This is a genomic window from Ruegeria sp. ANG10 (assembly GCF_040705255.1).
In the GTDB taxonomy this organism is placed as follows: Bacteria; Pseudomonadota; Alphaproteobacteria; order Rhodobacterales; family Rhodobacteraceae; genus Ruegeria.
On the sequence record NZ_JBFCVU010000004.1, the window covers coordinates 226,216 to 337,906 of the forward strand.

The 111,691-nt window shown below is 58.5% G+C and carries 111 protein-coding genes and 3 tRNA genes (2 of these 114 running past the window's edge); 73 read left to right on the forward strand and 41 right to left on the reverse strand.

All coding sequences use genetic code 11. The features are described from left to right. Nucleotides 1-486, forward strand: the 3' portion of a protein-coding gene (locus AB1A64_RS11030; RefSeq protein WP_366551452.1) for a hypothetical protein. Its footprint begins 138 nt before the window's first position; only the last 486 of its 624 coding nucleotides appear in the window; its start codon lies off the left edge, out of view; its stop codon occupies nt 484-486. Nucleotides 487-665: 179 nt separating this feature from the next. On the opposite strand, the gene AB1A64_RS11035 is transcribed toward AB1A64_RS11030, so the two are convergent. Together AB1A64_RS11035 and AB1A64_RS11040 are read right to left on the reverse strand one after the other, a co-directional pair. Continuing rightward, on the reverse strand, nt 666-1,445 hold the full coding sequence (locus tag AB1A64_RS11035) for a Bax inhibitor-1/YccA family protein (protein WP_366551453.1): 780 nt from the start codon (nt 1,443-1,445) through the stop codon (nt 666-668). Nucleotides 1,446-1,627: 182 nt separating this feature from the next. After that, nucleotides 1,628-1,837, reverse strand: a complete 210-nt coding sequence (locus tag AB1A64_RS11040; RefSeq protein WP_170347952.1) for a DUF1127 domain-containing protein — start codon at nt 1,835-1,837, stop codon at nt 1,628-1,630. 127 nt (nt 1,838-1,964) lie between these two features. Here AB1A64_RS11040 and AB1A64_RS11045 point away from each other — a divergent pair, with 127 nt between their 5' ends. After that, on the forward strand, nt 1,965-2,846 hold the full coding sequence (locus tag AB1A64_RS11045) for a LysR family transcriptional regulator (RefSeq protein ID WP_366551454.1): 882 nt from the start codon (nt 1,965-1,967) through the stop codon (nt 2,844-2,846). Here the strand turns inward: AB1A64_RS11045 and AB1A64_RS11050 are convergent. Further along, a complete protein-coding gene (locus AB1A64_RS11050; protein ID WP_366551455.1) occupies nt 2,843-3,799 on the reverse strand; it encodes an NADPH:quinone oxidoreductase family protein in 957 nt (318 codons plus the stop codon). The two genes, AB1A64_RS11045 and AB1A64_RS11050, sit on opposite strands and share 4 nt — an antisense overlap. A 339-nt stretch (nt 3,800-4,138) precedes the next feature. Between AB1A64_RS11050 and AB1A64_RS11055 the strand changes: the two genes are divergently transcribed. From AB1A64_RS11055 to AB1A64_RS11065, 3 genes are all read left to right on the forward strand, one after another. Next, entirely contained in the window at nt 4,139-4,510 is a 372-nt protein-coding gene (locus tag AB1A64_RS11055) for a helix-turn-helix transcriptional regulator (protein ID WP_170490074.1), read from the forward strand. Between the two features lie 46 nt (nt 4,511-4,556). Continuing rightward, nucleotides 4,557-5,348 carry a histidinol-phosphatase gene (hisN, locus tag AB1A64_RS11060; protein WP_366551456.1) on the forward strand — a complete coding sequence of 264 codons (792 nt, stop codon included), beginning with the start codon at nt 4,557-4,559 and terminating at the stop codon, nt 5,346-5,348. Nucleotides 5,349-5,462: 114 nt separating this feature from the next. Then, nucleotides 5,463-6,797, forward strand: coding sequence for an 8-oxoguanine deaminase (locus AB1A64_RS11065; protein ID WP_366551457.1), 1,335 nt, complete (start codon nt 5,463-5,465; stop codon nt 6,795-6,797). On the opposite strand, the gene guaD is transcribed toward AB1A64_RS11065, so the two are convergent. Next, a complete protein-coding gene (gene guaD, locus AB1A64_RS11070) occupies nt 6,794-8,083 on the reverse strand; it encodes a guanine deaminase (protein ID WP_366551628.1) in 1,290 nt (429 codons plus the stop codon). The two genes, AB1A64_RS11065 and guaD, sit on opposite strands and share 4 nt — an antisense overlap. Before the next feature lie 140 nt (nt 8,084-8,223). On the opposite strand from guaD, the gene mgtE reads away from it, so the two are divergent. Together mgtE and AB1A64_RS11080 are read left to right on the forward strand one after the other, a co-directional pair. After that, nucleotides 8,224-9,618 carry a magnesium transporter gene (mgtE, locus tag AB1A64_RS11075; protein WP_366551458.1) on the forward strand — a complete coding sequence of 465 codons (1,395 nt, stop codon included), beginning with the start codon at nt 8,224-8,226 and terminating at the stop codon, nt 9,616-9,618. Next, on the forward strand, nt 9,615-10,178 hold the full coding sequence (locus AB1A64_RS11080; RefSeq protein WP_366551459.1) for a 5-formyltetrahydrofolate cyclo-ligase: 564 nt from the start codon (nt 9,615-9,617) through the stop codon (nt 10,176-10,178). The genes mgtE and AB1A64_RS11080 overlap by 4 nt, the downstream gene beginning before the upstream one ends. Before the next feature lie 5 nt (nt 10,179-10,183). On the opposite strand, the gene AB1A64_RS11085 is transcribed toward AB1A64_RS11080, so the two are convergent. After that, the gene (locus AB1A64_RS11085) at nt 10,184-10,417 is read right to left on the reverse strand and encodes a DUF333 domain-containing protein (protein WP_366551460.1); all 234 of its coding nucleotides are present in this window, start codon (nt 10,415-10,417) and stop codon (nt 10,184-10,186) included. A gap of 89 nt (nt 10,418-10,506) precedes the next feature. On the opposite strand from AB1A64_RS11085, the gene AB1A64_RS11090 reads away from it, so the two are divergent. The 3 genes from AB1A64_RS11090 to AB1A64_RS11100 all read left to right on the forward strand — a co-directional run bounded on the left by AB1A64_RS11090 (nt 10,507) and on the right by AB1A64_RS11100 (nt 14,026). After that, nucleotides 10,507-11,322, forward strand: a complete 816-nt coding sequence (locus AB1A64_RS11090; RefSeq protein ID WP_366551461.1) for a TIGR00282 family metallophosphoesterase — start codon at nt 10,507-10,509, stop codon at nt 11,320-11,322. Nucleotides 11,323-11,411: 89 nt separating this feature from the next. Further along, nucleotides 11,412-13,190: an SLC13 family permease gene (locus AB1A64_RS11095; protein ID WP_366551462.1), complete on the forward strand. Its 1,779-nt coding sequence runs from the start codon at nt 11,412-11,414 to the stop codon at nt 13,188-13,190. A gap of 95 nt (nt 13,191-13,285) precedes the next feature. Next, complete coding sequence (locus tag AB1A64_RS11100; protein ID WP_366551463.1) at nt 13,286-14,026, forward strand: YbaY family lipoprotein; 741 nt, start codon at nt 13,286-13,288, stop codon at nt 14,024-14,026. Nucleotides 14,027-14,036: 10 nt separating this feature from the next. Here AB1A64_RS11100 and AB1A64_RS11105 read toward each other — a convergent pair whose 3' ends face one another. The 4 genes from AB1A64_RS11105 to AB1A64_RS11120 all read right to left on the reverse strand — a co-directional run bounded on the left by AB1A64_RS11105 (nt 14,037) and on the right by AB1A64_RS11120 (nt 19,163). Then, on the reverse strand, nt 14,037-15,698 hold the full coding sequence (locus tag AB1A64_RS11105; protein ID WP_366551464.1) for an FAD-binding dehydrogenase: 1,662 nt from the start codon (nt 15,696-15,698) through the stop codon (nt 14,037-14,039). Between the two features lie 11 nt (nt 15,699-15,709). Next, a complete protein-coding gene (locus AB1A64_RS11110) occupies nt 15,710-16,567 on the reverse strand; it encodes a bile acid:sodium symporter family protein (RefSeq protein ID WP_366551465.1) in 858 nt (285 codons plus the stop codon). Nucleotides 16,568-16,639: 72 nt separating this feature from the next. Next, nucleotides 16,640-17,374 (reverse strand): glutamine amidotransferase, encoded by a 735-nt coding sequence (locus AB1A64_RS11115; protein WP_366551466.1) that lies wholly within the window; start codon nt 17,372-17,374, stop codon nt 16,640-16,642. A 16-nt stretch (nt 17,375-17,390) separates the two neighbouring features. Then, nucleotides 17,391-19,163: an SLC13 family permease gene (locus tag AB1A64_RS11120; RefSeq protein ID WP_366551467.1), complete on the reverse strand. Its 1,773-nt coding sequence runs from the start codon at nt 19,161-19,163 to the stop codon at nt 17,391-17,393. Between the two features lie 110 nt (nt 19,164-19,273). Here AB1A64_RS11120 and AB1A64_RS11125 point away from each other — a divergent pair, with 110 nt between their 5' ends. After that, entirely contained in the window at nt 19,274-20,014 is a 741-nt protein-coding gene (locus AB1A64_RS11125; protein ID WP_366551468.1) for a YebC/PmpR family DNA-binding transcriptional regulator, read from the forward strand. A 135-nt stretch (nt 20,015-20,149) separates the two neighbouring features. After that, nucleotides 20,150-21,439 (forward strand): permease, encoded by a 1,290-nt coding sequence (locus tag AB1A64_RS11130; RefSeq protein ID WP_366551469.1) that lies wholly within the window; start codon nt 20,150-20,152, stop codon nt 21,437-21,439. Here AB1A64_RS11130 and AB1A64_RS11135 read toward each other — a convergent pair whose 3' ends face one another. Continuing rightward, nucleotides 21,440-22,324 carry a LysR family transcriptional regulator ArgP gene (locus AB1A64_RS11135; RefSeq protein ID WP_366551470.1) on the reverse strand — a complete coding sequence of 295 codons (885 nt, stop codon included), beginning with the start codon at nt 22,322-22,324 and terminating at the stop codon, nt 21,440-21,442. It abuts the gene before it with no gap. Between the two features lie 88 nt (nt 22,325-22,412). On the opposite strand from AB1A64_RS11135, the gene AB1A64_RS11140 reads away from it, so the two are divergent. From AB1A64_RS11140 to AB1A64_RS11165, 6 genes are all read left to right on the forward strand, one after another. Further along, nucleotides 22,413-23,012 carry a LysE/ArgO family amino acid transporter gene (locus AB1A64_RS11140; RefSeq protein ID WP_366551471.1) on the forward strand — a complete coding sequence of 200 codons (600 nt, stop codon included), beginning with the start codon at nt 22,413-22,415 and terminating at the stop codon, nt 23,010-23,012. A gap of 40 nt (nt 23,013-23,052) precedes the next feature. Next, on the forward strand, nt 23,053-23,961 hold the full coding sequence (locus AB1A64_RS11145) for a DMT family transporter (protein ID WP_366551472.1): 909 nt from the start codon (nt 23,053-23,055) through the stop codon (nt 23,959-23,961). 89 nt (nt 23,962-24,050) lie between these two features. Beyond that, complete coding sequence (gene betI, locus AB1A64_RS11150; RefSeq protein ID WP_170516500.1) at nt 24,051-24,623, forward strand: transcriptional regulator BetI; 573 nt, start codon at nt 24,051-24,053, stop codon at nt 24,621-24,623. Then, nucleotides 24,620-26,128, forward strand: a complete 1,509-nt coding sequence (gene betC / locus AB1A64_RS11155) for a choline-sulfatase (protein ID WP_170516499.1) — start codon at nt 24,620-24,622, stop codon at nt 26,126-26,128. The genes betI and betC overlap by 4 nt, the downstream gene beginning before the upstream one ends. A 72-nt stretch (nt 26,129-26,200) precedes the next feature. Continuing rightward, nucleotides 26,201-27,859, forward strand: a complete 1,659-nt coding sequence (gene betA, locus AB1A64_RS11160; RefSeq protein WP_366551473.1) for a choline dehydrogenase — start codon at nt 26,201-26,203, stop codon at nt 27,857-27,859. Between the two features lie 79 nt (nt 27,860-27,938). Beyond that, nucleotides 27,939-28,178, forward strand: a complete 240-nt coding sequence (locus AB1A64_RS11165; protein ID WP_058280170.1) for a YdcH family protein — start codon at nt 27,939-27,941, stop codon at nt 28,176-28,178. A gap of 74 nt (nt 28,179-28,252) precedes the next feature. On the opposite strand, the gene AB1A64_RS11170 is transcribed toward AB1A64_RS11165, so the two are convergent. Then, entirely contained in the window at nt 28,253-29,653 is a 1,401-nt protein-coding gene (locus AB1A64_RS11170) for a short-chain fatty acyl-CoA regulator family protein (RefSeq protein WP_366551474.1), read from the reverse strand. 65 nt (nt 29,654-29,718) lie between these two features. Then, a complete protein-coding gene (locus tag AB1A64_RS11175) occupies nt 29,719-30,924 on the reverse strand; it encodes a multidrug effflux MFS transporter (protein ID WP_366551475.1) in 1,206 nt (401 codons plus the stop codon). Between the two features lie 183 nt (nt 30,925-31,107). On the opposite strand from AB1A64_RS11175, the gene AB1A64_RS11180 reads away from it, so the two are divergent. From AB1A64_RS11180 to AB1A64_RS11195, 4 genes are all read left to right on the forward strand, one after another. Further along, nucleotides 31,108-32,640: an acyl-CoA carboxylase subunit beta gene (locus tag AB1A64_RS11180; protein ID WP_366551476.1), complete on the forward strand. Its 1,533-nt coding sequence runs from the start codon at nt 31,108-31,110 to the stop codon at nt 32,638-32,640. Between the two features lie 100 nt (nt 32,641-32,740). Further along, nucleotides 32,741-33,223 carry a DUF6497 family protein gene (locus AB1A64_RS11185; protein ID WP_366551477.1) on the forward strand — a complete coding sequence of 161 codons (483 nt, stop codon included), beginning with the start codon at nt 32,741-32,743 and terminating at the stop codon, nt 33,221-33,223. Between the two features lie 2 nt (nt 33,224-33,225). Continuing rightward, a complete protein-coding gene (locus tag AB1A64_RS11190; protein ID WP_366551478.1) occupies nt 33,226-33,363 on the forward strand; it encodes a hypothetical protein in 138 nt (45 codons plus the stop codon). After that, nucleotides 33,357-33,710, forward strand: coding sequence for a hypothetical protein (locus AB1A64_RS11195; protein WP_170347980.1), 354 nt, complete (start codon nt 33,357-33,359; stop codon nt 33,708-33,710). Before AB1A64_RS11190 ends, AB1A64_RS11195 begins: the two co-directional genes overlap by 7 nt. Nucleotides 33,711-33,797: 87 nt before the next feature. Here AB1A64_RS11195 and AB1A64_RS11200 read toward each other — a convergent pair whose 3' ends face one another. Continuing rightward, on the reverse strand, nt 33,798-34,961 hold the full coding sequence (locus tag AB1A64_RS11200) for a DcaP family trimeric outer membrane transporter (RefSeq protein WP_366551479.1): 1,164 nt from the start codon (nt 34,959-34,961) through the stop codon (nt 33,798-33,800). Between the two features lie 650 nt (nt 34,962-35,611). On the opposite strand from AB1A64_RS11200, the gene AB1A64_RS11205 reads away from it, so the two are divergent. Both AB1A64_RS11205 and AB1A64_RS11210 read left to right on the forward strand, forming a co-directional pair. Continuing rightward, on the forward strand, nt 35,612-35,815 hold the full coding sequence (locus AB1A64_RS11205; protein WP_170347982.1) for a hypothetical protein: 204 nt from the start codon (nt 35,612-35,614) through the stop codon (nt 35,813-35,815). 114 nt (nt 35,816-35,929) lie between these two features. Continuing rightward, on the forward strand, nt 35,930-37,975 hold the full coding sequence (locus tag AB1A64_RS11210; RefSeq protein WP_366551480.1) for an acetyl/propionyl/methylcrotonyl-CoA carboxylase subunit alpha: 2,046 nt from the start codon (nt 35,930-35,932) through the stop codon (nt 37,973-37,975). A gap of 76 nt (nt 37,976-38,051) precedes the next feature. Here the strand turns inward: AB1A64_RS11210 and AB1A64_RS11215 are convergent, their stop codons facing one another. Further along, nucleotides 38,052-38,498, reverse strand: coding sequence for a DUF4174 domain-containing protein (locus AB1A64_RS11215; protein WP_366551481.1), 447 nt, complete (start codon nt 38,496-38,498; stop codon nt 38,052-38,054). 168 nt (nt 38,499-38,666) lie between these two features. On the opposite strand from AB1A64_RS11215, the gene scpA reads away from it, so the two are divergent. From scpA to AB1A64_RS11245, 6 genes are all read left to right on the forward strand, one after another. Further along, nucleotides 38,667-40,793 carry a methylmalonyl-CoA mutase gene (gene scpA / locus AB1A64_RS11220; protein ID WP_366551482.1) on the forward strand — a complete coding sequence of 709 codons (2,127 nt, stop codon included), beginning with the start codon at nt 38,667-38,669 and terminating at the stop codon, nt 40,791-40,793. A gap of 107 nt (nt 40,794-40,900) precedes the next feature. Then, entirely contained in the window at nt 40,901-41,503 is a 603-nt protein-coding gene (locus AB1A64_RS11225) for a VOC family protein (protein ID WP_366551483.1), read from the forward strand. Beyond that, complete coding sequence (locus AB1A64_RS11230; RefSeq protein ID WP_366551484.1) at nt 41,500-42,024, forward strand: N-acetyltransferase family protein; 525 nt, start codon at nt 41,500-41,502, stop codon at nt 42,022-42,024. The genes AB1A64_RS11225 and AB1A64_RS11230 overlap by 4 nt, the downstream gene beginning before the upstream one ends. Nucleotides 42,025-42,033: 9 nt before the next feature. Continuing rightward, nucleotides 42,034-42,714: a molecular chaperone DjiA gene (locus tag AB1A64_RS11235; protein WP_366551485.1), complete on the forward strand. Its 681-nt coding sequence runs from the start codon at nt 42,034-42,036 to the stop codon at nt 42,712-42,714. 4 nt (nt 42,715-42,718) lie between these two features. Then, a complete protein-coding gene (locus AB1A64_RS11240) occupies nt 42,719-43,696 on the forward strand; it encodes an endonuclease/exonuclease/phosphatase family protein (protein WP_366551486.1) in 978 nt (325 codons plus the stop codon). A gap of 38 nt (nt 43,697-43,734) precedes the next feature. Continuing rightward, entirely contained in the window at nt 43,735-44,106 is a 372-nt protein-coding gene (locus AB1A64_RS11245) for a hypothetical protein (RefSeq protein WP_366551487.1), read from the forward strand. On the opposite strand, the gene AB1A64_RS11250 is transcribed toward AB1A64_RS11245, so the two are convergent. From AB1A64_RS11250 to AB1A64_RS11270, 5 genes are all read right to left on the reverse strand, one after another. Beyond that, nucleotides 44,103-45,647: a Ppx/GppA family phosphatase gene (locus tag AB1A64_RS11250; RefSeq protein WP_366551629.1), complete on the reverse strand. Its 1,545-nt coding sequence runs from the start codon at nt 45,645-45,647 to the stop codon at nt 44,103-44,105. The genes AB1A64_RS11245 and AB1A64_RS11250 overlap by 4 nt on opposite strands. A 49-nt stretch (nt 45,648-45,696) precedes the next feature. Next, the gene (locus AB1A64_RS11255; protein ID WP_366551488.1) at nt 45,697-46,386 is read right to left on the reverse strand and encodes a DnaA/Hda family protein; all 690 of its coding nucleotides are present in this window, start codon (nt 46,384-46,386) and stop codon (nt 45,697-45,699) included. Next, a complete protein-coding gene (locus AB1A64_RS11260) occupies nt 46,387-47,460 on the reverse strand; it encodes an AI-2E family transporter (RefSeq protein WP_366551489.1) in 1,074 nt (357 codons plus the stop codon). Nucleotides 47,461-47,551: 91 nt separating this feature from the next. Beyond that, nucleotides 47,552-48,526, reverse strand: coding sequence for a 2OG-Fe(II) oxygenase family protein (locus AB1A64_RS11265; RefSeq protein WP_366551490.1), 975 nt, complete (start codon nt 48,524-48,526; stop codon nt 47,552-47,554). After that, nucleotides 48,526-49,890, reverse strand: a complete 1,365-nt coding sequence (locus AB1A64_RS11270; RefSeq protein WP_366551491.1) for an FAD-dependent oxidoreductase — start codon at nt 49,888-49,890, stop codon at nt 48,526-48,528. Before AB1A64_RS11270 ends, AB1A64_RS11265 begins: the two co-directional genes overlap by 1 nt. A 167-nt stretch (nt 49,891-50,057) precedes the next feature. Here AB1A64_RS11270 and proS point away from each other — a divergent pair, with 167 nt between their 5' ends. Then, on the forward strand, nt 50,058-51,398 hold the full coding sequence (gene proS, locus AB1A64_RS11275; RefSeq protein WP_366551492.1) for a proline--tRNA ligase: 1,341 nt from the start codon (nt 50,058-50,060) through the stop codon (nt 51,396-51,398). Next, complete coding sequence (locus tag AB1A64_RS11280; RefSeq protein ID WP_366551493.1) at nt 51,382-52,293, forward strand: glycosyltransferase family 2 protein; 912 nt, start codon at nt 51,382-51,384, stop codon at nt 52,291-52,293. The genes proS and AB1A64_RS11280 overlap by 17 nt, the downstream gene beginning before the upstream one ends. Nucleotides 52,294-52,295: 2 nt before the next feature. Here the strand turns inward: AB1A64_RS11280 and AB1A64_RS11285 are convergent, their stop codons facing one another. Continuing rightward, entirely contained in the window at nt 52,296-52,649 is a 354-nt protein-coding gene (locus AB1A64_RS11285; RefSeq protein ID WP_170347997.1) for a hypothetical protein, read from the reverse strand. A 377-nt stretch (nt 52,650-53,026) separates the two neighbouring features. Between AB1A64_RS11285 and AB1A64_RS11290 the strand changes: the two genes are divergently transcribed. Together AB1A64_RS11290 and AB1A64_RS11295 are read left to right on the forward strand one after the other, a co-directional pair. After that, entirely contained in the window at nt 53,027-54,322 is a 1,296-nt protein-coding gene (locus tag AB1A64_RS11290) for a lipoprotein-releasing ABC transporter permease subunit (protein ID WP_366551494.1), read from the forward strand. After that, nucleotides 54,315-55,001, forward strand: a complete 687-nt coding sequence (locus AB1A64_RS11295) for an ABC transporter ATP-binding protein (RefSeq protein ID WP_366551495.1) — start codon at nt 54,315-54,317, stop codon at nt 54,999-55,001. Before AB1A64_RS11290 ends, AB1A64_RS11295 begins: the two co-directional genes overlap by 8 nt. On the opposite strand, the gene AB1A64_RS11300 is transcribed toward AB1A64_RS11295, so the two are convergent. Beyond that, nucleotides 54,985-55,422 carry a DMT family transporter gene (locus tag AB1A64_RS11300; protein ID WP_366551496.1) on the reverse strand — a complete coding sequence of 146 codons (438 nt, stop codon included), beginning with the start codon at nt 55,420-55,422 and terminating at the stop codon, nt 54,985-54,987. The two genes, AB1A64_RS11295 and AB1A64_RS11300, sit on opposite strands and share 17 nt — an antisense overlap. A gap of 92 nt (nt 55,423-55,514) precedes the next feature. Between AB1A64_RS11300 and AB1A64_RS11305 the strand changes: the two genes are divergently transcribed. After that, nucleotides 55,515-55,919, forward strand: coding sequence for a cytochrome c (locus tag AB1A64_RS11305; RefSeq protein WP_366551497.1), 405 nt, complete (start codon nt 55,515-55,517; stop codon nt 55,917-55,919). Nucleotides 55,920-55,922: 3 nt separating this feature from the next. Here AB1A64_RS11305 and AB1A64_RS11310 read toward each other — a convergent pair whose 3' ends face one another. After that, nucleotides 55,923-56,591 carry a hypothetical protein gene (locus tag AB1A64_RS11310; RefSeq protein WP_366551498.1) on the reverse strand — a complete coding sequence of 223 codons (669 nt, stop codon included), beginning with the start codon at nt 56,589-56,591 and terminating at the stop codon, nt 55,923-55,925. A gap of 58 nt (nt 56,592-56,649) precedes the next feature. Beyond that, nucleotides 56,650-57,312, reverse strand: a complete 663-nt coding sequence (locus AB1A64_RS11315; protein WP_366551499.1) for a DNA-3-methyladenine glycosylase I — start codon at nt 57,310-57,312, stop codon at nt 56,650-56,652. A gap of 168 nt (nt 57,313-57,480) precedes the next feature. On the opposite strand from AB1A64_RS11315, the gene AB1A64_RS11320 reads away from it, so the two are divergent. The 4 genes from AB1A64_RS11320 to AB1A64_RS11335 all read left to right on the forward strand — a co-directional run bounded on the left by AB1A64_RS11320 (nt 57,481) and on the right by AB1A64_RS11335 (nt 61,190). Continuing rightward, a complete protein-coding gene (locus tag AB1A64_RS11320; protein WP_366551500.1) occupies nt 57,481-58,146 on the forward strand; it encodes an NnrU family protein in 666 nt (221 codons plus the stop codon). Between the two features lie 72 nt (nt 58,147-58,218). After that, nucleotides 58,219-58,740, forward strand: a complete 522-nt coding sequence (locus AB1A64_RS11325; RefSeq protein WP_366551501.1) for a DUF2478 domain-containing protein — start codon at nt 58,219-58,221, stop codon at nt 58,738-58,740. A gap of 87 nt (nt 58,741-58,827) precedes the next feature. Continuing rightward, nucleotides 58,828-60,075, forward strand: coding sequence for a D-arabinono-1,4-lactone oxidase (locus tag AB1A64_RS11330; RefSeq protein ID WP_366551502.1), 1,248 nt, complete (start codon nt 58,828-58,830; stop codon nt 60,073-60,075). After that, entirely contained in the window at nt 60,072-61,190 is a 1,119-nt protein-coding gene (locus AB1A64_RS11335) for an alanine racemase (RefSeq protein WP_366551503.1), read from the forward strand. The genes AB1A64_RS11330 and AB1A64_RS11335 overlap by 4 nt, the downstream gene beginning before the upstream one ends. A gap of 34 nt (nt 61,191-61,224) precedes the next feature. On the opposite strand, the gene AB1A64_RS11340 is transcribed toward AB1A64_RS11335, so the two are convergent. Beyond that, nucleotides 61,225-61,308, reverse strand: a tRNA-Tyr gene (locus AB1A64_RS11340). 116 nt (nt 61,309-61,424) lie between these two features. Between AB1A64_RS11340 and rlmB the strand changes: the two genes are divergently transcribed. From rlmB to AB1A64_RS11360, 4 genes are all read left to right on the forward strand, one after another. Next, a complete protein-coding gene (gene rlmB, locus AB1A64_RS11345) occupies nt 61,425-62,198 on the forward strand; it encodes a 23S rRNA (guanosine(2251)-2'-O)-methyltransferase RlmB (RefSeq protein ID WP_366551504.1) in 774 nt (257 codons plus the stop codon). A gap of 124 nt (nt 62,199-62,322) precedes the next feature. After that, nucleotides 62,323-62,493: a hypothetical protein gene (locus AB1A64_RS11350; RefSeq protein WP_366551505.1), complete on the forward strand. Its 171-nt coding sequence runs from the start codon at nt 62,323-62,325 to the stop codon at nt 62,491-62,493. Nucleotides 62,494-62,599: 106 nt separating this feature from the next. After that, nucleotides 62,600-63,052 (forward strand): YHS domain-containing (seleno)protein, encoded by a 453-nt coding sequence (locus tag AB1A64_RS11355; protein ID WP_366551506.1) that lies wholly within the window; start codon nt 62,600-62,602, stop codon nt 63,050-63,052. Between the two features lie 198 nt (nt 63,053-63,250). Further along, complete coding sequence (locus tag AB1A64_RS11360; protein ID WP_366551507.1) at nt 63,251-63,721, forward strand: CoA-binding protein; 471 nt, start codon at nt 63,251-63,253, stop codon at nt 63,719-63,721. Here the strand turns inward: AB1A64_RS11360 and AB1A64_RS11365 are convergent. From AB1A64_RS11365 to hisF, 3 genes are all read right to left on the reverse strand, one after another. Beyond that, nucleotides 63,718-64,284, reverse strand: a complete 567-nt coding sequence (locus AB1A64_RS11365; protein WP_366551508.1) for a hypothetical protein — start codon at nt 64,282-64,284, stop codon at nt 63,718-63,720. The two genes, AB1A64_RS11360 and AB1A64_RS11365, sit on opposite strands and share 4 nt — an antisense overlap. A 73-nt stretch (nt 64,285-64,357) precedes the next feature. Next, nucleotides 64,358-64,675, reverse strand: coding sequence for a phosphoribosyl-ATP diphosphatase (locus AB1A64_RS11370; protein ID WP_366551509.1), 318 nt, complete (start codon nt 64,673-64,675; stop codon nt 64,358-64,360). Beyond that, complete coding sequence (gene hisF, locus AB1A64_RS11375) at nt 64,672-65,433, reverse strand: imidazole glycerol phosphate synthase subunit HisF (protein ID WP_117872606.1); 762 nt, start codon at nt 65,431-65,433, stop codon at nt 64,672-64,674. The genes AB1A64_RS11370 and hisF overlap by 4 nt, the downstream gene beginning before the upstream one ends. Before the next feature lie 118 nt (nt 65,434-65,551). On the opposite strand from hisF, the gene AB1A64_RS11380 reads away from it, so the two are divergent. Further along, nucleotides 65,552-65,998 (forward strand): DUF302 domain-containing protein, encoded by a 447-nt coding sequence (locus tag AB1A64_RS11380; protein ID WP_254429466.1) that lies wholly within the window; start codon nt 65,552-65,554, stop codon nt 65,996-65,998. A 49-nt stretch (nt 65,999-66,047) separates the two neighbouring features. Here the strand turns inward: AB1A64_RS11380 and hisA are convergent, their stop codons facing one another. Then, nucleotides 66,048-66,770, reverse strand: a complete 723-nt coding sequence (hisA, locus tag AB1A64_RS11385; RefSeq protein ID WP_170516466.1) for a 1-(5-phosphoribosyl)-5-[(5-phosphoribosylamino)methylideneamino]imidazole-4-carboxamide isomerase — start codon at nt 66,768-66,770, stop codon at nt 66,048-66,050. Nucleotides 66,771-66,904: 134 nt separating this feature from the next. Here hisA and AB1A64_RS11390 point away from each other — a divergent pair, with 134 nt between their 5' ends. Beyond that, the gene (locus AB1A64_RS11390; protein ID WP_366551510.1) at nt 66,905-67,306 is read left to right on the forward strand and encodes a DUF2147 domain-containing protein; all 402 of its coding nucleotides are present in this window, start codon (nt 66,905-66,907) and stop codon (nt 67,304-67,306) included. A gap of 3 nt (nt 67,307-67,309) precedes the next feature. On the opposite strand, the gene hisH is transcribed toward AB1A64_RS11390, so the two are convergent. Both hisH and hisB read right to left on the reverse strand, forming a co-directional pair. Further along, nucleotides 67,310-67,948, reverse strand: a complete 639-nt coding sequence (hisH, locus tag AB1A64_RS11395) for an imidazole glycerol phosphate synthase subunit HisH (protein ID WP_366551511.1) — start codon at nt 67,946-67,948, stop codon at nt 67,310-67,312. Further along, a complete protein-coding gene (gene hisB, locus AB1A64_RS11400; RefSeq protein WP_366551512.1) occupies nt 67,949-68,536 on the reverse strand; it encodes an imidazoleglycerol-phosphate dehydratase HisB in 588 nt (195 codons plus the stop codon). It abuts the gene before it with no gap. Between the two features lie 154 nt (nt 68,537-68,690). Here hisB and AB1A64_RS11405 point away from each other — a divergent pair, with 154 nt between their 5' ends. After that, entirely contained in the window at nt 68,691-68,930 is a 240-nt protein-coding gene (locus tag AB1A64_RS11405) for an Lrp/AsnC ligand binding domain-containing protein (RefSeq protein WP_058280212.1), read from the forward strand. On the opposite strand, the gene AB1A64_RS11410 is transcribed toward AB1A64_RS11405, so the two are convergent. From AB1A64_RS11410 to AB1A64_RS11420, 3 genes are all read right to left on the reverse strand, one after another. Beyond that, the gene (locus tag AB1A64_RS11410) at nt 68,927-69,787 is read right to left on the reverse strand and encodes a GNAT family N-acetyltransferase (RefSeq protein ID WP_366551513.1); all 861 of its coding nucleotides are present in this window, start codon (nt 69,785-69,787) and stop codon (nt 68,927-68,929) included. The two genes, AB1A64_RS11405 and AB1A64_RS11410, sit on opposite strands and share 4 nt — an antisense overlap. A gap of 82 nt (nt 69,788-69,869) precedes the next feature. Further along, nucleotides 69,870-69,944: transfer RNA gene (locus tag AB1A64_RS11415), tRNA-Gly, on the reverse strand. 33 nt (nt 69,945-69,977) lie between these two features. Beyond that, nucleotides 69,978-70,052, reverse strand: a tRNA-Gly gene (locus AB1A64_RS11420). 148 nt (nt 70,053-70,200) lie between these two features. Here AB1A64_RS11420 and AB1A64_RS11425 point away from each other — a divergent pair. Beyond that, nucleotides 70,201-70,353, forward strand: a complete 153-nt coding sequence (locus tag AB1A64_RS11425) for a hypothetical protein (RefSeq protein ID WP_366551514.1) — start codon at nt 70,201-70,203, stop codon at nt 70,351-70,353. A 15-nt stretch (nt 70,354-70,368) separates the two neighbouring features. Here the strand turns inward: AB1A64_RS11425 and AB1A64_RS11430 are convergent, their stop codons facing one another. From AB1A64_RS11430 to AB1A64_RS11445, 4 genes are all read right to left on the reverse strand, one after another. Beyond that, entirely contained in the window at nt 70,369-70,752 is a 384-nt protein-coding gene (locus tag AB1A64_RS11430) for an MAPEG family protein (RefSeq protein WP_366551515.1), read from the reverse strand. A 74-nt stretch (nt 70,753-70,826) separates the two neighbouring features. Further along, nucleotides 70,827-74,264 carry a pyruvate carboxylase gene (locus AB1A64_RS11435; protein WP_366551516.1) on the reverse strand — a complete coding sequence of 1,146 codons (3,438 nt, stop codon included), beginning with the start codon at nt 74,262-74,264 and terminating at the stop codon, nt 70,827-70,829. Between the two features lie 146 nt (nt 74,265-74,410). Continuing rightward, nucleotides 74,411-75,547: an alpha-hydroxy acid oxidase gene (locus AB1A64_RS11440; RefSeq protein ID WP_366551517.1), complete on the reverse strand. Its 1,137-nt coding sequence runs from the start codon at nt 75,545-75,547 to the stop codon at nt 74,411-74,413. Nucleotides 75,548-75,586: 39 nt separating this feature from the next. Then, nucleotides 75,587-77,374, reverse strand: coding sequence for a diguanylate cyclase (locus AB1A64_RS11445; protein WP_366551518.1), 1,788 nt, complete (start codon nt 77,372-77,374; stop codon nt 75,587-75,589). A gap of 189 nt (nt 77,375-77,563) precedes the next feature. Between AB1A64_RS11445 and AB1A64_RS11450 the strand changes: the two genes are divergently transcribed. Then, nucleotides 77,564-79,960 carry a UvrD-helicase domain-containing protein gene (locus AB1A64_RS11450; protein ID WP_366551519.1) on the forward strand — a complete coding sequence of 799 codons (2,397 nt, stop codon included), beginning with the start codon at nt 77,564-77,566 and terminating at the stop codon, nt 79,958-79,960. Between the two features lie 519 nt (nt 79,961-80,479). Here the strand turns inward: AB1A64_RS11450 and AB1A64_RS11455 are convergent. Continuing rightward, a complete protein-coding gene (locus tag AB1A64_RS11455; RefSeq protein WP_366551520.1) occupies nt 80,480-80,704 on the reverse strand; it encodes a DUF1127 domain-containing protein in 225 nt (74 codons plus the stop codon). Between the two features lie 910 nt (nt 80,705-81,614). Here AB1A64_RS11455 and mraZ point away from each other — a divergent pair. The 9 genes from mraZ (at nt 81,615) to AB1A64_RS11500 (ending at nt 91,296) form a co-directional block, all read left to right on the forward strand. Beyond that, on the forward strand, nt 81,615-82,118 hold the full coding sequence (gene mraZ, locus AB1A64_RS11460) for a division/cell wall cluster transcriptional repressor MraZ (protein ID WP_366551521.1): 504 nt from the start codon (nt 81,615-81,617) through the stop codon (nt 82,116-82,118). Between the two features lie 4 nt (nt 82,119-82,122). Continuing rightward, nucleotides 82,123-83,115 (forward strand): 16S rRNA (cytosine(1402)-N(4))-methyltransferase RsmH, encoded by a 993-nt coding sequence (rsmH, locus tag AB1A64_RS11465; RefSeq protein WP_366551630.1) that lies wholly within the window; start codon nt 82,123-82,125, stop codon nt 83,113-83,115. Further along, on the forward strand, nt 83,112-83,480 hold the full coding sequence (locus tag AB1A64_RS11470) for a cell division protein FtsL (protein WP_366551522.1): 369 nt from the start codon (nt 83,112-83,114) through the stop codon (nt 83,478-83,480). The genes rsmH and AB1A64_RS11470 overlap by 4 nt, the downstream gene beginning before the upstream one ends. Continuing rightward, nucleotides 83,477-85,264, forward strand: coding sequence for a penicillin-binding protein 2 (locus AB1A64_RS11475; protein ID WP_366551523.1), 1,788 nt, complete (start codon nt 83,477-83,479; stop codon nt 85,262-85,264). Before AB1A64_RS11470 ends, AB1A64_RS11475 begins: the two co-directional genes overlap by 4 nt. Nucleotides 85,265-85,285: 21 nt before the next feature. After that, nucleotides 85,286-86,767: a UDP-N-acetylmuramoyl-L-alanyl-D-glutamate--2,6-diaminopimelate ligase gene (locus AB1A64_RS11480; RefSeq protein WP_366551524.1), complete on the forward strand. Its 1,482-nt coding sequence runs from the start codon at nt 85,286-85,288 to the stop codon at nt 86,765-86,767. Continuing rightward, a complete protein-coding gene (murF, locus tag AB1A64_RS11485; RefSeq protein WP_366551525.1) occupies nt 86,764-88,158 on the forward strand; it encodes a UDP-N-acetylmuramoyl-tripeptide--D-alanyl-D-alanine ligase in 1,395 nt (464 codons plus the stop codon). The genes AB1A64_RS11480 and murF overlap by 4 nt, the downstream gene beginning before the upstream one ends. Nucleotides 88,159-88,182: 24 nt before the next feature. Next, nucleotides 88,183-89,265 carry a phospho-N-acetylmuramoyl-pentapeptide-transferase gene (gene mraY / locus AB1A64_RS11490; protein WP_366551526.1) on the forward strand — a complete coding sequence of 361 codons (1,083 nt, stop codon included), beginning with the start codon at nt 88,183-88,185 and terminating at the stop codon, nt 89,263-89,265. 150 nt (nt 89,266-89,415) lie between these two features. Then, nucleotides 89,416-90,816, forward strand: a complete 1,401-nt coding sequence (gene murD / locus AB1A64_RS11495; RefSeq protein WP_366551527.1) for a UDP-N-acetylmuramoyl-L-alanine--D-glutamate ligase — start codon at nt 89,416-89,418, stop codon at nt 90,814-90,816. Nucleotides 90,817-90,921: 105 nt separating this feature from the next. Beyond that, on the forward strand, nt 90,922-91,296 hold the full coding sequence (locus tag AB1A64_RS11500; RefSeq protein ID WP_254428516.1) for a glycine zipper family protein: 375 nt from the start codon (nt 90,922-90,924) through the stop codon (nt 91,294-91,296). Here the strand turns inward: AB1A64_RS11500 and AB1A64_RS11505 are convergent. Next, nucleotides 91,293-92,471: an NAD(P)/FAD-dependent oxidoreductase gene (locus AB1A64_RS11505; RefSeq protein ID WP_366551528.1), complete on the reverse strand. Its 1,179-nt coding sequence runs from the start codon at nt 92,469-92,471 to the stop codon at nt 91,293-91,295. The genes AB1A64_RS11500 and AB1A64_RS11505 overlap by 4 nt on opposite strands. Before the next feature lie 182 nt (nt 92,472-92,653). Here AB1A64_RS11505 and AB1A64_RS11510 point away from each other — a divergent pair, with 182 nt between their 5' ends. The 16 genes from AB1A64_RS11510 (at nt 92,654) to AB1A64_RS11585 (ending at nt 109,937) form a co-directional block, all read left to right on the forward strand. Next, nucleotides 92,654-92,989: a cupin domain-containing protein gene (locus tag AB1A64_RS11510; RefSeq protein ID WP_366551529.1), complete on the forward strand. Its 336-nt coding sequence runs from the start codon at nt 92,654-92,656 to the stop codon at nt 92,987-92,989. 214 nt (nt 92,990-93,203) lie between these two features. Continuing rightward, a complete protein-coding gene (ftsW, locus tag AB1A64_RS11515; RefSeq protein WP_170348041.1) occupies nt 93,204-94,367 on the forward strand; it encodes a putative lipid II flippase FtsW in 1,164 nt (387 codons plus the stop codon). Next, the gene (locus AB1A64_RS11520; protein ID WP_366551530.1) at nt 94,367-95,464 is read left to right on the forward strand and encodes a UDP-N-acetylglucosamine--N-acetylmuramyl-(pentapeptide) pyrophosphoryl-undecaprenol N-acetylglucosamine transferase; all 1,098 of its coding nucleotides are present in this window, start codon (nt 94,367-94,369) and stop codon (nt 95,462-95,464) included. The genes ftsW and AB1A64_RS11520 overlap by 1 nt, the downstream gene beginning before the upstream one ends. Further along, nucleotides 95,461-96,870: a UDP-N-acetylmuramate--L-alanine ligase gene (gene murC, locus AB1A64_RS11525; protein ID WP_366551531.1), complete on the forward strand. Its 1,410-nt coding sequence runs from the start codon at nt 95,461-95,463 to the stop codon at nt 96,868-96,870. The genes AB1A64_RS11520 and murC overlap by 4 nt, the downstream gene beginning before the upstream one ends. A 75-nt stretch (nt 96,871-96,945) precedes the next feature. Continuing rightward, entirely contained in the window at nt 96,946-97,194 is a 249-nt protein-coding gene (locus AB1A64_RS11530; protein ID WP_366551532.1) for a DUF2484 family protein, read from the forward strand. Continuing rightward, on the forward strand, nt 97,191-97,436 hold the full coding sequence (locus tag AB1A64_RS11535) for a DUF2484 family protein (RefSeq protein ID WP_366551533.1): 246 nt from the start codon (nt 97,191-97,193) through the stop codon (nt 97,434-97,436). The genes AB1A64_RS11530 and AB1A64_RS11535 overlap by 4 nt, the downstream gene beginning before the upstream one ends. A gap of 270 nt (nt 97,437-97,706) precedes the next feature. Further along, nucleotides 97,707-98,642 (forward strand): UDP-N-acetylmuramate dehydrogenase, encoded by a 936-nt coding sequence (gene murB, locus AB1A64_RS11540; RefSeq protein ID WP_366551534.1) that lies wholly within the window; start codon nt 97,707-97,709, stop codon nt 98,640-98,642. 101 nt (nt 98,643-98,743) lie between these two features. Next, the gene (locus AB1A64_RS11545) at nt 98,744-99,667 is read left to right on the forward strand and encodes a D-alanine--D-alanine ligase (protein ID WP_366551535.1); all 924 of its coding nucleotides are present in this window, start codon (nt 98,744-98,746) and stop codon (nt 99,665-99,667) included. Next, nucleotides 99,655-100,656: a cell division protein FtsQ/DivIB gene (locus tag AB1A64_RS11550; RefSeq protein ID WP_366551536.1), complete on the forward strand. Its 1,002-nt coding sequence runs from the start codon at nt 99,655-99,657 to the stop codon at nt 100,654-100,656. Before AB1A64_RS11545 ends, AB1A64_RS11550 begins: the two co-directional genes overlap by 13 nt. Before the next feature lie 8 nt (nt 100,657-100,664). Beyond that, complete coding sequence (ftsA, locus tag AB1A64_RS11555) at nt 100,665-101,999, forward strand: cell division protein FtsA (RefSeq protein WP_170360645.1); 1,335 nt, start codon at nt 100,665-100,667, stop codon at nt 101,997-101,999. Continuing rightward, nucleotides 101,986-102,402 (forward strand): hypothetical protein, encoded by a 417-nt coding sequence (locus AB1A64_RS11560; RefSeq protein WP_366551537.1) that lies wholly within the window; start codon nt 101,986-101,988, stop codon nt 102,400-102,402. The genes ftsA and AB1A64_RS11560 overlap by 14 nt, the downstream gene beginning before the upstream one ends. Before the next feature lie 349 nt (nt 102,403-102,751). After that, nucleotides 102,752-104,362, forward strand: a complete 1,611-nt coding sequence (ftsZ, locus tag AB1A64_RS11565; RefSeq protein ID WP_366551538.1) for a cell division protein FtsZ — start codon at nt 102,752-102,754, stop codon at nt 104,360-104,362. Between the two features lie 213 nt (nt 104,363-104,575). Further along, nucleotides 104,576-105,496 (forward strand): UDP-3-O-acyl-N-acetylglucosamine deacetylase, encoded by a 921-nt coding sequence (gene lpxC, locus AB1A64_RS11570; RefSeq protein ID WP_366551539.1) that lies wholly within the window; start codon nt 104,576-104,578, stop codon nt 105,494-105,496. A gap of 127 nt (nt 105,497-105,623) precedes the next feature. Then, nucleotides 105,624-106,466 (forward strand): outer membrane protein assembly factor BamD, encoded by an 843-nt coding sequence (locus tag AB1A64_RS11575; RefSeq protein WP_366551540.1) that lies wholly within the window; start codon nt 105,624-105,626, stop codon nt 106,464-106,466. A gap of 35 nt (nt 106,467-106,501) precedes the next feature. Beyond that, a complete protein-coding gene (gene recN, locus AB1A64_RS11580; protein WP_366551541.1) occupies nt 106,502-108,151 on the forward strand; it encodes a DNA repair protein RecN in 1,650 nt (549 codons plus the stop codon). A gap of 100 nt (nt 108,152-108,251) precedes the next feature. Next, nucleotides 108,252-109,937, forward strand: coding sequence for a chloride channel protein (locus AB1A64_RS11585; protein WP_366551542.1), 1,686 nt, complete (start codon nt 108,252-108,254; stop codon nt 109,935-109,937). On the opposite strand, the gene AB1A64_RS11590 is transcribed toward AB1A64_RS11585, so the two are convergent. Both AB1A64_RS11590 and AB1A64_RS11595 read right to left on the reverse strand, forming a co-directional pair. Further along, nucleotides 109,934-111,298 carry a DUF3179 domain-containing protein gene (locus AB1A64_RS11590; protein ID WP_366551543.1) on the reverse strand — a complete coding sequence of 455 codons (1,365 nt, stop codon included), beginning with the start codon at nt 111,296-111,298 and terminating at the stop codon, nt 109,934-109,936. The genes AB1A64_RS11585 and AB1A64_RS11590 overlap by 4 nt on opposite strands. Before the next feature lie 114 nt (nt 111,299-111,412). Next, on the reverse strand, nt 111,413-111,691 hold the 3' end of the coding sequence (locus tag AB1A64_RS11595) for a class I SAM-dependent methyltransferase (RefSeq protein ID WP_366551544.1). Its footprint extends 420 nt past the window's final position; 279 of the gene's 699 nt are visible here — the last part of the coding sequence; its start codon lies off the right edge, out of view — the gene reads right to left on this strand; the stop codon is at nt 111,413-111,415.

A 111,691-nucleotide genomic window follows, 5' to 3' on the forward strand; every position in this document is an offset into this window, starting at 1 on the left:
TTATCCACAATAACCGTTCTGGCCCTTGCAGCCTGCGAGGATCCGTTCAACCGTCAAGGCGTCGGATTCACGGGAATCGACGGCGAACCCCGTACTCTTTCCGATGTACCGGGCACAGCGTCATTCCTGCCGCCCGCGACAAATGTCCCGGCCGAGCTGGCATTGCTGCCCACAATCAATGTCACAACGGACGAAACTGAAATTGATAAAGTGGCTCGGGTCGCGATCGACAATGCCGGGCAGAACGCCGACGATGCCGTTCATCTGAGCGCGAGCGGAGCCAACCTGTATCTCAGCACAGTTGACGTGAATGGCACCCTGTTTGGTGTATTGCGCACTTCCAGCGGTAAGGTGAACAACACTTACGGTGGAGGCTTTGGACAGAACGTCGAGCAGTTCACTGGTTGTCTGCCGGCGGGTAATGTGTATCGCAAAGGCAATTCCAAGCGCAGCTCGGGCTTTGCCGTTCCTTTGAACTGCAGCTAAGACACCTATACAAGTCAGATTTTGAAGCCCCGCCATCAGGACGGGGCTTTTTCTTGTTCGGTCGCCAACTCGAGGGCCACCCTACTTCTGGGGTCGCGCAAGCGGCCAAGTGGCGGCCAAAAGAAAAGGGCGGGTCGTTTCTGACCCGCCCTGTTTGATTGGTGCTGTGGTACGGTGCGCTATTCTTGCTGCCCCATGAACATCAGCAGGAACTGGAACATGTTCAGGAACGAGATGTACAGGCTCAGCGCGCCGTCAATCGCGGCTTTGTTCAGCCATTCCTGATCACCATGTGTTGCATGTGCAATGTAGGTGTTTTTGATGTCTTGGGTGTAGAATGCGGTCAGACCAGCAAAGATCAATACACCAATGGCCGAGATTGCGAACATCATCGCAGGTGATTGCAGGAAGATGTTGATGACCATCGCCACCAGCAGGCCGATCACGCCCATCATCAGGAACGTACCCATGCCGCTCAGGTTGCGCTTGGTGGTGTAGCCAAAAAGGCTAAGACCGGCAAAGGCAATCGAGGTCACGATGAACGTCTGTGCAATCGAATAGGGCGTATAGATCATGAAGACCGAGCTCATCGAAATGCCCATTACAGCGGCGAAGACGAAGAAGCCTAGCTGTACAGCCGCAGCCGATCCACGCCGCATCAGCGCACCCCAACCAAAGATCAGGAAGGCCAGCGGTGAGAAGATCACAACCCATTTCAGCGGCGACATGAACAATGCGCCACCCAGGCTGGTCAGGTAGCGATCAGCGCCGATTTGTGCCACTGCGTTGGTCGGGTCAGAGGTCACGGCAAGACCGGCAATCGCCCAAGCGGCGAGCGCCGTGATCAGCATGCCCACGGACATCGTGCCGTAGACTTTATTCATATGGGCGCGCAGGCCCTCGTCAATCTGGGCAGCGCGCGTACCGGCAGCCGTCCGGATCGTGTCAAATTGTGCCATTAAAGGGTCTCCCTTCACATAATTCTTTTCGCGGTCCGAAACCCGGACCCCGTTCCCAGCAAATATCGGCAACTGCGGGCCGTGTTTCAAGAGTTTAGAGCGGGAAACCGGTTAAAACATGCAACAAAATGGCGACCTGCGTCAGCGGGCCGCCATTCAGTGGGAAAACATGAGTGTCAGAGTCATTTTTGCCAGAATTCTGGTGCATCCCAGAAGGGGCGAGCAGCTTCGGCATCAGCCTGTTCACGGGTGATTCCGATATCCTCCAGCGCTCGGGCATCCAATCTGGCAAGCGTGCAACGCTGGCGACGCAGCGAGAACGCATCCAACAACATGGTCAGGCCAAAGCGGCGACGAGGCGGGCAAGGTCTGTGAATTGCAATTTGGGTCATAATATATGTCCTTTCATTGATCCTCGATGAGTTTTCGATCTCTCATCAAGCTCCTTGATTTATATGGCGCACTATGAGACATTTTGAAAATGAATGTTTTTGAAGTGTTGCATAAGGATTCGTGAACATGCGGAATTTGGACATTACGACATTGCGATCGTTTGTGGCGGTGGCGGATCAGGGTGGAGTGACACGTGCCGCCGGGTTCCTGCATCTGACGCAATCCGCCGTTTCAATGCAGTTGAAGCGTTTGGAAGAGCTGCTGGGCCTGGAACTGCTGGATCGCAGTGGCCGAACCATCGCGCTGACCGCGTCCGGAGAACAGCTGTTGGCTTATGCCCGCCGGATGATTGCGTTGAACGATGAGGTGATCTCGAAACTCACTGACCAAGCCTTTGAGGGCGAAGTCGTTCTGGGTGTGCCGCATGACATCGTTTACCCGGCTATTCCGCGTGTCCTGCAGCGGTTCAACGTGGATTTCCCGCGGGTGCGGGTGCAGTTGATTTCTTCGTACACGATGCAGTTGAAGGAAATGTTCAAACGCGGCGAATGCGATTTGATCCTCACAACTGAGGCAAATGCGGGCGAGGGGGGCGAAACCATCGCCGAATTGCCGTTGCGCTGGATCGGGGCGCCGGGTGGGTCGGCGTGGCGCAAGCGGCCGATTCCAATAGCGCTTGGCCGTCGCTGCATGTTCCGGCCACAGGTCATCGCGGCATTGGATGAGGCTGGCATCCCGTGGGAGCTGTCGGTTGAAACCGAAAATGATCGCACCATCGAGGCGACCGTCGCCGCTGACTTGGCCGTCCACGCCATGCTCGACGGAACCGAGGCTGCGCATTTGGTTCAAATCGATGATGGCGGTGTATTGCCTGAGCTGCCCGAACATATGATCAACCTGTACGGAGGCGATACCGGACGCGGGCCGTTGGTTGAGGCACTTGCAGCTTTGGTTCGACAGAATTTCCGCATGCTCGGCAGTGCGCCCCTGAAGGCTGTGGTCGGTTAGGGCGTAATCACGACCTTGCCGGTTGCCGCGCGGTCGCGCAACAATTGCAGGCCTTTCTCGGCCTCCGATAGGGGCAGCACGTGGCTGATATGGGGCTTGATCCGCCCTTCGGCACACCACCGAAACAACGTGTCAAAGCTGTCTTGAACGATCTGCGGCCGAAAGGTCAGATAACCACCGATGTAAAAGCCGATCACAGTCAGGTTCTTGACCAGCAGATGATTGGCCGGAATCTGCGGCACATCTCCGCCTGCAAAGCCGATAGGCAGCAGGCGGCCTTCGGGGTTGGTGGCGCGAAAGGCGGCTTTGAACACGTCGCCGCCAACAGCGTCATACACCACGTCCGCTCCGCCCAGTTCCTTGACACGCGCGCGTAAATCCTCGGACGCATCAATCAGGTGATCCGCCCCCGCTGCCTGAGCGACCGCCAGTTTGTCTGCGCCGCGCGCCTGCGCAATTACGGTTGCCCCCATCAGCTTGCCGATCTCGACCGCGGTCAGGCCAACGCCGCCAGCCGCGCCGGTGACCAGCAGGGTTTCTCCGGGTTGTAATTGGGCGCGGTGATCCAGGGCGATGTGACTGGTGCCATAGGCGATCTGAATCGCGGCGGCATCCTCAAAGCTAACCGAATCGGGTAGGGGAATCGCGCGTTCGGCGTCAAACACACCGAATTCAGCCAGACCACCCTGACCTGAATAGACCGCAATCCGGTCACCTGGGCTTAGATGCGAAACGCCGGGACCCGTTGTTTCGACCACTCCGGCGATTTCCATTCCCTGCGTGAACGGCGCGGGCGGCGTGTCCTGATATGTTCCTTTCTGCATCAGCAGATCGGCAAAGTTCAGACCGCATGCCTTGATTGCGACACAGACCTGGCCTTCTTGCGGGGTCGGCACGTCAATGTCGCAAAGCTGGGCGGCTGCGTCCGAGGATGAAATTCTGTAGGCCAGCATGGTCGGGCTCCTGTGGTTTGGCGCATAGGTTCGTGCTGACCGGGGAATGTCAATCGCTTACCCGGCGCGGCGGAAAGGACTGTGTGGATGACGTCTCAGGCTTCCCTAACGGCAATTGCGTGTGCGGGATCGAAAGGGCACAACCTTAGTCCTGTGCATGGCGAAACAGATTCAACCTTCTTGAAAAAAAGCCCAAAAAGAGCAATATTGTTCCAGGTGCTGATTTGGGGGGCATGTTCCTGATTAGGGAGTGGTTAAGGGCGGCTCGCTAGTGTTGCGGTAGTACTTGCATGTCGCACACCCGGATTGGTTGTGTGTGTAGTTAAGAGGAGAATACCAATGACCCATCACGTCGATGTCCATGTGGGCAAACGCGTCAGGCATCGCCGCTGGCTGATTGGCATGACCCAACAGCAGTTGGCGCAACAGGTTGGTATTAAGTTTCAACAGATTCAGAAATACGAGACCGGGGCCAACCGGATCAGCGCGTCGCGCCTTTGGGACATTGCGGAGGCATTGGATGTTCCCGTCAGCTTTTTCTTCGAGGGCCTGGAAGAGGCTGAAAAGGAAACAACTGGCAAGAAATCGGTTCCAGCCGATCTGATGGGGGACAAGGAAGCTCTGGATCTGGTGCGCTCTTACTATGCGATTCCGGAAAACCAGCGCCGCCGCTTGTTCGAACTTGCCCGCGTCCTGAGCGACGTCGCCTGAGAGAACCGGGGTTGACTCTGGCACGTGTGATCCGCACGGGTAACGCATGCTAGAGACAACTTTAAGTGATCTGGATGTAGCTGAAGAAATGGCCGACGCGGCGCGTGCGGCCATTCTTCCGTTTTTTAGACAATCAAATCTTGAGACTTCGAACAAGCTGGCCGACGGTTTTGATCCGGTCACAGTCGCGGACCGGAAAGCAGAAAAGGCCATGCGCGACGTTCTGGCCAAGTACCGCCCCGATGACGGTATTTTCGGCGAGGAGTTCGGCCAGGTTCAGGGCAGTTCCGGCCGGACGTGGGTGTTGGACCCGATCGATGGCACCCGCGGTTTTATCAGCGGTACACCGACATGGGGCGTGCTGATCGCGCTGAGCGACCAGAACGGTCCGTTCTTGGGCGTCATTGACCAGCCCTATATCGGTGAGCGCTTCGTTGGATCAGCGGATGTTGCACAGGCGACCGGGCCAACTGGGACTATGCCTTTGAAAACTCGCGAAACTTTCAACCTGAATCAAGCCATTCTGTTCACGACCTTCCCCGAAGTTGGTACCCCCGAAGACCGCGCCGGGTTCAAGGCTGTGGCCCAACAGGTGCAACTGACCCGGTATGGCATGGATTGCTACGCTTACGCTTTGCTGGCGGCGGGGCAGGTCGATCTGGTGATCGAAGCGGGCCTGAATGCTTATGATGTTCAAGCGCCCATTGCGGTGATCGAGGCCGCGGGTGGTATCGTGACCGATTGGCAGGGTCGCACGGCCCATGAAGGTGGGCGTGTTCTTGCCGCCGCGAATGCAGACTTGCATGCAGCGGCGTTGGAGCTTTTGCAGAACCACTGAAACAGGTTGTCGGGTTAAGGCTGGTCGGGTAATCTCTGCCCGGCTGGTTCTTGTGCCCGTTTTCCGCCAGCCCTTACCTTCTTGCACGAAACGGGCGGATGCAAGGAGGGCGACATGACCGAAATCCTAATCAAGAATGCAGACACCATCCTGACGATGGATGACACACGCCGCGAGCTTTGTGGCGCGGATATCCTGGTCCGCGGTGGACAGATCGACCAGATCGGCCACGGGCTGCAAACAACCGGCGAAACATATGACGCCACAGGATGCGTAGTCACGCCGGGGCTGGTGAATACCCATCACCACCTTTACCAAAGCCTGACCCGTGCGGTGCCCGGTGGGCAGGATGCGCTGTTGTTTGGTTGGCTTAAGACGCTTTACCCCATCTGGTCCCGCTTTGGACCCGAAGAAATGTTTGTCTCGGCCCAGATCGGGCTGGCTGAGCTGGCGCTGTCGGGGTGTACACTCAGTTCCGACCACCTTTATCTGTACCCCAATGGCTCCCGGCTGGACGACACAATTGCTGCCGCCGCCGAGATCGGAATGCGATTCCATCCGACGCGCGGTGCGATGAGTATCGGGGAAAGCGAAGGAGGTCTGCCGCCCGACGCGTTGGTCGAAAAAGAGCAAGCGATTCTGGACGACATGATCCGTGTGGTCGATGCGTTTCATGACCCGTCCGAGGGGGCCATGTGCCGGGTCGGGTTGGCGCCGTGTTCGCCATTTTCCGTCAGCCGAGACCTGATGCGCGATGCGGCGAATCTGGCGCGGGATAAGGGCGTTATGCTGCATACTCATCTGGCAGAAAATGACGAGGATATCGCCTATTCGCAGGCCCAATTTGGATGCCGCCCAGGCCAGTATGCCGAGGAACTGGGCTGGACCGGCCCGGACGTTTGGCACGCCCATTGTGTCAAGCTGGACGGAACTGAGATTGACCTGTTCGCGAGAACTCAGACCGGCGTCGCGCATTGTCCTTGTTCCAATTGCCGTCTGGGTTCAGGCATTGCACCGGTACGCGCGATGCGAGACCACGGCGTGCCTGTTGGCCTGGGTGTGGATGGTTCAGCCAGCAATGACAGCGGCAACCTGATCCTCGAGGCGCGTCAGGCCATGCTGTTGCAGCGGGTAGCCAACGGTGCGGACGCCATGTCGTCACGCGAAGTGCTAGAGATTGCGACACGCGGTGGTGCAGATGTGCTGAACCGTCCTGATTGCGGACGTCTTGAGCCCAGAAAACGCGCTGACATCGCGATTTGGGACACAAGCTGTATCGAAAGCGCCGGCAGTTGGGACCCGGCGGCTTTGCTGTTGGCCGGGCCGGTGAAGGTCAAGCATCTGTTCGTCGAGGGCCGCCAGATCGTGCGCGATGGGCATGTCGCCAGTTTGGACATGCCCCGCGTGATCGAGAGGCAGAACCAGCTGGCCCGCGCCCTGCAAGTCTAGTTGGAAACGCGTTGACCGGCGATCCAGACCTCTGCAATCGCCCGGTCATCGCCCATCATGATAGTGGGGAAGATGGCCTCCCACAGGTCATCGGCGCAGGCTTCGCGTTGGGCAATGGCGGGGGTCGAGGCGAGGTCGAGCACGATCAGATCAGCCTCCATCCCCGGTGCAACGTTGCCGATGCAATCGTCCATCCGCAGCGTGCGTGCTGAGCCAACCGTGCTTAGCCACAAAAGTTGCGCGGCGTGCAGCGGCGTCCCGCGCAGTTGTCCGATTTCGTAAGCAGCAGCCATCGTCCGCAGCATCGAAAAGCTGGATCCGCCGCCGGTATCCGTTGCCAACCCAATGCGGTGGCCGTCACGCATCAACCCGTTCATGTCGAACAGGCCAGAGCCGATGAATGTGTTCGAGGTCGGGCAGTGAATCAGCGCCGCGTCGACCTCGCGCAGGCGGTCGCGTTCGCGTGCCTCAAGATGGATGGCATGGCCATATAGGCCGTTCGATCCCAGCAGCCCGAATTTCTCATAAGTATCCAAATAATCGCGCGTTTCGGGGAATAGCTCACGGACCCAGGCGATCTCATCGGTTTGTTCGCTCAGATGGGTTTGCATCAGACAGTGCGGGTATTCAGCCCAGAGCGCACCCATAGCTTCCAGTTGTTCCGGCGTGGAGGTGGGCGAGAAACGCGGGGTGATGGCATAAGACAGGCGGTCGATGCCATGCCAATTCTCAAGCAGCGCTTGGGACTGATCATAGGCCCTTTGTGCCGTATCCCTCAGACCTTCGGGCGCATTGCGGTCCATGCAGGTTTTGCCCGCCACAACTCGTTGGTTGCGCTGTTGCGCGGCGGCGAAGAAGGCGTCGACGCTTTCGGGGTGGATGGTGCAGAAACTGCACATGGTCGTCGTTCCATGCGCGGTTGTCAGGCCCAGATACAGGTTGGCGATTTCAGAGGCATAAGCCGGATCGCCGAACTTCATCTCTTCAGGGAAGGTATAGGTGTTCAGCCAGTCGATCAGGCGTTTACCCCAACTCGCGATCATCGCGGTTTGGGGGTAGTGCACATGCGCGTCCACGAATCCCGCCATGATCACGTTCTGGCCGTGATCCACCACCTTGGCATCTGGGTGGTCGGAGCGCAGGCTGTCGGCGTCCGCAACTGCAGATATGTGACCGTCTTCGATCAGAACAGCCTCGCTGATTTTGACGGCTTCGGTCGGTTCGACTTCAAAGGGAGAACCCGTGAAGCTCAGGACGCGCCCGTTCAGCAGCGTTTTTTGCGCCATATTCATTCATCTCCGCCTGTGTGGGACTATGAAACAGCATAGGCGGGCGAAACTTGTCGGTAAATCGGCGCATTGTCATTGTTTTCCGGTAGCTGCTTCTTCTAATTAGGGGGCAATGAGCGCGCGAAACGGGGGCAGATATGACCACAGGCTTTGATGAACCCGTAACCGAGTCCACAAGTGACGAAGATGTCTATGCGCTGGATCGCAAGACTGTGGCGGACATCCTGTACGCGGTCGAAGTAAATGATCGCGACAAATTGATCGAGCTGATGGATCCGCTGCACGCCGCCGACATCGCCGACCTTTTGGAACAGATCAGCCCCAATGAACGCACTCAGCTGATCCATCTGTACGACAAGGAATTCGACGGCGATATCTTGTCGGAACTGGACGATGCTGTCCGCGAAGAGATCATCGATGTGCTGCGCCCGGACGTTTTGGCCGACGCCGTGCGGGACATGGAAAGCGACGATGTTGTCGACCTGTTGGAAGACCTCGAAGAGCCGCAGCAAGAGGCCATCCTTGACGCGCTGGAGGATTCTGAGCGGATCGCGGCTGAGCAGGCGCTGTCCTACCCCGAAAACTCGGCCGGTCGCCTTATGCAGCGCGAGGTCGTCATGGCCCCCGAACATTGGACCGTTGGGCAGGCCATCGACTTTATGCGGGCCAATGACGATCTGCCGGAACAGTTCTATCATGTCGTTCTGGTCGACCCCCGGCTGAAACCAGTAGCGCAGGTGATGCTGGGCAAGCTGATGGCCGCCCGGCGCGAGGTGCCGCTGCACGACATCGCCGAAGAAGAGTTCCACACAATCCCTGTCGATCAGGACGAAGAGGACGTGGCCTATGCATTCAACCAGTATCACCTGATCTCGTCGCCCGTGGTCGACAGCGACGGGCGGCTGGTCGGTGTGATCACCATCGACGATGCGATGGTTGTTCTGGATGAGGAATACGAAGAGGACATGCTGCACCTTGCCGGGGTCAGCAACGAAAGTTCGCTGTCCGACAGCGTTGCCGCGACGAGCAAACGGCGCCTGCCTTGGTTGGCGGTGAACCTGTGTACGGCGATTTGCGCCTCGCTGGTGATTTCCCAGTTCGAGGCGGCGATTGATCAGTTGGTGGCGTTGGCCATTCTGATGCCGATCGTGGCGTCGATGGGCGGCAATGCGGGCACTCAGTCGCTGACAGTTGCGGTGCGAGCACTGGCGACGCGCGACCTTACTGGTTCAAACGTGTTGCGCGTGATCCGGCGGGAATTGCTGGTGGGAATGCTGAACGGCCTATGTTTCGCCATCGTTTTAGGAACCGTGGGAATGATGTGGTTCGATTCCGCCATGCTGGGTGTCGTGATCGGTGCCGCCCTAGTCGTGAACATGATCATCGCGGGGTTCATCGGTACGGTAGTACCAGTGGTGCTGGACCGTTTGGGCGCTGACCCGGCGCTTGCATCCGGCACCTTTGTGACGACCACAACGGATGTCATGGGGTTCTTCCTGTTCCTTGGACTTGCCAGCGTGGTGCTATTGTGACCGATCTGACCGAAATCAAATCCGCCGCGCGCAAGGTGGCTTTTGCGCGCCGCAAGGCTGCATTTGACACTCGGTTACCCGGGGTGGCGGGGCGCTTGTCCGAAGTCTTGGCCGGATATCGGGGCGTGCCGCTGTCCGGTTACATGCCAATCCGAACCGAGATTGATCCGCTTGCAGCGATGGCTGAGGCTTCGGCCTATGGCCCGGTCGGTGTGCCGGTCATTCAGGCTGCGGGCCAACCGCTGAAGTTTTCGCGCTGGACCCCAGAGGGTACGCTGAAAGATGGCCCATTCGGAGCTAAAGTGCCCGAGGTCGACGATTACTTTGATCCCGAAATTCTGATCGTGCCGCTGGTTGCTTTCGATGCGCAGGGCGGGCGGCTGGGTTACGGCGGCGGCTTTTACGACCGCACGCTGGAGGGTCTACGCGCCAAGCGTCCGACGCTGGCCATTGGCTTTGCCTTTGACGCGCAAGAGGCAGAGGGGCTGCCATTAGAGCCCACAGATCAGCCGTTGGATATGGTGATTACCGAAAGCCGGGTTCTGACCTTCTCGACCTGATTGCTTCAGCCCGGATTGTTCTCGCGGAAGAACTCCCACGCATCCACTTCGCGCCCGTCCGGTAGAATGCAAACGCCAGATTGGCCATTGTCGCCATCGCGGATCTCATACTTTGCTCCTGCGTCGATGCAATAGGTCGCTGCCGGGTTCGCCAGCTGAGCGGTGGAATCGGTCGCTGGCCCCTCATCACAGGCAGCAAGTGCGGACAGGCCAACAATGGCCAGAAGGAAGCGAGTCATCAAGATTCTCCTATTTTAAAGGCTTTGGCAGATTATGCAGGCAGCTTAATCACTTGTGCTTGGTCATTACCACACTTAGGACAGGTTGGATGAGGATACTTTTTTTGGGTGACGTCATGGGCCGCGCGGGACGCACGGCCATACAGCAACATCTGCCGCGTTTGCGCGACGAATGGCGGCTGGATTTCGTTGTGGTCAATGGCGAGAATGCCTCGAACGGGATGGGGTTGACCGGTGATCATGCCAAGTTGCTGCTGGACGCGGGCGCGGACTGTCTAACGCTGGGTGATCACGCGTTCGATCAGAAAGAAATGCTGCAATTCATCGAGAGCGAACCGCGTATCGTGCGTCCGGTGAATTTTGCCAAGGGTGCGCCGGGGCGGGGGCATCGGCTGTATACAGCCCCAGGTGGGCGCAAGGTTCTGGTGGTGCAGGTTCTGGGGCAGGTCTTTATGAAGCGGCCCTTTGATGATCCGTTCTCGGCGATTGAACCCATTCTGAAATCTCATCCTCGTGGCGGGCAGGCCCAGGCGATCATCGTCGATATGCATTGCGAGGCAACGTCCGAGAAGATGGCGATGGGCCATTACTGCGACAAACGCGCCAGCCTTGTGGTCGGCACGCATACGCATGTACCAACGGCAGATGCGCAGATACTGCCGGGTGGCACGGCGTATCTGACCGATGCGGGAATGTGTGGCGACTATGACTCGGTGATCGGGATGGACAAGGTCGAGCCGATGCGCCGCTTTATCACCGGCATGCCCAAGGCGCGATTCACACCGGCCAATGGCGAAGCGACGCTGAGCGGAGTGTTCGTCGAAACCAACGATCGCGACGGGCAGGCAAAATCTGTGCAAATGGTGCGCATCGGTGGGCGTTTGCAGCAGGCCGGGCCGCAATAGGCGATGTCAGGCTTGCTCTGCCGCGCGCAATGCGTGAAACTGGCTGCCGGGCGCGCAAGCCAGGCTAGGGTTCGGACAGAATACCAAGAATGCAATTCCTTCAACTGACAGAAACAGGCAGCGCGATACTGGCGCTTTTGGTTGTCGCGGGCATGTTCGTCATGTTCCTGCGCGAGGTCTACCCGACCGAGGTCGTTGCCATCGGCGGTGTCGCCATCATGCTGGTGACTGGCATCTTGCCCTATCAGAGCGCGCTGGCGGTTCTATCCAACCCAGCGCCGTGGACGATTGCGGCGATGTTCATCATCATGGGGGCTCTGGTGCGTACTGGCGCGCTGGATGCGTTTACCTCGACCGCGCAAAAGCAGGCGCAGGTGAACCCGCGCTTTGCCATTGGGATGTTGATGGCATTCGTTGTGGTGGCCTCGGCGGTAGTCTCGAATACGCCGGTGGTGGTGGTAATGATCCCGGTTTTTGTGCAGATCGCGCGCACGCTGAACGTTCCGGCCTCGAAACTGCTGATCCCGCTCAGCTATGCGGCGATTTTGGGCGGTACGCTGACCCTGATCGGGACCTCGACCAACCTGTTGGTGGATGGTGTGGCCCGCGCGCAGGGGATGACCGCCTTCACCATTTTCGAGGTGACCCCGCTGGGCATCGCGCTGGTGATCTACGGTATGGTTTACCTGCGCTTTATCGCGCCGCGTCTGCTGCCGGATCGGGACAGCATGGCGACGTTGTTGTCTGACCGATCCAAAATGAAGTTTTTCACCGAGGCTGTCATTCCGCCTGAAAGCAACCTGATCGGGCGAGAGGTAACAGGGGTTCAGCTGTTCAAGCGCCCCGGTGTGCGGCTGATCGACGTAATCCGCGGGGATGAGTCGCTGCGGCGTAATCTGAAAGGTGTTGAGCTGAAACTTGGCGACCGTGTCGTTCTGCGAACTGAAATGACCGAGTTGCTGAGCTTGCAAAGCAACAAGGAACTAAAGCGCGTTGACCAGGTCTCGGCGGTTGAGACCAAGACGGTCGAGGTTCTGATCACCCCAGGTTGCCGCATGGTGGGTCGGACGCTGGGCACGCTGCGTTTGCGGCGTCGGTATGGTGTCTATGTGCTGGCTGTACACCGCCGGAACCAGAATATCGGGCGTCAACTGGATGATCTGGTGGTGCGGGTCGGGGATACGCTGCTGCTGGAGGGGTCGCCTGCCGATATTCAGAAACTGGCCGCCGACATGGACATGGTCGACGTTTCGCAACCGTCTGCACGCGCGTTCCGGCGCAGCCATGCCCCCATCGCGATTGGCGCGCTTGTCGGTATCGTCGCCTTGGCCGCGCTGGGTGTCGCGCCGATCCTGCTGCTGTCGGTTCTGGCAGTTGCAGTGGTTCTAATCACGCGCTGCATCGACGCGGATGAGGCGTTTTCTTTTGTCGAAGGTCGCCTGCTGGCGTTGATCTTCTCGATGCTGGCCATAGGGGCCGCGTTGGACAAATCCGGTGCTGTTTCGCTGATTGTCGAGGCGATTGCCCCCGGCCTCAGCGCGTTGCCGCCCTTCCTGATCATCTGGGCCGTATACCTGCTGACCTCGGTGCTGACAGAACTGGTATCAAACAACGCAGTGGCCGTGGTGGTGACACCGATTGCAATCGGGTTGGCTCAGGCAGTCGGGATTGACCCGCGCCCGCTGGTGGTGGCGGTGATGGTGGCGGCCTCAGCCTCGTTCGCGACGCCGATCGGGTATCAGACCAACATGATGGTTTATGGTCCGGGCGGGTACAGGTTTGTCGATTTCATGAAGGTCGGCATTCCGCTGAACCTGACCGTTGGGCTGCTGGCGTCGTTGCTGATCCCGCTGATCTGGCCCCTGTAAGTCAGGCGTGGAATCGCCGATTTGGATCACTAGGTCTTGTAAATACTGATCTGGCCACGATCTTTTCACCAAAGTGGAAGTGAAAGGATTGTGTCATGCCATTTCCAAAGCTCGGTCAGGCCATCGTTGCCTGCGCTCTTGTCCTGACTATTTTGGGCAGCCAAAGCCATGCTGGAACCGTAACGGGAACCGCTGCCTACCGTGAGCGGATTGCCGTGCCGCCCGATGCGACGCTATATGTCGAGCTTCAGGATGTCTCTCTGGCTGATGCGCCGGCAGTGTCCCTTGCTGCTAAACGCTATGCAATGGACAGCGTACCTGCGCAGTTCGAGCTGACATTCGATGACGCACTGATCAAGGACGGGCATCGCTATGTGGTGCGGGCCTCGATCAGCCAGGGGCAAGACCTGCTGTTCACCACCGATACGGCTTATCCGGTTCTAACCGATGGGGCAGGGAGTTCCGCAGACCTTATGCTGGTGCAGGTGCAGGGGGGAAGCATGCTGGATAACACGCAATGGACAGCCGCATCGCTGAACGGCGCGCCGATTGAAGCCGAGCGCCGCCCAGAGATTAACTTTGCCCAAGACGGTGCCTTTTCCGGCAGCGGTAGCTGCAACCGGTTCAACGGGCAGGCCGACATTTCCGGTGCGACTATCGCGTTCCCCGACAATATGGCTGCCACGCTGATGGCGTGTCCCCCGGCCTTGGAAGAGGTTGAGCGGCAGTTCTTCCTAGCCTTGCAAAGCGTCACCACTTACGCGGTTGAAGGCGATGCGCTGGCCTTTCTGGATGCCGCAGGCGAGCCGGTTATCAAATTCGTGCGCACCCGGTAAAGCGGGGCCGTCAGGCAACAGCCCTTGATCGCCCGGCATTGCGGCCCGAGAATATGCAGCCGCCCAGAAACGAGCCTTCCAGCGCGTTGTAGCCGTGATAACCGCCGCCGCCAAACCCGGCCACTTCGCCTGCGGCAAACAGGCCGGGCACAACCTGACCATCCGCGCCGATCATCTGGCTGTCGAGATTGGTTTGCAGCCCACCAAGCGTCTTGCGTGTCAGCACGTGCAGCTTTACGGCAATCAGCGGGCCGTTTGAGGGATCAAGGAACTTGTGCGGTTTGGCGGTGCGGATCAGCTTGTCGCCTCGGTAATTTCGCGCGGCCAAAATGGCGGCCATTTGCGCGTCTTTGGTAAAGGGATTGTCGACCTGGCTATCCCGAGCCTCGATCTGCGCACGTAAATGGGCTTCATCGATCAGCCCACCACCCAACTGGTTCATACCGCTGACCAGTTCGGTCAGAGTGTTGGCAACAATGAAATCCTCACCATGTTCCTTAAAGGCCTCAACGGGTGCAGTGGCTTTTGAGCCGGTCAGGACCCGCTGAAACAACACCTCTCGCCAGCCACCGTCGGTCATGTCTGGGTTCTGCTCAGACCCGGACAGGGCAAATTCCTTTTTGATCACCTTTTGAGTCAGCACGAACCAGCTATACTCATATCCGGTTTTCAGAATTTCCTGCAGCGTGCCCAGCGTGTCGAACCCCGGCATGAAGGGCGGTTTCAACCGATTGCCCCGCGCGTCAAACCACATCGAACTAGGGCCGGGCAGGATGCGAATGCCATGCGAGGGCCAGATTGGGTTCCAGTTCCGCACGCCTTCAGTGTAATGCCACATCCGGTCGCCGTTGATGACGTGCCCGCCGGCCTTTTCGCTGATGGGGATCATACGACCATCCACGTGAAACGGAACGCCCGCCACCATATCCTTTGGCGGATCGCCTAACCGATCGCGGGGCCAGCTTTTGCGCACCATCTCGAAATTGCCGCCGATCCCGCCAGAGGTGACGATGACCGAAGGGGCATAGACCTCGAACTCACCCACTTCATCACGGTTGGTCTTGGCACCGTGGGGTGCCGTGTCATCGGCCAGAACTTCGCCCGAGACCCCCTTGGCACAACCGTTCTGCATGATGATGTGGCTGACCTGATGGCGAAATTTCAACTCGATCAAGCCCGCACTGACGTGTTCGCGCACACGGCGTACAAAGTTTTTCAGAACGCCCGGTCCGGTGCCCCATGTGATGTGAAACCGGGGCACGGAATTGCCGTGACCATCTGCATAGGACCCACCGCGTTCAGCCCAGCCAACGATAGGGAACCAGCGCAGGCCCATCTCATGCAACCACGGACGCATTTCACCGGCGGCGAATTCAACATAGGCCTCGGCCCATTTGCGGGGCCAGGCGTCTACGTCGCGGTCGAACTGCGCACTGCCCATCCAGTCGCGCAGTGCAAGGTCCTGACTGTCCTTGATGCCCATCCGGCGCTGTTCTGGCGTGTCGACCATGAACAGACCACCCAGACTCCAATGCGCTTGCCCGCCCAGAAAATGCTCGGGCTCCTGATCCAGCACGATCACCTTCTTGCCGCGATCCCCCAACTCGGCCGCAGCGGCCAGCCCGGCCAGTCCGGCGCCCACGACAATGGCGTCAGCAGTAGTGTTAGTCATATCTTGTCCTTTCAGCGGCTGCGAAGCCAGGCGATATAGGGCAGGGCTACGACATACATCATGATCCCGTAGACGGCTGAGGGCAGAGCCAGCGGGCTGAACCCGCTGTCTGTCCCGGTGATCAGCGCCGCCAACGTGATCCCCAGTGTCGAATTCTGGATGCCGGTTTCGATTGAGACCGTCTTGCTTTCCGTCCACGACAGCTTCGCGGCGCGGGCAATTCCCAATCCAATCGCCAAAAGCGCGACGTTCAGCGTGATCAGACCCGCGCCCATGATCCCAAGGTTGTCGACGAACAACTGCCAGTTCCCGGCAAGCGCGGCGATCACGATCAGAACGAACAGGACAGTGGCCGTCTTGGACAGCGGTGCGTCGATCCGCTCGGCAAACCCGGCTGCGAAATGGCGCAGGCTGACGCCGATGGCGACGGGCAGTGTGGTGATCAGGAACATTGCAATGGCCAGCCCGGTGATCGACACGTCGGGCGCGTCTTCGCCCATGAAATGAGCGATAGTCCAAGCCGCTAAAACGGGAACGGTAATCATGGATAACAGGCTGATCACGGCAGTCAGGCTAACCGACAGTGCGACATCGGCCTTGGCCAGTTTGGACAGGATGTTGCTGGTGACCCCTCCGGGGCAAAAGCTGAGTAGCATGAACCCGACCGCGATCTCGGGCGGCAAGGCGAAGAGTTTGACTATGATGAAAGCTGCGACGGGCAGCAACACAACTTGGCTCAGCGCGCCGATGGCAAAAGGATAACCCCGGCGCAGGACCCGTTGGAAGTCAGATACCTGAAGGCCAACACCAAGGGACAGCATGATAATGGCCAGCGACAACGGCAGCCCGACATTTATTAGTAAATCCAAGAACAACTCCTCCCTCAGCCGTTCGGATCAGCCTAAGCGAGTGTTCAAGGCGCAGGCAACCGCGCCGTTGGGTCACGTGTAGCGTTGGGCGAAACGGCGCAGGATTTCGCCAGGTTTGGTAACATCGGCGGCGTGACAAATATCGATCAAGCGCTGGGCGTCTTCGGGCGGGAAATAGCCGAAATCCTTGTAGATATTGATGCGCTGTTCGAAATCTTGCGCGTTGGCTTCGGGGTGGAACTGCGTGGCATACACGTTTTCGCCCCAGCGGATCATCTGAAACGGGCAGGGGTCCGAGGCCAGCAGGTGGACACACCCGTCGGGCAGGGACTGCACAGCCTCTTTGTGGCCGACGAAAGCCTCGAAACTGTCGCCCAGCCCGGCGGTCAGCGGATCATGCGCGCCTTCATCGGTCAGTTGGCAAGTCGAGGGGCCGACGGGTTCTCCGAACTGTTTCTTGCTGACATCGCCGCCCAGATGCGCCGCCAGAATGCCCAATCCGTAACAGCAGCCCATGAAAGGGTGATCATTCGCGGTGATCTGCGGCATCAGCCCCATGATGGCCGCTTCGATACCTGCATCCATCTCGGATTTCGTCGCCGGATCATCACTGACGCAGCCGGGGCCTCCGCCGACAATCACACCGGCATAGTCTGTAACATCCAGACCCGCGGGCAGGTCCTGACAATCTAGCCGGATACGGTGGGTCTGGTCCGTCGACAGACCGGTCTTGTCCAGAATCGAGGCGTACTCGGCGTCCGAGGCTTCGGTCTCCGGGCGCAGTTGCAGGATCAGAAATCGTTTCATGCAGTGCCCTTACCCGTCAAAGCGGCCAGAAGACAAGGATGGAAGGAATGGAAACTGCAACGATGAGGATTTCCAGCGGCAATCCCATGCGCCAGTAATCCCCGAACCGATAGCCCCCGGGGCCCAGCACCAGCGTGTTGTTCTTGTGCCCGATGGGCGTCAGGAACGCGGCTGAGGCCGCCACGGCCACCGTCATCAGAAACGGATCGGGCGAGACTTCAAGCGTGCGTGCCATTTGAATGCCGACGGGGGCTGCGACGATGGCGGTGGCCGTGTTATTCAGCACATCCGACAGGGTCATCGTGACTACCATCAATACCGTCAGGATCGCCCATGCGGGCAGGCCATCCGTCAGTTGCACCAGCGCATTGGCAATCAATTCGGTGCCGCCGGATGTTTCCAAAGCGCTGCCTAGCGGGATCATCGATCCCAGCAGCACAACGACCGGCCATTCGATATGGTTATAAAGATCCGCAATCGGCAAGATTTTGGTCAACACATAGGCGACTACGACAAACCCCAGCGCAATTGGCAGGTAGATCAGCCCGATACTCGCCGCCAGCACCGCAGCGACAAACAGACCGATGGCTAGCCAAGCCTTGTCATTGGCGGTGACGTTCAGGCCACGCGCGGCCAGCGGTAGACAGCCCAACCATTCAGTCACGTCGGCGCTGCGGTCACGCGGGCAGAGCAAAAGCAGGATATCGCCGGCCTCCACTTCGGTCTTGCGGACCTGTTCAGTGATGCGGCGACCCTGGCGCGAGATGCCCATCAGCACGGTGCTTTGCCGCCAGGCCAGCCCTAACCCTTGCGCGGTGCGTCCGGTGATGCGGGCGCTTTCGGTGGCAACAACTTCGATCACTTCCAGCCCGTCGCCTTCAGCCGTCAGCAACTCCTGCCGCCGCGTGTCCGAGAAATCGAGGTTCAGCGCAGCGCGGAATTCATCCAGTGCTTCGGGGCGGGCCTCCAGCACAAGTGCATCGCCTTCATGCAGGGTAGCATGGGCCGAACGGCCATAGCGGCGCTTGCCATCGCGGATCAGACCGATAATGGCGACGTCGGATTTTTCGGCAGCCTCGTATAATTCGCTTACCCGCTTGCCGATATGGGCCGATTCCGGCGGAATGGTCAGTTCGGCGATATATTCCGCCAGCGTCTCGGATGTTTCCTCCTCCGGGCCACGGTTCGGGATCAAACGCCAGCCGATCAAGGACACAAAAGCCAACCCGGCAATGGCCGCCAGCCCGCCGACCGGGGCGAAATCGAACATCCGAAACGGCTCACCCAGTGTTTCCGCTCGGATTGAGGCGATGATGATATTAGGCGGCGTCCCGATTAGGGTGGCCATGCCGCCTAGAATGGTAGCAAAGCTCAGCGGCATCAGGGTCAGACCCACCGACCGCCCAGCCTTGCGCGCGGTTTGAATGTCGACCGGCATCAACAAAGCCAGCGCGGCCACGTTGTTCATAAAGGCCGACAGAACCGCTCCGATCCCACCCATCAGTGCAATATGCGCGCCAAGCCCGCGCGAGGCATCAACCAGTGTACGTGTGATCAGAAACACTGCCCCCGACCGAACCAGTCCGGCTGAGACAACCAGAACCAGCGCGACGATGATGGTTGCCGGATGTCCAAACCCGGCAAAGGCGTCGTCCATCGGCACGACGCCAAGAACGACCCCGATTAACAGCGCAGAAAACGCCACAAGATCATAGCGAAACCGCCCCCACAGAAGCATTCCAAATACAGTGGCAAAAAGGGTGAAAAGAATAATCTGATCTGTCGTCATCCCGCCACCATACCCGCAAGAGGGCGTCTCGCAAGCCGCTCTCTTGATCCCATGCCCCGCAAACGTCTATATGAGCGCCGAACACGCAATCACTATCACGAGGACGCACCATGGCAGGCCACTCCAAATGGGCCAACATCCAGCACCGCAAGGGACGTCAGGACGCCGCGCGGTCCAAGCTGTTTTCCAAACTGTCGAAAGAAATCACCGTCGCCGCCAAGATGGGCGACCCCGATCCCGAAAAGAACCCACGCCTGCGTCTGGCAGTGAAAGAGGCCAAGTCGAACTCGGTCCCCAAGGACGTGATCGACCGGGCGATCAAAAAGTCGGTTGCGGGTGAAGGCGACGATTACGAAGAAATCCGGTATGAGGGTTACGGCCCGAACGGTGTGGCTGTGATCGTCGAGACGATGACTGACAACCGCAATCGCACCGCCTCGACCGTGCGTTCAACTTTCTCCAAGAATGGCGGCAATTTGGGTGAAACCGGCTCGGTTGGGTTCATGTTCGACCGCAAGGGCGAGGTCGTGTATCCGGCCACTGCGGGCGATGCGGACACCATTTTTGAGGCCGCCATCGATGCCGGTGCCGAAGACGTCGAAAGCTCGGACGACGGTCACATCATCTGGTGTGCTGACACCGACCTGAACGATGTGTCGAACGCACTGGAAGGGGCGCTGGGCGAATCCGAATCCACTAAGCTGATCTGGAAACCCACCACCACGACCGAGCTGGGGCTAGAAGACATGCAAAAGCTGATGAAGCTGGTCGATGCGCTGGAAGATGACGATGACGTACAGCGCGTGACCACGAACTTCGAGGCCACAGACGAGGTCATGGCGCAGCTTTAAGCGTTAGGAATTTGTGATGGAAAACCCGGCCTCTGGTCGGGTTTTTTGCTTTGCGGGTTCTTGGCCGGTTGGCCAGAACCCGGTAGGCTTGACAAGAATATCTGTGCCCAAGCGGCACATAATCTGATTGAGCGTATGACGAACAGCCCACCCAGCCAACCCAAACGCAACATTCCTGTTTTGACCGGTCAGAGCATCCTGTCTCAGGTCGCGTGGACGCTTGGCAGCCCTTCAATCGTGCTGCCGTTTCTGGCCGTTTCATTTGAATTACCCATGTTCATCGCGGGCGCATTGGTGTCCATTCGGATGGTCGGTAGCATGATTTCGGACATCTTTCTGGCGCAGCCGATTTCGGCGCGACAGCAGAAGAAACGCGGGATTGCCCTGACCGAGGTGGGGATCGGTGCCTGCCTTGTCATGACTGTTTTGGTGGCCGCGACCGGGTTTGTTCCTGCGATTGCACTGGCATTTGTCGCGGCGTTCTTCGTAATCGGCCTGATCGAAGAAATTCAATCGTTGATGTTAACGGATCTGATAGGGGATCAAGTGCAATCCAAGTCGCGGATGATCATGCATTATCTTCAATTGGGCATCGGCGGGTTGGGGGCTATTGGATTGGCGCTTCTGGTGCATGAGATCACCAGGGAAAACCCACCGTTTTCCCGGCATTCCACGGTGATTGCGGTTTCGGTGGCCTTTTTCGTTCTGTCTGGCCTGTCCATTCTTGCGATCTCGGAAATCGCACGCAGGGATGAGGTCAAGGATACGCCGCAAAAGGTGAAAAAACGAAAATTTTCTGAGAACTTCACCGATATCGTCGCCATGTTCGATCAGGCTTGGTTTCGCCGGTATCTGGTCATGCGGCTGCCCTTGCTCGTGGTCTCCCTGTCGGTGCCATTTTTTGCCCTGATCGCGGCCGAGGCGCATCATGCCTCAGCGAAGGGTTTGACGGCCATGATCATCTCATCCGCGTCGGGCTATCTGGTCTCGGCGCCGTTATGGCAGTTGGTGAACATGAAATCCCACCGCGCCGTCATGGTGGCCGGAAACCTAATGGTTGCCGCGACAGGTGCCACGCTGGTTACGGTGCATATTCTAGGTATCGATCACGCGGTCCATCTGCACGCTATTGCACTTTTCATCGTGACCGTGGCTGTAACCGGCATAGGCGGTGCGCGGCAACTGTACTATCTGGACGTGGCCCCCAAGGATCAACGTGTCAAAGGCGCGGCGGCGATCAAAAGCATCTGCCGGATCACTGCGGTGATTCTGTCGGCGGCCTTGGCTGGTGTTGCGCATATGCACGAAGTTGCGTGGGCCATTGTGTTCGTCACTCTGGTCAGCGTTTTCGCTGCCATCACCTGTTACCGCGTGGTCCTGCCCAATGTAGAAAAGGCCAAGGCTGCGTTATCTGACCCGTCATAGTTACGTTGGAAGAAGCTCCTTTGCCGCAGTTTGTCTGACCGCACGGGTTAGCGGAACCAGCGCAGAGGACAGAACGCGCCCCACCTGCCAGGTCAGACCCACGTCAAGGGGGGCGTCAGGCAACAGCGGGCATAGCCGGCCGTCACTCAATGCGGACTGCGCCAACCCGACAGGGTTCATGCCCCAACCTAACCCAGCGATGGCCGCGTCCACAAACCCCTGCGGTGACGGCAGAAAATGCGAGGGCGGGGAAATCCGGCACCCCATCTGTTCGAGAATCCACATTCGTTGAAGGCTGTCCTTGCGGTTGAAGGTCAGGCATGGGGCAAGGGCCAGCGAGCGTTCGTTTACACCCTCGGCAAACCATTGCTGCATATAGGCCGGGCTGGCGGTCGCGATGTAGCGAAGCGCGCCCAAAGTGTAAGTGTCGCACCCCGAAACCAGTTGACCGCCTACTGTGATTGCGGCGCTGACTTCGCCACGCCGCAACCACTCGGCCGAATGATCCTGATCGTCCACCACCAGATCAAACAACAGCCCATCCACCTGTGCCATGGCATCAATGAACCACGTGGCCAGAACGTCGGCAGGCACTGCCACGCGAACACGGGCCGGGCCGCTGGCCTGATCCAGGGTCAATTCGCGGGCCAGTTTGGCCTCAAGCAATCCGATATCCTCGGCATGTTGTGCGATACGCAGACCCGCCGGTGTGCCGGTACAGGGCGGTCCGCGATTGATCAACGCCGCGCCCACGCGATCTTCCAATGCCTTGATCCGCTGGGAAATGGCCGAGGGCGTCACTGCAAGTTCGGCCGCAGCGGCCTCAAAACTGCCGTGCCGCAGAATTGACGACAAAGCCGACATGTGGTTAGGGTCGAGTATCATTAGAGCAACTTAATTAGGATCAGCATCTTTAATTTGATAGGATGCGGAAATACGCATAGTCAATGCCCCTGAACGCACAGGAGGCATCATGTCCGCATCCCTTTTCGCCGGTTTTTTACTGGGCTTCAGTCTCATCCTAGCCATCGGGGCACAAAACGCCTTTGTGCTGCGTCAAGGACTGCGGCGCGAACACGTTTTTCCCCTGTGTCTGACCTGCGCAGTATCGGATGCCATCCTGATTGCCGCAGGTGTCGCGGGGTTCGGCGCGTTGGCCGAAGCGGCACCTTGGTTTGAGACCGTCATGCGATACGGAGGGGCGATCTTTCTGACGTGGTACGGGCTGCGCAGCCTGCAATCTGCGTGGCAGGGCGGGGCGGCGATGGACGTGGCCGAAGGTCAGCGCGCCAGCCTACGGTCGGTGCTGCTGACGGTGCTGGCTTTTACCTGGCTCAACCCGCATGTCTATTTGGATACGGTTGTGCTGATCGGTTCGATCTCGGCTCAGTATGATGACCGTCTGGCCTTTGCGAGCGGCGCGATGTTGTCCAGTTTCGTGTTCTTCTTTTCCCTCGGGTATGGGTCCCGGGTGCTGTCTCCGATCTTTGCCCGACCGCGCGCCTGGCAGGTTCTGGATGTGGTCATCGGCATCGTCATGCTGGGGATCGCGCTGAAACTTGTTGCCATGTGAAGGGTTGTACCTGCGTTGGTTTCGGTGTTCAGGTTTCGGCATGACAACATCTGCCGCCTCATACCGGCCCCTTGCGGGCATGTTTTGGATGTTTGCCGCCGGGCTGTCCTTTGTGGTGATGACGGCTTTGGTCAAATCGCTGGGCACAACAATGAGCCCGATCCAAGCGGCATTCATACGCTATGCTCTGGGATTGGTGTTTCTTTTACCGGCCCTGCGTTCGATCCTGTCGACCCATCTCACAAAGCGTCACCTGAGTCTGTTCGGGCTGCGTGGAGTCATTCACGCCTTTGCGGTGATGCTGTGGTTCTATGCAATGACCCAGATCCCATTGGCCGAGGTCACGGCGATGAACTACATGACCCCGGTCTATGTCACGTTGGGTGCGGCGCTCTTCTTGGGTGAGCCGCTGGCCTTTCGTCGGATCGCGGCGATAGTGGTGGCGTTGGTCGGTGTGGTGATCATCCTGCGCCCGGGGTTTAGAGAGGTTTCGACCGGTCACTTGGCCATGTTGGGAACTGCTCTGCTGCTGGGAGGGTCCTACCTGCTGGCCAAACTGCTGGTGCGCGATATTCCACCGTCGGTGGTGGTGGCGCATCTGTCCATCTGGGTGACGCTGGCGTTGATCCCCTTTGCCATCGCCGTATGGCAGCCGCCCAGCCTGCGCGACATCTGGGTTTTGTTTCTGGTTGCCTGCTTTGCCACTGCGGGGCACTATTTCATGACGCTGGCCTTGCAGGCGGCGCCGGTGGCGGTCACGCAGCCGGTGACCTTCCTGCAGCTGATCTGGGCCACGTTGCTGGGGGCGTTGGTCTTTCACGAAAGTGTTGACATCTGGGTCGTTGCCGGGGGTACGCTGATCTTGTCCGCTGTCAGCTTCATCGCCTGGCGCGAGGCGGTTCTGAACCGCAGCAACCTGACCACACCTAGCATAGCCCCAAAACTCTAGCAAGTTTCAGCGTGCGGAAATGGTTATTGATTGACGAGTCAATAAAAACACCGTAGCGTTTTCCTACCAGTCGTAGGGAGGGGACAGCTATGCCGAAACTCGGAATGGAACCGATCCGCCGTGACGCAATCGTCCGGGCGACGATTGCCGAGCTTGGGTCGAAGAAATCCCTAGATGTAACCGTCAGCCAAATCGCCAAGCGGGCCGGCATGTCCAGCGCACTTGCGCACCACTATTTCGGTGGCAAAGACCAGATTTTTCTGGCGGCGATGCGACGCATCCTGTCCGATTTCGGTGCCGAAGCACGCAGCGAGCTTAAGGCCGCCGCGCCACAGGATCGGGCGCAGGCCATCATCCGGGCCTGTTTTGCGCCCTCATGCTTTACACCCGATGTCATTGCCGCATGGATGACGTTCTACGTCCTGGCCCAGACCAACGATGACGCGCTGCGCCTGTGGCAGATCTATCAGGCGCGTATCCGTTCCAATCTGAAAGACGCCCTGCGTCCATTGATGAGCGATCCGGCCGAGGCGACCGAGAACATGATCGCCTTGATCGACGGTCTTTATATCCGCGCAGCACTAAGCGCCCCGGAAGAACCGCAACTGGCCGTGAACCACGCTATGCGTGTCCTGAACACTCTGCTCGAGGCTGAAAAATGACAAAACCGAATATTCTGATCCTGATGGTGGATCAGTTGAACGGGACCCTCTTTCCAGACGGTCCCGCAGACTGGCTGCATGCACCCAATCTGAAGAAACTGGCGGAACGGTCGACGCGGTTCGCCAATGCCTATACGGCCTCGCCGCTATGCGCGCCGGGGCGGGCCAGCTTTATGTCCGGCCAATTGCCATCGCGCACTGGCGTCTATGACAACGCGGCCGAGTTTCGCAGCGACATTCCCACCTATGCGCACCATCTGCGCCGCGCGGGGTATTACACCTGTCTGTCAGGCAAGATGCATTTCGTCGGACCTGATCAGTTGCACGGGTTCGAAGATCGCCTGACCACCGATATCTATCCGGCCGATTTCGGCTGGACGCCCGACTACCGCAAACCGGGTGAACGGATTGATTGGTGGTATCACAACATGGGCTCGGTAACGGGCGCAGGCGTGGCCGAGATTTCCAACCAGATGGAATACGACGACGAGGTCGCCTATAACGCCAAAACCAAGCTGTATGATCTGGCGCGCGGTAAGGATGACCGCCCCTGGTGCGTAACCGTCAGCTTTACCCATCCGCATGATCCATATGTGGCGCGCCGCAAGTATTGGGACCTGTACGAGGATTGCGAACATCTGCTGCCCGAGGTCGCGGACCTTGGCTATGACAACCAAGATCCGCACTCCAAACGGATTTTTGACGCCAATGACTGGCGCAGCTTCGACATCACCGAAGAAGATATCCGCAAATCCCGCCGCGCCTATTTCGCCAATATCTCGTATCTGGACGACAAAATCGGCGAGATTCTCGAGGTGCTGGAAAGCACGCAGCAAGAAGCGATTATTATGTTTGTCTCGGATCACGGCGATATGCTGGGCGAGCGTGGATTGTGGTTCAAGATGACCTTCTTCGAGGGCTCGTCCCGTGTTCCGCTGATGATTTCGGCCCCTGACTTACCTGCGGGTCGGATCGACACGCCGGTCTCGACTATCGACGTGACGCCGACCTTGGGTGCGTTGGCGGGCGTTGACATGGCCGAGATCGAACCTTGGACCGATGGGGAAGACCTCGTGCCACTGGCCAACGGCGTCGAGCGCACTGCGCCCGTTGCAATGGAATACGCGGCCGAGGCATCTTATGCCCCGCTGGTTTCACTGCGCTATGGCAAGTGGAAATACAACCGCTGTGCGCTAGACCCGGACCAGCTGTTCGATCTTGATGCTGACCCGCACGAACAGACCAACCTGGCCGAAGACCCAGCGCATGCCGGAACGCTGGAATCGCTGCGCGCCAAGTCCGAAGCTCGTTGGGATCTGGATCAGTTCGACGCAGATATCCGCGCCAGTCAAGCCCGCCGCTGGGTGGTGTACGAGGCGCTGCGGCAGGGTGGGTATTACCCTTGGGATTACCAGCCACTGCAGAAGGCATCGGAACGCTACATGCGCAATCACATGGATCTGAACGTCGTCGAGGAAAACGCACGTTTTCCACGTGGCGAATAGACTTATCAACCCAATCGAAGACACCCCGCCGAAAATTCGCAACATGGTTCGGCGGGGCATGGAGATCAAGTAATGGAAGCAGATTTCGTCATCGTTGGCGCAGGATCCGCAGGATGCGCGATGGCTTATCGCCTGAGCGAGGCTGGGGCCTCGGTTCTGGTGATCGAACATGGCGGCACCGATGCCGGACCGTTCATCCAGATGCCCGCGGCGCTGAGCTATCCGATGAATATGTCGCGCTATGACTGGGGCTATCATTCCGAACCTGAGCCGCACCTGAACAACCGCCGTCTGGCCTGTCCGCGCGGCAAGGTGATCGGTGGGTCATCCTCGATCAACGGCATGGTTTATGTGCGCGGTCATGCGCGCGACTTTGACACCTGGGCCGAGATGGGGGCTGATGGCTGGTCCTATTCGGATGTGCTGCCCTATTACAAGCGTATGGAGACCTGGCATGACGGCGGCCATGGTGGAGATCCTAAATGGCGCGGCACTGATGGGCCGCTGCATGTTTCGCGCGGCCCCCGTGAGAATCCGCTGTTTCAGGCCTTTGTCGATGCTGGTCAGCAAGCCGGCTATGAAGTCACCGGCGACTACAACGGCGAAAAGCAGGAAGGCTTTGGCCCGATGGAGCAAACCGTCTGGAAAGGGCGGCGCTGGTCGGCGGCGAATGCTTATCTGAAGCCTTCGCTCAATCGTGAAAACTGCGATATTGTGCGCGGGCTGGCCGCGCGCGTGGTGATGGAAAACGGCCGTGCGACGGGTGTTGAGCTGGTGCGCGGCGGCAAAAAGGAAATCATCCGTGCGCGGCGCGAGGTGGTACTGGCCGCATCCTCGATCAACTCGCCCAAGCTGCTGATGTTGTCGGGCATTGGTCCGGCGGCACATCTGGCTGAACATGGGATCGAAGTTGTTGCTGATCGCCCCGGTGTGGGTACGAATTTGCAGGACCATCTGGAGCTTTATATCCAACAGGCTTCGCTGCAGCCGATCACGCTGTACAAGCATTGGAACCTGATCAGCAAGGGTTTGATCGGGGCGCAGTGGCTGTTTACCAAAACCGGCCTTGGCGCGTCGAACCAGTTCGAAAGCGCGGCCTTCATCCGGTCGAACCCCGGTGTCGAATACCCGGACATTCAGTATCACTTCCTGCCCATTGCTGTCCGGTATGACGGGCAGGCGGCGGCCGAAGGGCATGGCTTTCAAGCGCATGTGGGGCCGATGCGCTCGCCTTCGCGTGGGGCAGTCACGCTGCGCTCCGCCAAGCCCGAGGATGCGCCGGTAATCCGCTTCAACTACATGAGCCACGAAAAGGATTGGGGGGATTTCCGCAAATGTATCCGCCTGACCCGCGAGATTTTCGGGCAGGATGCGTTCAAACCCTATGCGGGCAAAGAGATCCAGCCGGGTGCGGAATTTCAGACGGACGAGGAATTGAACGGTTTCATCGCCGAGCATGCCGAAAGCGCCTATCACCCCTGCGGCACTTGCCGAATGGGCCGCGCCGACGACAAGAACGCAGTTGTAGACCCGCAGGGCCGCGTGATCGGAGTGGACGGTTTACGTGTGGCCGACAGCTCGATCTTTCCGCAAATCACCAACGGCAACCTTAACGCGCCGTCGATCATGGTGGGTGAAAAAATGTCAGATCACCTGCTGGGTAAAGACGCCCTGCCAAAGGCCAATGATCGCCCTTGGGTTCATCCGGCATGGGCAACAGCGCAGCGGTGATTTGATCCGCGTCAAAGCGGGGTGTGGAAAAGGCGTATAGACCTGAATCGCAACGACATATTTTTAGGAGCGAACAGGAATGTCCCACACCCCGCATGAACTGGCCGAAGAGTTTCCGGACAAGATCGAGCTGATGAGCCAGCTCAAGCAATCGGATGCACATTTCGCCCGGCTGGCGGATGAGTATCACGAGATCAACCGCATCGTGCATCGGGCTGAAACCAACATCGAACCCGTCGAAGATCTGACTGAGGGTGAAATGCGCAAGAAGCGCGCGGCGCTCAAGGATGAGATCTGGGCGATCTTGTCGAAAGCCTAAACCTCAAGGCGGGGGCGCTGCCCCCGTCGCGGCAGGCCGCGACTCCCCCGAAGTATTTTCAGGCCAGGTGAAGATCAGGTGACTTCGTAGGGAAGGGTGCCACGGGTATGCGCGTCGATGGACAGGCGGCGTTCCAGCGGCGGGACCGAGCGTTGGTGGCAGGTTTGTCGCTCGCAGATGCGGCAGGAAATGCCGATGGGCTCGTAGGCGCTGGCGTTATTGATGTCGAGGTTGTCGGCATAGACCAGCGCCTCGGCATGGCGGACTTCGCAGCCAAGCGCGATGGCATAACGGCGCACCGGCGCGCCGTAAGAGCCGCCCGATTTCGAAACATCCCGCGCCAGTGAGATATAGCGCACTCCATCTGGCGTTTCCGCCAGTTGCCGCAGGAAATGGCCGGGCGTTTCAAAAGCACGGTGGACATTCCACAGGGGGCAGGCACCGCCAAAACGTGCAAATTGCAGGCGGGTGGCCGAATGGCGTTTGGTGATCGTACCAGCCTGATCAACGCGGACAAAGAAAAACGGGATGCCCTTAGCGCCGGGGCGTTGCAGTGTAGAAAGCCGGTGTGCCACTTGTTCGATTGATGCGCCGAACCGGTTGCTGAGCAGTTCCAGATCGTGGCGATAATCCTGCGCTGCGGTCAGAAAGGCGTCGTAGGGCATCAACGACGCCCCGGCGAAATAGTTGGCCAAACCGATCTTGGCGATGGAGCGGGCTTCCTCGCTTTGGAACTTTGCGAAGTCCAATGTCGCCTCAAGCAACTTATCTTGACTAATCAGCGCCACCTGCAGCAGTAACTGGAACACCTGCGTTTGCGGTGCAATGCGTGATGAAAGCTGTAGTGTCTTGCTGTCAGCGTCGTATTTTCGTGTTTCGGGGATATCGACAAATTGCACCCGAATGCCGCGCTCACCAAAACTGTTGATCGCTTCGGCCCTTATGCCGTCAGCCTTACCAGCGCGGGTCGAAAAATGTTCGGCCGCGCGGTCGACCGCGTCGATGTAGTTGTCGCAATAATGGAAAAAGTCGCGCACCTCTTCCCAGGGGCTGGCCTGAATCTGCGCGTCTTCGCGACCCAAGGCTTCGTCCAGCGAGGCGAGCCGTTCATGGGTTTGGCGATAGGTGCGGTGCAGTGCAATGAACGCACGCGCCAGTGCAGGGGCGTTCGAGGCCGTCAGGCGCAGATCGGCCAGTGGCGGTATGGCGTCATCGAAAATCGGGTCGGCCAAAGCCTCGCGCATGTCCGAGACCAGACGCTCGCTGTCGCCGGTGCTCAGCTCGGTCACGTCCATGCCGAATTCCTGTGCCAGAGCCAGAACAACCGTGGTCGAGATCGGCCGGTTGTTGTTCTCCATCTGGTTCAAATAGGGCAAAGAGACGCCTAGCTTGGTGGAGAATTCCTTTTGCGTCAGAGTCAGGCGCGTGCGCATTTCGCGCAGTTTCGCACCGGCATATAGCTTTTGAGTGGCCATGGCGTTTCTTTGCAACTTTTCCGTTGTGGCAAGCTAACTTTGCAAACCACGCGGTGCAAGCTGTGTTACAGGCCCAGTTGCCTCTCGCGTCGGATGACGGACGCAATCGCACAGATCGCCAGCGCCGAGGTTGCCAGCATGAGCCAAAGCAGGGGCATGGCGCCGGTTTCATGGGTCAGCAACGTCCCGGCCAGGGCGCTGAGGCCCGCACCACCGCCCAGCATGATCGCGCCGCTGAGACCCGAGGCGGTGGCGGCCAGATGTGGACGCACCGACAGCGCACCAGAGGTGGCGTTGGGGATCGTCATGCCGTTGCCAAGGCCCACAAAGGTCATGAGGCCAAAGAAGGAGAGCGCGGTGCCAAAATCTGCTAGAAATAGGATGGCCGACAGGGCAACGCCCATCGCGTTTAGCCAACACCCCCAATAAACCATTCGGTTCACGCCGAACCTCACCGAATACCGACCGCTGAGAAAATTGCCGACGAAATACCCGACTGCTGGTGCGCCGAAATAGATGCCGACCTGCGCGGCGCTGAGGCCGAACAACTCCGTACCAATGAAAGGCGCACCGCCCAGATAGGCAAAAAACGCGCCCGAAGACAGAGCAGAGGACAAGGAATAGCCCCAGAACCGAGGTGAGCGCAGCAGCTCTGGATATTCCCGGAATTGCTGTACCAGCGTTTTACCGCTTTTGGCGGAGGTTTCCCCAAAGTCGACAAAGGTCAAGGCCAGCGTCAAAGCACCCAGACCGAAAGGCAGCCAGAAATTGGCTTTCCATCCAAAGCTTTCCTCAAGCAGGCCGCCGATGGCAGGGCCGATCATTGGCACGATGGCCATGCCCATCGTCACGTAGCCAATCATCGAGGCCGCCTGATCCTGATCATACAGATCCCGGACGGCTGCGCGGCTCAGCACCATGCCGACCACTACAACGGCCTGGCACATTCGAAAGGCTAGAAAAACCTCGGCCGTGGGCGCATAGATGCAGCCCAGTGTGGCGATCAGAAACAGCGCCAACCCCCACAGCAAAACCGGGCGACGCCCAGCTTTATCCGCAATCGGGCCGATCAGTATCTGAAGCACCGCATTGACGAGCAAGTACAGCGCGATGGACAGTTGCATGACCTTGTAGTCGGTCTGAAAATGCAGCGCCATATTTGGGAGGCTGGGCAAGAACAGGTTCAGGCTGAGGGCGGACAGCCCCGACAGCAAAACCAGCGTAAAAATGGTGGGTGGCGACCGACGCGCCATAGGGGAACTAAACTGCATGGTTCACATGTATAGTGACCGTTTCAGGGAATGCTATCCAAGACCGTGTTTCAGTATGAAACTTAGCAATTTTACAGTTTTCCGTAACTTTGTTTCCAGAAGTTTGCAAATTTGCCGAAATATGCTTTGGCTGCGGCGCCTGTGCGTATAGTGTCCGCCCAAATTTCACAGGGAATTAGCGCCATGAAAGACATCCTGACTGAGCTTGAAGACCGCCGCAACGACGCCCGTCTTGGGGGTGGGCAAAAGCGTATCGACGCGCAGCACGGCCGCGGTAAGTTGACAGCACGCGAGCGGATCGAACTGTTGTTGGATGAGGGCAGTTTCGAAGAGTTCGACATGTTCGTCAACCATCGTTGCACTGACTTTGGGATGGAAAATCAAAAGCCTGCGGGTGATGGTGTGGTCACCGGCTGGGGCACAGTCAATGGCCGCATGGTCTATGTGTTCAGCCAGGATTTCACCGTGTTTGGTGGTTCGCTGTCGGAAACCCATGCGCAGAAGATTTGCAAGATCATGGATATGGCGATCCAAAACGGCGCGCCTGTAATAGGAATCAACGACTCAGGTGGTGCGCGAATCCAAGAAGGCGTGGCTTCGCTGGCCGGTTATGCCGAAGTGTTTCAGCGTAATATCATGGCCTCGGGCGTCGTTCCTCAGATCAGCGTGATCATGGGGCCATGTGCGGGCGGTGCGGTTTACAGCCCGGCGATGACCGACTTTATCTTTATGGTCAAAGACACTTCGTACATGTTTGTGACCGGCCCCGACGTGGTGAAAACCGTGACAAACGAGGTTGTCACCGCCGAGGAACTGGGCGGTGCGTCGACACATACCAAGAAATCCTCGGTCGCCGATGGCGCGTTTGAAAACGACGTCGAAGCACTGGCCGAGGTGCGCCGCCTGGTCGATTTCCTGCCGCTGAACAACCAAGAGAAACCGCCCGTTCGTCCGTTCTTTGACAGCCCCGAACGGGTTGAAAGCTCGCTGGATACTCTGATCCCGGACAACCCCAACACGCCTTACGACATGAAAGAGCTGATCACCAAGGTGGCGGATGAGGGCGATTTCTACGAAATTCAGGAAGATTACGCCAAGAACATCATCACCGGTTTCATCCGGTTGGAAGGGCAGACTGTGGGTGTCGTGGCGAACCAGCCGATGGTTTTGGCCGGATGTCTGGATATCGACAGCTCGCGTAAGGCAGCGCGGTTCGTGCGGTTCTGCGACTGTTTCGAAATCCCGATTCTGACGCTGGTGGACGTGCCAGGCTTCCTGCCGGGGACGTCGCAGGAATATGGCGGGGTGATCAAGCACGGCGCCAAGCTGCTGTTTGCTTACGGTGAGGCGACGGTTCCAAAGGTCACCGTGATTACTCGCAAAGCCTATGGTGGCGCCTACGATGTTATGGCCTCCAAGCACCTGCGCGGCGATTTCAACTATGCCTGGCCCACAGCTGAAATCGCGGTGATGGGTGCCAAGGGCGCGACTGAGATCATCCACCGTGCCGATCTGGGCGATGCCGAAAAGATCGCGCAGCACACGCAGGATTACGAAGACCGCTTTGCCAATCCCTTTGTTGCGGCTGAACGCGGTTTCATCGACGAGGTGATCATGCCGCAATCCACCCGCCGGCGCGTGTCGCGCGCGTTTGCCAGCCTGCGTAACAAGCAGCTGAAAAACCCGTGGAAAAAGCACGACAACATTCCGCTGTAATAGACTGCGCTGAGTGATCTGCCCTTTGCAGAATGCTCCTTGGGCGGGTCATAGCAAGGGTAACTGTCGGTATGTTTGACTTTGAGGCCAAAGCTGTTAGATGAGACGTCTTACCAGATACAAACACGCGCTGGCCGAAAGCCATGCGCGCGCGATCCCGGAGAGAGGAGCCCACTTGTGGGTCTGGGATCGCGCTTTTGTACTGGCGTTTCTGGCATGGACCTCCCCTGCAATCGCTCAATCCGAAAACCTGTTGCCTGTCCCCTCTGGTCAGCCGGTGCATCTGAGCGACGTGCTGCTGGACAACAACCCGGGCGAGCTGTGGGTCAGGTTCCGTTTTATTGCGCCCAAGATCGGATCGGACGTTGGAAGGATCGGGTATGATGTGGCCTCGGTGGACATGGAACATCTGTGTCAAACCCTTGCGGTGGCTTATGTCGCGAAATACGAGCTTGATCCGGCGCGGGTCGTGATATCGCTTTCTGATCGACCCCTTGAATTCGGGCGATCTTCACCTGATGCAACTCAGTACTTTGAAGCCTACCGGCTGGAGCAATCCCAATGTATCTGGGAGGGGCTCTGACCATGAAACCCCGTATTCACCACGTCCGAGCGTTCCTGATCACCATAGCGGCTTTGGAGGTGCGCGAAATGATCCTGTCTGCACTCGGGTACAAGTTTGTTTCCCGGAATATATCGAACAACGAGGTGCTGGCATGCTGAAGCACCGCGGATTCCCCGGACGTCTGGCCGGAACTGATTTTCAGTTCACCATTCGCCGTGCCAATCCCAAGGGCGTAACCCCGATTGCCCGGCGCGAGCGGTTCCGTGACCGCAAACCCGCTGATCGCCGTGCGGACGCGGCGTTTATGGAAGCGCTGTGGCAGAATTTCGGAGACCAGCCGTTTGAGCGTGGCAACTTGGACGCCGGTCGCCTAAGCTGGTTGTTCGAGCGTGAGGTGATCGCGGCCGAAGATCCGTTCGATCCGGCCAGCTATGATGCGCTGCTGGTGATTGATGTGGACGCGGCGCGCATGTCGTTCCCCGATATCTTCGACGGGATACGCTGATCCGTGCAACCCGCTGTCGCGCATATCCATTCGGGGGAAACTTCGGAAAAAACCCTGCCCAGGATCGGGCAGGGTGGATTTGTGTGCCTAGAAATTCAGCTGGGCCGCGAATTGAACACGGTCCGAGTCAAATGTCCGGCCTGTAGACGCGTCGTTGCGTTCGCCAAAGAAATATTCGGCGCTGAACGTCAGGTCGTCGGTTGCCTTGTAGAAGGCATTGACGTGGATTGTCTCAAGCTCGGTAAAGGCCAGAGTTCCGGTCGAGGTGGGCAGGTCGTAATCTTCTTCGCCATAGGCAATGCCGACATTCCACTTTTCGCTAATTTGCTGCCGGAATTCGACGGTAAAGCCGTCAACGTCGTTGGCCTCTCCACCGACGATGGCGTCCCCGAAGCCGATCAGATATGGGCCAAGCGCTTCGCCGTCGACGTAGTTGACCTGAAACAGACCTCCTTCCCAGGGACGGATACCAGCGGACAGAGTAAAGCCGGTTTGATCAACCTCGACATCACCGGATTGTGCCCTGCCGTACAAGGCCGAGGCACGGGCGATGTATTTCCCGTCGTTATATTCCGCCGACGCCGTCAGAACCGGATCATCGGAATTCGAAGCGCCGACATTTTCTTCAACCGAAAGGGCAAAGGTTGCGTTGCCGCCAATCTTATTCGTAAAGCGTACCTGCGGAACACGTGCGAAGGGGATACCAACGGGGCCGTTGAATTCCACAGAGGTCGGGTAGGTATCCAGCGGCTGGAAGTTGGTCCAGTACTGACCGATCAACCAGTGGTCACCGATTGTGATGTTGGCGTGTCTCAGACGCAATTCGGCCGGTCCGTCCGTACCACCCGAGAAAAGATCCAGTTCCAGCTGACCACCGATATCGCCCAACGCACTTGGCGTCGTCGTGCGCAATCCGACTCGAGATTGGCGAACCGTGGCGCCAAAGGTTCCGTCCGTGGCAAATTGGGGTTCCCCAATCCGCGACGTGTCGGCCAAATCGCCAAGTTCAAAATCCGTGTCGTAGAAAAAGTCGGCCTTGACGTAGCCGTAGAGGTCCAAGGTCGTGTTTCCGATCCTCAGGTCTCCGTCTCCGCCACCAGAGCCGGTATTTGCGGTCTCCAGCGCCTCGACGCGGGCGCGCAGCGCATCCAGTTCGGCCTGGGTTCCGGCATCTTGAGCGAGCGCGAGCGTGCCCGTGACGCTAAGCGCAGAGGCAGCAAGCAAGAGTACCTTTTTTCTATTTGTAATCATGCAGTTGATTCCTTGTGTGCGAGTGTGCCCACGCAAAATTTCACGCAAACGTCATTGGGGGAAATCACGAGAACGGCAAAGAAAGCGCCGTTTTCCTCAAGCAAAATTGTGCAAAGAGCCGGTATTTTTCACAGTAAGGTGAACAGATCGGTTAACCGTGCGTTCACAAAGACTTTTTCACGCGGAATCCGCGAACTGAAACGTGATGTTGCACGTGCAGAAAACTGCCTCGGAAGCGCGAATTGTAACGGAAGTGTGACTGATTCAGAGGATGGCGTTTTCCAGTCTGGACGACCCGATGTCGGCACGATTTTGCGCGGGAATTCGCCTTATGGGCGAATTCTGGCCGGAAATTTGGTTGGAAACAATACTTTGTTTGCGGCCTCAATTGCGCCGTGCAATGTGAGCGGGCCGTGCGGCTCTACTTTGCCTGCGCCGCACAAGCACCTACTATTCCGTACCCCTTCCTTCCGCGGGCAGGTTTGTGAAACCCACAAAATCCTGCCCGCGTTTTTCTTTGCGCACAATGCAGGCGTAATGCGGCATAAATCTGCGCAAAACATCCATTTCCAGCGCTTGTTATTGAATAACAGCGCTTGGTTCCGGCATCTGCGCCCCAATGCATCAAGAAAGCTAAAGGGGCAGAACACATGCGAATCTCAAAATTCTTCCTGGCCGTTGCGACCTGCGCGGGTCTTGCTGCCTGCGGCGACTCATTCGGTGAACAGGCGCTGCTTGGCGGCGGCGCAGGGGCACTGGGTTCGGCGGTCATCGGAGCGGATCCGTTTGTCGGCGCAGCAGTCGGGGCTGCGGGCAACGTGCTGTACTGCAAAACACAGAAGAACTGTTACTAACCTAGAATTCGGGGCGTCCGTCGCTCCGGCTGCCATTGCGCATCACGCCGTCGCAGGGTTTACGCCCTGCGGCGGCGTTTTGCGTTTCCAGAACATCAAGACAAAGGACGTTCCATGTTCAACAAGATCCTGATCGCCAACCGGGGTGAGATCGCCTGCCGGGTCATCAAGACTGCACGCAAGATGGGTATCGGCACAGTTGCCATATACTCGGACGCGGACAGACAAGCGTTGCATGTGTCGATGGCGGATGAGGCCGTACACATCGGCCCGCCGCCCGCGAACCAGTCCTATATCGTGATTGACAAGGTGATGGATGCCATCCGCCAAAGCGGCGCGCAGGCGGTGCATCCGGGTTATGGTTTCCTGTCGGAAAACGCCAAATTCGCCGAGGCATTGGATGCCGAAGGCGTGGCATTCGTGGGCCCCCCGGTTGGTGCGATTGAAAGCATGGGTGACAAGATCACCTCGAAGAAGATCGCGCAGGATGCGGGTGTTTCGACTGTTCCCGGTTATATGGGCCTGATCGAAAACGCGGATGAGGCGGTGAAGATTTCGAACGAAATCGGTTATCCGGTCATGATCAAGGCCAGCGCCGGTGGTGGTGGTAAAGGCATGCGGATCGCGTGGAACGACGAAGAAGCGCGCGAGGGGTTCCAGTCCTCAAAGAACGAGGCCGCGAATTCGTTTGGCGATGACCGGATTTTCATCGAGAAATTTGTGACCCAGCCGCGCCATATCGAGATTCAGGTACTGTGCGACAGCCACGGTAACGGGATTTATCTGGGAGAACGCGAATGCTCGATCCAGCGCCGCAACCAGAAAGTGGTGGAAGAAGCCCCGTCGCCCTTCCTTGATCCTGAAACCCGCAAAGCAATGGGCGAACAAGCTGTCGCTCTGGCCAAGGCTGTGAACTACGCCAGCGCGGGTACGGTGGAATTCATCGTGGATGGTGACAAGAATTTCTACTTCCTCGAAATGAACACGCGTCTGCAAGTGGAACACCCAGTGACCGAGCTGATCACCGGCGTCGATCTGGTTGAACAGATGATCCGCGTTGCGGCGGGTGAGCCACTTTCGATAACTCAGGACGATGTGACCCTGACCGGCTGGGCCATCGAAAACCGTCTGTATGCCGAGGACCCGTATCGCAACTTCCTGCCGTCGATTGGCCGCCTGACCCGCTATCGTCCGCCACAGGAAACCGCCGCCGGCCCTATGTTGGTCAATGGCAAGTGGCAAGGCGACGCGCCCAATAGTGAGGCCGCCGTGCGCAACGATACCGGCGTCTATGAGGGCGGTGAAATCAGCATGTATTACGACCCGATGATCGCCAAGCTGTGCACCTGGGCTCCGACCCGTGAAGCTGCAATTGAGGCGATGCGTGTAGCGCTGGACAGTTTTGAGGTCGAAGGTATCGGTCACAACTTGCCGTTCCTATCGGCGGTGATGGATCATCCGAAATTCATCAGCGGTGATATGACAACGGCCTTCATCGCAGAAGAATATCCCGACGGTTTCGAAGGTGTAACATTGCCCGAGGCTGACTTGCGTCGCATCGCGGCCTCATGCGCGGCGATGCATCGCGTTGCCGAGATTCGCCGCACCCGCGTTTCGGGCCGCATGGACAATCACGAGCGTAAGGTCGGAACTGATTGGACCGTCACCCTGCAAGGTCAGGATTTCGAACTTGCCATTGAGGCGGATCATGACGGGTCAACGGTTACGTTCACCGACGGTGCGGTTATGCGCGTTGCATCAGATTGGACACCCGGCGATCAGCTTGCGTTGCTGGACGTAGACGGCTCGCCGCTTGTTCTGAAGGTTGGAAAAATCTCTGGCGGCTTCCGTATTCGCAATCGTGGTGCTGATCTCAAGGTTCATGTTCGTACGCCCCGCCAGGCAGAACTGGCCAAGCTGATGCCCGAGAAGTTGCCACCTGATACCTCGAAAATGCTGCTGTGCCCGATGCCCGGCCTGATCGTGAAGATCGACGTCGAAATCGGTCAAGAGGTTCAGGAAGGTCAGGCGCTTTGTACGGTCGAGGCGATGAAGATGGAAAACATCCTGCGCGCCGAGAAAAAAGGCGTGGTCGCCAAGATCAACGCAGGCCCCGGCGACAGTCTGGCCGTGGACGACGTGATCATCGAGTTCGAGTGATCATGCCCGCGCGTTCGTCATATATCCAAACGGTCCCGGCGTTTTGCGCCGGGTGCTTTGGTCGTGGCGAATGCGTTCAACCGCCCTGGCGCCGCTCGCGAATCTCGCGTTCGCGCAGGGGGGTTTTGTCTATGGACCGGCCGATTTCACGTACGCTCCATGGGGACGGTTTGCGCAGTTTAACCACGCCGTCCTTGTCGACGAATACCATCTGGAACCCGCGTGGCCGCAGCTGCGACCGGATCGGAGACCGCGCCGAAGGGTCGGTATCGGTCAGCACGACCACATCGCGGTCGCGCATCGCTGCCTCACCTTCGACCAGCATGTCGATCTGTTGCTGGAACCGCGGGTCGGCTGGAGTGTCAGCAAAAACGACAATGGGCCGGTTGACCCACAGAAATTCACTGAGATCGCTGTCACCAGTGGGGCGAACAAAATCGTCTTCCGCAGGTGCAGACCCATCGGCAGCCAAGACAGCCAGCGGGAATAGTGCCGAGAAAACAAGGGCAAACGTTCGTGTCATGGGGCCTCCTGTTGGAACAAATATAGCCTCTGCGCGGACGAATGCGACCGGCGATTTGAACTTGGCGCTCAAAAATTTGCACTTTGCCGCCATCGAAGGGGCAAACCCCAACATCACCACGCGCAGGCAGCGCCCTGCTGTGACCCGAATTGACGAGAGGAATATGCAATGACCGACACAAAAGATTGGCGCGCGCTTGCCGAGAAAGAGCTGCGCGGGCGTCCGTTAGAGGATCTGACGAAAGAGACGCTGGAAGGCATCGAGGTCAAACCGCTTTATACGCAGGACGATACAGCCGATCTGCCCCACATGGGTACTTTGCCCGGTTTTGGTCCGTTCACCCGGGGTGTCAAGGCAACGATGTATGCGGGCCGCCCCTGGACCGTTCGGCAATACGCGGGATTCTCAACGGCCGAAGAATCCAACGCATTTTATCGCAGCAATCTGGCGGCTGGTCAGCAAGGTATTTCGGTCGCCTTCGATCTGGCAACGCACCGTGGATATGACAGCGACCATCCGCGTGTTGTAGGCGACGTCGGCAAGGCCGGTGTGGCCATCGACAGCGTCGAGGACATGAAAACGCTGTTCGACGGCATCCCGCTGGACAAAGTTACCGTTTCCATGACGATGAACGGGGCTGTGATTCCGATCCTGGCCAGCTTTATCGTTGCCGGCGAAGAACAGGGGCACGACAAATCGGTGCTGGCGGGCACCATTCAGAATGACATCCTGAAAGAATTCATGGTGCGCAACACTTATGTGTACCCGCCTGAACCTTCGATCCGGATCATCTCGGATATCATCGCCTATACGTCGAACGAAATGCCCAAGTTCAACTCGATCTCGATCTCCGGCTACCACATGCAGGAAGCGGGCGGGAACCTGGTGCAGGAACTGGCCTATACGCTGGCCGATGGTCGTGAATATGTGCGCACTGCCATCAATGCCGGTCTGGATGTGGACAAGTTCGCAGGGCGGCTGAGCTTTTTCTTCGGCATGGGCATGAATTTCTTTATGGAGATCGCCAAACTTCGGGCGGCGCGTACGTTGTGGCATCGTGTGATGACGGAGTTCGACGCCAAAAACGAGCGTTCGAAAATGTTGCGCACCCACTGCCAAACTTCCGGTGTGTCGTTGCAAGAGCAGGACCCCTACAACAATGTGATCCGTACCGCCTATGAGGCGATGAGCGCCGTTCTGGGCGGGACCCAGTCCCTGCACACCAACGCACTGGACGAGGCGATTGCACTGCCGACCGAATTCTCAGCCCGGATCGCGCGAAACACGCAGTTGATCTTGCAGGAAGAAACCGGTGTGACCGACGTGGTCGATCCGCTGGCGGGATCGTATTACATCGAATCTCTGACCAACGAACTTGTCGAAAAGGCGTGGGCGTTGATGGAAGAGGTCGAGGAAATGGGCGGCATGACCAAGGCTGTCGCCAGCGGCATGCCCAAGCTGCGCATTGAAGAAAGCGCGGCCCGGCGGCAGGCGATGATCGACCGCGGCGACGAAGTGATCGTGGGCGTCAACAAATACCGTAAGGAAAAAGAAGACCCGATCGATATTTTGGACGTCGATAACGTCGTCGTCCGCGAGGCGCAGATCGCAAAACTGAAGAAGATGCGTGAAACGCGTGATGAGGCGGCTTGTCAGTCGGCATTGGAAGAACTGACCCGGCGCGCCAAAGAAGGTGGCAATCTGCTCGAAGCCGCTGTTGAGGCAGCACGCGCACGGGCATCTCTTGGGGAGACCACGATGGCAATGGAAAAAGAATTCGGCCGTCACCGCGCCGAAGTTAAAACTCTGGCCGGTGTCTACGGTGCAGCTTATGAGGGCGACGAAGGGTTTGCCGCCATTCAAGAAGCTATCGAAAAATTCGCCGAAGCTGAAGGCCGTCGACCCCGATTGCTGGTGGTCAAGATGGGCCAGGATGGGCATGACCGGGGTGCGAAAGTAATCGCGACCGCTTTTGCCGATATTGGCTTTGACGTGGACGTTGGACCGTTGTTCCAGACACCTGCCGAAGCCGCGCAGGATGCGGTCGATAACGACGTGCATGTGGTCGGAATTTCTTCGCAAGCCGCGGGTCACAAGACACTGGCACCGCTGTTGGTTGAAGAACTCAAAAAGGCCGGGGCCGAGGATGTCATTGTCATCTGCGGGGGTGTGATTCCGCAGCAGGATTATCAGTACCTTTATGACCACGGCGTGAAGGCGATCTTTGGTCCGGGAACCAATATCCCCGAGGCCGCGCAGGATATCCTGCGTCTGATCCGAGAAGCAAAAGGCTGAGGCCAGCCAAGATTTTTCGCCGAAAAATCTTGTGATTCACCGCCGTTGGCGAAAACATGCGACCAGATCCATCGGGATCTGGTCGTTTTTTGTTGGAGGCAGCGCACGTGTTACTGGATCATTTGGCCGTTGCGGGCGAGACATTGGAAGAAGCCTCGGCCCATATCGAACAAGCATTGGGAATGCCGCTGCAGGCGGGCGGCAAGCATGATGCTTTTGGCACGCATAACCGGCTGCTGGGGCTGCGGGATGGGCTTTACCTCGAGGCCATCGCGATTGATCCGCAGGCTCCAAAACTAAAGCGCACGCGGTGGTTCGATCTGGATCGATTTTCTGGCCAGCCACGCCTGACAAACTGGATATGCCGGGTCTCAGACATACAGGCCGCACTGTCCATATTCCCTGATGGTGTAGGCCAACCAATTGACCTGACTCGAGGCGCACTAAGGTGGCAAATGGCGGTCCCACCCAACGGGCGGTTGCCCTTCGACAACCTGTTTCCTGCGCTCATTCAATGGCACGGCGATCTGCACCCGGCGCGGATGTTGCAAGACAGTGGATGCCGCCTGAGACGTTTGGTGGTCTTTCATCCTGACGCTTTGGATCTGGCGCGGTTGCTGGGTAATTTGGAAACCGTAGTGTTCGATACCGGTCCGGCCGCTTTGAGGGCCGAGTTCGAAACGCCGCATGGCCCCCGCGTGCTGGAATGAAAATACGGCGCGCAAAGGTCGCGGACGCGGCCGCAATCGCGGAAATCACCAACACGATCATCCGTGATACGCTTGTGACCTTCACTACGGATGAGCGCAGCGTTGAAAGCATCGCCAAGGATATCGTTTCTCGTGGGGACGGCTATTGGGTTGCGGGAAAAGGCAAGCAGGTTGTGGGTTTTGCCACCTACGGCCTATACCGTTCCGGACCGGGTTACGCAAAGTGCCGCGAGCTTACGATCCAACTGGCCCCTGATGCGCGGGGGCAGGGGGTTGGGCGGGCATTGATGGCGGCGCTTGAGACCGCCGCTCGGATGGAAGGTGTACATGTGCTGGTGGCCGGGATCTCCTCGGCGAATCCTGGGGCGGTCGCATTCCACGCGGCGCTGGGGTTTAAACAGGTGGGACAGATGCTAGAGGTTGGATTCAAATGGGGCAAACGGCTGGATCTTGTGCTGATGCAGAAAATTATTTCCTCTGATCCACCTGTCGCACCTGACAGTCGCGATTTCGGGCGCTAGGGTGCGCCCATGTCGATCTGGACCCGCATATCCGACGCGCTAAGCGCACTTGCCCAGGGTGAAAGCCTTACGGACGTATTTGAAAAACTGCGCACGCCGCCCGAACGCTCGGTTGCGTTTGCAATTGCCGTGATCGCGCTGGGTGCGAAGATGGCAAAGGCTGACGGGCAGGTCACGCGGGATGAGGTCACCGCCTTTCGCGATGTCTTCCAGATTGCCCGCGATGATGAGGCCGGAGCCGCACGTGTGTTCGACATGGCCCGGACGGATGTTGCCGGCTATCAGGATTATGCCCGTAAGATTGCCCGCATGTTTGCCGATGACAGCACCACGCTGTGCGACCTGATGGAGGGGCTGTTTCACATCGCCATGGCCGACGGGTTCTATCACCCGAACGAGGATGAGTTTCTGGAACAGGTCAGCCGCATTTTCGGTCAGACCGACGCGCAGTTCATGGCCTTGCGCGCCCGCTTTGTGCCAGACGCACCCAATGACCCATACACCGTGTTGGGGGTGCCGCACGACATGCCGCTGCCTGAAATCCGCAAGATCTGGCGGCAGCTTGTGCGTGATACCCATCCCGACGCGATGATGGCCCGCGGTGTGCCCGAAGAAGCCATCCGTCTGGCCGAGAAAAAGATGATCGACATCAATCGCGCCTGGGACGAGATCAACGGCGCACGGGCGTAGGCGAATGCGGTTAGCGACCTACAACATCGAATGGTTCGCCAACCTGTTTGATCGCAATGATAACCTGGTCGTCAATGACCGCTGGTCTGGTCGTCATAACGTCACTAAGGCGCAGCAGGTCGAGGCCATCGCCAAGGTTCTGACGGCAATTGACGCGGATGCAATTTTGATTGTCGAAGCCCCCAATTCCGGGAAATCACAGGACACCATCCGTGCTTTGCAGAACTTTGCCGAGGCGTTTGATCTGCGCACCTCACACGCGGTGATGGGGTTTCCCAACGACACCCATCAAGAGCTGGCGCTGCTTTACGATCCGGATGTGCTGCAGGCGCGGCACGATCCGGTTGCAGGAACCGAGGCGGCGCCCCGGTTCGACGGTGTGTTCCATATCGACCTCGACATCGACGCGACCAAGGATCATGTGCGCTTTTCCAAACCTCCGATGGAACTGGCGGTGCAGACCCGATCCGGGGCGCAGTTTCGCCTGATCGGGGCGCATCTGAAATCAAAGGCCCCGCACGGGGCGGGATCGCGAGATGAAGCGATCCGCATCTCGATCGCGAATCGCCGCAAACAACTGGCGCAGGCCGTGTGGCTGTCCCGGCGGGTCAAAACGCATGTCGAGGCCGAGGAACAGGTCATCCTGCTGGGCGATTTGAACGATGGGCCGGGGCTGGATGAGTTTGAAAACCTGTTTGGCCGATCCTCGGTCGAAATTCTGCTGCAGGCCGGATTGTTTGACCCGCACGCCGCGGGGACGGACGCAGAGCCGTCAACCGCCCGGTTTGCCCGTGAGGGTGGGCTGTATCTTGAGGCACTGCTGGACTACATCATGGTCAGTGAAAACCTGCGCGCCAAACGTCCGGCGTGGTGTATCTGGCACCCTTTCAAAGACGCGGGTCTTCGTGCGTCAGAGGACTTGCATCAGGCCTTGTTGACCGCGTCCGACCACTTCCCCGTTACTCTGGATATCGCGTTGTGACCTTTTATCGACGGAAGGCTCTGCTTATATTCTTTGACATGAAACATCTCATTGCGATCTGCGCGTTATCGGTCGCGCTGACCTTGCCCGCACAGGCCGAGGAAGATACTGGCAAATCCTTGATGGAGCAGGGGGCCGAGCTGTTCTTTGAAGGTTTGCGCAAGGAAATGGAACCCGCGCTGGAGGACCTGCAGGGGCTGGTCAGCCAATTTGGCCCGGCCATGCAGTCATTCTTTGAAGAGATGGGCCCAGCCCTGGCCGAACTGGCGGGTGAGATCGAGGACTGGAGCGCCTATGAAGCGCCCGAGATTCTGCCCAACGGGGATATCATCATCCGCAAAAAGCCTGAGGATCAGCCAGAAGAGCCCGAGCAAATCAAAGAAAAATCCGACGGAGCGACGGAAATCTAACCTCGGATGATTACGTGAACTTCCGACTTTAGGGCATTCGCCAACGAATTCAGGCGCGCTTCGGCCACCTCACTAAATAACGGTTCTCCGGCTTTGGGTAGCCGAAGTTCAAGCTGACGCTTTTTAGGGTAGAACCGCAGCGTGCCCATTTTGGCATCGTGGTGCATCCACAGCATGGCGCCAAAACGCATGGCCTTGCCCAGAATTTCGGCCTGTTTCTGATCCTTCTCGTCCAGCAGTTTATAGAGCGGCTCGAACCGATTGCCCTCGCGCTTATTGCGATATCGGTGTTGCAGGGCGAGGCCGATAAAGACCCGTTCAGAATGTTTCAACCCGCCCAGATTGGCGCGGGTGACATTGTCGAAGCAAATCTCGGCCCGGTAATCAGGATGAGCGCGCCAGCTAACGTCGTGCAGCAGGCAGGCTGCCTTGATCAGGCGCACGCGTGCCTCTGGAGCGGATTTAAACAACGGCATGACGAAGTCAAACAGGTGTTTGCCAAATCCGGGCAGACGGGAATCCTTGGATTCGGAAAAGTAGCTGGCTTCGATCAACGGGTCACGGTCGCGCAGAATCTGCGGCATTTGTTCGTACAGCAACCCTTCGCGGATACCATAGCTTGAGATCGCGATGTCCTTGGGTTTGAAGGTGCGGATCAGCCGCGCCAGAACGTCCATCGCATAGGGGATCAGCGCCATGCGGGAACTGGACACGCCCGCTTGACTGCGCAGGTGATCTGGATCGCCTTTTTCGATGAACTTTATGGTCTCGCGGACCTGTTTTGTGGTCATCCGGTATTCATGCAGCACGTTCAGAGGATAGCCACGGCGCAGCATGTCCAAACGTGCAAAGGCGCGCCAGCTGCCGCCCACCAAAAACAGGCGATCCCGCTGCGGTCCCAACTGGTCCCGCAGCTCCTCCATGGTGGCTTTGATATGGGCCTTGCGCGCGCGCCGCCCGCCCTTGATATCGCGCAGCTTCAATGGCCCAAGGGCCGAAGTCAGACGGTGCCCGACCTGACCGTCGCCAATCTCGGCCAGTTCCATGGATGAACCGCCAATGTCACAGATCAGGCCATAGGCCCCAGGCCAGCCCAGCAACACACCCTGCGCGGACAAGCGCGCCTCTTCGCCGCCATCTATGACCTGAACGGTCAGACCGGTTTCCGAATGAACCTGATCGCAGAAATCCGGTCCATCCCTGGCTTCACGGACAGCCGCAGTTGCGACGACATGAAGGCCCGGTAGGTCCAGATCCTTGGCCAATTGCTGAAATCTGCGCAAAGCGGACAGCGCACGCTTGCGCCCGCGCGGGTTGAGGCACCCGGATTCCGACAGACCCGCGCCCAGCTCGCACATTATCTTTTCATTGTAGAAATAGGCCGGAGACCGCGCGGCCCCGTCAAAGATTACCATCCGGACTGAGTTCGATCCAACGTCGACCACGCCCACCCGCGATAGGGCGCGGGCTTCGGGGTTGTCGAACAAGGGCTTGCCGAACGATCCCCAGTCCGGGATTTTGGCTTCTGCGATCTGATCCATGTCTTTTCCAGATATTCCGGTGGCAGAATGCGAAATCGCAGTGTGCGGGTCAATTGTCGGATGCGACATCTGTCATGTCCGCGTTTAGCACCCGGATCGCAAGAGCGCGGGTGATTTCCCGCTTTTCCGACAGAGCCAGATGATCCAACCGGGCGACTACCTCGGCAGCGGTTTTGAACCGTCGGTCCATGTGTTTGACGAGATAGGCAATTACGTCCGGTCCGGGGTTCAGTTGGCGATCGACGAACAGTTTGGCCAGAACGGCCCCCAAAAGCGCATCGTCTGGCGGATCCAGCGCTACGTGATGCGCACCTTCGATCCGGCTTTGCAGATCGGGCAGCGGCAATTGCCACAGCTTTGGCACCAGCCGCCCGGTCATCAACAGCGCATGACCTTCTGCCAGCACCAGGTTGTGCAAGTGAAACAGGGTTTTTTGCTGGTCGAGGTCGCCCGCGACCATCGGCATGTCTTCAATCGCAAGCGGAGTTCGGGCCAGAGTGGGTACATCCTCGTACCGCACGTCGCGGGCCTGAATAATCCGTCCGCCGGTTTCGGCAGCCCAAACATGGGCCAAATGCGTTTTGCCAGCCCCGGCAGGGCCGCTGAGGACAAGTTTGTTGCCGGGCCACGACGTCGCCGAGATCATGGCCACGGCCAGCGCATTAGCGGGCGAGACAAAGAAATCCTCGCGGCCCAGTGCGGTTTTGGCCGGAAGATCAAAGCTGAGTTGTTGGGCCATTTATTCGTCTTCCTGCTTCAACCCGTCGAGGCCGGTATACAGGCGGCTGTCCAAATAGATCGAGGTCAGGAACCGGGCGACCACGCCCAGCGCGGCGGCAACCGGCACAGCGACCAGCATGCCCACAAATCCGAACAGCGCGCCAAAGACCGACAGGGCCAGCAACAGCCAGACAGGGTGCAATCCGACCGAGCTGCCAACCAGCTTGGGGGTCAGGAAATTACCTTCGGTCACCTGTCCCAGCGCGAAGATACCGGCAACCAGCCCGATATGAAGCCAGTCTCCCCAGAACTGAAACAGCGCAAGGCCGATGGCCAGTGTTCCACCGATCAAGGCACCCAGATAGGGGATGAAGGTTACAAGCCCTGCGATGAAGCCCACGATCAGTCCGAATTGCAGCCCAACGATCATCAAGGCTACGGCATAGTAAGTTCCCAGGATCAAGCAGACGGTGCCCATACCCCGCACGAATGAGGCGAGAACAGCGTCAATTTCGCCTGCCAATCGCTTGATCGTTGGGGCGTGGTCACGAGGCAGCAGCTCTCCTATGCGGGCAATCATGCGATCCCAGTCCAGCAACAGATACACGGCGACCACCGGCACGATGACAAGCAGAACCACCACGTTGATGGCTGACCCCAGCGAAGCGGCGACGGATTGCAGCACATCTCCGGTTTTGGACTGCAGCGTCTCGCCCAGCGACACAAGGAATTGGTGAGAGCTGGATTCGGTGTCCAGAAGGGATGGAAATTGTTTTTCGATGAAGCCGCGAAGTTGCTTGAGCAGACTGGGCATGACTTCGACCAGATCGATCAACTGGGTGATCAGCGCGGGTACCACCATCAGCACCATCAGCACAAATCCCAGAACGCCGACAATGGTGATGATCCCGGTTGCGGCCATTCGCGACAGCCCCAAATTTTCCAGCCGGTCTGCAAGTGGATCAAGGAAGTAAGCGATTGCTCCGCCAATCACAAAGGGCAAAAGAACGTCGCCAAGTGCCCACAGTAGAAGCACAAAAACTACAGCGGCTATGCCCCAGTACCTGAGCTGATCCTTCACCGGCAAAGCCATGGCTGTCCCCTTGTTTTCGGCTCTTGCCAGTGTTCTTGGCGCATGCAGCCCCGTGATGCAAGCGCTTCATCGCTCGGACATTTCCCGGGCGCTAATCGCTGAGCGTACCCAGTTCGGGCGTGGCGTCATGGGCGGCCTCGTCCGGCCAGTTGGTGCGCCAGATTTCAGCAGACCAGTGGCCGCAATGTACCGCGGGCCGATCAAAGCCGGGCAGGGGATCGACCAGAGGTGTAACCACCACGTCATGGCGGGGCACGGCGAAATAGGGAAACGAGTAGCGTTCCTGCCCCGAGCGATTCACAACCCGATGCGGCGTAGATTTTAACCGCCCGCCGGACCACAGCTCCAGCATATCTCCGATATTGACGACAAACCCACCAGGCGGGCAATCGGGGCTGACCCAACCGCCATCGCGGGCTTGCACCTCGAGCCCGCCAACGGGGTCGGGGGCGATGATGGTCAAGGCGTCGGTGTCCTTGTGTGGATGAATGCCATAGCCGCCCTCATCGGGGGCTTGAGGCGGATAGTGCAGTAGGGTCATGTTGGTCATCGGATCGCGGAAAGCGTTCCTCAATCGGCGCGCGGGCAGCCCCAGGCCGGTTTCCAGCGCTCCCAGCAAAGCATCTGCAACGCGGTCCAGTTGGGACCAGTAGTCCAGGATCACACCGCGAGCGTCAGGCACCTGCGGTGGCCAGACGTTCGGGCCGTACAGGGCACAATCGCTGCGGATCGGTGCATCGCTGGCGACCTCATGGTGCAACTTATAGCCTTCGTATTTGTCCGCTTTGCCGGATCCGTCATTTGGCGTGAAGAACCCCAGCGGGATAAACCCTCGATAGTTTTCACGGGTGATGGCCTGATCCCATTTTGCACCTTCTTCAACACCAAAGATGGCCTGTACACAGGCGCGCATGTTCCTAACTGTGTCAGGGGATATGCCGGTTCCGGTGATCGACAGAAACCCGATATCGGTGCAGGCGTTCATGACCTGCTGAACGATCTGCTCATAATCCGCATTGGTCGCGTCAAACAGCGAGTCGATGTCGATAGTGGGAATTCTGCCCATTAGTTAACCCTGACGCCTTGGCTGTCAAGTTCAGCATGAACCGGGGCCAGGTTCAGCTCATGCAAGTCCTGATTGCTTTTCAGCGACAGGGCAGCTGCAATTCCGGCCCCCTGACCCATGACGGCACAGCAGGACATGTTGCGGGTGGCGGCATGCGCCACCTTGTCCGCCCCGTGCGACCGGCCTGCAACCAGCAGACCTTTAATGCCTTTCGGCAGCATCGAGCGGTAAGGCACATGCATATACCGGCCCGTGGTCGGCAGGATCAGGATGCCATAGCCGTCGATGAATTCGGGATAGATGCCGATCGTATCCTCGAACCGGCCCTGATGCCGGGCGTCGTCCTCGGTCATGTTGTAGATCGCGTCGATCTTGCGGGTGTCGCGAATACCGATGGTCATGCCGAAATTCCGCAGACGTGCGTTTTCGCAGCCGGGCATGAAACGGCGCAGCGCCTCGATGGCTAGCATTGACTGACGACGGCCCTCGATCTCGCCACGGGTCAGGCTGTCGGGATCGGTGCCGTCTATCCCGTCCATATGGATCAGGTTCATATAGGTCAGCTCACCCGTATCGTGGACTGCGCCCCAGGTGCCCGCGATGGTGTTTAGGTGCGGCGGGATCAGACCCTGTTCGATGGCTTGCTGGAACGGCTTCTTGACGAAGGGCGAGAACATGTCGTCCTCTTTGCCGCTGGTTTCGATGTTCCACTCGCCCCCGCCGCCCCAATCCTTGTAGGTCTGCGGGTCGGCCTTGACGCCCTCCATGAAGGCACGCTTGTCGACGCCCGCCAGATGGAACATGACCGAAGCGGCCATCATCTCTTCGGGCGCGGTCTTGTGGGTCGGTGCGCCCGCGCGATGGGCCACATCGGCATCGCCGGTGGCGTCGATCACGACACGGGCCAAAATCGCCTCGCGCCCGGCCTTGGATTCGGTGATTATGCCGGTGATCCGGTCACCGTCCATGATCGGCGCGACGAATTGCCGGTGCAGCATCGGATGCACGCCGGCCTCTTCGACCAGCTTGTCGGCAACCAGCTTGAACCCTTCGCTGTCCAGCTCATAACTGAGCGACTGACTTTCCGGCACTGCTGCGCCCATATCTCTGGCCCGGGTTTCGAATTCCAGGCCGATACCGCCCGCCTCGACTGTTTTCTCGTGGCGATACCAGGCAAAGCCTTCGACCCCCACGGCGGTGATATTGCCGCCCATGCAACCGAAGCGGTCGACCAGAGACACCTCTGCCCCTGCACGCGCGGCGGCCAAAGCGGCAGCCAGCCCGGCGGGGCCGGAGCCCACGACCAGAACTTCGGTTTTGTGAACGACTGGGATCTGTCGGGCGGGTTCCTGGATGGTCTGCATCGGCGCCTCATGGAGTTTGCATTTAAACCACCATTGAAAACCTTGACTGGCGGGTCAATCGAAATTCCGACAGGCCCGAGGTCGCAAAATCGCCAATGGCCGATTGCCCCCGGCGGGGCTTTGGAATAAGCAGCTTTGAAGATCAAATCCACCTTTAAAGGTTCACTATGCGCCTCAGCCGTTACTTTCTGCCCGTTCTCAAGGAAAACCCGTCCGAGGCCCAGATCGTCAGCCACCGGCTGATGCTGCGCGCCGGGATGATCAAGCAAGCTGCTGCCGGGATTTATTCGTGGCTGCCGCTGGGCTTCAAAGTCCTGCGCAAGCTGGAGAACATCATCCACGAAGAACAGGCGCGCGCCGGCCATATCGCGATTCAGATGCCAATTATCCAATCGGCGGACCTGTGGCGTGAATCCGGGCGTTATGATGACTACGGTCAGGAAATGCTGCGGATGAAGGACCGGCATGACCGGGATATGCTGTTCACCCCCACAGCCGAAGAACTGGTCACGGACATCTTCCGTGGTCACGTCAGCAGCTACAAGGACCTGCCGCTGACGCTGTATCAAATCCAGTGGAAGTTCCGCGACGAAATCCGTCCCCGTTTCGGTGTGATGCGCGGGCGCGAGTTCTACATGAAGGACGGCTACAATTTCGACCTGACGAAAGAGGACGCGCTGCACGCTTACAACCGCCATCTGGTCACCTATCTGCGCACCTACGAACGGATGGGTTTGCAGGCCCTTCCCATGCGCGCGGATTCTGGTCCGATCGGCGGCGACAATACGCATGAGTTTCTGGTGCTTGCTGATACCGGCGAGTCCGAGGTGTTCTATGACAGCGCCGTCACTGACCTGACGTTTGGCGACCGTCAGATCGACTATGACGACCGGGCGCAGTGTCAGGCCATTCTGGAAGAGTTTACCTCGAAATACGCCCGCACTGACGAAACCCACGACGAGGCGCTGTTCAATCAGGTGCCCGAAGATCGCCGCCGTGTGGCGCGCGGGATCGAAGTGGGGCAGATTTTCTATTTCGGTACCAAGTATTCCGAGGCGATGGGCGCGACTGTTCAAGGCCCCGATGGCAAGCCAACGCCGGTCCATATGGGCAGTCACGGCATTGGCGTCAGCCGTCTGATCGGTGCGATCATCGAAGCCAGCCATGACGACAAGGGCATCATCTGGCCCGAAGGTGTAACCCCGTTCCATTGCGGTATCGTCAACCTCAAGCAGGGTGATGATGAAGCTGACGCCGCCTGCGACAAACTCTATGGCGCGCTGACCGCACTGGGGCTTGAGCCGCTATATGATGACCGCAACGAACGGGCAGGGGGCAAGTTTGCCACCATGGACCTGATCGGCCTGCCATGGCGTATCACCGTTGGGCCGCGGGGTCTGAAAAACGGCGTGGTTGAACTGACCTGTCGCCGTACCGGTGAAAGCGAGGAGTTGAGCCCCGAAGCCGCCGTCACGAAAGTTGCTGAAATCTATGAGCAATTCGTCTGAACAGGATCATCGGCCGCTGATCTCGGTCGTCACCGTTACGCGGAACCTGATCGAAGCAGGGCGCGAGGCCCAAGTCCTTGCCGCCCTGGACAGCGTGCAGTCGCAAAAGCTCCGTGACATCGAGCATGTGATCTGGGACGGCCAATCCGACGACGGAACGCAGGACCTGCTGAAAGACGCGATTCAGAAATTCTCGGAGGCGGGCGACCCCATTCCGGTGCGGTATTTCTGTGAGGCGGACAAAAGCCTGTATGACGCGATGAACCAGGCGGTTGATTGGTGTAGTGGCGAGTATGTCTTGTTTCTCAACTCGGATGATCTGATTGCAGACCCTGACAGCCTGCTGAGGGTGCAAAAAGCTATCGAGCCCGATAAGCCAGATTTTGTGTATGGCGAAACCGTCTTTTTCGATGATAAGGGCAACCGCCGCCATGCCCGTCGGCTTACCCCGAAATCCATCTTGCAGCGCTTGCCATTCGGTCACAACGCGATGGTCCTGAAAAGGACGCTGTTTCAGGAATTGGGCGGTCACGACCTGCAATTCCGTATCGCCGCGGATTATGACATGGTTTTGCGGATGATCCTGTCTGGTCATACCGGACAGCGGTTGCAGGCCCCGATATCGCTGTTTCGGATCGGTGGAGTATCAGCAGACACAGACGCTGCCGGGGCCGAAATGGCCGCATGTTGGCTAAAAAACTACAGTCAGTTCTGCGATCTGTCTGGGTACTCGGACGCGCAGCGCTTTGGTTGGTACAAACAAGGTCATTTGCCGGTTCGAGTTTCAGGCGCCATTTTGCTGAAATCGCTGTCGCAGCCCGCTATCGCGCGTGCCGCGCTTTATAGCCTGACAAAGACGTTACGTCGCAAGGCTCAGTTCTGGCGGAGTTTCTAGGTTCACTGCGGTTCCGGTCGTTCCGTCAGAATTTCACCATCCGCACTGTTGCCGCGTGCTACGACAATCGGACGGCCCAGACGTCTGACCAGATCTTTGTATTCGAAGCCTAGAAAGCGTATCCCACAAACCCGTTGATCGGTAGTACGATCCGTAATGCACAGCCGCCCCTGACGGAACGCCAGTCGGTATCCTTTGTCTTTCAGGATATCGGTCAAACTTGCCCAGCTTGCCGCTGTATCGAATACAGGGCGAATGACTGCGCGCAACAATGCTGCTGTTTCACAATCCAGTTCTGAAGATGCGTTTCGGACCAAAATCGGGTCCAACAATTCCTTATTACTCTTTACAAACATGAGCGACCCCCGCTCTTAAAATGAAATCCCCCTTACGTCTAGGGTGACAAAGTTTTAAAAAATAAGCAAAAGGCGAAAGAATATTGCTTAATCAATGTTGCATTTTGAGTTCAGTAACTCACGCAATGGCTCTATTGACTTCATAGCTGAAACAATTGGTGGTTGTCTGTGAAGGGGGTCACAACCAAGGGTATAACTTGGGTCATTTCCATCTCCTTCCGCCAGAGCGACTTTCCCGATACTTAGAGTGATTCGCATTGGGCCATGCCAATAAAAGTAGCAGGATTGCCTATCACCGGGCGGGACGCGCATAACCACCTTGACCATCCCGGCAAATGCCGAAAGGGTCGCGCAAACCAAAAAGCCCCGGAGCAGACATGGCCAAGACGCCCCCGCCCTTTGCCCCATTCGAATGGAAGATCGCTTGGCGATACCTGCGCGCACGCCGTGCCGAGGGGGGTGTCAGTGTGATGACCTGGATTTCGCTAATCGGAATTACGTTGGCAGTGTTTGCCCTGATCGCGACGTTGGCTGTTCGGTCCGGATTCCGATCCGAGTTCGTGGGCACCATTCTGGGGGCTAACGCGCATGTCACTGTTTATTCGGCGGGCAATTTTGATGCGCAGGGCAATCTGGATCGCACCATCGCGGATTATGACAGTGTGGCTGAGCGCGTTGCGCAGGTGCCCGGCGTTGAACGCGCCGCGCCCTTGGTCAAAGGGCAGGTGCTGATCACCAATCGCGAGCGCAGCAGCGGCGTCGAGGTGTTTGGCATTCAGCCTGACGACCTCTTGGACCTGCCCGGCGTTGCCGAAAGCGAACAGGCGGTGGGTGACTTGTCCGAGTTCCAGAATGGAGAGGATGTTGTCGCGATCGGTTCGGGCGTGGCGCGCAGTATTGGGGCAACTGTGGGGGATACGGTCAAACTGACGTCTCCTAACGGGGTGAAGACAGCCTTTGGAACTTCACCGCGTGTGAACGCCTATCGGGTGGTCTATGTCTTTTCGGCCGGGCGCTATGATATCGACCGCACCCGCGTTTACATGCCGTTCGAACAGGCGCAGGGCTTTTTCAACCGCGAGGGCGTTGCGGATGAGATCGAGGTGATGGTTGACCGCCCCGAAGAATTGACGCCGATCCTGATCCCTATTCTTGAAGCCGCCGGCGAGCGAAGTCAGATCTGGACCTGGCAGGACGCCTCGGGCGGGTTCCTGCGCGCGTTAGAGGTCGAGGACAACGTGATGTTTATCATCTTGTCGATCCTCGTGCTGATTGCGGCGATGAATATCGTCTCGGGGTTGATCATGCTGGTGAAGAACAAGGGGCGCGATATCGGCATCCTGCGCACCATCGGTCTGAGCGAGGGGTCAGTTCTGCGTGTCTTCTTCATCTGCGGTGCCTTTACCGGCATCATCGGCACCGTGATGGGTGTTGTTCTGGGTTGCTTGTTCGCGATCTATATCGACCCGATCTTTTCGTTCGTGAACTATGTCATGGGTGGCGGTGTCTGGGACCCTTCCATTCGCGGCATCTATGCCCTGCCTGCCGAACTGCACCTGTCGGACGTGTTGAAGGCAATCGGATTGTCGCTGGGCCTGTCATTCTTTGTCACTTATTTCCCTGCCCGCCGCGCGGCGCGGCTGAATCCGGTTGAGGCGCTGCGCTATGAATGATGTGACATTGCGATTGAGCGGTTTGACCAAAACCTATCTGAAGGGCACACCCGGCGAGGTTCAGGTGCTGCGTGGGGCCGATCTGGAACTGCGCGCGGGCGAAGCGGTGGCGCTGGTTGCACCATCCGGTGCGGGCAAGTCGACCCTTTTGCACATTGCCGGTTTGCTGGACACGCCGGATGACGGCTCGGTCGAGATTGCGGACCAGAAAGTCAAAAGCAAGGGCGACCGGACCCGCACCGCTTTGCGGCGGCAGGACGTGGGGTTTGTCTATCAGTTCCACCATCTATTGCCCGAATTCACGGCATTGGAGAATATAACCCTGCCGCAACTGGCCAACGGGGTGTCCGAGGCGGCTGCACAGGCGCGGGCGATGTCGTTGCTGAAACGCGTCGGTGTTGCGCCTCGCGCTGATCACCGCCCGGCGGCGCTGTCAGGCGGAGAACAACAGCGGGTCGCGTTTTGCCGGGCGCTGGCCAACAAGCCGCGCGTGTTGCTGGCGGATGAGCCGACGGGCAATCTGGACCCCGAAACCTCGGATCAGGTGTTTGATGCACTGATGGCGTTGGTTCGGGACGAGGGGCTTTCAGCGCTGATCGCCACGCACAACATGAACCTTGCCTCGCGGATGGACCGGAAGCTGCGGTTGGAGGGCGGTGTGCTCAAGCCAGTTGAGTGATCGCCACACCCACAGCCATTACGGCGATCCCGCCCGCGCGCACCATTGTCAGCGGCGTGACCTGCGCGCCGAACAGCCCGAAATGGTCGATGGCTGCCGTGCTGATCAACTGACCTAGCAGGACGAAGAACACCGCATTGCCGACACCGAAATGCGGTGCGACATGGGTGATGGACAGGACGTAAAAGGCGATCAGGACACCGGCCAACAACAGGTGTTTCGGTGCCTGCATGACTTTGGGCAACGCGCCCGTGCCGGTAAACAGAACCATCACCAGTGCGGTTGCTCCGAACGCGATGGCGAACAGGACGACAGCGGCGGTGGTCGGCGATCCGATCAGTTTGCCAAGCGCCGCGTTCAGAGCGGCAAGGATTGGAACGCCAATCCCGGCGGCCAGCATGATAACTGCATATTGTGTCATTGCCCGTACCTATCTGCTTCGTTGATCTGGATCATTGCGCCAAGCCGGTCCTCGGGCAAGCCTATATATGTCAATCGTGACAGGAGGATGCGATGCCCAGACCCCTAATGACTGCCGTTTCGTTCGGAGTGCTGATGACCGCTGCTCAGGTCGCCGCGCAGGACGTGGATACCGGGGCCGAGCTATATCAGCACTATTGTGCAACGTGCCACGGAATCGATGCGACAGGGCATGGACCGATGGCCGGGATTTTGGTCATTCAGCCGGTTGATCTGACCAAGCTGGCCGGAGAAGACGGTGTTTTCCCAACTGCGCGTGTTGTCGCGCGGATTGACGGGCGCGACCCGTTGGTCAGCCACGGCAGCCCGATGCCGGTCTATGGGCCATATTTCGACGGTCAGGACACTTCGATGAAAACGTCCGAGGGGCAGCCGATTTTGACCAGCCAGCCGATCGTGGATCTGATCGCCTATCTTGAAACATTGCAGGGCGGGTAACGTCTAGCGGCAAATGCCTTCGATCTTTGCCCCGCTCCAGGGGATGACGACATCACGCTCGCGCGGTTGGGTTGGCAAGGGCGATGTATCGAAATGTGCGCCCAGCATGTTGTGCAGGCGTTGGGTGCGGGGGGCTTGGGGGTCCAGCGCCCGGCAGCAGACATATTCCTCGACAATCGCGCCTTGTTGTTCGAACCCGTAGGATAGGAAGTCGGACGAGGTTTCAATATCGAACAAGTAGGGGTCCTTGTTGCCGCCATGCTCGGCCGCTGCACGCAAAGGGTGATAGCCGGTAGTTTTCCGGTTCTGCCATTGCCACACATGGGTCAACTCATGCGCCAGCAACATTCCGGCAATCAGGTTCATCTGCTCGGGGAAGTCGGACATATAGTCCTCAAGATACCATTCGCGCGTGAAATAGACCTTGTTGAACAGGGCCACGGCGGCAGGTTTCGCCGTCACAACCCCTTCGGTCGGGGGTGGCAGGATGCGTTCACGGCAGGCCAGACGCGGCCGCTCTTTGCGGTAGAAAGTGATTGGCGCGACAGGGGCCCCCTCGACCAGGCGCACTCGGTCTAGGTTTAATGACTCACCCTGAACGGCGCTGGCAAAAGCGCGTTCCTGCTCGGTCAACGGACGACCGCAGGATGCAAGCAGAAGGAGAACCATCATGAGGAAGCGGCATGTCATGAGGTGAGCCTAGTGTGATGCTCCCGCTCTGCAACCGGTTTTACAGGCTCATCGCCAAAACCCGGCTGATTTCCGTCAACGACCGCCCGGATTGGTCCATCCACGTGTTGAATGCGTCCTGAACGGCGGCCATTGCCTTCTTGGAGCTGGGGGCTTTGTCGACCACGCCTTCAGCGATCAACCGGGCAGTGACGTCCCGCGACAGAATGAAACTGTCGCGCCCAGCAAACCGCATTGCATATTGCGCCGAGGCCCCGCCCAGACGCGACCCGCGCTTGCCCAGCATTGCCAGCAAACCTACGTAGTCGGTCGAGGACCAGCCACCCAACACCTTTCCCACGCCACCTTCCTGACGCAGTTCCAGCAGAAACGCGGCATTGTCCCGCACAGCGGCGATCTTGGTGCCGTTGCGGACAATGCGGGTGTCCTGCAGCAGGGCATCGAACTTCTCATCATCCATAAAGGCGCAGCGACCGACGTCAAAACCATCAAAGGCGGCCTCAAACCCATCCCATTTGTTTTCGATAACCTTCCAGTTGAACCCGGCCTGAAAGACGCATTTCGTGACGATCGACAGCCAACGATCATCGGGCAAGGCAGTCAACTCGGCCACGCTTTTGGGTTTGCTCAGCTTGGCCTGCAACGCGTCGGGTCCGTCGTGGCGATTGGCAGCCATGGTGTAGATCTCATCGAAATGGTGCATCGGTGTCCTCCGCGGGCAGGGTTGCCTGTTCATTGTCGGGTTGCAAGCGTTGAAACAATACGCTCAGAACATGCGCAGAAACCCCATGCGCCGCACCCGACTTGATTTCGGACAAGGATCATGCCGCCTCACGGACCTAAATAGGGGCCAACATTGACGGAGAATACCATGCTGGGTTGGGCCCTTTTCCTTGCCGCACTGATCACCTTTCTGCTGACCCACGCCATCCCCGCCCGGCCCGTCGTGCGGGGGCGGTTGATCGACGTGATGGGTCGCAGGGGGTATTTTACGGCCTATTCCGTGTTGTCCCTTTTGGTTTTGGGCTGGCTGATCGTCGCCGCAGCGCAAGCGCCTTATGTTGAAGTTATTCCACCGTTTCCCTTCCTACGTTGGGTGCCGCTGTTGACTATGCCAGTGGTGTGCTGGCTGGCCGTGGCAGGTTTGGCAATTCAAAATCCGTTCTCTTTTGGCGGGCTGGGCCACCGTCGGTTCGACCCTGAAAACCCCGGTATCCTGCGCATCACGCGTCATCCGCTTCTGGCCGCCATGATGCTGTGGGCCTTGGCGCATCTTCTGGCGAATGGCAGCCTGTCGCATGTCATCCTTTTCGGCCTATTTGCTGGTTTTGCGGCGTGGGGCATGGCGCTGATCGATCAGCGCAAGGCGCGCGATATGGGGATCGAATGGGTGCGTTTATCCCGCAATACAGCGCGGTTTTCCCTGCGCGCGCCGCGACCTTGGCCGGGCTTGGGGATCGCGCTGATTTCCTTGGCCGCATTTGTGGTTCTGCTTCACCTGCACGCGCCTGTGATCGGCCTTTCACCCCTGCCATAACGCAAGGAGTGGCCGGACAGGGTCATGCGTGCTATCTGGAAAGTCACACTTTAGGACTATGAGGGTCTTTCAATGTATCTGGCCTATGTTACCACCACCGACCGCGGCGCAACTGACCGCCTGCTGAGCGCCGTTGCCGAACATCTTCTGGCCAACAATGCCCGTCTGGTCGGCGTGGTTCAAACCAACACCGAATGCGCCGACAGCAGCAAATGCGACATGGATGTCCGCGTGCTGCCCGAGGGCGAAACCATTCGCATCTCGCAATCGCTGGGTGAGCATTCGCGCGGCTGTCGGCTGGACCCGGCTGCGTTGGAACGGGCTGTGGGATATGTCACCAGCTCGCTGGAGGACTCGCCGCAGTTGCTGATCATCAACAAGTTCGGCAAGCACGAAGCTGACGGGCGCGGGTTTCGCCCAGTGATCGCCGAAGCGCTGACGCAGGATATTCCTGTGCTGGTCGGCGTGAATGGTCTGAACAAAGACAAGTTTCAAGAGTTCACCGGTGGCGCGGCCGAGCAGCTTGATCCGAACCTCGAGGCCATCACCGCGTGGTTCGACCGCGTCAACGCGCAACGCGCGGCTGCGGCCTGAGTTAACCTCTCGTCGGGTAAACCACTGTAATCCTGACTTGTTTCGTTTCACCTGTGCTGCAATCTTCGATCCAAGGGGAGATTGCACATGTGGACCAATTGGGCCGGAAACCAGCGCGCGCAGACGCCGATCACACGCCCAACCTCGATTTCCGAGTTGCAGCAGGCGGTGGCGCAGTCAGACACGCTGCGGGTCGTTGGGGCCGGTCATTCGTTCACGCCCATCGTTGCCGGTGCGGAACGGATACTGGACTTGTCGTATATCGACTTGCCAGTGGTCAGAGAAGTCGGAGAAGGAAAGGTTTGGCTGAATGCAAATGCCCGGCTGCGCGACTTGTCTCCGGCCTTGGCGGGGCAGGGGATGGCCTTTCGCAATCTCGGTGACATCAACTCACAGTCTTTGGCCGGTGCAGTATCCACCGCCACGCACGGCACCGGACGCTCGCTGCCCTGTCTGGCCGCGGAAATCACCGCCGCAAAACTTGTCAGCGCGGGTGGGGATATTCTGACAACCGACGACATTCCGCTTCAGATGGCGCAAGTCACCGTGGGTATGTTGGGAATTTTGACCGAGGCCCAAATCTCGGTCGTGCCGAAATACAACCTGCGCCGACGGGTGCGACTGGCTGATCTGCAAGACAGCATCGCCAACATGCACCAGAACTGGGCCGAGAACCGGAATTTCGAGTTCTTCTATATTCCTTTCACCGGCAAGGCCGTCGAATTGCGTCATGAGATTTCGGACGCAGCCGAAAGCAAGGCGCCGCGCGATCTGGACATGATTGCCGTCAAGGTACTGAAGCTGGCGCGCAATGCTGGTCGGCTCAGCAGTGGGCTCCGCAAAATGCTGCTGAAACTCTTGACCATGGCGCAGTCGGACGAAGACTATGTGGGCGAAAGCTGGCGAGTGCTGTGCAGTGACAGGCATATTCGGTTCAAAGAGATGGAATACCACCTGCCGCCCGACGTCGCCCGAGATGTTCTGCAAGAGGTCATCACCCGCCTGCATCGCGACCACAAGGATATCTATTTCCCGATTGAGGTCCGCCAAACTGCGGGCGACTCGGCCTGCCTGTCCCCATTTCAGGGCGGGCCGCGCATTTCAATTGCGATACACACAGATGCGGACGAGGATCACCAGCGGTACTTTGACGCCATTGAACCACTGTTCATCGAAGCTGGCGGACGACCGCATTGGGGCAAAATGCACAACCTCAGCTACGCAGACCTATCCACTCTGTATCCTGATTTCGACCGTTTCTGCGCGCTGCGGGAACAATTGGACCCGTCCGGCAAGCTCCTAACGCCCGCGCTTGCTAGGCTTTTTCGACCATGACGGAGTATCTGCAAAACCTCTCTGAATCGCTGCGCGCGTATGGCGTGGACAAGCCGGTCGCGGTGGTTGATCTGGACAGGCTCGACGCAAATTGTGCCTTGGCGGTGGATGGGTCGGATGATGGTCTGGATCGCCGGCTGGTCGCCAAATCTCTACCTTGTCGGCCACTGCTGGATCATATTCGAGGCCTGATCCAAACCTCAGGTTTGATGACGTTTTCCGAGCCCATGCTGCTAGCGCTTTTGCAGGCTGAACCGAAAACCGACCATTTGATCGGCAAACCGTTGCCGGTCAGTTCGGCTGCGCGGGTTCTGAGCGAATGTCCAGATGCTGCCGCGCGGGTTCAATGGCTGATCGACTCGTCGGAACGGTTGCAATCCTATCTGGCCCTTGCAGCAGATCGACAACTAGCCCTGCGCCTGTCGCTTGAGGTCGATATCGGCCTGCATCGCGGTGGCTTTCAACCAGATCAAGTTGCGCGCATTGCACAAGAAATTGAGGCAACCCCCAATGCGCGGCTGTCCGGCGTTATGGGGTACGAGGCACATCTGGCCAAGCTGCCGGGTTTCTTGCGCAAACGTGCCGTTCAGTCCAGCGCGGATGCGTTCGATCGCGCCGTTTCCGGCCTGCCAAATGAGGCCAAGGGGCTGTGCCTGAACACCGGTGGCAGTCTGACGTTTCAGTCCTACCGCGCAACAGGTAAGGCCACCGAGGTCGCCTTTGGCTCGATTCTTGTGAAACCCACGGATTTCGACCACAAAACGACACAGGGATTTCAACCCGCAGCCTTCATCGCGACTCCGGTTTTGAAAACCATGCCCGGTAATTCGCTGCCGGGATTGGATTTTCTGGCCCGGCGCAAAACCGATCTTGCGATTTTCGGGGGGTATTTCCGCGCTAAACCGGTATTTCCCAACGGTTTTGGCTATTCCTCCATTTTCGGACGTTCAACCAATCAGGAGGTCTGGACAGGCCCGCCAAATGCGCCCGTCAATCCCGGCGACATCGCCCTGCTCCGCCCATGTCAGAGCGAAGCTGTGCTGAACCAGTTCGGGATCGTATTGGCGGTTAGGGGTGGTCAGGTGGTAGACGAATGGGAATGCCTGCCGAATTAACGGCCCCTTGCACTTTGTCACCATCAGAAGAAGATGGTGGGCGACCCTGGAATCGAACCAGGCGTGCGTCTCCGCGAGGGAGTTACAGTCCCCTGCCACACCTTGCGGCCTGTCGCCCACTGTCAGGCGTTGCACCTGACGTGGAGGCGTGATTACTAGCGCCTTAAAGGAGCGTCAACAGGAAAATACCGCTTTGACGCAGGAAACCGATTTCCCGGCTCGGAGGCCCAAGAAATGAAGAAACCCAAGTGGGTCGTTGAGAAAGAACAGGGCCGTAAAGCGGCTGCGTCCGAAACTGTCTGGTTGTTTGGCCTGCACGCTGTACGCGACGCGTTGATGAACCCGAACCGGCAAAAACTGCGATTGATTGTGACACGTAATGCGCAGGACAAGCTGACGGAAGCGATTGATTTTGCTGGGATCGAAGCCGAAATGGTCGATCCGCGCAAATTCACCGCGCCGATTGATCCGGGGTCCGTTCATCAAGGCGCGGCGCTTGAGGTTAAACCGCTGGATTGGGGTGGGCTGGCCGAAAATTGCATCGGGCGCGAACATCCCCGCGTGATTCTGCTGGACCGAGTGACCGACCCGCATAACGTCGGTGCGATTCTGCGCTCGGCTGAGGTTCTGGGGGCTAGTGCGGTGATCGGTACGCGGCACCATTCGGCACCTGAAACCGGGGCGCTGGCCAAAACTGCTAGCGGCGCGTTGGAACGCCAGCCGTATTTGCGGGTCCGCAATCTGGCCGACGCCATTGTCGAGCTGCAGAATATGGGCTTTCTGGTTCTGGGTCTGGATGGTGAAGCAGAAGAGACCATCGAGACAGCGTTAGGTGGCAAACTCGATCAGCCGGTCGCGTTGGTATTGGGGGCCGAGGGGCCGGGCTTGCGGCAAAAAACCAAGGAAACCGTTGATCAACTGGTGAAAATCGACGCAGCGGGCGGGTTTGGGTCACTCAACGTCTCAAATGCTGCCGCAATTGCCCTATATGCCTCAAGGCACAGATAGTCAGGAGAGCCCCATTCCCAGCCCGTCTAAAATCGCCACATGTTGTTATTGCGGGACCCGCGCTGCGCTGGTTCTGAAAGGTCAGGACCGTCACGAGCTGAGCTGTTCCAGCTGCGGGGCGCCATTGCATAACCTCAAGATGATGCCCAAGCGTAAATTGGCTGAAAGCCAATCAAAGCGCGGCGCGGCAAAGCCGACTGCCAGCCACAAGAAAAAGAAGCAGAAAAAGAAAAAGAGTGTCTTCTCGCGCGTGTTGGATGAGGCATGGGATGTCATCGAAGACATCTTTGATTGATGTGGTGCCTGGGCGACACAGGTGATCACAAGCCCGTTAAGTGGGGTGTCACTTGGTCATAAAACTTGCATTTTGAGACCCTGATGACCTTGTTCCGATTTCTGTGATGTTGACCCGACGTTTTCTTTTGGGCGCGATTGCCGCCGCTTTAATCACTCCTGCCGCGACAGCGCAGGAGATACCTGTCTTCTACGTGACCGATGGCACCGCGATGTCCGGGTATGACGTGGTGTCGTACTTCAATGGCGACGCCCCGGTTCATGGTCAGCCGAAATACGCCGTTGTCTGGAAAGGGGCCCAGTGGCACTTTGCAACTGCTGAGAACCGCGATGCGTTTGAACGTGACCCACGTGCCTTTGCCCCTCAATTCGGTGGATACTGCGCCTATGCCATGGCGCAGGGGTCGCTTGTAAGCACCGATCCCAAGGCATGGCAGGTCGTGGACGGTCGGCTGTATCTGACCCACTCACCCGAAATAGAAGCGATGTGGCGCGAAGCCAGGGCGGAATATATCCGTATGGCCGAAGCACATTGGCCGGTAATTCTTTACGAGCAATAGGCGGGTTTCCGCTTTTCGTGAGCTGTCATCACAAAAATGCGCATCCCCTCTTTTTTTCTCCCAACTTATGCCTAAATGTCACAGTGACCGCGGAACGGAACTGCCGCGGGTCATTTCACTGTCCCTCGTTCCAACAACTGGCGCTCAGGTTCGACCTGGGCGCTTTTTTCTTTGTTAAGGACGGCATAGGGTGCGCAAATGTCCGACTATTCCGATAAGCACCTGAAAGAGATTCTGCAGCGCACCAAGGTGGTCGCCGTTGTAGGCGTTTCAATGAACCCCGTACGCCCCAGTTATTACGTGGCCCGATATCTGTCGTTGAAGGGTTTTACCGTCATTCCGGTCAATCCGGGCCACGCAGGCAAGGCGCTGTTTGGTCAGACCGTCAGGGCGACGTTGTCCGAGATTTCTGAGCCCGTGGATATGGTCGACATTTTCCGCCGGTCCGAAGCTGTGCCACCGATTGTGGATGAGGCATTGGATGCCTTCCCGAACCTGCGCACAGTCTGGATGCAGATCGGTGTTGAGAACGCCGATGCCGCCGCCAAAGCGCAGGCGCGCTGGGTGGATGTGGTGATGAACCGCTGCCCCAAGATCGAATATCAGCGCCTGTTTGGTGAGTTGCGTATGGGTGGATTTGCCACTGGCGTCATCTCGTCCAGAATCTAGCCGCCGGTATAGGGCAAAAGTTCGCCGTATTGTTCCACGCGGCGCTTTTCCAATACGACGTTGCGTGGCACCCATTCGTATTTCGTGTCTTCGATCAGCGGCGACCAGAACAACACTCCGCCATAGCGCCACGGATCCAGCACCACTCCGTCATACATCGTTTCCCCTCTGCGGCTGATGATGGCCGTACTGTGGTCAATTCTGAACGGGTTGTCGGCGTTGGCGATGGCGCGGTGCAGGTCAAGAGTTTGAAAGTTTTCCTGTTTCAGGCGGCGCTCAATGTCTTCGGCCCAATGCCAGCACAGCCCGCGCGGGCGCAGACCCTTGTTGACCTTGGCGTTGTGGATCAGCGGGGGGTCGGTGATCTCGTATTCCTGTACCAATTGCGCCGTATAGGAATAGGCAATGCGAGCGGCACGGTCGGCCTCTTCGGGGTCGATATCGGGGCCGAGGCTGCGTATTTCGCTGGCCAACCGCTGAACTTCATCTCCGGTCGAAGGGGGAGGGGACGCGCATGCCCCCAGCGTCAGAAGGGCCAGCACCAAGGCCAAAGCTTTGATCATCTGCGTGCCCTTCGATCTGCAAAGCGTGAAACACGATGATAAAGGGTTGGGCGGTATGACGAAACCCTGCGGCTTACCCTTTGGGGCGTGCGGCTTTTTCGGCGATGCCGCTGGTGCCCTGTCGCTGTTCCAACTCGGCCAGAACATCATCCAATGCCACATCTCGCGAAGCCAGCATGACCAGCAGGTGATAAAGCACATCTGCGGCTTCGGTCGTCAGCCCGGCCTTGTTGTCCTTGACGGCCTCAATAATGGCCTCCACGGCCTCTTCTCCGAATTTTTCGGCGCATTTCTCGGGCCCTTTTGCCAATAGCTTGGCGGTCCAACTGGAGTCAGGATCAGCGCTTTTGCGGGCCTCAATGGTGGCGGCCAGATCGTGTAGAATACTCATGTCAGCCTCATCGGGATACCTGCGGCGGCCATGTGTTCCTTGGCTTCGCGGATGGTGTATTCGCCGAAATGAAAGATCGAGGCGGCAAGAACCGCGCTGGCCCCGCCCTCGGTCACACCTTCGACCAGGTGGTCAAGGTTGCCAACACCGCCCGAGGCGATCACCGGTACGTCCACCGCGTCGGAAATGGCGCGGGTCAGGGGCAGGTTGAAGCCGGCCTTGGTGCCGTCGCGGTCCATTGACGTCAGCAGGATTTCCCCGGCCCCTTTGGCGACGACGGTTTTGGCGAATTCCACCGCGTCAATGCCGGTGGGTTTGCGGCCACCATGGGTAAAAATCTCCCACTTGCCAGGGCTGACAGTCTTCGCGTCGATGGCACAGACAATGCACTGGCTGCCGAACTGATCGGCTGATTCCGCGATCACATCCGGGTTTGCCACGGCGGCCGAGTTAAAACTGACCTTGTCCGCACCAGCCAGCAGCAGGGCGCGCACGTCATCCTTAGTACGCACGCCGCCACCTACGGTCAGGGGCACAAAGCACTGCTCGGCGGTGCGCTGCACCACGTCAAACATGGTGCCGCGGTTTTCATGGGTGGCGTGGATGTCCAGAAAACAGATCTCGTCTGCGCCGGCGGCGTCATAGGCTTTGGCCGATTCCACCGGGTCGCCCGCATCACGCAGGCCAACGAAATTCACGCCCTTGACCACGCGGCCATCAGCGACATCCAGACAGGGAATGATGCGGGTTTTCAGCATGTCGGCATCCTTTGTTGCCGCACCTGTACCGGCAAAGCCTCGCCGATGCCAGACTTGTGATTGCCACCTGGTTCAAAACTGTGAACACTGCGCCCAAATTCATCAGGAGATCAAAGAGATGCGTAAACTTTTTTTGACAGCCGCTTTTGTATTTGGAGGGACCGTCGCAGCGATGGCAGACGATATCATCAAGGTAAACACAGCTAAATCCGTGCCCGAGGTAATGGACGCACTAGAAGCCGCCGTTGGCAATGCAGGCGCGACCGTATTTGCGCGCGTCGATCACGCGGCTGGTGCGGAAAAGGTCGGGCTGAGCATCCCGGCCAATCAGGTGCTGATCTTCGGCAACCCGGCGCTGGGAACGCCCGCGATGCAGATCGACCCGCGGGCGGGATTGTTCCTGCCATTAAAAGTTCAAGCCTATGAGGATGAAAACGGTCAGGTTTGGCTGGCTTACGAAGACCCGAAAGAGACCATGGATGAGCTTGACGACGTCGAGAAATCACCGGTCATCGAAAAGATGCGCGGCGCGTTGGCCAAGCTGACTTCGGTCGCGGCTCAATAACATCAGGAATGCGCCAGCTGGACTTCTTGCTGGCGCATTCGGGCCCGCTCTAGTTGCTCAGGGTGGCCAGGGCCTCTTTCAGGTTGAGGGCTCCGTCATAGAGCGCGCGACCGGAAATCGCCCCGTTCAATTCGACTCCGCAATCGCGCAGGGCGATGAGATCATCCAGCGAACTGACACCGCCCGAGGCAATCACCGGGATTGATACGGCGCGGGCCAGATCGGCGGTCGCTTCGATATTCGGACCCTGCATCGCGCCATCGCGGTTAATGTCGGTGTAAATGATAGCCGCGACGCCTGCGTCCTCGAAACTGCGGGCCAGATCGGTGACCTGAACGTCAGTCTCTTCGGCCCAACCCTTGGTGGCGACCATACCGTTCCGCGCGTCAATGCCCACAGCGACCTTGCCGGGGAATGCCTTTGCCGCCTCGCGCACCAGATCGGGGTTTTCTACTGCGACCGTTCCCAGAATCACGCGGGCGAGGCCTTTTTCGATCCAGGTTTCGATTGTGGCCATGTCGCGAATGCCACCACCCAACTGCGCGGGCACGTTGCAGGCCTTCAGAATGGCCTCGACCGGCGCGGCATTGACCGGTTCACCCGCAAAAGCGCCATTCAGGTCGACAAGATGCAGCCACTCGCACCCGGCCTCGACAAAGGCACGGGCCTGCGCGGCAGGATCGTCGTTGAACACGGTGGCCTTGTCCATTTCACCGCGCAACAGGCGCACGGCCTGGCCGTCTTTGAGGTCGATGGCGGGGTAGAGGATCATGTCGGGCGGCCCTATATCTTGGTTAGTCGCGCGGGATATCGCACAGTCAGGGCAGGGGATGCAACGCGACGCAAAGTCATTCTTGCCCGAAGCCGGCCGCCGGGCCAGAGTGATCGCAACACAGGGAGAGCATTATGAAGAAACTTCTACTTGCAGCAGGTTTTACCGCCATGGCGACCACCGCCTTTGCGGCTGACCCGGTTGATGGGCTGTGGAAGACCCAGCCGGGGGATACGGGCGGCTATCTGCATGTAACCATTGCGGAATGTGGCAGTGCGATCTGCGGCACAATTGACAGCGCCTTCGACGGTGATGGCAACCAGCAGTTGGAATATGAAAACCTGGGCAAACAGATCATCTGGGATATGGTGCCCGAGGGGGATGGTCAGTACGACAGCGGAAAAATCTGGGCACCGGACCGCGACAAGACCTACAACTCAAAAATGACGCTGGACAGTCAGAATGAACTGACTGTCAAAGGCTGTGTTGCTGGTGGTCTGGTCTGCCGTGGGCAGACCTGGACGCGGGTTCAGTGACCTTTAAGGGGTCCAGTTCAGGAAGTTCCCGATCATGCGCAGGCCCACATCCTGGCTTTTCTCGGGGTGGAACTGCATTCCAATCATCGTGTCGCGGCCAATGACGGCCGTGACCTCTTGGCCATAATCCACATAAGCCAGCCGCTCTGCCGGGTCTTTCACTCGAAAATGGTAGGAGTGGACGAAATAGACGTGATCACCCGTTTTGACGCCGCTAAACACCGCGTGATCGCTTTCCAGCACCAAATCGTTCCAGCCCATATGAGGCACTTTCAGCGCATCGTCCGAGGGTTCGATCCGCAGAACGTCACCGGTCACCCAGTCCAGACCGTCGGTCTCGGTGTATTCATGACCTTTTGAGGCCATCAGCTGCATGCCGACGCAGATGCCCAGAAACGGGCGGCCTTTCTGTTCAACCGCCTCAACCATCGCGTCATAGATGCCTTTGTGGCCGCGCAGCTCAGACGCACAGGCTGGAAACGCGCCGTCTCCGGGCAGGACCAGACGGTCGGCCCGCGCCACAACATCCGCGTCTGAGGTCACAACGACCTGGCCGGCATCCATTTCACGTGCCATGCGCTGAAACGCCTTTTCGGCCGAGTGCAGGTTGCCGCTTTCGTAGTCGATAATGGCCGTGAGCATTTACAGCGCGCCCTTTGTCGACGGAATCGCATCGGCCTTGCGCGGGTCAGTCTCAACCGCCAGACGCAGGGCGCGGGCGACGGCCTTGAACGCGGCCTCAGCAATGTGGTGGCTGTTGAAGCCGTGCAACTGGTCGATGTGCAACGTGATGCCGCCATGGGTGCTGAGCGCCTGAAAGAACTCGCGCACCAGTTCAGTGTCGAATGTCCCGATTTTCGGGGTCGGCAGATCCACGTTCCAGACCAGGAATGGACGGCCCGACAGATCCAGCGCACACCGGACCTGCGCGTCATCCATGGGCAGGTGGCATTCGCCATAGCGACGGATACCCTTTTTGTCACCCAGGGCTTGCGTCAACGCCTGACCCAGCGCGATGCCGGTATCCTCGACCGTGTGGTGATCGTCGATGTGATAATCACCCTTGGCGCTGATTGTCATGTCAATCAGCGAATGGCGCGCCAACTGGTCCAGCATATGATCGAAGAAGCCGACGCCGGTCTGGTTGTCATAGGTGCCGGTGCCGTCCAGATTGACCTCGACCGAGATTTCGGTCTCGGCGGTTTGACGGCTGATCTTTGCGCTGCGCATGGGCGAATTCCTTTTGCTACAGGCGCGCTTATAGACTTGGATTGCCCGCCTTATCCAGACCACACGTGGCATTCACCGCAAACTGTTGCAGGGGATTGCACCCGGTCGCGGCCCATGCCAGCCTGCGGGCAACTGAACCAACAAGGCACAGCCCATGTCCACTTGCGTTTTCATCCAGATTCGCTGCAAACCCGGCTCTACCTACAAGGTGGCCGAGGAAATCGCCCTGCGCGAAATCCATTCCGAACTGTATTCGACCAGCGGTGAGTTTGACCTGCTGCTAAAGCTCTACATCCCCGAGACCGAGGATGTAGGCCATTTCATCAATGAAAACCTGCTGGTGATTCCCAATATCGAACGGTCGCTGACCACGATGACGTTTAAGGCGTTTTAACCAAGCTCAAAGGTCGTGACGCCAAAGATGCGGCTCAGGTCGATGTCTGGTTGGTGACTAGAATACATTCGCGCCGTTTCAAAGACTTTCTCCAACCCAAGTTTTGCGGCCAAATCAAAGGCGGCCCGGTTGGGTTGGGGTATGTCGATAAAGACGTCTTGCGCGCTTTGATCTTCTGGCAACGTTTCCAACAGGCTGGCCAGCAAGGTTTCGGCAATGTCTGGGCGGTCCGCGAATAGCGGCCCGACCTTGTAGCCCGTCCTACACGGTCGCATTGTAGCATAACCTTTGATCTGTCCGACTTCGGAATACACACGGGAGACATGGGTCGGTGCGCTGATCCAGCCCTGCAGGAAGGTGTCACGCGGTGTCGGGAACAGCTGGCGGTCATACTCTTTCAACTCATTTGAAACCGCAGTCAGGATTTCGGTTCCAGCCGAAGAGGCCAATGCCTGCTGAATATCCGCTACGGTCCCTGTGAATCGGTAGTTGTTGTAAGCAAACGCAAAACCGGATTTGCGATAATTGTGCTGCTGATCGACGACCCCATCCAGCCCGATATTGTGGGCAGTGCTGTTGGACATTGCCCGCTTCCAAAGTTTCAGTCCGTGCCCGGTGCCACGATGCTCGGGGTGAACGATGTAGAACCCTAGGAAAGCGAACGTGTCGTCGTAATGTACCACCGAGATTGAGGCGATCATCTCACCATCCAGAAACCCACCCAGAAACCCGTCAGTATCAGTGCCGTGGAAACAGACAGCGTCATGATGACCGGGATTCCATCCCTCCCGTCCGGCCCAATCCACAGCCTGCTGTAATTCGTCAGCGGTAAGAGGGCGGATAACGTAATCAGACATGGATGAATCCTGTGTTGCTCAATGCAACCAGAATGGCGCAACGCTTTGCGAAGAACCAGCATGTTTGGACGGTGTTTGTATCTGGAGCGGGCGAGGCGATTCGAACGCCCGACCCTAACCTTGGCAAGGTTATGCTCTACCCCTGAGCTACGCCCGCATCAGATACATATATGGTCCGAAGACCTCTCAATGGAGCGGGCGAGGCGATTCGAACGCCCGACCCTAACCTTGGCAAGGTTATGCTCTACCCCTGAGCTACGCCCGCGCCGTTGAGTGAGGAGGGATGTATAAATTCCCACGCGGGCCTGCAAGCGGAAAAAGACAAAAAGGCGGAAAAATCTTTCGACGGAAACCCCGCCGCCGCACGTTCAAACCACAGAGCATTATAAAACAAGAGGGTTCGAGGAGAGGAAATGACACGGGTTGCAGATATGAAAATGGCACTGCTGGCCGCACTGATCGTGTTGACGGCTGTGTTCTGTGCGAAAGATGAGGACAAACTGGTCGAGGTTGAGCCGGTCCTCATGAAAGCACCGCTGATTGAGACACAGATATTGGCCGGATAAGTCCCGCCAATTGGATCAGAGCGCCAGTACGAGATTTGCGATGGCGGCCACCAGAATGGCCGTGAAGGTCAACAGCATCCCGATCTGGCGCAGAATCACGATCTGGGGGCTCCGACCGAATCCATAGGCGTGCAAAACCCGTCCGATCAGCAGCGCCAGGCCCAGCAGGTTCAGCAATAAACCACCTGCGCCTTGCAGTTCGACCATCGCGATCAGCAGTAGGGCAAAGGGTGTGTATTCGACAAAGTTGGAATGCGTCCGCATCACCTTGAGCATCGCCGTATTCCCGCCATCGCCATAGGAAATCTTATCACTTCGACGCTGGCTGATGACCTTGGCACTCAGCACGACGTACAATACCGCCAGCAACGCGGCGTAGATTGGGGTGACGGACAGCATCTTGATCCTCCTCGACGTAAAAAAGGGCCGCCCGGTTCCCGCGCGGCCCTTGTAAGTTTAGGAGGCTAAACCGGTTATTCCAGTTCGACCAGCAGGTCCTTTGCGTCAATCTGGCCACCGGGCTGCACGTGAACGGCTTTGACCGTCGCGTCGCGCTCGGCATGGATGCCGGTTTCCATCTTCATCGCTTCAATGGTCAGCAGCATGTCGCCTTCTTTGACCTGTTGACCGGCAGCCACAGTGACAGTGGCGACCACGCCAGGCATCGGCGCGCCGACATGGTCGTGGTTGCCTGCTTCAGCCTTGGGCCGCGCCTGCGTGGTCGAGGTCACCATGCGGTTCGGCACCCGGATGACGCGGGGCTGGCCGTTGAGTTCGAAGAAGACTTTGACTTCGCCTTTTTCGTCGGTCTCACCAATGGCCTGACAGCGGATTTCCAGTGTCTTGCCCGGGTCGATCTCGGCCGTGATCTCTTCGCCGGGCTCCATGCCATAGAAGAACGTGCGCGTGGGCAGGGTGCGAACCGGACCATAGACCCGATGGCGGCCCATGTAGTCCAGGAAGACCTTGGGATACATCAGGTAGCCGTTCAGATCCTCGTCATCGACCTCTTTGCCTTCCAGCTGCTTGGACAGCTCGGCGCGGGTGGCTTCCAGATCAACCGCAGGCACGTCTTTGCCTGGGCGGTCGGTGTTGGGGGCCTCTTCCTTCAGCACCTTCTTGATGATGGTGTCCGGGAACCCTCCAGGAGGCTGACCTAGATTGCCACGCATCATGTCGACGACCGAGTCGGGGAAGGCCACGTCCGTATCCGGGCTTTCCACGTCGTCACGTGTCATGTTCTGACTGACCATCATCAGCGCCATATCACCGACAACCTTGGACGACGGCGTCACCTTCACGATGTCGCCGAACATCTGGTTCACGTCGGCATACATCTGTGCGACTTCGTGCCAGCGTTCCTCCAGACCCAAGCTGCGTGCCTGCGCCTTGAGGTTGGTGAACTGGCCACCAGGCATTTCGTGCAGATAGACCTCGGAGGCTGGGGCCTGAAGGCTGGATTCAAATGCCGCGTACTGGCCGCGCACGGCTTCGAAGTAATCGCTGATCTCTCGGATTGCCTTGATATCCAGCCCGGTGTCACGCTCGGTATGGCGCAGCGCCTCGACCACGGTGCCCAGCGTTGCCTGCGAGGTGTTGCCGCTGAAGCTGTCCATCGCGCAGTCCACCGCGTCCACACCGGCCTCGGAGGCGGCCAGAATGGTGGCGCTGGCGATGCCAGCGGTGTCGTGCGTGTGGAAGTGGATCGGCAGCCCGACCTCTTCTTTCAATGCCCGGATCAGAATCTTGGCCGAGGCCGGTTTCAGCAGACCCGCCATATCTTTCAGGCCCAGTACATGTGCCCCTGCATCGCGCAGCTCTTTCGCCATGCCGACATAGTATTTCAGGTCATACTTGGAGCGGTCCGGGTCCAGAATGTCACCGGTATAGCAAACGGTGCCTTCGCAGATTTTGCCATTCTCGACCACTGCATCCATCGCAACGCGCATGTTCTCGACCCAGTTCAGCGAGTCAAACACGCGGAACACGTCGATATTCTTGGACGCCTGCCGCACGAATTCCTGCACCACGTTGTCGGGATAGTTGGTGTAGCCAACGCCGTTCGCCCCGCGCAGCAGCATCTGGGTCATCAGGTTCGGCATCGCCTCACGCAAGTCGCGCAGACGCTGCCACGGGCATTCCTGCAAGAAGCGATAGGCCACGTCAAAAGTCGCGCCACCCCAGCATTCGACGCTGAACAATTGTGGCAGGTTGGCCGCATAAGTCGGGGCCACCTTGATCATATCGATCGAGCGCATCCGGGTCGCCAGCAGCGACTGGTGCCCATCGCGCATGGTGGTGTCGGTGATCAGCAACTGCCGCTGCGCCTTCATCCAGTCGGCCACAGCCTGCGGGCCTTTTTGCTCCAACAGATTGCGAGTGCCCATTTGCGGCTCGGCCTTGGGCGCGGGCGCCTTGGCTTCTTTCAGATCGGCGCGCGGGGCGGGACGATCTGCGGTTTCGGGGTGACCGTTCACGGTGATATCTGCGATATAGGTCAGAACCTTGGTGCCCCGGTCACGGCGACGCTTGAAGGTGAACAGGTCGGGCGTCGTGTCGATGAATTTGGTGGTGTATTCATTCGACAGGAAGGTCGGGTGTTTCAGCAGGTTGATGACAAAGTCGATATTGGTGCTGACGCCGCGAATACGGAACTCACGCAGGGCGCGGTCCATCCGGGCAATCGCCGCATCAGGCGTCGGGGCCTTGGCGGTGACCTTGGTCAGCAGCGAGTCATAATACCGCGTGATCACGCCGCCCGCATAGGCCGTGCCGCCGTCCAGACGGATACCCATGCCGGTGGCCGAGCGATAGGCGGTGATGCGGCCGTAATCAGGGATGAAGTTGTTTTGCGGGTCTTCGGTGGTGATCCGGGTTTGCAGCGCGTGGCCGTTCAGATGCACATCGGCCTGGCTGGCGGCACCGGTGGCTTCGGCCAGAGTTTTACCCTCGGCGATCAGGATCTGAGCTTGAACGATGTCGATGCCGGTGACTTCTTCGGTGACGGTGTGTTCGACCTGCACGCGCGGGTTCACTTCGATGAAGTAGAACTTGCCGGTTTCCATATCCATCAGGAACTCAACGGTGCCGGCGCATTCATAGTTCACGTGGGCACAGATTTTGCGACCCAATTCACAGATTTCCGCGCGCTGTTCGTCGGACAGATACGGAGCAGGGGCGCGTTCCACGACCTTTTGGTTCCGACGTTGGACAGAACAGTCGCGCTCATAGAGGTGGTAAATCTCGCCATGTTTGTCGCCGAGAATTTGCACCTCGACATGGCGGGCGCGGGTGATCATCTTTTCCAGATACCCTTCGCCGTTGCCAAAGGCAGCCTCGGCCTCTCGGCGGCCTTCCAGCACTTTTTCTTCCAGCTCGTCCTCGGATTCGATAGGGCGCATGCCGCGACCGCCGCCGCCCCAAGACGCCTTGAGCATCAGCGGATAACCGATCTCGGCAGCTTCCTTGCGGATCGCATCCATGTCATCGCCCAGAACCTCGGTCGCGGGGATCACCGGGACACCAGCCGCGATAGCCACACGCCGCGCGCTGGCCTTGTCACCCAACGCGCGCATGGTCTCGGCCTTGGGGCCGATGAAGGTGATGCCGTTTTGAACGCAGGCATCTACAAAATCCGGGTTCTCAGACAGCAGGCCATAGCCCGGGTGGATCGCGTCCGCACCGCATTCCTTGGCGACCCGGATAATCTCGTCGATCGACAGATACGCTGCGACGGGTCCCATTCCCTCGCCGATGCGATAAGCCTCATCCGCCTTGAAGCGATGAAGGCCCAGCTTGTCCTCTTCGGCGAAGACGGCGACGGTGCGTTTGCCCATCTCGTTTGCTGCGCGCATCACGCGAATGGCTATCTCGCCGCGATTGGCGATCAGGATCTTGGTGAAGTTGGTCATATCAGGTCCCGGTCTTGGTGGTTTGGCCGTATTCATAGGCGGACAATACGCGCTCGTATATCAGTCGTTCTGGGTAGAACCGGCATGTTAACGCTCGCAAACGCCGCTTGGTGGCGCAAACTTACTAGCAATTCTGCGCTGCAGCATCAATTGCTGTGTTGACGTGACGTAAGTTGATCCAACTTTGCCAAACCCATCTGGCCCATATTCGCCAACATATCCTGCTGCAGAATGTCGATGACATGGGTGGGACCGCGTGACCCAAGGGCCGCCAAGCCATAAAGAAAACCCCGCCCCAGCATGACGAAATCCGCCCCAAGCGCCAAAGCTCGCAGAACATCAAGCCCGCCTTCAACGCCACTGTCAAAGATCAGCGGCAGGTCTGTAGCCGCGCGTATGGCGGGAAGCGCGCAAATGCTGGCCGGGGCGCCATCGAACTGCCGTCCGCCATGATTCGAGACCCAGAGGGCATCAACACCTGCTTGTTTCAGGCGGGTCGTGTCTTCGGCCCGCATCACACCTTTCACAATGAACGGACCATCCCATGCATCGCGCAACCATTTGACATAATCCATATCCGGCGATGTGCGCAGCAGGTATCCGATATGCGCCGTGGGGGACAGCGCGCTATCGCCATCGATGTATTTGTCGAGCGTCCTCATCCGCGGCATACCATGTCGCGCCATGCCCAAGGCCCAAGTCGGGCGTTGGGCGATCTGCGCCAGCAAACGTGGCGTCAGTCTGGGTGGATGGGTCAGGCCAGATCGCACCTGCCGTTCGCGCCGCGAAGCAACTGGGACATCAACTGTCAGCACAAGCGTTGAAAACCCTGCGGATTTGATGCGTTCCAACATGTCCGCGCGAATGTCCGGGTCCTTTGGGGGGTAAAGTTGAAACCAGGCGTTCTGACCAAGATGAGGGGCCAGGTCCTCGGGGCTTTGGCTGGCGACGGTCGACAACGTATACGGCAAACCCGCCTCGGCACCAGCGAGGGCCAGCAGTTTCTCAGCATCCGGCCAGATCAGCCCCGACATTCCAATCGGCGCAATACCGAAAGGCAAGGGAAAGTCCTGGCCCAAAAACTGTGTGCTGGTGTCACATTCGATAGGACCGTGCAGGATTGAGGGTAAAAACTCCACATCATCCAGTGCGGCCCTGTTTTTGTGCAGCGTGATCTCAGACCCTGTACCGCTATCCAGATATTCCCAGACGAAATGCGGAACCCTGCGCCGTGCGTGGCGTTTCAGATCGCCAATGCTGGGGAATGAGCTGTGCAGGTCCATACGAATTGATCCGACCTACACGGTGATTCTGCAAGGTTTTCAGGCCGCTGATGCCTGAGTTGTCGATTTGGTCGGTGGCTCGGGCTTGCTTTTATTACCCTGTGCCGGATCAGCGCCATTCGCGACCTGCACCTGATTTCGCCCTTTGTCTTTGGCCACATACAGGGCGTCATCCGATGCACGCATCAAATCCTGCGGCATAGTGCCGTGTGCAGGATAATGGGCAACGCCAACGGAAATCGTGATGCGCGGCAGTGATTTCTCACCATAGCGGACCGAGACGGCCTCGACCGCCTGCCGCAATTTCTCGGCCCGTGTCACGGCGTCTTCGGGGGTGTTGTCGGGCAGGATCAACATGAACTCCTCGCCTCCGATGCGGCAGGCAACCTCGTCTCGGTCACAGCCCTGTTCCAGGGCCGAGCCTACCGCCCGCAGCACCATGTCGCCCGCATCATGACCGTGGGTGTCGTTGAATTTTTTGAAGTGATCCACATCCACGGCGATCAAACTCAGCGGCGCGCCTGTCTGTTGGCTGCGGCTGATGGATTTGCGCAACGTGTCGGTCATATGCCGACGATTGAACAGCCCAGTCAGCGGATCACGGACCGATTGGTCATGCAATTGGTCCCGCATTCGCACGTTTGCAATCGCCATGCTGATCTGTTCTGCACACAGTTGGGCTAGTTTTCTATTGGCATGAAACACTTTTTGGCTGCCTTCATGCGCCCGCAGATGCAGCAGGCCAACCGTTTCGCCATGCGCCAGAATGGGAAAACAGAAATAGGGGCGGCCATCATGGGGTTCGGCGTGTTCGCAGACAAAATCGATCTCGGACGCGCCGTATTGATAGGTGCGTCCGCGGCGCAGACCCCAGCACCCTTCGGGGTGGATATGCGCCTTGTGGGTGCCGCCATTCCAGCTGGCGCAGCCATCCAGAACATCGCGCGAGTTGGAGTAGACATACACGCTGCCCTCTGCCTCGGGCAGGATGTGGGTCATAAACCGTGAAACCATGTCAAACAGCTCATCCAGAGATCGGCTCGACTGTAGCCATTCGTTCAATTCGCCTAACAGGCGTACCTCACGCGCCAACCTAAGTTGTTCGTCCATCAGGTTGCGTTCTTTGGCTGATTGCCGTTGCAGCGCGCGTACCTGTAGACGGTTTGTGCGATATGTCACCAATGAGACGCTGGCCAAAGCGAACAAAGCGATGCCGCACAGGATCGATAGTGAAACTCTCAGCCGGGTAATAAAGGTTGTGCGCAGATCGGTGAAATCGGTAAAAAACTCAATCGCACCGATGAAGCGTCCGTTTTTTGTGATCGGAACGAACACTTCAGCCACCTGATGTTGCATGGCGGTATGCGTGCTTTCGGAATGCAGGTCGAGACCGTCGATCTCGGACAGTGGGAGCGCCTCTTGAATATAATGCGTCATTCCGCGTGCAACACCACTGCGGAAAAAGGCACGCGTTTCATAGGACCCGATTTCCTCGGGGCGTGTTGACCACACAACGCGCCCAGTCGTGTCGAACATTTTGAACCGATACACATCCGAGGCTTCGGGCATCGAAGAAAGAAATTCGGCATCATGCGGGTCGATCTTGCCGGTTTGCAGCGCCGTTTCGGGATTGTTTAGATGCAGAATGACGCGGCGTTTCCACAGCTCGGACTGTTTCATTATGTCAGTTTTTAGCATTCGGTCCACAACCGGTGCGGGAAGAGTATAGACTCCCCAACCTGCAACCGACGTAAGCGCTATCAACAAAACGGTGATCCCCGTCCATTTTACCCGATGGGCAAGCCGTCCCCGAGCCGTAAAATTCATATCCCGTCCTCCCACAATCTGACATCAGCATTGGGGCCAGAGTTTGAGAGTGAGTTAACGAGACCGGCATAGGAGCAGACAAAAAAGCTCGAATTGCTCAGAGCTGTAGCTAAGGATTTGTTGCTTTTTAGGCGAACAAGCCGTGAACAAACCCTTTCCCTTGTCGCGGAACCGGCGTAGTTTGGGTGAATGAGCAGTTTCGACGAAATGGACGCCTTTGAGGGCGCATCGCTTTCGGCACGCGCGATGGCAGCGCTCCCGAAGGATCATTTAAAGTGGCTAAATGAGCCACAGCTTGAAGCGGCGACTAAATTTGACGGACCTCTACTAGTTCTTGCGGGTGCTGGGACGGGTAAAACGAGGACATTGATTTCCCGGATCGCTGAGATTCTGCATACAGGACGTGCTAGATCCGACCAGATTCTTGCTGTGACATTTACTAATAGAGCGGCAAAGGAGATGAAGGAGCGTGTCCAGACTTACCCTGTGAACGTAAGTAGGGGTTTGCAATGGATGGGTACTTTCCACGCGATTTGCGTCAAGCTGCTACGTCGTCATTCTGAGCTTGCCGGTCTGAAGCCGAATTTCACCATTCTGGATACAGACGACCAACTTCGCCTGCTCAAACAATTGCTTCACCTCTCCAATATCGACGAAAAACGTTGGCCGCCACGGATGTTGGCCGGACATATTGACGATTGGAAAAACCGTGCTTTGACGCCTGACAAGGTGCCTGCTGCGGAAACCAGTACCTTTAACAACAAAGGTATTGAACTTTATGCCCAGTACCAAATTCGCCTACGTGAACTGAATGCAGTAGATTTCGGCGACCTGCTGTTGCACATGGTCACGATCTTCCAAACGCATCAGGATGTGCTGGAGCAATACCAACGCTGGTTCCGCTATATACTGGTGGACGAGTATCAGGATACCAACGTTGCCCAGTACCTCTGGCTGCGCCTGCTGGCCGGGGCGCATAAGAACATTTGCTGCGTAGGCGATGATGACCAGTCGATCTATGGCTGGCGCGGGGCCGAAGTAGGCAACATCCTGCGGTTCGAAAAGGACTTTCCCGGCGCTTACGTGGTGCGGTTGGAACAGAACTATCGCTCGACCCCGCATATCCTGGCCGCTGCATCGAACGTGATCCGAGGTAACGAAAACCGTCTGGGCAAGGAACTTTGGACCGACGCACAAGAGGGCGAAAAAGTTCGTCTGATCGGCCACTGGGATGGCGAGGAAGAGGCCCGCTGGATCGGCGAAGAGATCGACGCGATGCAGGGTGGGACGCGCGGCGCGCGGCCCTTTAATTTGGATGAGATTGCCATTCTGGTCCGTGCTTCGCATCAGATGCGCGCGTTTGAAGACCGGTTCCTGACCATTGGTCTGCCGTACAAGGTGATTGGCGGACCGCGTTTCTATGAACGGATGGAGATCCGCGATGCCATGGCTTATTTCCGGCTGGTGGTCAGCCCCGGCGATGATCTGGCGTTTGAGCGGATTGTGAACACTCCGAAACGCGGCCTTGGCGACAAGGCGCAGCAGACGATCCAGATGACAGCGCGCGAGCATGGCGTGTCACTGGTCGATGGCGCGCGGATTGTAGTCGACAATGGATTGATCAAGGGCAAGGGTGGCAAGGCGCTGCGCGAGTTGATTGACGGGCTGGCGCGGTGGAATGCGATGACGCGCGGACCACGGATCGAAGTCGACGACGATTCGGTGATTGATGACGGCACTGCGCCCATGCGGTTCGGCGAGCCGGAAGTGTCGCATATCGAACTGGCGCAAATCGTTCTGGACGAATCCGGCTATACCGCGCATTGGCAAAACGAAAAAACGCCCGAGGCGCCGGGACGGCTGGAAAACCTCAAGGAACTGGTCAACCAGCTAGACAATTTCGAGAACCTGCAAGGGTTTCTGGAACATGTCAGCCTTGTTATGGATAACGAGCAGGAGGGGGACGGAGCCAAGGTTTCGATCATGACCCTGCACGCAGCCAAAGGGCTGGAGTTTCCCGCCGTATTCCTGCCAGGGTGGGAGGACGGGTTGTTCCCCTCGCAGCGCTCTATGGACGAATCCGGCCTTAAGGGCCTCGAGGAAGAGCGACGGCTGGCCTATGTGGGCATCACCCGCGCGGAAGAAGTTTGTACGATATCCTTCGCCGCAAATCGGCGCGTGTTCGGCCAGTGGCAAAATTCGATGCCGTCGCGGTTTATCGACGAACTGCCCGAAGATCATGTTGAGGTGCTGACACCTCCGGGTCTGTATGGCGGCGGTCAGCCTGCGGCGGGTATCGAAAACCGCGCGGCTGAGGCAAACGTCTATAACTCGCCCGGTTGGAAGCGGATGCAGGCGCGGCAGGGGCAGTATGGGATGTCTCAGCCACGCGAAAGCCGCAATACGGTGATTGATGCAACCGCAGTCGCCAGTTTCACTTTGGGCGAGCGCGTGTTTCACCAGAAATTCGGCTATGGCGCAGTTGTCGGCATCGAAGGCGACAAGGTCGAGGTGGATTTCGAAAAGGCGGGCACCAAAAAGGTGGTCTCGCGGTTCCTGTCGGCCAAGGACGACATACCCTTTTAATCAAAAGGAATGTTCCTGACGGCACATGCTCGGTTTTTTTGGGGTGCCCGGCCATGGCTGCGGCGCCCTGTTTCATTTGTGAAAAAGAAAAACGGCGGTTCCCAGGGAGGAGGAGGGGAGCCGCCGTTCTTTTCAACATCAGGGCAGGGAGGAGAAGAGCCCCGATGTATCCGAACCCGGGTTTGATCCCGGTATGTTTAAGTCGCGGCGACACCAGGGAGGAGGAGAGGTGTCGCCGCGCGCTTTCAACATCAAGGCAGGGAGGAGAAGAGCCCTGATGTATCCGAATCCGGGTTTGATCCCGGTATGTGTAGGTCGCGGCGACGTCAGGGAGGAGGAAGACGTCGCCGCGCGCTTTCAACACCGGGAAAGGGAGGAGAAGTACCCGGTGTGTCAGTGTCCGGCATTCAAAGCCGGTATAAGGTGCGGCGATATCAGGGAGGAGGAGAGATATCGCCGCTGAAATACAGATCCTAAAGGGAGGAGGAAGGACCTGATCTCGGTTATGTCAGTGCGCGCTTAGTGCGCGACGTATTCCTCGGCCGCCTGCATTGCCACGCGGCGGATCATCGAACGGTGCAGGCCCAGATCGGCCAGCTCTCGGTTCGACAGTTCGGACAGTTCATTCACAGTCCGCTGGTAGACCCGGTACCGAACGAACCTGGTTTTTGCAGCCTCAATCAGTGATGCCAGGCCGGTTGCCGGTGCGCCTTTGAGCGCGGTCTGATGTGTTGCTACAGCCATCTGTGTTACCCGATATGTTTTGTCTTTGCCGCTGTGTTTCGGCGTTTGCTTGAGTATGAAGATAAGGAAATGCTGCACGTGCACAATAGGTGAACTCGTCAATGCTGCTATGCAGCAATTGCATAGATATCAACGTGTTGGTGCGTTGGTGTCTTTTGGGCCTTAAAAATAGGGGTTTTTGCGAGTGCCTTGCCCACGGTGGCAATCTTGCGAATTTTATTGGTTAAGAAAGATTGCCGCTTCTTTAAGCGCGATGTTTCTAAGGTGAGCATCTTTTAATTTAGGTGCGCCTCTTCCCCCGCTAAAAGAGTGTTCCGGTGTGCATGGGAAATCATGGGCGACACTTGGGAATGCCTTGGCGATTTGCGTAGGTGGCCGGAAATAGAAGGTGATTCGTACGGTGGAAGCTGTGAGATTGGCCTCTGGGTGATTGAATTTTCAAGAATCTGGAAAATTTTTGGGAATTCATGGGAAGTAGCATCAATTGCGAATTTGTAGCTATATATGGTGAAACTCTTCCAATAGAACTCTAATTATGGTGCAGTAGAGGTGGTTTTCAATTGATTTCCAGATAGCTATATTGTGATCCTTGCTTAAGAGGTTTGAAGTTTTCTATTGATTTCCATGAATTCCCATGGCATCCCTTATTTATCCGATGAGGACGAGGCACATGGGGCGCCAAACGACCCCGAACCAATAAAAACAGGTTTCATACAGGCATCTCGCTTTCATCAATCAAGAGATCCGGCGCGCGGGCGAGCAGACATCCCCCCAGGTGGCGCGCGCAGCTGGACATCCCGCAAAGCGGGTCAATGCGGCGGGTTGATCAGTGGCAGCAGATCAACCCGCCGTTTTTCATCCGGGGGGAACGTGAATTTTGGGTGGGGCGCAAGCGAAAGGGACAGTCGTCTTGGCGCGCAGGTTTAGAGGTGAAAGCCACCACAAGGTGGATACGAAGGGCAGGGTATCGATCCCGGCCTCGTTTCGCCGTGTGCTTGAGGCTTCGGACCCGAACTGGCAGCCCGGTGATACCCCCGAACTGGTGATCGTCTACGGTGATCACCGCCGCAAATTCCTTGAATGCTATACCATGCAGGCGATTGACGAGGTCGATCACAAGATCGGCGCGCTTCCGCGTGGTTCGATGCAGCGGAAGATGCTGCAGCGCATGTTCCACGGTCAGTCCTTCCCGACCACCGTGGATGAGACGGGTCGCCTTGTGCTGCCTGCCAAGTTGCGCACCAAGATCGGGCTGGAAAACGAGGCGTTCTTTATTGCGGCGGGTGATACGTTCCAGATCTGGAAGCCTGAGACATATGAGTCGGAAGAGCTGGCGGCCGCCGAAGATTGGCTGGACGAACAGCCCGAGGATTTCGATCCTCTGGAGTTCCTAGATGGCGTCGGGGACGCGTGACGGCATGGCCGGCGCTGACACCCCTTCCGACAAACCTCATATCCCTGTTTTACTGCGTCCATTGCTGGCTGCAGTAGAACCGGTGTCCGGTGTCTGGCTGGATGGGACGTTTGGGGCGGGTGGTTATACGCGTGGCCTGCTGGAGGCCGGGGCTGACAAAGTTATTGGCGTGGACCGTGATCCGTTGGCCTTTGAGATGGCGGCAGACTGGGCGGGTGGCTATGGTGACCGGCTGGTGATGCAGCCCGGGGTGTTTTCCCACATGGATGAATATGCCCAAGGGTTGGATGGCGTGGTGCTGGATCTCGGTGTCTCGTCTATGCAATTGGATCAGGCCGAGCGCGGCTTTTCTTTCATGAAGGACGGCCCGCTGGACATGCGGATGAGCCAGGAAGGCGAGAGCGCCGCCGATCTGGTGAACACGGCGACCGAGGCACAACTGGCCGATATTCTGTTCCACTACGGTGAAGAGCGCGCCAGCCGCCGGATCGCCAAGGCGATTGTGAAAGCGCGGGCGGATGAGCCGATTACGACGACCCTGCGTCTGGTGCAGATCATCGAATCCTGTTTGCCGCGCCCCAAAGCGGGGCAGTCGCACCCGGCAACGCGCAGTTTTCAGGGACTACGGATTGCAGTGAACGCGGAATATGAAGAGCTGTTTCAGGGGCTTATGGCTGCCGAACGCGCGTTGAAGCCGGGCGGGCAACTGGCTGTTGTGACTTTCCATTCCATAGAGGATCGGATGGTCAAAAGGTTCTTTCAGTCCCGAGCAGGCAAGACCGGGCGTGCCAATCGCTATGCACCTGAAATGGAACAGGAACTGCCGCAATTCACGCTCAAGACCCGCAAAGCCGTGGGCCCGGATGAGCAGGAATTGCAGGAAAATCCGCGTGCGCGTTCAGCCAAACTGCGTGTGGCAGTGCGGACTGAGGCTCCGGCGGGGGAAATTGATTCCCGTGCCATTGGGATGCCGCAACTGGGGGGAAGGGCAAAATGAAGAGTGTTTTGTATGTGTTGACTGCTCTGGCCGTGTTCGGACTGGCGCTTTGGGCCTATCAAGAGAATTACCGCACCCAGCAAGTGGCGAAGGAAACACAAAAGCTACAGCGCGAGATTGGCATGGCGCAGGTGCGGCTGGCCGTGTTGAACGCCGAATGGGCTTACCTGAACCGTCCCGACCGGCTGCGCGAACTGGCCGACCTGAACTTTGAACGTCTCGGCCTGTTGCCGCTGCGCGCCGAACAATTTGGACGCGCGGACCAGATTTCTTACGCCGAGGATCCGGACCTGCCTATCGTTGACCCGGTTGAGTTGCAGGCCATCACCAGTACGCAGGCGCTGGGCGAGGTGCAGATACCATGACCCGCACGCCCCTTCGCCCACTGGCCCGTGTTCTGGATGCCCGCGCCCGCGGGGAAAACCCAAAGGCGATCGAGCGGGAAAACATCCGTCAGCGTCACGAAGGTATGAAAGACCGCGCTCGCGCCCGCGCCGAGGGGCGTTTGCTGGTGCTGGGCCTGTTCTTCTTCTGTGCTTTCTCGGTGGTCGGTGTCCGAATGGGCATGCTTGCCACGTCCGAGGCACAAGAGCCGCTGGCCAGCGCCCCTGGTGCTGCAATTGCCATGCAGCGCGCCAATATCGTGGATCGCGAAGGGCGCATTCTGGCGACCAATCTTGACACGTATTCCGTCTATGCGCAGCCGCCTGCGATGATCGACCCGGCCGCCGCCGCAGATCAGCTTGTGGCGATCTTCCCCGATCTGGATAAAGAGCGTCTGGTCAAGGATTTCACCGGTAATCGCAAGTTCCTGTGGATCAAAAAGCGCATCTCGCCGGAACAGAAGCAGGCCGTGCATGATATTGGTGATCCGGGTATTTTGTTCGGCCCGCGCGAGATGCGGTTGTATCCGAACGGACGTCTGGCCGCGCATATTCTGGGTGGTTCGGGCTTTGGCCGCGAAGGCGTCAGCGCCGCCGAAGTTATCGGCGTGGCGGGGGTCGAGAAGCAATTCGACGACTATCTGCGTGACCCGGCCAACGGCAACAAGCCGCTGCAGCTTTCGCTGGACCTGACCATTCAGGCAGCGGTCGAGCAGGTTTTGTATGGCGGCATGAAGATCATGAACGCCAAGGGGGCCTCGGCGGTGCTGATGAACGCGCACACGGGCGAGGTCATCTCGGCCGCGTCGCTGCCGTCCTTCGATCCGAACGACCGTCCGCGCCCGCCGACCTCGGGGTTTGATCCGTCGGACAGCCCCTTGTTCAACCGCTATGTGCAGGGCGTGTATGAACTGGGCTCGGTTTTCAAAATCTTCACTGCCGCACAAGCTGTTCAGTTGGGGTTGGTGAATTCTGAGACAATCATCGACACCTCTGGTCCGATGCGGATCGGGCGGTTCCCGATTGGTGAGTTTAACGGCAAGAACTACGGCAAGATCAGCGTGGCGGATGTGATCGTCCACAGCTCGAACCGTGGCACAGGCCGATTGGCCTTGCAGATCGGGTCGCGCCGTCAGCAGGATTTCCTTGAGGCGTTGGGCATGTTCGAACCCACCCCCTTTGAAATTGTCGAGGCCGCAGGCGGTGAACCGCTCAAGCCCAAGAAATGGGGTGAGCTGAGTACGGTGACCATCTCCTACGGCCACGGCCTGTCGACCAGTCCAATGCATCTGGCGGCAGGTTATGCAGCGATTGCCAATGGTGGGCATTATGTCAGCCCGACAATTCTGCGTAAAAATGGCGCTCAGTACGGGCCGCGTGTCATGTCCGAGAGCGCGGCCAAACAAGCGCAGAATATGCTGCGTCGTGTGGTGACGGACGGCACGGCCAGCTTTGGCGATGTGGCTGGATATGACGTGGCCGGAAAAACTGGTACGGCGGATAAACCCAAGCCACGTGGCGGTTATTACGATGAGAAGGTGATCGCGACCTTTGCGACGTTCTTCCCGGCCTATGATCCGAAATATGTGCTGATTGTCACGCTGGACGAGCCGTCGATTGTTGCTTACGGCGAAAAGCGCCGGACGGCGGGTTGGACCGCAGTTCCGGTGGCCGCAGAGTTGATCGGACGGATCGCCCCGTTGCTAGGGTTGCGTCCCCGGCTTGAGCCTGAGGCGCGCGCTGCTATAACCCTGACCTCAAATTAGGCTGTCCAGCAGAGGTGGGTCATGGGCACAAGGACGAAAACACTCAGCCAACTGGCCCTGACTGCGCGGGGCGGAGCGAATCCTGATATCACCGGACTGGCCGTTGACAGCCGCGAGGTGAAAGATGGCTTCCTGTTCGCTGCGCTTCCCGGCACCCGCGTTCATGGCGCAGAATTCATCCAATTCGCATTGCGCATGGGGGCCGCGGCGATCCTGACCGATGCCGAGGGCGCTGAAATCGCGGCTGACGAGCTGGCCGCATCAAGCGCTGCATTGATCGTGGTTGAAGACCCTCGGCAGGCACTGGCCGGATGTGCCGCGCTTTGGTTTGGGGCTCAGCCACAGCACATCGTGGCCGTCACCGGGACCAACGGAAAAACGTCCGTGGCCACCTTTGTGCGCCAGATTTGGATGGAGCTTGGCTTGGCCGCCGTCAATCTTGGAACTACGGGAGTTGAGGGGGCCTGGACCGCACCCTTGGCGCATACCACGCCCGAGCCGATTACCCTGCACCGCTGCTTGGCCGAGGCTGCAGAAAACGGTGTGACCCACGCCGCGATGGAGGCGTCTTCGCATGGCCTGGAACAGCGGCGATTGGACGGCGTGCATCTGACCGCCGCAGGGTTTTCGAATTTCACGCAGGATCATCTAGATTACCACGAAACCTTCGAGGCCTATTTCGCCGCCAAGGCGGGGCTGTTCGACCGGGTATTGCCGCAGGACGGCACCGTGGTGGTCAATATGAGTGACCCAAAAGGTGCTGAGGTTCGAAAAATTGCCAAAGCGCGCGGTCAGAAAGTCCTGACCGTTGGGCTGGGCGAAGCTGATCTGTGTCTAATTGGCCAGCGCTTTGACGCGACGGGGCAGGATTTGCGGTTCTCGTGGCAAGGGAAGGTACTCCAAACCCGTCTGAACCTGATCGGAGGGTTTCAGGCCGAGAATATCCTGCTGGCCTGCGGGTTGGTTATCGCTGCCGGGGAAGAGCCCGAGCGTGTGTTCGAAACCTTGCCGTACCTGACAACCGTTCGGGGCCGAATGCAGCTGGCCGCGACCCGTGACAATGGCGCGGCAGTTTTTGTCGACTATGCCCATACTCCGGACGCGGTGGCGACAGCACTCAAGGCGATGCGGCCGCATGTCATGGGCCGTCTGATCGCCATTGTTGGCGCGGGTGGGGATCGGGATGCGACCAAGCGACCCCTGATGGGTAAGGCCGCCGCCGATCATGCGGATCTTGTCTTTGTTACCGATGACAACCCGCGCAGCGAGGACCCGGCCACGATCCGCGCCGCGGTTCTGTTGGGCGCGCCAGAGGCCACCGAAGTAGGCGACAGAGCCGAAGCCATCTTGCGCGGCATTGACGCTCTGCAACCCGGTGACGCGCTGTTGATCGCTGGAAAAGGCCATGAGACCGGGCAAATCGTAGGTGATCAAGTGCTGCCGTTCGACGATGTAGAGCAGGCAAGCATTAGCGTGGCCGCTCTGGACGGGAGGGTGGCATGACGCTTTGGACAGCAGCCGAGGCGGCCGAGGCCACCGGAGGGCGCGCCACGACCGATTGGGCCGTAAGTGGCGTATCGATCGACACCAGAACCATTCAACCAGGCGATTTGTTTGTGGCCCTCAAAGCCGCGCGTGACGGGCATGATTTTGTGGCGCAGGCGTTGGAAAAAGGTGCGGGTGCTGCATTGGTATCGCGCATTCCCGAAGGTGTTTCAGAAGACGCTCCACTTTTGATTGTCGACGATGTTCAGACAGGGCTAGAGGCGCTGGGGCAGGCGGGCCGCGCCCGGACCAGTGCGCGCGTGGTGGGGGTCACCGGCAGCGTAGGGAAGACCTCGACCAAGGAAATGCTGGCTACCATCCTGGAAACGCAGGGAAAAACCCATGCTAGCGTAGCCAGCTATAACAACCATTGGGGCGTTCCCCTGACGCTGGCCCGGATGCCGCGCGACACTGAATTCGCAGTGATCGAGATCGGCATGAACCACCCCGGAGAGATAGCTCCGTTAGCGCGTCAGGCACGCCCGCATGTGGCGTTGGTAACGACAGTTGCGGCGGTCCATCTTGAGGCATTCGAGTCGGTTGCGGGTATCGCTCAGGAAAAGGCTGCAATCTTCGAAGGTCTTGAACCCGGTGGTGCGGCCATTGTGAATGCCGATATCGACCACGCAGAGGTTCTGCGCCAGATCGCGCAAGATCATGGGGCTGGGATCGTCGATTTTGGTCGCAAGGCCGCGGATTACGGCCTAACCGGCGTTACGCAAGGGGGCGACTCGGTCAGCGCAGGTGCTGCGGTGGGTGATGAGACTATCACCTATGACGTGCAGTCCGCCGGTACGCATTTTGCCATGAATGCTCTGGGCGCATTGGCGGCCTGTGTTGAAATGGGCGTTGATCTTGATGAGGCCATCGCCGGCCTGCGCCAATGGTCTCCGGTCAAGGGGCGGGGCGTACGTGAGGTGCTGCCACTGGCAAATGGCGGGCAGATCGAGCTGTTGGACGACAGCTATAACGCCAATCCTACTTCGATGGAGGCCGCGCTGGATGTGCTGGCCGCAGCGCAGGGCGCGCGTCGGATCGCTTTTCTGGGCGATATGAAAGAGTTGGGCGCGCGGGAAGTCGCCATGCACGCCGGTATGGCGAATGTTGCGGCAATGGCGCATGTCGATCAGGTGCACTGTATCGGGCCACTGATGAAGGCGTTGCATGAAGCGCTGCCCGAGGGCAAACGTGGGTTGTGGAGTGAAACAAGCACCGAAATGGCCGCGCATCTGCCGGATTTGATCCGTGCCGGCGATACGGTTCTGGCCAAAGGGTCGCTGAGCATGGCGCTGGCTCAGATTGTTGACGGTTTGCGGAAAATGGGGCAAGGGAGCGCGCTTGACCCATGACCTCCGCATGAGAAAGGTTTTGACATGCTCTATTGGTTGACCGCCCTGTCGGATGGGGGGGATTTCTTTAACCTCTTCCGCTATATCACCTTCCGTGCGGGCGGAGCCTTTCTGACCGCGTTGATCTTTGGCTTTATTTTCGGCAAGCCGTTGATCAACGTATTGCGCAGGAAACAAGGTAAAGGTCAGCCGATCCGGGATGACGGCCCCGAAGGGCATTTTTCCAAGGCTGGTACGCCAACCATGGGTGGGTTGCTGATCGTTGGTGCGCTGGTGACGTCAACGCTGGTCTGGGCGCGGTGGGACAATCCTTATGTCTGGATGGTGTTGTTTGTGACGCTGGCTTATGCGGCAATTGGTTTTGCAGATGATTATGCCAAGGTGTCCAAGCAGAACACCAAGGGTGTGTCCGGCAAGATGAGGATGTCGCTGGGCGTAATTATTGCGGTTCTGGCTTCGCTTTGGGCGACCCTGCATCACCCCGAAGCGTTACAGAACCAGCTGGCCGTGCCGGTCTTCAAGGATACGTTGGTCAATCTGGGTATTTTCTATATTCCATTCGCGATTGTTGTGATCGTGGGCGCGGCCAATGCTGTGAACCTGACCGATGGTTTGGATGGGTTGGCTATCATGCCTGCGATGATTGCGGCCTCGACTTTGGGTGTGATCGCTTATGCGGTTGGACGGGTCGACTTTACTGAATATCTGGACGTACATTATGTGCCGGGCACGGGGGAGATATTCATCTTTACTTCAGCGCTGTTTGGCGCGGGGCTTGGGTTCTTGTGGTACAACGCGCCACCTGCGGCGGTGTTTATGGGTGATACCGGTTCGCTGGCTTTGGGCGGCGCGCTTGGCGCGATTGCGGTGGCCACCAAGCACGAGCTGGTGCTGGCCATTGTCGGCGGGCTTTTCGTTGTGGAAGCGTTGAGTGTGATCATTCAGGTTCTGTATTTCAAACGCACCGGTCGCCGCGTGTTTCTGATGGCACCAATCCACCACCACTATGAGAAAAAGGGCTGGGCCGAGCCGACCATTGTGATCCGGTTCTGGATCATATCGCTAATCCTGGCGATGATCGGTCTGGCGACTTTGAAAGTCCGGTAACGCTCCCGCCAGGTTCGGCGGACCTGCGGTCCACCTGCCACCTGTTGGGCCCGGCTCGCGCTGACGCGCGAACCTTTTGTTACTCTTGCCATCGGGGATTTCTTCTGTGCAGTGTGACGGCCAATTGGACGTCAGAAGAAGGTGGGCGGCATGATCCCGGTCAAAGGGTTTTCAGGGCAGAAGGTTGCGGTTCTGGGGCTTGGCCGATCGGGTCTGGCCACAGCGCGTGCATTGCGGGCTGGCAAGGCCAAGCCTATCTGTTGGGATGACAATCCCGCCGCCCGCGAAACGGCCCAGGTCGAAGGGTTCACTTGTACAGATCTGCACTGCCACGGGGCGTTTGACGACATCGCTTCGCTGATTGTGTCGCCGGGTATTCCGCACCTCTATCCCGAACCGAACCCGGTTGTGGCGGCTGCGCTGGAGGCCGGGGTGCCCGTGGACAACGATATTGGGCTGTTCTTCCGATCCTTTGCCGGGCCGGAATGGAACAACTATGACACCCCGCCACGTGTGATCGCGGTAACCGGGTCGAACGGAAAATCGACCACCGCGGCCTTGATCCATCACATCCTCACCGAAGCCGGGCGCGAGGCACAGCTGGCCGGGAATATTGGCCGCGGAGTGCTGGACATTGATCCCGGCGGCGACGGGTCGGTGGTTGTGTTGGAGCTGTCCAGCTATCAGACCGATTTGGCCCGTGCGTTGACGCCGGACGTGGCTGTGTTCACCAATCTCTCACCAGATCATCTGGATCGGCACGGCGGGATGGGGGGATATTTCGCTGCCAAACGCCGGTTATTTGCGGAAGGCGGACCGGATCGCGCGGTGATCGGTGTGGATGAGAGCGAAGGCGCATTTCTGGCGGGCCAGCTGTCCGAAGGGCCGACAGATGACCGGGTGATCCGTGTCTCGGTGGCGCGAAAGTTGACTGGGCCGGGGTGGCAGGTCTTTGCACGCAAGGGGTTCTTGTCGGAATACCGCAAAGGGCGGCAGGCCGGATCAATCGACCTGCGCCAAATCAAGGGGCTACCCGGTGCCCATAACCACCAGAACGCCTGTGCCGCCTATGCTGCCTGCCGCGCGTTGGGGCTTGCGCCACGAGTGATTGAGGATGCGCTGCACGGCTATCCCGGCTTGCCGCATCGCAGCCAGATCATCGCCGAAGTGGATGGCGTGACCTATGTGAATGATTCCAAGGCCACCAACGTAGACAGCGCGCTGAAGGCGTTGAGCGCGTTTAAAAAGATCCGCTGGATTTGTGGGGGGCTGGAAAAAGAGGGTGGTCTTTCAGCGTTGAACGGCGCGGTGGATCAGGTGCTCAAGGCTTATGTGATTGGGCGCGAAGCTGCCAATTTCGCGCTTCAACTAGAAGCCGAGGCGCAGGTCTGCACAACAATGGCGGAAGCCGTAGCGCAGGCCATGGCAGATGCGCAACCGGGAGAGACTGTACTGCTGGCCCCCGCAGCGGCCAGTTTCGATCAGTATGACAATTTTGAACAACGCGGAGAGGACTTCGCCGAACAGGTTCGGCAGCGGCTGGCGGGATAGTCATTTGCAATAGACCGCCGGTTGGGCCAAGCTACAGTGCTATCAGCTTGACGCGCCATTGTTATTGGTTTTGCCTGCCTGCAAATTCAACACGAGGTAATGACTATGCCATACCGTAAGTTTTCTCTGATCTTACCCGCCGTATTGGTGGCTGGTGCCTGCACGAATGTTGGTGCCAATTATCAGCCGATTGTCGATGGTCCGATTGGCCCGAACTACAACGTGGATCTGCAGCAATGCCAGCAACTGGCTGCATCGCAAGCCAGCGTTGATGGCTCCACCGCCGGGAACGCCGCAATCGGCGCGGCAGGTGCGGCTGCGGTTACCGGAATCGTTCAGGACAGCAGCGACAACCTGGGCCGCGCAGCAGTTGCGGGCGCTTTGGTTGGCGCCGGTGCGGACGTGATCAACAAAAACCAGAATAAAGAAGTCATCGTGCGCAACTGTATGCGCGGACGTGGCTATAACGTCGTCGGTTAACGGGTTGCGATTGCAGCTCCAGCAGCGTGGCCCGAGGACCACGCCCATTGGAAGTTGTAGCCGCCCAGCCAACCGGTGACATCAACCGCTTCGCCAATCGCATAGAGGCCGGGGACATCCCTGGCCTCCATCGTTTTTGACGACAGATCATCAGTGTCGATCCCGCCCAGGGTGACCTCGGCGGTGCGATAACCTTCGGTGCCAGAAGGGGTCAGTGGCCAATTGGATAGGGCTGCGATCAAATCGGTCAGTGCCGCGTCGGATTGGTCGGCCAGATTGCCCTGCATCGGAATATGCTGGCTTAGGTACTCCACCAGCCGTGTCGGTAAGTGGCGGGCAAGCTCGGTGGTCAGGGCCTTGCGGCCCCCGCTTTGCCGCTGATCGCGCAGCAGATCGAACAGGGGCAATTTGGGGATCAGGTTGACCCGGATCGCCTCACCCTCGCGCCAATAAGAGGACAGTTGCAGCACCGATGGCCCGCTGAGGCCGCGATGGGTGAACAGCAGCGCCTCGTCAAAGCTGGTGCGCTCGTTTGACAGACGTGCGGGCAGGGACACGCCGGAAAGGTCCTTGAATTTCCCATCCGAGAAGGTGAACGGCACCAACGCCGCGCGCGTATCGGTGATCCGCAGCCCGAACTGGCGAGCGATATCATAGGCCAAACCGGTTGCGCCCATCTTGGGGATCGACTTGCCGCCCGTCGCTAGAACCAGATTGGTACAAGTCAGGCTGAGGCGCTGCCCTTCGCGGTCGACCTCCAGCGCGAAACCGGCCTCGGTCTTGCACAGGTCTTTCAACTCGGTTCGCACCCACAGATCGGCCCCGGAGCGCTCCATCTCGGTCAACAGCATCTGAATGATCTGTTTCGAGGACCCGTCGCAGAATAGTTGCCCCAGCGTTTTCTCATGCCACGCGATATCGTGTCGCCCGACCAGATCGATAAAATCCCATTGCGTGTATCGCGCCAAGGCGGATTTGCAGAAATGCGGGTTTTGCGACAGGAAGTTGTCCGGCCCAGCATACATGTTGGTGAAATTACAACGCCCACCGCCTGAGATACGGATTTTCTCTCCGGCCGCTTTGGCATGGTCGATCACCAGAACGCGCCCACCGCAATGGATCGCGCACATCATACCGGCTGCACCGGCACCGAGGATGATCGTGTCATATGTCATGGGCTGCGCATGGCGTGGAATTGGAAGGAAGGCAAGAGCCAGCACGGATTCGGCGCGCTGCAAAAGACTTCATGCGTCATTGCATCGTGAGGCGTTTTGGTCGGTCGAAATACAGATTGCCAGTTGCCTAAAGCGCTGACATGCTGCCCTTTTGACGCGCGTTTTCGAAAAAGGATAAATGGATGCGATTTCCGGACTTTATTACTGCATTTCCCAAATTGGACGTGCCTTTCCCCGAGGATGTCGTGCAGACGGCGGTCATAAGATCTGACGCTGGCCTGACGGCGTTTTTTACGTTTCTTCAGGATATGGAGCTTCCATTGCATTCACATGGGGCCCAATGGGGGACAGTCATCGAAGGAGAGGTCGAGCTGACTATCGGAGGAATTACCAAAACCTACCGTCCTGGTGACAGCTACTCGATTCCAGCCGGGGTGGAGCATGGCGGGCAGATCAAGGCCGGGACCCGTGTAATCGACGTGTTTGAAGAGCCTGATCGGTATCCAATCAAAGAGTGACGATAATTTTGCGCTGTCCTGCGCGGGCATTATTCAGCCCCTTTGACACCGCGGTGGGATTGGGGCCGTTTGTCCATTTGCTGAGGCCACCGCCACTGACGGGCCGTTATCCGCATACCCGTTCATTCCGCTAGCCCAAACGCAAAAATGTCTGTAGACTCTCAATCAGATCCCGAAAACGGGACATGAACGAGGCAGTAAGTGGCGGTATCTCATGACTGAGATGGTGTATGGCGCGGTCCAGGACCAGCGCGGAGAACCGATTCTACCAAAGTGGTGGCGTACAATTGATCGCTGGACCATGTCCTGCGTTCTGATCCTGTTTGTCATTGGGCTGTTGCTGGGGTTGGCCTCATCGCCGCCGCTGGCCGGGCGCAACGGGTTCGATCCGTTTCACTATGTCGAACGGCAGGCGATCTTTGGCGGGCTGGCCTTGGTTGCGATGCTGCTGACCTCGATGATGTCCCCGACATTGGTGCGGCGACTGGCGGTGCTAGGCTTTCTTGCGTCCTTTGTCGCACTGGCGTTTCTGCCAGTATTCGGCACCGATTTCGGCAAAGGGGCGGTGCGTTGGTACTCGCTTGGCTTTGCCTCGATGCAGCCATCCGAGTTTTTAAAGCCTGGCTTTATCGTCGTGGCCGCATGGCTGTTAGCCGCGTCGCAGGAAATCAACGGCCCTCCGGGGCGGTTGTGGTCCTTTGCGCTGTGCATGGCCATTGTTGGCATGCTGGTGTTGCAACCCGATTTCGGTCAGGCCTGTCTGATCCTGTTTGGCTGGGGTGTGATGTATTTCGTGGCTGGTGCACCGATGTTGCTGCTGCTGGGTATGGCCGGGGCGGTCGTGCTGGGCGGCATGCTGGCCTATTCGAACTCGGAACACTTTGCCCGTCGCATTGACGGGTTCCTGAACCAAGAGGTCGATCCGACCACGCAGCTGGGCTATGCCACCAACGCCATCCGCGAAGGCGGATTGTTTGGTGTTGGTGTAGGCGAGGGGCAAGTGAAATGGTCGCTGCCCGATGCGCATACCGATTTCATCATTGCCGTCGCGGCCGAGGAATACGGCCTGATCCTGGTGCTGATCATCATCGCGCTGTACTCGATCATCGTTGTACGCTCGCTGCTGCGGCTGATGCGCGAACGGGACATGTTCATCCGTTTGGCTGGCACCGGTCTGGCCTGCATGTTCGGCGTGCAGGCGATGATCAATATGGGCGTTGCGGTGCGGCTGTTGCCCGCCAAGGGCATGACGCTGCCGTTTGTTAGTTATGGTGGTTCGTCCCTGATTGCGGGTGGCATCGCGGTTGGCATGTTGCTGGCCTTCACCCGCACCCGCCCACAGGGCGAGCTTGGCGATATTCTGCGCGGACGAGGTTGATGAACAAACCCTACCTTCTGATTGCAGCTGGCGGCACCGGGGGCCACATGTTCCCGGCACAGGCTCTGACTGAGGCGATGCTGCAAAAAGGTTGGCGCGTGCGCCTGTCTACCGATACGCGCGGCGCACGGTATACCAGTGGCTTCCCGCACTCGACCGAAATTGCCGAGGCGTCCTCGGCCACTTTCGCGCGTGGTGGTTTGGCCGCAAAGGCGCTGGTCGGACCCAAGATTGCGGGTGGCGTGACCAGCATGTCATTCCAGATGATGCGCGACCGGCCGGATGTGGTTGTGGGATTTGGCGGTTATCCTTCGATCCCGGCGCTGGGCGCAGCGACGATGTTGAAAATCCCGCGCATGATCCATGAACAGAACGGTATTCTGGGACGGGTAAACCAGCTGTTTGCGACCCGCGTGTCTCAGGTGGCTTGTGGCATCTGGCCCACCGACTTGCCCGAGGGGGCAAGGGGCATCCATACCGGCAATCCGGTTCGGGCTGCCGTTCTTGAACGCGCGGCGGCGGGCTATATTCCGCCCGGCGATTACCCGATGTCGGTCCTTGTGATGGGCGGATCGCAGGGTGCGCGTATCCTCAGCGATGTGGTGCCCGGCGCGATTGTAGCTTTGCCCGAATTGCTGCGCGGCCATATCCGCGTTGCCCATCAGGCGCGTGACGAAGATGGCGAACGAGTCACGGCATTCTACGCCGATCATGGAATCCGTGCCGAGGTCAAACCGTTCTTCCATGATGTTCCCCGCCGCATGTCAGATGCACAATTGGTTATCTCGCGTTCGGGGGCGTCAAGCGTTGCGGATATCTCGGTCATCGGGCGACCTTCGATCCTGATCCCGTTTGCCGCTGCCGCTGGCGACCACCAGACCGCCAATGCTCGCGGGTTGGTGCAGGCGGGCGGGGCGATCATGATTCCTGAAAACGCCCTTGACGTTTCCTCGCTGACCGAGCAAATCACCGCAGTTCTGACCAACCCCGAAGCCGCGCAAAAAATGGCCCATGCCGCCCTTTCGACCGGTGCGCCGGACGCAACCGAGCGTCTGACATCCCTTGTCGAACAACTGGCGCAGAAGGAGACCGCATGAATCCTGCAACCAAACTGCCGCAAGACGTAGGGCCGATCCATTTCGTAGGGATCGGCGGGATCGGGATGTCGGGCATTGCTGAGGTACTGCTGAACCTTGGCTACCGGGTGCAGGGGTCGGATCTGAAAGCGTCTAAGATCACAGATCGTCTGGCCAGCTTGGGGGGCGAGATTTTTGTCGGTCAGCGCGCAGAGAATTTGGAAAACGCCGCCGTCGTGGTGGTGTCGACCGCGATCAAGCCGGGCAACCCAGAACTGGACGGCGCCCGCGCCCGCGGCCTGCCAGTGGTGCGCCGCGCCGATATGCTGGCCGAGCTAATGCGCCTAAAATCCAATATCGCTATCGCCGGAACCCACGGCAAGACCACCACCACCACGATGATGGCGGAACTGATGGTGGCCGGAGATTTCGATCCGACCGTGATCAATGGCGGTATCATTCACGCTTATGGTTCGAACGCGCGGATGGGGCAGGGCGAATGGATGGTAGTTGAAGCCGACGAATCCGACGGCTCGTTCAATCGTCTGCCTGCGACCATTGCCATTGTCACCAATATCGACCCCGAACATATGGAACACTGGGGCGACTTCGACAAATTGCGCGATGGTTTCTACGAGTTCGTGTCGAACTTACCTTTCTACGGTCTGGCTGTTTGCTGCACCGATCATGCTGAGGTGCAAACGCTTGTTGGCCGCATCACTGACCGGCGCGTGCGGACCTATGGCTTCAATGCGCAGGCCGATGTGCGGGCGGTAAACCTGACCTATAAAGGCGGCATCGCGCATTTCGACATCCACCTGCAATACGAAGACACGGTGATCGAAGGCTGTACTTTGCCGATGCCCGGGGATCACAACGTTTCAAACGCCTTGTCTGCGGCGGCCGTGTCCCGCCACCTGGGCATGAAGACCTCGGAAATTCGCGATGCGCTGGCCAATTTCGGTGGCGTCAACCGCCGCTTTACCAAGGTGGGTGAGGTTAATGGGGTCACCATCATTGACGATTACGGCCATCACCCCGTGGAAATTGCCGCGGTGCTGAAAGCTGCCCGACAGGCGACCGAGGGTCGCGTGATCGCCGTGCATCAGCCACACCGCTATTCCCGCCTGTCCAACCTGTTTGATGATTTCTGCACGTGTTTCAACGACGCCGATGTCGTTGCCATCGCTGACATATTTGCCGCTGGAGAGGACCCGATCAAAGGCGCATCCCGCGATGATCTTGTGCAGGGCTTGATCCGCCACGGCCACCGCCATGCCCGCGCGTTGTTGGACGAAAGCGATCTTGAACGCCTTGTCCGCGAACAGGCCCGCCCCGGCGATATGGTCGTCTGCCTGGGGGCTGGTACGATCAGTGCTTGGGCCAACGGATTGCCCGCTCGATTGCAGCAAAAACAGGCGGTCTGAGGCAATGGACTCTCGCGTATTGCAACTATAAAGTGTGGCGTCGCAATCGCAGACGGGATGTCCTCGGAGGGGCAATTGGCATATTCGGTGATGTTTGCAGCCTTTTGGGTCGTGGCCTCGACAATCGTGGCCATGTTGCCGATGCGTTTGCAGTTCCCGCCTGGGGTTGTCCTGTTCGTTTCGGCACCTGCATTGATAGTCTGGCTAGGCCATGATTACGGCTGGGTTTTTGGGTTGCTGGCCTGTGCCGCTTTTGCGTCCATGTTCCGCAATCCCATTCGTTTCTATTGGCGCCGGTGGACGGGTTCGGAGGTTCAGGAATGAACTTGTCCATTGCCCTTGCCGCACTTTGGGGAATTGCTGCGAATGTGCTGGCGATGATCCCCAGCAAAGATAACCACTGGACTCGCGCCTATATCCTGATCGCGGTGGGTATACCGATTTTGGGATACGTGACGCTTCAGAACGGGCCTTGGATCGGTTTGATTGTGATGGCTGCGGGCATATCCGTGCTGCGCTGGCCGGTGATCTATCTGGGTCGGTGGGTACGGCGTTTGGTGCGATAAAACTTGGCGTTGTTTGCTATCTTCTTTGTTTATCTTGGTCATAGCCTGGATAGTCGTCTGCGTTTTGATCGGCTGGGCCGTCAGGACGCGGGCTTTCAAAAAATCACTCATGGCAGCGATGTTTCTGTGTGGCCTGTGGCTTTTCGTCGGTATCGGAGCGCGGGAAATTACCATCAAGGCACTGGCGTCGACTGCCGCGCTCTTGCTATATGGCACAGCCGCATTTGTGGTGGGGCGGTGCAGCAGATGGGTATTTGAGAAATGGCAGACATGACCACAGCCACGGAAGTGCCGGAGGCGCGGGGCAGGCTTAGCGCGGACCGCCTGTTGGCTGATCTCACTTGGCTGCGCGTCGGAGGCCCTGCTGATTATCTGTTCCAGCCCGCAGACACTGAGGATCTGCAAACCTTTCTGCGTGACCTTCCTGACCATACGCCGGTTTTTCCGATGGGCGTCGGCTCGAACCTGATTGTCCGGGATGGCGGGTTGCGCGCGGTGGTGATCCGGCTCGGGCGTGGGTTCAACGGCATCTCGGTCGAAGATAACACCGTCACTGCAGGTGCTGCTGCACTTGATGCGCATGTAGCACGCAAAGCGGCGGATGATGGTGTGGACCTGACTTTTCTGCGCACCATTCCCGGCTCGATCGGGGGGGCGGTACGGATGAATGCGGGGTGTTACGGTAGTTACACAGCGGACGTGCTGCGCAAGGCCACCATCGTCACGCGACAGGGTGAGGTCCTGGATCTGAGCCCGGAGGATCTGAACTTTCGCTACCGTCAGTCCGATTTGCCCGAAGGGGCAGTGTTGATCTCGGCCACGTTTGAAGGCCCGTTGGGTGATCCCGAGGAATTGCACGCCCGCATGACGGCACAGTTGCAAAAGCGTGACGAAACCCAACCCACCAAGGACCGCAGCGCCGGTTCGACCTTTCGCAACCCGGCGGGCTTTTCGTCCACGGGCCGCGCCGACGATGTGCATGACCTTAAGGCGTGGAAGGTCATCGATGATGCGGGTATGCGCGGGGCGTCGCGGGGTGGCGCTCAGATGAGTCCCAAGCACTCGAATTTCCTAATCAATACCGGCACGGCCACGGCCGCTGATCTTGAAGGTCTGGGCGAAGAAGTGCGAAAAAAGGTTTACGAAACAAGCGGCATCACGCTAGAGTGGGAAATCATGCGGATCGGTGATCCGTTGAAGGAATAAAGCCCCAACCGTCAGACCATAACAGGCAAATTCAGGCGACGGATCAAAGGCATAACGCAGTACGGACCACTACATAAGGTCCGGGGACATTGAGGCGCTAAGTGGGTAAGTCGAGCAGGACAAACCCCAAAGTGGTGGTATTGATGGGTGGCCCCTCGGCGGAACGCGAGGTGTCTCTCAGCTCTGGGCGCGAATGCGCAGCCGCCCTGCGGGGAGAAGGCTTTAAAGTTGTCGAACTGGACGCAGGTCCCGACCTTTACGCGCGCCTATTGGATATCAAGCCGGACGTAGTTTTCAACGCCTTGCATGGCCGCTGGGGTGAGGATGGTTGCGTACAGGGCTTGCTGGAATGGATGCGGATTCCGTACACGCATTCCGGCGTGCTGGCCTCGGCTTTGGCGATGGACAAGCAGCGCAGCAAAGAGGTGTATCAGGCCGAAGGTTTGCCCGTAGTACCCAGCGTGATCGTGCCAAAGGTCGAGGTGGTCGAGGTTCATGTGATGGAACCTCCTTATGTCGCCAAGCCAAACAACGAAGGCTCCAGCGTCGGCATCTATATCGTGCACGAAGGGTCAAACGGCCCGCCGCAACTGTCCGAAGATATGCCTGAATTCGTGATGGTTGAGAAATACATCGCGGGTCGCGAATTGACGGTGACCGTGATGGGCGACCGCGCCCTGACCGTGACCGAGATCATGACCGATGGCGGTTGGTACGACTATGACGCCAAGTATAAGCCGGGCGGGTCTTGGCATGTGCTGCCAGCCGAAATCCCGCAGGACATTTTTGACCGTTGTTTGGATTACGCATTGCGCGCCCATGATGCGTTGGGGTGCAAGGGTGTCAGCCGCACCGATTATCGCTGGGATGACAGCATGGGGGCAGACGGGCTTTTCCTGTTGGAAACCAACACGCAGCCCGGAATGACGCCGACGTCGCTGGTGCCGGAACAGGCCGAGCATTTCGGCATGAGCTTTGGCCAGCTTTGCGCGTGGATGGTGGAGGACGCCTCATGCGACCGCTAAGGGCCACTCGTGCGCCGGTGATCCACCGATCGAAGCCGCTGGCAGGACCGGATGCGGATTTTGGCTCGGGCGCGCGGTCTGAGGCAGAGCCAAAGCTGCGGCTGAGTGGGGTCAAGCTTTTTGGTCGCAAATCGCAACGCTTTGATCCGGCGCCGTCGCGGCTGAATTACCGATTGCAGCGTTGGATGCTAACGCCGGGTGTGCGCCGGGGTTTGCGGGTTGGTTTGCCCATATTCGCGCTCTGCGCTGCGGCCGGGATATATTTCGGCTCGGACGCGCGGCGCGAGGCGGTGGTGGCCTATGTTGCCGACATAAAGACCTCGATCCAGCAGCGGCCGGAATTCATGGTCAATCTGATGGCCATTGATGGCGCGGGCACCAACCTGTCGGAAGACATCCGCGAAGTGGTGCCGTTGGATTTCCCGATAAGCTCCTGGGATCTGGATGTCGAACAGATCCGCGACACGATCACCGGGTTGGACCCGGTCAAATCCGCCTCGGTCCGGGTGCGCCCAGGTGGTATTTTGCAAGTGGACGTTGAAGAGCGTCAGCCCGTTATCGTCTGGCGCACGCGCCGCGGGATCGAACTGTTGGACGAAACCGGCGCGCATGTGGAACGCATCGCGTCTCGCAAGGAACACGCCAACCTGCCGCTGATCGCGGGCAAGGGTGCGGATGCCCATGTGGCCGAGGCGTTGCAACTGGTGACCACTGCTCGCAGCTTGGGTGGCCGGGTTCGTGGTCTGGTGCGGATTGGCGAGCGACGTTGGGACCTGGTTTTGGATCGCGGCCAACGCATAATGTTGCCAACCGAACGACCCGTGCGCGCGCTGGAACGCGTGTTGGCTGTGAACGAAGTGCAGGACCTGTTGGAGCGTGACGTGGCCGTGGTGGACATGCGGCTTGGGCAGCGCCCGACAATCAGAATGACTAAAGCTGCCAGCGAAGACTGGTGGAATACAAAAGTGACAGTGGGTAACGGGCAGTAGTGACTATGATGACCGATCTTTATCAGTCCCAACGGGCCATGCGGCAGATGCGTAGGCAGGCGATGCAACGCGGTGTGGTCGCCATTCTGGATGTCGGCAGTTCCAAGATTGCCTGCCTTGTATTGCGCTTCGACGGGGCAAACCGTCTGAGCGAGGATAACAGCATCGGGTCTCTGGCAGGGCAAACCGGATTTCGGGTAATTGGCGCCGCGACCACGCGGTCGCGTGGTGTGCAGTTTGGCGAAGTCACCGCCATGCAGGAAACCGAACGTGCCATTCGGACGGCATTGCAGGCGGCGCAGAAGATGGCTGATATCCGGGTGGATCACGTGATCGCCTGTTTCTCGGGCGCGAACCCGCGTTCATATGGTCTGGACGCTCAGGTTGATCTGGAAGGGCAGGTCGTGTCCGAGGCTGAGGTTGGCCGTGTTCTGAATGCCTGCGACGTGCCCGATTACGGGGCAGGGCGCGAGGTGCTGCATGCCCAGCCGGTGAATTTTGCGTTGGACAACCGGTCGGGCTTGATCGACCCGCGCGGGCAGATGGGCCAAAGCCTTGCGGTCGACATGCACATGCTGACCGTCGATGCCGTGGCGATCCAGAATATCGTACGCTGCATCAAGCGCTGCGATCTGGAGTTGGCGGGGATTGCAAACTCTGCCTACGTGTCTGGCGTCTCGGCCCTGGTCGAGGATGAGCAGGAGTTGGGGGCCGCCTGCATCGATATGGGCGGCGGTACGACCAGCGTGTCGATCTTCATGAAAAAACACATGATCTATGCGGATTGTGTGCGTATGGGCGGCGATCATGTGACCGCCGATATCTCGATGGGGCTGGGTGTTCCGGCGGCTGTGGCCGAACGGATCAAGACCTTTAACGGCGGCGTCCACGCGACTGGCGCCGACGACCGCGACCTGATCGATATCGGCGGTGATACCGGTGATTGGGAACACGACCGCCGCACCGTCAGTCGGGCCGAGTTGATCGGAATCATGCGCCCGCGCGTCGAAGAGATTCTGGAAGAGGTGCGCGTGCGTTTGGATGCCGCCGGATTTGAGCATATGCCTAGCCAGCAGATTGTTTTGACTGGTGGTGGCAGTCAGATCATGGGGCTGGATGGCCTCGCGACCCGCATTTTGGGTCAACGGGTGCGTTTGGGTCGACCGCTGCGCGTCCACGGCCTGCCGCAATCGGCAACGGGGCCGGGGTTTTCATCTGCGGTGGGGCTTAGCTTGTTCGCGGCGCATCCGCAGGACGAGTGGTGGGATTTCGAAATCCCGGTCGACACATATGCCGCGCGACCCTTCAAGCGCGCGATGCGCTGGTTCCGTGACAACTGGTAAAGCGATTGGCGTTGCGGCGCTGGTCGTTGCAACCCCGTTTGCCGCACACGCCCAGACGCGGATATCGCCTGAGGCTTTTCTAGCTGCTGTCCAGGGCAAGACCGTCACCTTTCATGACTATCCCAGCGGCATTTTGGTGGGGACCGAGGAATTTCTCAGCCCCAAACTGTCCGTCTGGCGGATGGAGGGGCGGGGTTGTGTCTATGGGCAGATCACCACGCCCAACGGGCAGATCTGCTTTTTGTACGATGATGACCCGGATGACGTGCCGGTATGCTGGTGGACCTTTCAGCACGAAGGTCGCCTTATGGTGCGACTTGCCAACTTCAACCGACGCGAAATTCAAGAGGTGCGCAGCATTACCGAAGACGGTTTGAATTGTCCAAGTGCCCCAATTAGCTAAAGAAATGGGTTGCAGCCAGCGGCTATATCCCGCAAGATATCCACAAGGCCCGTCAGAGGCCCTGCGGCAGGACCTGAGCAGTTTTCCGCATCTTGAAAATCAGTGAATCCCTCAAGTGGCGCGCATGTTGATCGCGGCGCGTGTGTCGCTTGCTTTGTGGTGGATTGAGTTCAATCCGCAACATCTGGCTATGAATGCAAAATACCGCTGACGGCTGCCTTAATTCCTCCATATTTTGTGGGATTCGGCGATTTTTGGCGTGACCTTTGCCGTTTCGACCGGTAGGATTGTAAGCGGATAGGTAAGAAAAACACCGCTTTGGCGGGTCAATAAAACAGGCGGACAGAGCATGACATTGAATCTTTCGATGCCCGGGCACGACGAACTGAAGCCTCGGATTACAGTATTTGGCGTTGGTGGCGCGGGCGGCAACGCTGTCAACAACATGATTGAGAAACAGCTGGACGGCGTTGATTTTGTCGTCGCCAACACCGACGCGCAGGCGCTGCAGCAAAGCCAGTCCTCGGCGCGGGTGCAATTGGGCGTGAAAGTGACCGAAGGTCTGGGGGCAGGGGCCCGTCCGACCGTGGGCGCTGCGGCGGCCGAAGAAAGCATCGAGCAGATCGTCGACCATCTGGCTGGCGCACATATGTGCTTTATTACAGCTGGTATGGGCGGTGGCACCGGTACGGGTGCGGCGCCGATCATCGCGCAGGCCGCGCGGGAGCTTGGCGTTCTCACTGTTGGCGTTGTCACAAAACCTTTCCAGTTTGAAGGCGCCAAGCGGATGCGTCAGGCCGAAGACGGCGTTGAGGCACTGCAAAAGGTTGTCGACACGCTGATTATCATTCCGAACCAGAACCTGTTCCGCCTGGCCAACGAAAAGACCACGTTCACCGAGGCATTCTCGATGGCGGATGACGTTCTGTATCAGGGTGTTAAAGGTGTGACTGACCTGATGGTCCGTCCGGGCCTGATCAACCTCGACTTTGCCGATGTTCGTGCCGTGATGGACGAGATGGGCAAGGCGATGATGGGCACCGGTGAGGCCACCGGCGAAGATCGCGCGGTTCAGGCCGCCGAGAAGGCGATCGCCAACCCGCTGCTGGACGAAATCAGCCTCAAGGGCGCCAAGGGCGTGCTGATCAACATCACCGGCTCGCACGACCTGACCCTGTTCGAGTTGGACGAAGCCGCCAACCGCATCCGCGAGGAAGTGGACCCCGAGGCCAACATCATCGTCGGTTCGACCCTGGATACCGTGATGGAAGGCGGTATGCGTGTGTCGGTTGTGGCCACTGGTATCGACGCCAGCGAAAAGCCCGTCGACGTTCCGGTTGCGCGTCGCTCGATGTCCGAGCCGCTGACCCGCACCGTTTCCGCAGAAGAGGCGCAGCAGGATGAGACCCCCGCTGCTGTGGCCGAAGTGGCGGAACCCGCGCCTCAGCCGGAAGTGAACCGTGAACCTTCGCTGTTCGAAACCGCCGAGGAACCGGCGCAGCCGCAGGTGGAGCGTGACGATGACGGTCTGCCACCCCCGGCCTATCAGCCCCGCGTGGCTGAGTTCGAGCCGACACCTGAACCGGTTGAACCCGCGCCGGAAAGCTTTGTAGCACCGCAGCCACAGCACTCCGCAGGCACACCTTCGCCCGAAGCGCTGCAGCGTTTGCAAGCCGCTGTACAAAATGTGCCGGCCTCTGAACGTGGGTATGCGGCGCCGCGCCCACAGGCACCGCAACCGGCCCCCGCACCGCAAGCGGATGGGCAGGATCGCTCGCGGTTCGGCTTTAACCGCCTGATCGACCGGATGACCGGCCACGCCGCCGATACGCCGGCACAGCCGGTGCGCCAGCAGCCCCCTATGCGCCAAGCTGACGCTACGGCACCTGCGCATGATGAGGCCGACCCCGAACAGGATCGGATCGAAATTCCCGCCTTCTTGCGTCGTCAGGCTAACTGATCACGGTAACAAATTAACGACTTAGGGTCGCCTTTTGGCGGCCCTTTTCTTTTGAAATACACGGCTTTAACTGCATGTAAGCAGGCTTTTGCCGATCTGTTACATTCATGTTTCATTCAGTTACAAAGAGTGAGTTGAGCCTTGACGCTTGCTTCCTTAGGTGAGTGTCCAACACGGACCGAAAAGGCCGGACACCACTCACCGAGGTTCACCTTGCAACATACGCTCAAATCTCCGATCACGTTTACAGGCGTCGGGCTGCATAGCGGCAAGCCTGCGACGATGGTCCTGAAACCGGCAGCTGCCGGTCACGGCATCTGGTTCAAACGGACGGATATCGAGCTGGGCAATGCGCTGATCCCCGCGATCTATGACGTGGTCGAGCGGACGCCTCTTTGCACCCGTCTGGTGAACGATGCAAATGTTTCGGTGTCGACCGTCGAACATATCATGGCTGCGCTGGCCGGGTGCGGCGTGCATAACGCGCTGATCGAGATTGACGGACCCGAAGTTCCGATCATGGATGGGTCGTCGATTGATTTTGTGCGCGGTATCATGGCCAAGGGTGTACGTCGTCAGGCCAGCCCTGTTCTTGCGTTCGAAGTTCTCAAGCCCATCACTGCCACGCGCGAAGGCGCCAGCGCGTCAATCGCGCCCGCGGATGGGTTGATCATCGATTTCCATATCGATTTCGAAGACAGCGCGATTGGCAATCAGACCAAGAGGCTGGACATGCGCAACGGCTCGTTCGCGCGTGAGCTTAGCGATTGCCGCACATTTTGCCGCCGCACAGACGTTGAAGCGATGCGCGAAAACGGCCTGGCCTTGGGCGGAACGCTTGAAAACGCTGTCGTTGTGCAGGGTGACGAAGTTCTGACACCTGGCGGTTTCCGTCATGCGGATGAGGCTGTTCGCCACAAGATGCTGGATGCTCTGGGCGACCTTTTCCTGGCGGGCGGCCCGATTCTGGGTCACTTTACTGGTGACAAATCCGGCCACGCGATGACCAACACGCTGCTGCGCAAGCTGTTTGAAACACCTGGTGCGGTGCGTCCGGTACTGTGTACCCCCGAACAGGCCGCGCGTCTGCCGGGTCAGGGCCTTGTTTGGGACGAAATCCCCGAAGTCGCCTGATTGGATCAACTCTGCCGACAATTCCGCTAGTGAGTGTACTAAGGCGTTTTGCCCCGGAATTATCTATGCTAGACCAAAGGCCAATCCGGGGCGTGCCCCGATAAGCAATACGACGAGGATAGGCGGAATGGTTGGCACCAAAGCGGCAGTCAGATTCGCAGGCGCGATTCTTCTGACAGCAGTTTTGACGGCATGCGGCGGAAAAGGCGCAGACCGCAATCAGAACCTGGAAGGCTTTACGCCAGAACAGATTTACACGCGCGGCGAGTTCGAGCTGTCGCAGAATCGCTCGGATGACGCGGCGTGGTACTTCTCGGAAGTTGAGCGTTTGTATCCCTATTCGGATTGGGCCAAGCGCGCGCTGATCATGCAGGCGTTCTCGTTCCACACGGACAAGAACTATGAAGAAAGCCGGGCGGCGGCTCAGCGCTATATCGACTTTTATCCGACAGACGAAGATGCGGCCTATGCGCAGTATCTTTTGGCGCTAAGCTATTATGACCAGATTGACGAGGTTGGCCGCGACCAAGGGCTGACGTTTCAGGCGCTGCAATCTCTGCGCACGGTGATCGAGGTTTATCCTGATAGCGAATATGCCACATCGGCGGTTCTGAAATTCGATCTGGCCTTCGACCATCTTGCCGGCAAGGAAATGGAGATCGGGCGCTATTATCTGCGTCAGGATCACTATTCCGCAGCAATCAACCGATTCCGTGTCGTGGTCGAAGATTTCCAGACCACAACTCACACAGCTGAGGCGCTGTATCGTCTGATCGAAGCCTATCTGTCGCTGGGCCTGGTGGATGAGGCGCAGTCAGCCGGTGCCATTCTGGGTTACAACTATCAGTCGTCGGAATGGTACGATGCCGGCTACGCATTGTTGACCTCGCGTGGGTTGGAACTGAAGAGCCGTGGAAACAACTGGCTAAGCACCATCTACCGTCAGACCATCAAAGGTGAGTGGTTGTAATCGTCATGGCTAAAGGCGTGGGACGCTAAGACCCGATGCTGCGCGCCCTTGATATCCGCGACATGCTGATCATTGACCGGCTGGAACTGACGTTTCAGCCGGGCTTGAACGCTTTGACTGGTGAAACCGGAGCGGGCAAGTCGATTCTGCTGGACTCGTTGGGTTTCGTGCTGGGCTGGCGGGGGCGGGCTGAATTGGTCCGACAAGGGGCCGCGCAGGGCGAGGTTGTGGCCGAGTTTGAGCTGCCAGATGGCCACCCCGCCCATGCGATTCTGGCCGAGGCTGGCTTGCCTGGTGGTGAGGAACTGATCCTGCGCCGGGTTAATACTGCCGAGGGGCGCAAGACGGCTTGGGTCAATGACCGGCGCTGTTCCGGAGAGGTACTGCGCGCCCTGTCCGAGACGTTGATCGAACTGCACGGCCAGCATGATGATCGCGGGTTGCTGAACCCGCGCGGGCATAGGGCAATGCTGGATGACTATGCGGGGGCAGAGGACCTTCTGGCAGTTGTGCGTGCGGCGTGGATGGATATGTCCCGCGCGCGTAAGGCTTTGGCCGAGACCGAGGCGACGCTGGCCGCCATGCGGGCCGAGGAGGAGTTTCTGCGCCATGCCGTTGCCGAGTTGGACAAGCTGGACCCTCAGCCCGGTGAGGATGCTGAATTGGATGCCCGTCGGCGCATGATGCAGGGGGCTGAACGTATTCGCGATGACGTTGCTCGTGCCTTTGACCTGTTGGGCGCAGATGGGGCCGAGGTGGCGATGTCTGACGCCGTGCGGTGGTTGGAAGGCGTGTCCGACAATGCGGGCGGGCAGCTTGAGGCCCCGATAGCCGCATTGGGGCGTGCCTTGATCGAATTGGGCGAAGCGCAGGACGGGGTGAGCGCCTGCCTTCAAACTCTGGATTTTAACCCGGCTGAGCTGGAAGCGGCTGAAGAGCGTCTTTTCGCCATCCGAGCGTTGGCCCGCAAGCATGATGTGGTGCCCGACGATTTGGGAGTATTTGCTGACACGCTGCGTGATCGACTGACCCGGCTGGATGCAGGTGACGCCGACTTGGCGGATCGGCGTGCTGCGGTTGCGGCTGCACAGGAAACCTATGACAACGCCGCCGCCGCACTTAGCGCCGCGCGCCAACAGGCGGCCGGGCAATTGGATGCGGCCGTGATGACCGAGCTTGCACCGTTGAAGATGGAGCGCGCGGTATTTCAAACCGAAATCACGGGCGCCGATCCCGGCCCCGAAGGGGTGGATGCGGTGGCCTTTACCGTTGCCACCAATCCCGGCGCGCCGTCTGGCCCGTTGAACAAGATTGCCTCGGGCGGGGAACTCAGCCGATTTTTGCTGGCGCTCAAGGTGTGTCTGACCGGCGACGATAGCGCCCGCACTATGATCTTTGATGAAATCGACCGGGGTGTCGGTGGGGCGACTGCTGATGCGGTGGGTCGCCGTCTGGCGTCCTTGGCGCAGGGTGGGCAGGTTCTGGTCGTGACCCACTCGCCGCAGGTTGCCGCCCGCGCGGCGCATCATTGGCGGGTGCAAAAACAGGTAACTGGCGGGCAGACATTGTCCACCGTTATCCCGCTGGCCGAACCAGACCGCGTGGATGAAATCGCCCGGATGGTCGCAGGGGACACCATCACGGACGAGGCGCGCGCCGCCGCCCGTGCATTGTTGGACGCCTGAGGTAAATTTGCCGCTTTCCGGTTTTCAAACCGTCGCGATCCTACTTTTATAAGGGGGCTCCGTGGCTTACTAAGGAATATACCTTGATCCCCGAGTGCCAATGACCCAAACGACCCGCACCGTTCTGCGCAACCAGCTCAATCAGGCTCTGGCCGCGATGAAGGATGCGTGGCGGGTGATGTTGCGACGTGGGCCCAGCCAGATTCAGTTCTGGTTCATTGCGTTGGCGATTGGGATTGCGGCGGGGTTCATGGCGTTGGGGTTCCGTAAGGCGATCCGGTCGCTGCAGGCCTATGTCTACGACACAGACGATATCCTGTTGCTGCACAGCCATGCTGAGAAATTGCCGTGGTTCCTGATCCTGATTACGCCGATCATCGGCGGTTTGATTGTTGGTGTTATCCTACACAGATTCACCGATGACGGGCGCGTACGCTCGGTCGCGGACGTGATCGAGGGGTCTGCGCTGACCAATGGTCGGGTCGAGGGCAAGGCGGGCATCGCCTCGTTCTTTGCCTCTCTGATCACGCTCAGCACTGGCGGGTCAACCGGGCGGGAAGGCCCGGTGGTGCATATGGCCGGGGTGATCTCGACCTGGGTCAGTAATCGTATCCACGCGGATGGCATCACTGGTCGCGATCTGTTGGGCTGCGCTGTGGCGGCAGCAGTTTCAGCCAGCTTTAACTCACCCATCGCTGGGGCGCTATTCGCGCTTGAAGTGGTGCTGCGCCACTTTGCCGTGCATGCCTTTGCGCCCATCGTTATCGCCTCGGTCGCTGGTACGGTGATCAACCGGCTGGAATACGGGGATGTGACCGAGTTCGTTCTGGAAACCCCGGGCTCGCTGCAATTCTATGTAGAGCTGCCAGCCTTTTTGATCCTTGGGCTGATCTGCGGGCTGGTGTCATTGCTGTTGATGCGCTCGATCTTTTTTGCCGAAGACATCGGCACTCACATTCAGAACCGCCTGTCACTGCCACGTTGGCTGCGCCCCGCCGTGTCCGGTGCAATGCTGGGTCTGCTGGCGATCTGGTTTCCGCATATCATCGGGGTTGGGTATGAGACGACGATCCGCGCCTTGACTGGCGATCTGACCCTGACCGTCGCGATCTTGTTCGCCGTGGTAAAAACAGTCGCTTTGGCCATCACTATGGGGGGGCGCATGGGCGGTGGCGTGTTTTCACCTTCGCTTATGGTTGGCGCTCTGACCGGTTTGGCCTTTGGGCTGATCGCAACCGGGCTGCTGCCGGATGTGTCAGGGACCCACACGCTCTATGCCTTTGCGGGGATGGGGGCCGTGGCCGCCGCAGTGCTGGGTGCGCCGATTTCCACCACGATGATCGTTTTTGAGCTGACCGGAGATTGGCAGATCGGAATTGCGGTGATGGTCTCGGTTTCGATGTCCACAGCTTTGGCTTCTCGTCTTGTGGACCGGTCGTTCTTCCTGACACAGCTGGAGCGCCGCGATGTTCATCTGGCTGCGGGACCACAGGCTTATTTGTTGGCGATGTTGCGCACTGGGGCGGTGATGCGCCCGATTGGGGATCCGCGCTCGATCACCAAAGAAAAGGCGCAGGAGCTGATCGAGCAGGGCCTATGCGTACAGGCCAGCGCCACGCTGGAGGCGGCGATGCCCTATTTCGACCGCGACGACATCCCCTGCATCCCGGTTGTGGTGATTGATAACGAGGGTAACGAATCCCCGGTTGGTGCGCTCTTTCATATCGACGCGCTCAAGGCCTATAACCGGGCGCTGGCCGCCACGGCGGCCGAGGAGCATTCCTAACCATCGTAGACCGTTGCCGCGTCGCCCAGATAATTGTCCCATGCAAACCAGTAAGAGATGTGCCCGGCCACCCGCGGCAATCGGGTTCCGTCTGGTCCGATCAGCGCCTCTTCGGTCATGGTCCATTTCTGTCCCCCCTGATCCACCAGGCCTCCATCGGACGCTGTGAACCGGTATGAGGCGCGTTCAAACGCCCGGACCGCACGCTTGTCGGGGTTGCCGATCAAAACCAGCGGTCGGTTGGCAATCGCGTCATTGATCACGCGAGTCTTGCTAAACGCATCCAAAGGCCAGGCCCGCGCCGCACCGAACTGGCGGATAGCGAAGATATAGTCTTTCTGCCTATGTTCGGATTGGTCAACCAGCGCTGGAAACATCAGTTCGGGCGAGGCGAAATACTCACGATACACCACGCCAGAGCCATAGTTGCGCCGATGGCCGGTGTTCTGAGACAGAACGCGGGTGCCGGGATGTGAGGATTTCCAGCTTTCCCATGTGGTGATCACCACCGGGCGCTGCTGGAGCGTGATTCCACTGCCGACCAACGGGCCCACAACCGGCTTTCCGGTGTATTGGTTCCACAGCGAATGCGTCTCGCGATCAAACATCAGCTTGTTGGAACGGTACAGGAAACCAGATGATCCAAACACAAACGGTTTCCGCCGTCCCGCCACTTGTGTTTCGAACAAGATACCCGACCCGCACAGCGTGCAATAAGCCAGCGCTACGGGGACGCCACCGATCACCTCGTTGAACATTTCGTGCCACCCCATGATCCGCAGCGGATAGGCGCGCTCATCCCCATTGATCGAGACGCCAAAGACCAGATCGTCGTCTTTCAGGTAGCTGGCTTTTGAGGCCGAGATCAGTGTTGGATTGTCGAGCGAAGGAATGCCGTCCTTGTACACGCCACCCCATGTGATTTCCTCCAGCCGGATTTTCATCTTATCGCGCTGCAGGTATTTCGGACGTAAGAAGTCTTCGAAATTTGGGTCAATGCCCAGCAGAACCTCACGCTTGAAAGGGATCAACGAAGGGTGGGGGACTAGCTGCGGGTTCTTTTCCTGCCACAACATCCAGTCGAACCAGTCGGTGCCGATGTTCTGACCGGTGAGGGTTTGCATGACCTCGGCGATCTCATCACTGCGCCGCCGTCCATGACGCATTCCGGTCAGCAGAGCCGGGACTACATCTGGGTTGCCACGCTGCACCAGAAAGGCCATGCCCTGTTTGAATTCAGAACTGCTGCCGTACAAGGTGGACCTCACGGCCTCAAGCACGGGGTCTTGCTGTGCTGAAAGTGTGTTGGGCAATGCGGCTGCGGCCAGCATACCAGTGAAACTGCGGCGCGTGATCGACATGGCATCCTCCGGTGGTGTCCAAATCCAGTTTGCCTCGGTCGCTGTTCACATGCATGCAACAGGTGCGTGAGTTTAACTCGAAAACAGGTCCGTTAGGCGATCATCACTTATCGTTCAATCGCCTTTACGCGCCACGTAGATCACAAATGGTGCCTTGGAGGTTTCGTCTTTCCACGCAAGACCGTCACTGTCCTTGCCCAGAGGGTAATAGCGGTCAATGCGCCCGAAACCGGCTTGTCCCAGCGCGCTGGAATAATCTTCGTCTGTCCAGAAATAGTCGGTCAGTGTCAAATCGGCGTCCGGGAACCGCACCCGGACCTTGTCACCGGACTCGACTGCTGCGTTTTCCGCAAAGTTGGTGTCCAGCGTCAGCCAATCGCCGCTGTAAAAGTC

Excerpts from the sequence above, each read along its gene's own strand:
- AB1A64_RS11210 (WP_366551480.1), top strand. The coding sequence starts at position 35,930 with ATGTTCAACAAGATCCTGATCGCCAACCGGGGTGAGATCGCCTGCCGG.
- AB1A64_RS11425 (WP_366551514.1), top strand. The coding sequence starts at position 70,201 with ATGACACGGGTTGCAGATATGAAAATGGCACTGCTGGCCGCACTGATC.
- AB1A64_RS11105 (WP_366551464.1), bottom strand. The coding sequence starts at position 15,698 with ATGACTAACACTACTGCTGACGCCATTGTCGTGGGCGCCGGACTGGCC.
- AB1A64_RS11085 (WP_366551460.1), bottom strand. The coding sequence starts at position 10,417 with ATGACTCGCTTCCTTCTGGCCATTGTTGGCCTGTCCGCACTTGCTGCC.
- AB1A64_RS11380 (WP_254429466.1), top strand. The coding sequence starts at position 65,552 with ATGCGTAAACTTTTTTTGACAGCCGCTTTTGTATTTGGAGGGACCGTC.
- murF (WP_366551525.1), top strand. The coding sequence starts at position 86,764 with ATGACGCTTTGGACAGCAGCCGAGGCGGCCGAGGCCACCGGAGGGCGC.
- AB1A64_RS11315 (WP_366551499.1), bottom strand. The coding sequence starts at position 57,312 with ATGCACCATTTCGATGAGATCTACACCATGGCTGCCAATCGCCACGAC.
- AB1A64_RS11310 (WP_366551498.1), bottom strand. The coding sequence starts at position 56,591 with ATGATGGTTCTCCTTCTGCTTGCATCCTGCGGTCGTCCGTTGACCGAG.
- AB1A64_RS11055 (WP_170490074.1), top strand. The coding sequence starts at position 4,139 with ATGACCCATCACGTCGATGTCCATGTGGGCAAACGCGTCAGGCATCGC.
- AB1A64_RS11045 (WP_366551454.1), top strand. The coding sequence starts at position 1,965 with ATGCGGAATTTGGACATTACGACATTGCGATCGTTTGTGGCGGTGGCG.
- ftsW (WP_170348041.1), top strand. The coding sequence starts at position 93,204 with ATGACTGAGATGGTGTATGGCGCGGTCCAGGACCAGCGCGGAGAACCG.
- betA (WP_366551473.1), top strand. The coding sequence starts at position 26,201 with ATGGAAGCAGATTTCGTCATCGTTGGCGCAGGATCCGCAGGATGCGCG.
- AB1A64_RS11365 (WP_366551508.1), bottom strand. The coding sequence starts at position 64,284 with ATGATCAAAGCTTTGGCCTTGGTGCTGGCCCTTCTGACGCTGGGGGCA.
- AB1A64_RS11270 (WP_366551491.1), bottom strand. The coding sequence starts at position 49,890 with ATGCAGACCATCCAGGAACCCGCCCGACAGATCCCAGTCGTTCACAAA.
- AB1A64_RS11255 (WP_366551488.1), bottom strand. The coding sequence starts at position 46,386 with ATGGCCCAACAACTCAGCTTTGATCTTCCGGCCAAAACCGCACTGGGC.
- murB (WP_366551534.1), top strand. The coding sequence starts at position 97,707 with ATGACCACAGCCACGGAAGTGCCGGAGGCGCGGGGCAGGCTTAGCGCG.
- AB1A64_RS11330 (WP_366551502.1), top strand. The coding sequence starts at position 58,828 with ATGTGGACCAATTGGGCCGGAAACCAGCGCGCGCAGACGCCGATCACA.
- AB1A64_RS11115 (WP_366551466.1), bottom strand. The coding sequence starts at position 17,374 with ATGAAACGATTTCTGATCCTGCAACTGCGCCCGGAGACCGAAGCCTCG.
- murD (WP_366551527.1), top strand. The coding sequence starts at position 89,416 with ATGATCCCGGTCAAAGGGTTTTCAGGGCAGAAGGTTGCGGTTCTGGGG.
- AB1A64_RS11295 (WP_366551495.1), top strand. The coding sequence starts at position 54,315 with ATGAATGATGTGACATTGCGATTGAGCGGTTTGACCAAAACCTATCTG.
- AB1A64_RS11370 (WP_366551509.1), bottom strand. The coding sequence starts at position 64,675 with ATGAGTATTCTACACGATCTGGCCGCCACCATTGAGGCCCGCAAAAGC.
- AB1A64_RS11360 (WP_366551507.1), top strand. The coding sequence starts at position 63,251 with ATGTCCGACTATTCCGATAAGCACCTGAAAGAGATTCTGCAGCGCACC.
- AB1A64_RS11320 (WP_366551500.1), top strand. The coding sequence starts at position 57,481 with ATGCTGGGTTGGGCCCTTTTCCTTGCCGCACTGATCACCTTTCTGCTG.
- AB1A64_RS11215 (WP_366551481.1), bottom strand. The coding sequence starts at position 38,498 with ATGACACGAACGTTTGCCCTTGTTTTCTCGGCACTATTCCCGCTGGCT.
- AB1A64_RS11265 (WP_366551490.1), bottom strand. The coding sequence starts at position 48,526 with ATGGGCAGAATTCCCACTATCGACATCGACTCGCTGTTTGACGCGACC.
- AB1A64_RS11125 (WP_366551468.1), top strand. The coding sequence starts at position 19,274 with ATGGCAGGCCACTCCAAATGGGCCAACATCCAGCACCGCAAGGGACGT.
- AB1A64_RS11195 (WP_170347980.1), top strand. The coding sequence starts at position 33,357 with ATGCTGAAGCACCGCGGATTCCCCGGACGTCTGGCCGGAACTGATTTT.
- AB1A64_RS11550 (WP_366551536.1), top strand. The coding sequence starts at position 99,655 with ATGCGACCGCTAAGGGCCACTCGTGCGCCGGTGATCCACCGATCGAAG.
- AB1A64_RS11280 (WP_366551493.1), top strand. The coding sequence starts at position 51,382 with ATGAGCAATTCGTCTGAACAGGATCATCGGCCGCTGATCTCGGTCGTC.
- AB1A64_RS11445 (WP_366551518.1), bottom strand. The coding sequence starts at position 77,374 with ATGAATTTTACGGCTCGGGGACGGCTTGCCCATCGGGTAAAATGGACG.
- recN (WP_366551541.1), top strand. The coding sequence starts at position 106,502 with ATGCTGCGCGCCCTTGATATCCGCGACATGCTGATCATTGACCGGCTG.
- mraY (WP_366551526.1), top strand. The coding sequence starts at position 88,183 with ATGCTCTATTGGTTGACCGCCCTGTCGGATGGGGGGGATTTCTTTAAC.
- AB1A64_RS11520 (WP_366551530.1), top strand. The coding sequence starts at position 94,367 with ATGAACAAACCCTACCTTCTGATTGCAGCTGGCGGCACCGGGGGCCAC.
- AB1A64_RS11505 (WP_366551528.1), bottom strand. The coding sequence starts at position 92,471 with ATGACATATGACACGATCATCCTCGGTGCCGGTGCAGCCGGTATGATG.
- AB1A64_RS11300 (WP_366551496.1), bottom strand. The coding sequence starts at position 55,422 with ATGACACAATATGCAGTTATCATGCTGGCCGCCGGGATTGGCGTTCCA.
- AB1A64_RS11335 (WP_366551503.1), top strand. The coding sequence starts at position 60,072 with ATGACGGAGTATCTGCAAAACCTCTCTGAATCGCTGCGCGCGTATGGC.
- AB1A64_RS11435 (WP_366551516.1), bottom strand. The coding sequence starts at position 74,264 with ATGACCAACTTCACCAAGATCCTGATCGCCAATCGCGGCGAGATAGCC.
- AB1A64_RS11305 (WP_366551497.1), top strand. The coding sequence starts at position 55,515 with ATGCCCAGACCCCTAATGACTGCCGTTTCGTTCGGAGTGCTGATGACC.
- AB1A64_RS11390 (WP_366551510.1), top strand. The coding sequence starts at position 66,905 with ATGAAGAAACTTCTACTTGCAGCAGGTTTTACCGCCATGGCGACCACC.
- AB1A64_RS11430 (WP_366551515.1), bottom strand. The coding sequence starts at position 70,752 with ATGCTGTCCGTCACCCCAATCTACGCCGCGTTGCTGGCGGTATTGTAC.
- AB1A64_RS11175 (WP_366551475.1), bottom strand. The coding sequence starts at position 30,924 with ATGCAGTTTAGTTCCCCTATGGCGCGTCGGTCGCCACCCACCATTTTT.
- AB1A64_RS11095 (WP_366551462.1), top strand. The coding sequence starts at position 11,412 with ATGCAATTCCTTCAACTGACAGAAACAGGCAGCGCGATACTGGCGCTT.
- betC (WP_170516499.1), top strand. The coding sequence starts at position 24,620 with ATGACAAAACCGAATATTCTGATCCTGATGGTGGATCAGTTGAACGGG.
- AB1A64_RS11355 (WP_366551506.1), top strand. The coding sequence starts at position 62,600 with ATGTTGACCCGACGTTTTCTTTTGGGCGCGATTGCCGCCGCTTTAATC.
- murC (WP_366551531.1), top strand. The coding sequence starts at position 95,461 with ATGAATCCTGCAACCAAACTGCCGCAAGACGTAGGGCCGATCCATTTC.
- AB1A64_RS11140 (WP_366551471.1), top strand. The coding sequence starts at position 22,413 with ATGTCCGCATCCCTTTTCGCCGGTTTTTTACTGGGCTTCAGTCTCATC.
- AB1A64_RS11575 (WP_366551540.1), top strand. The coding sequence starts at position 105,624 with ATGGTTGGCACCAAAGCGGCAGTCAGATTCGCAGGCGCGATTCTTCTG.
- AB1A64_RS11410 (WP_366551513.1), bottom strand. The coding sequence starts at position 69,787 with ATGTCTGATTACGTTATCCGCCCTCTTACCGCTGACGAATTACAGCAG.
- AB1A64_RS11500 (WP_254428516.1), top strand. The coding sequence starts at position 90,922 with ATGCCATACCGTAAGTTTTCTCTGATCTTACCCGCCGTATTGGTGGCT.
- AB1A64_RS11535 (WP_366551533.1), top strand. The coding sequence starts at position 97,191 with ATGAACTTGTCCATTGCCCTTGCCGCACTTTGGGGAATTGCTGCGAAT.
- AB1A64_RS11200 (WP_366551479.1), bottom strand. The coding sequence starts at position 34,961 with ATGATTACAAATAGAAAAAAGGTACTCTTGCTTGCTGCCTCTGCGCTT.
- AB1A64_RS11245 (WP_366551487.1), top strand. The coding sequence starts at position 43,735 with ATGAAACATCTCATTGCGATCTGCGCGTTATCGGTCGCGCTGACCTTG.
- AB1A64_RS11475 (WP_366551523.1), top strand. The coding sequence starts at position 83,477 with ATGACCCGCACGCCCCTTCGCCCACTGGCCCGTGTTCTGGATGCCCGC.
- AB1A64_RS11450 (WP_366551519.1), top strand. The coding sequence starts at position 77,564 with ATGAGCAGTTTCGACGAAATGGACGCCTTTGAGGGCGCATCGCTTTCG.
- hisA (WP_170516466.1), bottom strand. The coding sequence starts at position 66,770 with ATGATCCTCTACCCCGCCATCGACCTCAAAGACGGCCAGGCCGTGCGC.
- AB1A64_RS11130 (WP_366551469.1), top strand. The coding sequence starts at position 20,150 with ATGACGAACAGCCCACCCAGCCAACCCAAACGCAACATTCCTGTTTTG.
- AB1A64_RS11090 (WP_366551461.1), top strand. The coding sequence starts at position 10,507 with ATGAGGATACTTTTTTTGGGTGACGTCATGGGCCGCGCGGGACGCACG.
- AB1A64_RS11455 (WP_366551520.1), bottom strand. The coding sequence starts at position 80,704 with ATGGCTGTAGCAACACATCAGACCGCGCTCAAAGGCGCACCGGCAACC.
- AB1A64_RS11190 (WP_366551478.1), top strand. The coding sequence starts at position 33,226 with ATGAAACCCCGTATTCACCACGTCCGAGCGTTCCTGATCACCATAGCG.
- betI (WP_170516500.1), top strand. The coding sequence starts at position 24,051 with ATGCCGAAACTCGGAATGGAACCGATCCGCCGTGACGCAATCGTCCGG.
- mgtE (WP_366551458.1), top strand. The coding sequence starts at position 8,224 with ATGACCACAGGCTTTGATGAACCCGTAACCGAGTCCACAAGTGACGAA.
- AB1A64_RS11230 (WP_366551484.1), top strand. The coding sequence starts at position 41,500 with ATGAAAATACGGCGCGCAAAGGTCGCGGACGCGGCCGCAATCGCGGAA.
- AB1A64_RS11325 (WP_366551501.1), top strand. The coding sequence starts at position 58,219 with ATGTATCTGGCCTATGTTACCACCACCGACCGCGGCGCAACTGACCGC.
- AB1A64_RS11260 (WP_366551489.1), bottom strand. The coding sequence starts at position 47,460 with ATGGCTTTGCCGGTGAAGGATCAGCTCAGGTACTGGGGCATAGCCGCT.
- AB1A64_RS11135 (WP_366551470.1), bottom strand. The coding sequence starts at position 22,324 with ATGATACTCGACCCTAACCACATGTCGGCTTTGTCGTCAATTCTGCGG.
- AB1A64_RS11205 (WP_170347982.1), top strand. The coding sequence starts at position 35,612 with ATGCGAATCTCAAAATTCTTCCTGGCCGTTGCGACCTGCGCGGGTCTT.
- AB1A64_RS11250 (WP_366551629.1), bottom strand. The coding sequence starts at position 45,647 with ATGGATCAGATCGCAGAAGCCAAAATCCCGGACTGGGGATCGTTCGGC.
- AB1A64_RS11285 (WP_170347997.1), bottom strand. The coding sequence starts at position 52,649 with ATGTTTGTAAAGAGTAATAAGGAATTGTTGGACCCGATTTTGGTCCGA.
- AB1A64_RS11590 (WP_366551543.1), bottom strand. The coding sequence starts at position 111,298 with ATGTCGATCACGCGCCGCAGTTTCACTGGTATGCTGGCCGCAGCCGCA.
- AB1A64_RS11440 (WP_366551517.1), bottom strand. The coding sequence starts at position 75,547 with ATGGACCTGCACAGCTCATTCCCCAGCATTGGCGATCTGAAACGCCAC.
- AB1A64_RS11185 (WP_366551477.1), top strand. The coding sequence starts at position 32,741 with ATGAGACGTCTTACCAGATACAAACACGCGCTGGCCGAAAGCCATGCG.
- rsmH (WP_366551630.1), top strand. The coding sequence starts at position 82,123 with ATGGCCGGCGCTGACACCCCTTCCGACAAACCTCATATCCCTGTTTTA.
- AB1A64_RS11100 (WP_366551463.1), top strand. The coding sequence starts at position 13,286 with ATGCCATTTCCAAAGCTCGGTCAGGCCATCGTTGCCTGCGCTCTTGTC.
- hisF (WP_117872606.1), bottom strand. The coding sequence starts at position 65,433 with ATGCTGAAAACCCGCATCATTCCCTGTCTGGATGTCGCTGATGGCCGC.
- AB1A64_RS11480 (WP_366551524.1), top strand. The coding sequence starts at position 85,286 with ATGGGCACAAGGACGAAAACACTCAGCCAACTGGCCCTGACTGCGCGG.
- guaD (WP_366551628.1), bottom strand. The coding sequence starts at position 8,083 with ATGGCGCAAAAAACGCTGCTGAACGGGCGCGTCCTGAGCTTCACGGGT.
- scpA (WP_366551482.1), top strand. The coding sequence starts at position 38,667 with ATGACCGACACAAAAGATTGGCGCGCGCTTGCCGAGAAAGAGCTGCGC.
- AB1A64_RS11035 (WP_366551453.1), bottom strand. The coding sequence starts at position 1,445 with ATGGCACAATTTGACACGATCCGGACGGCTGCCGGTACGCGCGCTGCC.
- AB1A64_RS11290 (WP_366551494.1), top strand. The coding sequence starts at position 53,027 with ATGGCCAAGACGCCCCCGCCCTTTGCCCCATTCGAATGGAAGATCGCT.
- AB1A64_RS11145 (WP_366551472.1), top strand. The coding sequence starts at position 23,053 with ATGACAACATCTGCCGCCTCATACCGGCCCCTTGCGGGCATGTTTTGG.
- AB1A64_RS11405 (WP_058280212.1), top strand. The coding sequence starts at position 68,691 with ATGTCCACTTGCGTTTTCATCCAGATTCGCTGCAAACCCGGCTCTACC.
- AB1A64_RS11040 (WP_170347952.1), bottom strand. The coding sequence starts at position 1,837 with ATGACCCAAATTGCAATTCACAGACCTTGCCCGCCTCGTCGCCGCTTT.
- proS (WP_366551492.1), top strand. The coding sequence starts at position 50,058 with ATGCGCCTCAGCCGTTACTTTCTGCCCGTTCTCAAGGAAAACCCGTCC.
- AB1A64_RS11510 (WP_366551529.1), top strand. The coding sequence starts at position 92,654 with ATGCGATTTCCGGACTTTATTACTGCATTTCCCAAATTGGACGTGCCT.
- AB1A64_RS11240 (WP_366551486.1), top strand. The coding sequence starts at position 42,719 with ATGCGGTTAGCGACCTACAACATCGAATGGTTCGCCAACCTGTTTGAT.
- AB1A64_RS11065 (WP_366551457.1), top strand. The coding sequence starts at position 5,463 with ATGACCGAAATCCTAATCAAGAATGCAGACACCATCCTGACGATGGAT.
- AB1A64_RS11120 (WP_366551467.1), bottom strand. The coding sequence starts at position 19,163 with ATGACGACAGATCAGATTATTCTTTTCACCCTTTTTGCCACTGTATTT.
- AB1A64_RS11235 (WP_366551485.1), top strand. The coding sequence starts at position 42,034 with ATGTCGATCTGGACCCGCATATCCGACGCGCTAAGCGCACTTGCCCAG.
- hisB (WP_366551512.1), bottom strand. The coding sequence starts at position 68,536 with ATGCGCAGCGCAAAGATCAGCCGTCAAACCGCCGAGACCGAAATCTCG.
- AB1A64_RS11585 (WP_366551542.1), top strand. The coding sequence starts at position 108,252 with ATGACCCAAACGACCCGCACCGTTCTGCGCAACCAGCTCAATCAGGCT.
- hisN (WP_366551456.1), top strand. The coding sequence starts at position 4,557 with ATGCTAGAGACAACTTTAAGTGATCTGGATGTAGCTGAAGAAATGGCC.
- AB1A64_RS11180 (WP_366551476.1), top strand. The coding sequence starts at position 31,108 with ATGAAAGACATCCTGACTGAGCTTGAAGACCGCCGCAACGACGCCCGT.
- AB1A64_RS11170 (WP_366551474.1), bottom strand. The coding sequence starts at position 29,653 with ATGGCCACTCAAAAGCTATATGCCGGTGCGAAACTGCGCGAAATGCGC.
- AB1A64_RS11470 (WP_366551522.1), top strand. The coding sequence starts at position 83,112 with ATGAAGAGTGTTTTGTATGTGTTGACTGCTCTGGCCGTGTTCGGACTG.
- AB1A64_RS11165 (WP_058280170.1), top strand. The coding sequence starts at position 27,939 with ATGTCCCACACCCCGCATGAACTGGCCGAAGAGTTTCCGGACAAGATC.
- ftsZ (WP_366551538.1), top strand. The coding sequence starts at position 102,752 with ATGACATTGAATCTTTCGATGCCCGGGCACGACGAACTGAAGCCTCGG.
- rlmB (WP_366551504.1), top strand. The coding sequence starts at position 61,425 with ATGAAGAAACCCAAGTGGGTCGTTGAGAAAGAACAGGGCCGTAAAGCG.
- ftsA (WP_170360645.1), top strand. The coding sequence starts at position 100,665 with ATGACCGATCTTTATCAGTCCCAACGGGCCATGCGGCAGATGCGTAGG.
- AB1A64_RS11050 (WP_366551455.1), bottom strand. The coding sequence starts at position 3,799 with ATGCTGGCCTACAGAATTTCATCCTCGGACGCAGCCGCCCAGCTTTGC.
- hisH (WP_366551511.1), bottom strand. The coding sequence starts at position 67,948 with ATGCTCACGGCCATTATCGACTACGAAAGCGGCAACCTGCACTCGGCC.